General features: G+C 60.2%; 115 protein-coding genes, 1 tRNA gene, 1 pseudogene and 2 riboswitches (1 of these 119 running past the window's edge). Of the genes and pseudogenes, 51 read left to right on the forward strand and 66 right to left on the reverse strand.

Annotation, left to right across the window (positions count from 1 at the left end):
• Positions 1-280 precede the first annotated feature (280 nt).
• The gene (locus AC3WRD_RS17400; RefSeq protein ID WP_102622811.1) at positions 281-742 is read right to left on the reverse strand and encodes a DUF3574 domain-containing protein; all 462 of its coding nucleotides are present in this window, start codon (positions 740-742) and stop codon (positions 281-283) included.
• 390 nt (positions 743-1,132) lie between these two features.
• On the opposite strand from AC3WRD_RS17400, the gene AC3WRD_RS17405 reads away from it, so the two are divergent.
• Positions 1,133-1,642, forward strand: coding sequence for a hypothetical protein (locus AC3WRD_RS17405; RefSeq protein WP_244142466.1), 510 nt, complete (start codon positions 1,133-1,135; stop codon positions 1,640-1,642).
• Between the two features lie 81 nt (positions 1,643-1,723).
• Here AC3WRD_RS17405 and AC3WRD_RS17410 read toward each other — a convergent pair whose 3' ends face one another.
• The 3 genes from AC3WRD_RS17410 to AC3WRD_RS17420 all read right to left on the reverse strand — a co-directional run bounded on the left by AC3WRD_RS17410 (position 1,724) and on the right by AC3WRD_RS17420 (position 3,546).
• Positions 1,724-2,314: a helix-turn-helix domain-containing protein gene (locus tag AC3WRD_RS17410; RefSeq protein ID WP_173861382.1), complete on the reverse strand. Its 591-nt coding sequence runs from the start codon at positions 2,312-2,314 to the stop codon at positions 1,724-1,726.
• A gap of 53 nt (positions 2,315-2,367) precedes the next feature.
• Positions 2,368-2,529: a hypothetical protein gene (locus tag AC3WRD_RS17415; protein WP_170929559.1), complete on the reverse strand. Its 162-nt coding sequence runs from the start codon at positions 2,527-2,529 to the stop codon at positions 2,368-2,370.
• Positions 2,530-2,634: 105 nt separating this feature from the next.
• On the reverse strand, positions 2,635-3,546 hold the full coding sequence (locus tag AC3WRD_RS17420; RefSeq protein ID WP_102621684.1) for an AraC family transcriptional regulator: 912 nt from the start codon (positions 3,544-3,546) through the stop codon (positions 2,635-2,637).
• 104 nt (positions 3,547-3,650) lie between these two features.
• On the opposite strand from AC3WRD_RS17420, the gene AC3WRD_RS17425 reads away from it, so the two are divergent.
• The 5 genes from AC3WRD_RS17425 (at position 3,651) to AC3WRD_RS17445 (ending at position 8,097) form a co-directional block, all read left to right on the forward strand.
• Positions 3,651-4,196, forward strand: a complete 546-nt coding sequence (locus AC3WRD_RS17425; RefSeq protein ID WP_096821635.1) for a carboxymuconolactone decarboxylase family protein — start codon at positions 3,651-3,653, stop codon at positions 4,194-4,196.
• Positions 4,197-4,258: 62 nt separating this feature from the next.
• A complete protein-coding gene (locus tag AC3WRD_RS17430) occupies positions 4,259-5,329 on the forward strand; it encodes an acyl-CoA dehydrogenase family protein (RefSeq protein ID WP_102621683.1) in 1,071 nt (356 codons plus the stop codon).
• The gene (locus AC3WRD_RS17435) at positions 5,326-6,168 is read left to right on the forward strand and encodes an ABC transporter ATP-binding protein (protein ID WP_102621682.1); all 843 of its coding nucleotides are present in this window, start codon (positions 5,326-5,328) and stop codon (positions 6,166-6,168) included. The genes AC3WRD_RS17430 and AC3WRD_RS17435 overlap by 4 nt, the downstream gene beginning before the upstream one ends.
• Positions 6,134-7,333, forward strand: a complete 1,200-nt coding sequence (locus AC3WRD_RS17440) for an ABC transporter substrate-binding protein (protein ID WP_102621681.1) — start codon at positions 6,134-6,136, stop codon at positions 7,331-7,333. The genes AC3WRD_RS17435 and AC3WRD_RS17440 overlap by 35 nt, the downstream gene beginning before the upstream one ends.
• Positions 7,333-8,097, forward strand: a complete 765-nt coding sequence (locus tag AC3WRD_RS17445; protein ID WP_102621680.1) for an ABC transporter permease — start codon at positions 7,333-7,335, stop codon at positions 8,095-8,097. Before AC3WRD_RS17440 ends, AC3WRD_RS17445 begins: the two co-directional genes overlap by 1 nt.
• Before the next feature lie 30 nt (positions 8,098-8,127).
• Here the strand turns inward: AC3WRD_RS17445 and AC3WRD_RS17450 are convergent, their stop codons facing one another.
• The 3 genes from AC3WRD_RS17450 to AC3WRD_RS17460 all read right to left on the reverse strand — a co-directional run bounded on the left by AC3WRD_RS17450 (position 8,128) and on the right by AC3WRD_RS17460 (position 11,054).
• The gene (locus AC3WRD_RS17450) at positions 8,128-9,570 is read right to left on the reverse strand and encodes a YdgH/BhsA/McbA family protein (RefSeq protein ID WP_102621679.1); all 1,443 of its coding nucleotides are present in this window, start codon (positions 9,568-9,570) and stop codon (positions 8,128-8,130) included.
• A gap of 131 nt (positions 9,571-9,701) precedes the next feature.
• Positions 9,702-10,733 (reverse strand): NADPH-dependent aldehyde reductase Ahr, encoded by a 1,032-nt coding sequence (gene ahr / locus AC3WRD_RS17455; RefSeq protein ID WP_102621678.1) that lies wholly within the window; start codon positions 10,731-10,733, stop codon positions 9,702-9,704.
• A gap of 87 nt (positions 10,734-10,820) precedes the next feature.
• Positions 10,821-11,054: a hypothetical protein gene (locus tag AC3WRD_RS17460; protein WP_102621677.1), complete on the reverse strand. Its 234-nt coding sequence runs from the start codon at positions 11,052-11,054 to the stop codon at positions 10,821-10,823.
• A gap of 164 nt (positions 11,055-11,218) precedes the next feature.
• Here AC3WRD_RS17460 and AC3WRD_RS17465 point away from each other — a divergent pair, with 164 nt between their 5' ends.
• The 3 genes from AC3WRD_RS17465 to AC3WRD_RS17475 all read left to right on the forward strand — a co-directional run bounded on the left by AC3WRD_RS17465 (position 11,219) and on the right by AC3WRD_RS17475 (position 12,839).
• Complete coding sequence (locus tag AC3WRD_RS17465) at positions 11,219-11,863, forward strand: ATPase (RefSeq protein WP_102621676.1); 645 nt, start codon at positions 11,219-11,221, stop codon at positions 11,861-11,863.
• 86 nt (positions 11,864-11,949) lie between these two features.
• The gene (locus AC3WRD_RS17470) at positions 11,950-12,291 is read left to right on the forward strand and encodes a hypothetical protein (protein ID WP_096821644.1); all 342 of its coding nucleotides are present in this window, start codon (positions 11,950-11,952) and stop codon (positions 12,289-12,291) included.
• 155 nt (positions 12,292-12,446) lie between these two features.
• Positions 12,447-12,839: a DUF1801 domain-containing protein gene (locus AC3WRD_RS17475; protein ID WP_102621675.1), complete on the forward strand. Its 393-nt coding sequence runs from the start codon at positions 12,447-12,449 to the stop codon at positions 12,837-12,839.
• Positions 12,840-12,889: 50 nt separating this feature from the next.
• Here AC3WRD_RS17475 and AC3WRD_RS17480 read toward each other — a convergent pair.
• From AC3WRD_RS17480 to AC3WRD_RS17500, 5 genes are all read right to left on the reverse strand, one after another.
• A tRNA-Gln gene (locus AC3WRD_RS17480) sits at positions 12,890-12,964 on the reverse strand.
• Between the two features lie 201 nt (positions 12,965-13,165).
• Positions 13,166-14,629 carry a GDL motif peptide-associated radical SAM/SPASM maturase gene (locus AC3WRD_RS17485; RefSeq protein WP_102621674.1) on the reverse strand — a complete coding sequence of 488 codons (1,464 nt, stop codon included), beginning with the start codon at positions 14,627-14,629 and terminating at the stop codon, positions 13,166-13,168.
• Between the two features lie 103 nt (positions 14,630-14,732).
• Positions 14,733-15,302, reverse strand: coding sequence for a DUF1842 domain-containing protein (locus AC3WRD_RS17490; RefSeq protein ID WP_096821647.1), 570 nt, complete (start codon positions 15,300-15,302; stop codon positions 14,733-14,735).
• Between the two features lie 41 nt (positions 15,303-15,343).
• Complete coding sequence (locus AC3WRD_RS17495; protein ID WP_096821648.1) at positions 15,344-15,973, reverse strand: DUF1842 domain-containing protein; 630 nt, start codon at positions 15,971-15,973, stop codon at positions 15,344-15,346.
• A gap of 34 nt (positions 15,974-16,007) precedes the next feature.
• Positions 16,008-16,193, reverse strand: a complete 186-nt coding sequence (locus AC3WRD_RS17500) for a DUF1843 domain-containing protein (RefSeq protein ID WP_085708738.1) — start codon at positions 16,191-16,193, stop codon at positions 16,008-16,010.
• Between the two features lie 549 nt (positions 16,194-16,742).
• Here AC3WRD_RS17500 and AC3WRD_RS17505 point away from each other — a divergent pair.
• Entirely contained in the window at positions 16,743-17,660 is a 918-nt protein-coding gene (locus AC3WRD_RS17505; RefSeq protein WP_102621673.1) for a LysR substrate-binding domain-containing protein, read from the forward strand.
• A 37-nt stretch (positions 17,661-17,697) separates the two neighbouring features.
• On the opposite strand, the gene leuD is transcribed toward AC3WRD_RS17505, so the two are convergent.
• The 6 genes and pseudogenes from leuD to AC3WRD_RS17535 all read right to left on the reverse strand — a co-directional run bounded on the left by leuD (position 17,698) and on the right by AC3WRD_RS17535 (position 22,074).
• Positions 17,698-18,306, reverse strand: a complete 609-nt coding sequence (leuD, locus tag AC3WRD_RS17510; protein WP_102621672.1) for a 3-isopropylmalate dehydratase small subunit — start codon at positions 18,304-18,306, stop codon at positions 17,698-17,700.
• 3 nt (positions 18,307-18,309) lie between these two features.
• Positions 18,310-19,731: a 3-isopropylmalate dehydratase large subunit gene (leuC, locus tag AC3WRD_RS17515; RefSeq protein ID WP_102621671.1), complete on the reverse strand. Its 1,422-nt coding sequence runs from the start codon at positions 19,729-19,731 to the stop codon at positions 18,310-18,312.
• A gap of 149 nt (positions 19,732-19,880) precedes the next feature.
• Positions 19,881-20,393 carry a GNAT family N-acetyltransferase gene (locus tag AC3WRD_RS17520; RefSeq protein WP_256580647.1) on the reverse strand — a complete coding sequence of 171 codons (513 nt, stop codon included), beginning with the start codon at positions 20,391-20,393 and terminating at the stop codon, positions 19,881-19,883.
• A pseudogene (locus AC3WRD_RS17525) lies at positions 20,391-20,948 on the reverse strand (HD domain-containing protein); the annotation flags it as partial. The gene AC3WRD_RS17520 and the pseudogene AC3WRD_RS17525, both read right to left, overlap by 3 nt.
• A gap of 85 nt (positions 20,949-21,033) precedes the next feature.
• Positions 21,034-21,591, reverse strand: a complete 558-nt coding sequence (locus AC3WRD_RS17530; protein WP_102621669.1) for a helix-turn-helix domain-containing protein — start codon at positions 21,589-21,591, stop codon at positions 21,034-21,036.
• Between the two features lie 78 nt (positions 21,592-21,669).
• Positions 21,670-22,074: a RidA family protein gene (locus tag AC3WRD_RS17535; RefSeq protein ID WP_102621668.1), complete on the reverse strand. Its 405-nt coding sequence runs from the start codon at positions 22,072-22,074 to the stop codon at positions 21,670-21,672.
• Positions 22,075-22,208: 134 nt separating this feature from the next.
• Between AC3WRD_RS17535 and AC3WRD_RS17540 the strand changes: the two genes are divergently transcribed.
• Positions 22,209-23,150, forward strand: a complete 942-nt coding sequence (locus AC3WRD_RS17540) for a LysR family transcriptional regulator (protein ID WP_102621667.1) — start codon at positions 22,209-22,211, stop codon at positions 23,148-23,150.
• Here AC3WRD_RS17540 and AC3WRD_RS17545 read toward each other — a convergent pair.
• The gene (locus AC3WRD_RS17545; protein WP_102621666.1) at positions 23,113-23,973 is read right to left on the reverse strand and encodes a LysR substrate-binding domain-containing protein; all 861 of its coding nucleotides are present in this window, start codon (positions 23,971-23,973) and stop codon (positions 23,113-23,115) included. The genes AC3WRD_RS17540 and AC3WRD_RS17545 overlap by 38 nt on opposite strands.
• Before the next feature lie 137 nt (positions 23,974-24,110).
• On the opposite strand from AC3WRD_RS17545, the gene AC3WRD_RS17550 reads away from it, so the two are divergent.
• Genes AC3WRD_RS17550 through AC3WRD_RS17565 form a run of 4 tightly spaced genes read left to right on the forward strand, consistent with a single transcriptional unit; the run spans position 24,111 to position 28,347 of the window.
• Entirely contained in the window at positions 24,111-25,163 is a 1,053-nt protein-coding gene (locus AC3WRD_RS17550; protein ID WP_102621665.1) for an agmatine deiminase family protein, read from the forward strand.
• A gap of 3 nt (positions 25,164-25,166) precedes the next feature.
• Positions 25,167-26,075, forward strand: coding sequence for an N-carbamoylputrescine amidase (gene aguB / locus AC3WRD_RS17555; protein WP_102621664.1), 909 nt, complete (start codon positions 25,167-25,169; stop codon positions 26,073-26,075).
• Position 26,076: 1 nt separating this feature from the next.
• Positions 26,077-27,180: an extracellular solute-binding protein gene (locus tag AC3WRD_RS17560; RefSeq protein WP_102621663.1), complete on the forward strand. Its 1,104-nt coding sequence runs from the start codon at positions 26,077-26,079 to the stop codon at positions 27,178-27,180.
• Between the two features lie 48 nt (positions 27,181-27,228).
• Positions 27,229-28,347: an agmatine deiminase family protein gene (locus AC3WRD_RS17565; RefSeq protein WP_096821660.1), complete on the forward strand. Its 1,119-nt coding sequence runs from the start codon at positions 27,229-27,231 to the stop codon at positions 28,345-28,347.
• A 9-nt stretch (positions 28,348-28,356) separates the two neighbouring features.
• Here AC3WRD_RS17565 and AC3WRD_RS17570 read toward each other — a convergent pair whose 3' ends face one another.
• From AC3WRD_RS17570 to AC3WRD_RS17585, 4 genes are all read right to left on the reverse strand, one after another.
• On the reverse strand, positions 28,357-29,019 hold the full coding sequence (locus AC3WRD_RS17570) for a glutathione S-transferase family protein (RefSeq protein WP_102621662.1): 663 nt from the start codon (positions 29,017-29,019) through the stop codon (positions 28,357-28,359).
• A gap of 105 nt (positions 29,020-29,124) precedes the next feature.
• Positions 29,125-29,487 carry a hypothetical protein gene (locus tag AC3WRD_RS17575; RefSeq protein WP_102621661.1) on the reverse strand — a complete coding sequence of 121 codons (363 nt, stop codon included), beginning with the start codon at positions 29,485-29,487 and terminating at the stop codon, positions 29,125-29,127.
• 17 nt (positions 29,488-29,504) lie between these two features.
• Positions 29,505-30,011: a PaaI family thioesterase gene (locus tag AC3WRD_RS17580; protein WP_102621660.1), complete on the reverse strand. Its 507-nt coding sequence runs from the start codon at positions 30,009-30,011 to the stop codon at positions 29,505-29,507.
• Between the two features lie 70 nt (positions 30,012-30,081).
• Positions 30,082-30,918, reverse strand: coding sequence for an SDR family oxidoreductase (locus AC3WRD_RS17585; RefSeq protein WP_102621659.1), 837 nt, complete (start codon positions 30,916-30,918; stop codon positions 30,082-30,084).
• 112 nt (positions 30,919-31,030) lie between these two features.
• Between AC3WRD_RS17585 and AC3WRD_RS17590 the strand changes: the two genes are divergently transcribed.
• Positions 31,031-31,936, forward strand: a complete 906-nt coding sequence (locus AC3WRD_RS17590; RefSeq protein ID WP_102621658.1) for a LysR family transcriptional regulator — start codon at positions 31,031-31,033, stop codon at positions 31,934-31,936.
• 39 nt (positions 31,937-31,975) lie between these two features.
• Here the strand turns inward: AC3WRD_RS17590 and AC3WRD_RS17595 are convergent, their stop codons facing one another.
• Positions 31,976-32,245 (reverse strand): FecR/PupR family sigma factor regulator, encoded by a 270-nt coding sequence (locus tag AC3WRD_RS17595; protein ID WP_102621657.1) that lies wholly within the window; start codon positions 32,243-32,245, stop codon positions 31,976-31,978.
• 214 nt (positions 32,246-32,459) lie between these two features.
• On the opposite strand from AC3WRD_RS17595, the gene AC3WRD_RS17600 reads away from it, so the two are divergent.
• Positions 32,460-34,370: a tyrosine-protein phosphatase gene (locus AC3WRD_RS17600; protein WP_102621656.1), complete on the forward strand. Its 1,911-nt coding sequence runs from the start codon at positions 32,460-32,462 to the stop codon at positions 34,368-34,370.
• Positions 34,371-34,400: 30 nt separating this feature from the next.
• Here the strand turns inward: AC3WRD_RS17600 and AC3WRD_RS17605 are convergent, their stop codons facing one another.
• The gene (locus AC3WRD_RS17605) at positions 34,401-35,375 is read right to left on the reverse strand and encodes a helix-turn-helix transcriptional regulator (RefSeq protein ID WP_102621655.1); all 975 of its coding nucleotides are present in this window, start codon (positions 35,373-35,375) and stop codon (positions 34,401-34,403) included.
• 82 nt (positions 35,376-35,457) lie between these two features.
• Entirely contained in the window at positions 35,458-36,363 is a 906-nt protein-coding gene (locus AC3WRD_RS17610) for a LysR family transcriptional regulator (RefSeq protein WP_102621654.1), read from the reverse strand.
• A gap of 105 nt (positions 36,364-36,468) precedes the next feature.
• Between AC3WRD_RS17610 and AC3WRD_RS17615 the strand changes: the two genes are divergently transcribed.
• The 3 genes from AC3WRD_RS17615 to AC3WRD_RS17625 are packed head-to-tail and all read left to right on the forward strand — an operon-like array spanning position 36,469 to position 40,705.
• A complete protein-coding gene (locus AC3WRD_RS17615) occupies positions 36,469-38,196 on the forward strand; it encodes an amidohydrolase (RefSeq protein WP_102621653.1) in 1,728 nt (575 codons plus the stop codon).
• A 40-nt stretch (positions 38,197-38,236) separates the two neighbouring features.
• Entirely contained in the window at positions 38,237-39,310 is a 1,074-nt protein-coding gene (locus AC3WRD_RS17620; RefSeq protein WP_102621652.1) for a C45 family autoproteolytic acyltransferase/hydrolase, read from the forward strand.
• Positions 39,311-39,358: 48 nt separating this feature from the next.
• Positions 39,359-40,705, forward strand: coding sequence for an MFS transporter (locus tag AC3WRD_RS17625; RefSeq protein ID WP_102621651.1), 1,347 nt, complete (start codon positions 39,359-39,361; stop codon positions 40,703-40,705).
• Between the two features lie 45 nt (positions 40,706-40,750).
• On the opposite strand, the gene AC3WRD_RS17630 is transcribed toward AC3WRD_RS17625, so the two are convergent.
• On the reverse strand, positions 40,751-42,427 hold the full coding sequence (locus tag AC3WRD_RS17630) for an MFS transporter (RefSeq protein ID WP_102621650.1): 1,677 nt from the start codon (positions 42,425-42,427) through the stop codon (positions 40,751-40,753).
• Between the two features lie 228 nt (positions 42,428-42,655).
• Entirely contained in the window at positions 42,656-43,039 is a 384-nt protein-coding gene (locus AC3WRD_RS17635) for a DUF6124 family protein (protein WP_102621649.1), read from the reverse strand.
• A 507-nt stretch (positions 43,040-43,546) separates the two neighbouring features.
• Between AC3WRD_RS17635 and AC3WRD_RS17640 the strand changes: the two genes are divergently transcribed.
• Positions 43,547-43,927, forward strand: a complete 381-nt coding sequence (locus tag AC3WRD_RS17640) for a RidA family protein (protein WP_007955413.1) — start codon at positions 43,547-43,549, stop codon at positions 43,925-43,927.
• A 186-nt stretch (positions 43,928-44,113) separates the two neighbouring features.
• Positions 44,114-46,102, forward strand: coding sequence for a peptidase U32 family protein (locus AC3WRD_RS17645; RefSeq protein WP_102621648.1), 1,989 nt, complete (start codon positions 44,114-44,116; stop codon positions 46,100-46,102).
• Positions 46,103-46,161: 59 nt separating this feature from the next.
• Here the strand turns inward: AC3WRD_RS17645 and AC3WRD_RS17650 are convergent, their stop codons facing one another.
• From AC3WRD_RS17650 to AC3WRD_RS17665, 4 genes are all read right to left on the reverse strand, one after another.
• Positions 46,162-47,472, reverse strand: a complete 1,311-nt coding sequence (locus AC3WRD_RS17650) for an MFS transporter (protein WP_102621647.1) — start codon at positions 47,470-47,472, stop codon at positions 46,162-46,164.
• A 285-nt stretch (positions 47,473-47,757) separates the two neighbouring features.
• Positions 47,758-48,993: an aromatic ring-hydroxylating oxygenase subunit alpha gene (locus tag AC3WRD_RS17655; protein WP_102621646.1), complete on the reverse strand. Its 1,236-nt coding sequence runs from the start codon at positions 48,991-48,993 to the stop codon at positions 47,758-47,760.
• 103 nt (positions 48,994-49,096) lie between these two features.
• Positions 49,097-50,437, reverse strand: a complete 1,341-nt coding sequence (locus AC3WRD_RS17660) for an MmgE/PrpD family protein (protein ID WP_102621645.1) — start codon at positions 50,435-50,437, stop codon at positions 49,097-49,099.
• A gap of 123 nt (positions 50,438-50,560) precedes the next feature.
• On the reverse strand, positions 50,561-51,520 hold the full coding sequence (locus AC3WRD_RS17665; protein WP_096821679.1) for a LysR family transcriptional regulator: 960 nt from the start codon (positions 51,518-51,520) through the stop codon (positions 50,561-50,563).
• A 366-nt stretch (positions 51,521-51,886) separates the two neighbouring features.
• Between AC3WRD_RS17665 and AC3WRD_RS17670 the strand changes: the two genes are divergently transcribed.
• From AC3WRD_RS17670 to AC3WRD_RS17700, 7 genes are all read left to right on the forward strand, one after another.
• A complete protein-coding gene (locus AC3WRD_RS17670) occupies positions 51,887-52,921 on the forward strand; it encodes a quaternary amine ABC transporter ATP-binding protein (protein ID WP_102621644.1) in 1,035 nt (344 codons plus the stop codon).
• 67 nt (positions 52,922-52,988) lie between these two features.
• The gene (proW, locus tag AC3WRD_RS17675) at positions 52,989-53,942 is read left to right on the forward strand and encodes a glycine betaine/L-proline ABC transporter permease ProW (RefSeq protein ID WP_102621643.1); all 954 of its coding nucleotides are present in this window, start codon (positions 52,989-52,991) and stop codon (positions 53,940-53,942) included.
• 42 nt (positions 53,943-53,984) lie between these two features.
• The gene (gene proX, locus AC3WRD_RS17680) at positions 53,985-55,007 is read left to right on the forward strand and encodes a glycine betaine/L-proline ABC transporter substrate-binding protein ProX (protein WP_173861380.1); all 1,023 of its coding nucleotides are present in this window, start codon (positions 53,985-53,987) and stop codon (positions 55,005-55,007) included.
• Positions 55,008-55,049: 42 nt separating this feature from the next.
• Positions 55,050-56,366: an NAD(P)/FAD-dependent oxidoreductase gene (locus tag AC3WRD_RS17685; RefSeq protein WP_096821682.1), complete on the forward strand. Its 1,317-nt coding sequence runs from the start codon at positions 55,050-55,052 to the stop codon at positions 56,364-56,366.
• Positions 56,367-56,428: 62 nt separating this feature from the next.
• Entirely contained in the window at positions 56,429-57,331 is a 903-nt protein-coding gene (locus AC3WRD_RS17690; protein ID WP_102621642.1) for a dihydrodipicolinate synthase family protein, read from the forward strand.
• Between the two features lies 1 nt (position 57,332).
• Positions 57,333-58,823 (forward strand): aldehyde dehydrogenase, encoded by a 1,491-nt coding sequence (locus tag AC3WRD_RS17695; RefSeq protein WP_102621641.1) that lies wholly within the window; start codon positions 57,333-57,335, stop codon positions 58,821-58,823.
• A 128-nt stretch (positions 58,824-58,951) separates the two neighbouring features.
• Entirely contained in the window at positions 58,952-59,977 is a 1,026-nt protein-coding gene (locus AC3WRD_RS17700) for a GlxA family transcriptional regulator (RefSeq protein ID WP_102621689.1), read from the forward strand.
• 23 nt (positions 59,978-60,000) lie between these two features.
• Here AC3WRD_RS17700 and AC3WRD_RS17705 read toward each other — a convergent pair whose 3' ends face one another.
• Entirely contained in the window at positions 60,001-61,062 is a 1,062-nt protein-coding gene (locus AC3WRD_RS17705) for an alpha/beta fold hydrolase (RefSeq protein ID WP_102621640.1), read from the reverse strand.
• Positions 61,063-61,315: 253 nt separating this feature from the next.
• Here AC3WRD_RS17705 and AC3WRD_RS17710 point away from each other — a divergent pair, with 253 nt between their 5' ends.
• From AC3WRD_RS17710 to AC3WRD_RS17725, 4 genes are all read left to right on the forward strand, one after another.
• Positions 61,316-62,152 carry an AraC family transcriptional regulator gene (locus tag AC3WRD_RS17710; protein ID WP_102621639.1) on the forward strand — a complete coding sequence of 279 codons (837 nt, stop codon included), beginning with the start codon at positions 61,316-61,318 and terminating at the stop codon, positions 62,150-62,152.
• A 51-nt stretch (positions 62,153-62,203) separates the two neighbouring features.
• Complete coding sequence (locus AC3WRD_RS17715; RefSeq protein ID WP_102621638.1) at positions 62,204-62,800, forward strand: LysE family translocator; 597 nt, start codon at positions 62,204-62,206, stop codon at positions 62,798-62,800.
• A 65-nt stretch (positions 62,801-62,865) separates the two neighbouring features.
• On the forward strand, positions 62,866-63,561 hold the full coding sequence (locus tag AC3WRD_RS17720; RefSeq protein ID WP_102621637.1) for a tRNA (adenine(22)-N(1))-methyltransferase: 696 nt from the start codon (positions 62,866-62,868) through the stop codon (positions 63,559-63,561).
• Positions 63,562-63,613: 52 nt separating this feature from the next.
• On the forward strand, positions 63,614-63,778 hold the full coding sequence (locus AC3WRD_RS17725) for a DUF2986 domain-containing protein (protein WP_102621636.1): 165 nt from the start codon (positions 63,614-63,616) through the stop codon (positions 63,776-63,778).
• Positions 63,779-63,895: 117 nt separating this feature from the next.
• Here AC3WRD_RS17725 and AC3WRD_RS17730 read toward each other — a convergent pair whose 3' ends face one another.
• The 3 genes from AC3WRD_RS17730 to AC3WRD_RS17740 all read right to left on the reverse strand — a co-directional run bounded on the left by AC3WRD_RS17730 (position 63,896) and on the right by AC3WRD_RS17740 (position 65,723).
• The gene (locus AC3WRD_RS17730) at positions 63,896-64,249 is read right to left on the reverse strand and encodes a DUF190 domain-containing protein (protein ID WP_102621635.1); all 354 of its coding nucleotides are present in this window, start codon (positions 64,247-64,249) and stop codon (positions 63,896-63,898) included.
• A 10-nt stretch (positions 64,250-64,259) separates the two neighbouring features.
• A complete protein-coding gene (gene crcB, locus AC3WRD_RS17735) occupies positions 64,260-64,643 on the reverse strand; it encodes a fluoride efflux transporter CrcB (RefSeq protein ID WP_102621634.1) in 384 nt (127 codons plus the stop codon).
• Between the two features lie 144 nt (positions 64,644-64,787).
• A riboswitch (Fluoride riboswitch) is annotated at positions 64,788-64,848 on the reverse strand.
• An 89-nt stretch (positions 64,849-64,937) separates the two neighbouring features.
• On the reverse strand, positions 64,938-65,723 hold the full coding sequence (locus AC3WRD_RS17740) for an AraC family transcriptional regulator (RefSeq protein WP_096821702.1): 786 nt from the start codon (positions 65,721-65,723) through the stop codon (positions 64,938-64,940).
• A 109-nt stretch (positions 65,724-65,832) separates the two neighbouring features.
• Here AC3WRD_RS17740 and AC3WRD_RS17745 point away from each other — a divergent pair, with 109 nt between their 5' ends.
• Positions 65,833-66,729, forward strand: coding sequence for an EamA family transporter (locus AC3WRD_RS17745; RefSeq protein ID WP_102621633.1), 897 nt, complete (start codon positions 65,833-65,835; stop codon positions 66,727-66,729).
• Positions 66,730-66,759: 30 nt separating this feature from the next.
• Here AC3WRD_RS17745 and AC3WRD_RS17750 read toward each other — a convergent pair whose 3' ends face one another.
• Positions 66,760-69,144 carry a DUF3772 domain-containing protein gene (locus AC3WRD_RS17750; protein WP_102621632.1) on the reverse strand — a complete coding sequence of 795 codons (2,385 nt, stop codon included), beginning with the start codon at positions 69,142-69,144 and terminating at the stop codon, positions 66,760-66,762.
• A 158-nt stretch (positions 69,145-69,302) separates the two neighbouring features.
• Between AC3WRD_RS17750 and AC3WRD_RS17755 the strand changes: the two genes are divergently transcribed.
• The 5 genes from AC3WRD_RS17755 (at position 69,303) to AC3WRD_RS17775 (ending at position 75,746) form a co-directional block, all read left to right on the forward strand.
• On the forward strand, positions 69,303-69,644 hold the full coding sequence (locus AC3WRD_RS17755) for a hypothetical protein (RefSeq protein WP_096821826.1): 342 nt from the start codon (positions 69,303-69,305) through the stop codon (positions 69,642-69,644).
• 99 nt (positions 69,645-69,743) lie between these two features.
• Positions 69,744-71,000 (forward strand): TolC family protein, encoded by a 1,257-nt coding sequence (locus AC3WRD_RS17760; RefSeq protein ID WP_102621631.1) that lies wholly within the window; start codon positions 69,744-69,746, stop codon positions 70,998-71,000.
• Positions 70,997-72,244 (forward strand): efflux RND transporter periplasmic adaptor subunit, encoded by a 1,248-nt coding sequence (locus AC3WRD_RS17765; RefSeq protein WP_102621630.1) that lies wholly within the window; start codon positions 70,997-70,999, stop codon positions 72,242-72,244. Before AC3WRD_RS17760 ends, AC3WRD_RS17765 begins: the two co-directional genes overlap by 4 nt.
• A complete protein-coding gene (locus tag AC3WRD_RS17770) occupies positions 72,241-75,399 on the forward strand; it encodes an efflux RND transporter permease subunit (protein ID WP_102621629.1) in 3,159 nt (1,052 codons plus the stop codon). Before AC3WRD_RS17765 ends, AC3WRD_RS17770 begins: the two co-directional genes overlap by 4 nt.
• A complete protein-coding gene (locus AC3WRD_RS17775; protein WP_102621628.1) occupies positions 75,396-75,746 on the forward strand; it encodes a copper-binding protein in 351 nt (116 codons plus the stop codon). The genes AC3WRD_RS17770 and AC3WRD_RS17775 overlap by 4 nt, the downstream gene beginning before the upstream one ends.
• 55 nt (positions 75,747-75,801) lie before the next feature.
• On the opposite strand, the gene arsH is transcribed toward AC3WRD_RS17775, so the two are convergent.
• The 4 genes from arsH to AC3WRD_RS17795 all read right to left on the reverse strand — a co-directional run bounded on the left by arsH (position 75,802) and on the right by AC3WRD_RS17795 (position 78,102).
• On the reverse strand, positions 75,802-76,491 hold the full coding sequence (gene arsH, locus AC3WRD_RS17780) for an arsenical resistance protein ArsH (RefSeq protein ID WP_102621627.1): 690 nt from the start codon (positions 76,489-76,491) through the stop codon (positions 75,802-75,804).
• A gap of 11 nt (positions 76,492-76,502) precedes the next feature.
• A complete protein-coding gene (locus tag AC3WRD_RS17785; RefSeq protein WP_102621626.1) occupies positions 76,503-76,973 on the reverse strand; it encodes an arsenate reductase ArsC in 471 nt (156 codons plus the stop codon).
• Between the two features lie 9 nt (positions 76,974-76,982).
• On the reverse strand, positions 76,983-77,330 hold the full coding sequence (locus AC3WRD_RS17790; protein WP_102621625.1) for a metalloregulator ArsR/SmtB family transcription factor: 348 nt from the start codon (positions 77,328-77,330) through the stop codon (positions 76,983-76,985).
• 103 nt (positions 77,331-77,433) lie between these two features.
• The gene (locus AC3WRD_RS17795; protein WP_256580645.1) at positions 77,434-78,102 is read right to left on the reverse strand and encodes a hypothetical protein; all 669 of its coding nucleotides are present in this window, start codon (positions 78,100-78,102) and stop codon (positions 77,434-77,436) included.
• A 217-nt stretch (positions 78,103-78,319) separates the two neighbouring features.
• Here AC3WRD_RS17795 and AC3WRD_RS17800 point away from each other — a divergent pair, with 217 nt between their 5' ends.
• On the forward strand, positions 78,320-78,781 hold the full coding sequence (locus AC3WRD_RS17800; protein WP_096821712.1) for a hypothetical protein: 462 nt from the start codon (positions 78,320-78,322) through the stop codon (positions 78,779-78,781).
• Between the two features lie 117 nt (positions 78,782-78,898).
• Here AC3WRD_RS17800 and AC3WRD_RS17805 read toward each other — a convergent pair whose 3' ends face one another.
• Genes AC3WRD_RS17805 through AC3WRD_RS17815 form a run of 3 tightly spaced genes read right to left on the reverse strand, consistent with a single transcriptional unit; the run spans position 78,899 to position 81,226 of the window.
• On the reverse strand, positions 78,899-79,519 hold the full coding sequence (locus AC3WRD_RS17805; RefSeq protein WP_096821713.1) for a LysE family translocator: 621 nt from the start codon (positions 79,517-79,519) through the stop codon (positions 78,899-78,901).
• A gap of 43 nt (positions 79,520-79,562) precedes the next feature.
• Positions 79,563-80,030, reverse strand: coding sequence for a metallophosphoesterase family protein (locus AC3WRD_RS17810; RefSeq protein ID WP_102621624.1), 468 nt, complete (start codon positions 80,028-80,030; stop codon positions 79,563-79,565).
• A 47-nt stretch (positions 80,031-80,077) separates the two neighbouring features.
• Positions 80,078-81,226 (reverse strand): tetratricopeptide repeat protein, encoded by a 1,149-nt coding sequence (locus AC3WRD_RS17815; protein WP_256580643.1) that lies wholly within the window; start codon positions 81,224-81,226, stop codon positions 80,078-80,080.
• A 181-nt stretch (positions 81,227-81,407) separates the two neighbouring features.
• Between AC3WRD_RS17815 and AC3WRD_RS17820 the strand changes: the two genes are divergently transcribed.
• From AC3WRD_RS17820 to AC3WRD_RS17830, 3 genes are all read left to right on the forward strand, one after another.
• Positions 81,408-82,139 (forward strand): NAD-dependent epimerase/dehydratase family protein, encoded by a 732-nt coding sequence (locus AC3WRD_RS17820; protein ID WP_102621622.1) that lies wholly within the window; start codon positions 81,408-81,410, stop codon positions 82,137-82,139.
• Positions 82,140-82,331: 192 nt separating this feature from the next.
• Positions 82,332-82,616, forward strand: a complete 285-nt coding sequence (locus AC3WRD_RS17825; protein ID WP_102621621.1) for a hypothetical protein — start codon at positions 82,332-82,334, stop codon at positions 82,614-82,616.
• A 111-nt stretch (positions 82,617-82,727) separates the two neighbouring features.
• Positions 82,728-82,997, forward strand: coding sequence for a hypothetical protein (locus AC3WRD_RS17830; protein ID WP_102621620.1), 270 nt, complete (start codon positions 82,728-82,730; stop codon positions 82,995-82,997).
• A gap of 471 nt (positions 82,998-83,468) precedes the next feature.
• Here the strand turns inward: AC3WRD_RS17830 and AC3WRD_RS17835 are convergent, their stop codons facing one another.
• The 4 genes from AC3WRD_RS17835 to AC3WRD_RS17850 form a co-directional block, all read right to left on the reverse strand.
• Positions 83,469-84,131, reverse strand: coding sequence for a DUF1266 domain-containing protein (locus tag AC3WRD_RS17835; RefSeq protein WP_102621618.1), 663 nt, complete (start codon positions 84,129-84,131; stop codon positions 83,469-83,471).
• A 10-nt stretch (positions 84,132-84,141) separates the two neighbouring features.
• A complete protein-coding gene (locus tag AC3WRD_RS17840) occupies positions 84,142-85,353 on the reverse strand; it encodes a hypothetical protein (RefSeq protein WP_102621617.1) in 1,212 nt (403 codons plus the stop codon).
• Positions 85,344-87,668 (reverse strand): hypothetical protein, encoded by a 2,325-nt coding sequence (locus tag AC3WRD_RS17845; protein WP_102621616.1) that lies wholly within the window; start codon positions 87,666-87,668, stop codon positions 85,344-85,346. Before AC3WRD_RS17845 ends, AC3WRD_RS17840 begins: the two co-directional genes overlap by 10 nt.
• 236 nt (positions 87,669-87,904) lie before the next feature.
• Positions 87,905-88,828, reverse strand: coding sequence for a bifunctional helix-turn-helix transcriptional regulator/GNAT family N-acetyltransferase (locus AC3WRD_RS17850; RefSeq protein WP_102621615.1), 924 nt, complete (start codon positions 88,826-88,828; stop codon positions 87,905-87,907).
• Between the two features lie 130 nt (positions 88,829-88,958).
• On the opposite strand from AC3WRD_RS17850, the gene AC3WRD_RS17855 reads away from it, so the two are divergent.
• Positions 88,959-89,402, forward strand: coding sequence for a hypothetical protein (locus tag AC3WRD_RS17855; protein WP_102621614.1), 444 nt, complete (start codon positions 88,959-88,961; stop codon positions 89,400-89,402).
• Positions 89,403-89,463: 61 nt separating this feature from the next.
• Here the strand turns inward: AC3WRD_RS17855 and AC3WRD_RS17860 are convergent, their stop codons facing one another.
• From AC3WRD_RS17860 to AC3WRD_RS17875, 4 genes are all read right to left on the reverse strand, one after another.
• Positions 89,464-89,955: a GNAT family N-acetyltransferase gene (locus tag AC3WRD_RS17860; RefSeq protein WP_102621613.1), complete on the reverse strand. Its 492-nt coding sequence runs from the start codon at positions 89,953-89,955 to the stop codon at positions 89,464-89,466.
• A gap of 35 nt (positions 89,956-89,990) precedes the next feature.
• Positions 89,991-90,680: a phytanoyl-CoA dioxygenase family protein gene (locus AC3WRD_RS17865; protein ID WP_102621612.1), complete on the reverse strand. Its 690-nt coding sequence runs from the start codon at positions 90,678-90,680 to the stop codon at positions 89,991-89,993.
• 111 nt (positions 90,681-90,791) lie between these two features.
• The gene (locus AC3WRD_RS17870; protein WP_102621611.1) at positions 90,792-91,829 is read right to left on the reverse strand and encodes an alpha/beta hydrolase family protein; all 1,038 of its coding nucleotides are present in this window, start codon (positions 91,827-91,829) and stop codon (positions 90,792-90,794) included.
• A gap of 18 nt (positions 91,830-91,847) precedes the next feature.
• The gene (locus AC3WRD_RS17875; protein ID WP_096821725.1) at positions 91,848-92,279 is read right to left on the reverse strand and encodes a bleomycin resistance protein; all 432 of its coding nucleotides are present in this window, start codon (positions 92,277-92,279) and stop codon (positions 91,848-91,850) included.
• Positions 92,280-92,492: 213 nt separating this feature from the next.
• Here AC3WRD_RS17875 and AC3WRD_RS17880 point away from each other — a divergent pair, with 213 nt between their 5' ends.
• Positions 92,493-92,939: an anti-virulence regulator CigR family protein gene (locus AC3WRD_RS17880; protein ID WP_102621610.1), complete on the forward strand. Its 447-nt coding sequence runs from the start codon at positions 92,493-92,495 to the stop codon at positions 92,937-92,939.
• Between the two features lie 71 nt (positions 92,940-93,010).
• Here AC3WRD_RS17880 and AC3WRD_RS17885 read toward each other — a convergent pair whose 3' ends face one another.
• The 6 genes from AC3WRD_RS17885 to AC3WRD_RS17910 all read right to left on the reverse strand — a co-directional run bounded on the left by AC3WRD_RS17885 (position 93,011) and on the right by AC3WRD_RS17910 (position 99,083).
• Complete coding sequence (locus tag AC3WRD_RS17885; protein WP_102650857.1) at positions 93,011-93,484, reverse strand: DUF2059 domain-containing protein; 474 nt, start codon at positions 93,482-93,484, stop codon at positions 93,011-93,013.
• A 112-nt stretch (positions 93,485-93,596) separates the two neighbouring features.
• Positions 93,597-94,508, reverse strand: coding sequence for an ABC transporter substrate-binding protein (locus AC3WRD_RS17890; RefSeq protein ID WP_102621608.1), 912 nt, complete (start codon positions 94,506-94,508; stop codon positions 93,597-93,599).
• Positions 94,505-94,864, reverse strand: coding sequence for a (2Fe-2S) ferredoxin domain-containing protein (locus tag AC3WRD_RS17895; protein ID WP_102621607.1), 360 nt, complete (start codon positions 94,862-94,864; stop codon positions 94,505-94,507). Before AC3WRD_RS17895 ends, AC3WRD_RS17890 begins: the two co-directional genes overlap by 4 nt.
• Entirely contained in the window at positions 94,864-96,801 is a 1,938-nt protein-coding gene (locus tag AC3WRD_RS17900; RefSeq protein WP_102621606.1) for a TonB-dependent receptor plug domain-containing protein, read from the reverse strand. The genes AC3WRD_RS17895 and AC3WRD_RS17900 overlap by 1 nt, the downstream gene beginning before the upstream one ends.
• Before the next feature lie 92 nt (positions 96,802-96,893).
• Positions 96,894-97,099: riboswitch (cobalamin riboswitch) on the reverse strand.
• A gap of 108 nt (positions 97,100-97,207) precedes the next feature.
• Positions 97,208-98,119 (reverse strand): hypothetical protein, encoded by a 912-nt coding sequence (locus tag AC3WRD_RS17905; protein ID WP_102621605.1) that lies wholly within the window; start codon positions 98,117-98,119, stop codon positions 97,208-97,210.
• A gap of 46 nt (positions 98,120-98,165) precedes the next feature.
• On the reverse strand, positions 98,166-99,083 hold the full coding sequence (locus AC3WRD_RS17910; protein ID WP_102621604.1) for a LysR family transcriptional regulator: 918 nt from the start codon (positions 99,081-99,083) through the stop codon (positions 98,166-98,168).
• Positions 99,084-99,254: 171 nt separating this feature from the next.
• Between AC3WRD_RS17910 and AC3WRD_RS17915 the strand changes: the two genes are divergently transcribed.
• Positions 99,255-99,695 carry a DoxX family protein gene (locus AC3WRD_RS17915; RefSeq protein ID WP_096821733.1) on the forward strand — a complete coding sequence of 147 codons (441 nt, stop codon included), beginning with the start codon at positions 99,255-99,257 and terminating at the stop codon, positions 99,693-99,695.
• Between the two features lie 88 nt (positions 99,696-99,783).
• Complete coding sequence (locus AC3WRD_RS17920) at positions 99,784-100,683, forward strand: pirin family protein (protein WP_102621603.1); 900 nt, start codon at positions 99,784-99,786, stop codon at positions 100,681-100,683.
• 24 nt (positions 100,684-100,707) lie between these two features.
• Here the strand turns inward: AC3WRD_RS17920 and AC3WRD_RS17925 are convergent, their stop codons facing one another.
• Complete coding sequence (locus tag AC3WRD_RS17925; protein WP_102621602.1) at positions 100,708-101,466, reverse strand: sulfite exporter TauE/SafE family protein; 759 nt, start codon at positions 101,464-101,466, stop codon at positions 100,708-100,710.
• 109 nt (positions 101,467-101,575) lie between these two features.
• Positions 101,576-102,319, reverse strand: coding sequence for an NYN domain-containing protein (locus AC3WRD_RS17930; protein ID WP_102621601.1), 744 nt, complete (start codon positions 102,317-102,319; stop codon positions 101,576-101,578).
• A gap of 367 nt (positions 102,320-102,686) precedes the next feature.
• On the opposite strand from AC3WRD_RS17930, the gene mug reads away from it, so the two are divergent.
• A complete protein-coding gene (mug, locus tag AC3WRD_RS17935) occupies positions 102,687-103,193 on the forward strand; it encodes a G/U mismatch-specific DNA glycosylase (protein ID WP_102621600.1) in 507 nt (168 codons plus the stop codon).
• Here mug and AC3WRD_RS17940 read toward each other — a convergent pair.
• Positions 103,166-103,798 carry a TetR/AcrR family transcriptional regulator gene (locus tag AC3WRD_RS17940; RefSeq protein WP_102621599.1) on the reverse strand — a complete coding sequence of 211 codons (633 nt, stop codon included), beginning with the start codon at positions 103,796-103,798 and terminating at the stop codon, positions 103,166-103,168. The genes mug and AC3WRD_RS17940 overlap by 28 nt on opposite strands.
• 112 nt (positions 103,799-103,910) lie before the next feature.
• On the opposite strand from AC3WRD_RS17940, the gene AC3WRD_RS17945 reads away from it, so the two are divergent.
• Positions 103,911-104,567, forward strand: a complete 657-nt coding sequence (locus AC3WRD_RS17945; protein ID WP_102621598.1) for an O-methyltransferase — start codon at positions 103,911-103,913, stop codon at positions 104,565-104,567.
• A 145-nt stretch (positions 104,568-104,712) separates the two neighbouring features.
• Positions 104,713-105,216, forward strand: a complete 504-nt coding sequence (locus tag AC3WRD_RS17950) for a hypothetical protein (RefSeq protein ID WP_102621687.1) — start codon at positions 104,713-104,715, stop codon at positions 105,214-105,216.
• An 18-nt stretch (positions 105,217-105,234) separates the two neighbouring features.
• Here AC3WRD_RS17950 and AC3WRD_RS17955 read toward each other — a convergent pair whose 3' ends face one another.
• The 5 genes from AC3WRD_RS17955 to AC3WRD_RS17975 all read right to left on the reverse strand — a co-directional run bounded on the left by AC3WRD_RS17955 (position 105,235) and on the right by AC3WRD_RS17975 (position 108,076).
• Entirely contained in the window at positions 105,235-105,615 is a 381-nt protein-coding gene (locus AC3WRD_RS17955) for a c-type cytochrome (RefSeq protein ID WP_096821740.1), read from the reverse strand.
• Between the two features lie 77 nt (positions 105,616-105,692).
• Entirely contained in the window at positions 105,693-106,070 is a 378-nt protein-coding gene (locus tag AC3WRD_RS17960; RefSeq protein ID WP_256580641.1) for a hypothetical protein, read from the reverse strand.
• A 485-nt stretch (positions 106,071-106,555) separates the two neighbouring features.
• Positions 106,556-107,206: an SMI1/KNR4 family protein gene (locus tag AC3WRD_RS17965; protein WP_102621596.1), complete on the reverse strand. Its 651-nt coding sequence runs from the start codon at positions 107,204-107,206 to the stop codon at positions 106,556-106,558.
• 99 nt (positions 107,207-107,305) lie between these two features.
• The gene (locus AC3WRD_RS17970; protein WP_096821744.1) at positions 107,306-107,698 is read right to left on the reverse strand and encodes a hypothetical protein; all 393 of its coding nucleotides are present in this window, start codon (positions 107,696-107,698) and stop codon (positions 107,306-107,308) included.
• Between the two features lie 33 nt (positions 107,699-107,731).
• Entirely contained in the window at positions 107,732-108,076 is a 345-nt protein-coding gene (locus tag AC3WRD_RS17975) for a hypothetical protein (RefSeq protein WP_102621595.1), read from the reverse strand.
• A 185-nt stretch (positions 108,077-108,261) separates the two neighbouring features.
• Here AC3WRD_RS17975 and AC3WRD_RS17980 point away from each other — a divergent pair, with 185 nt between their 5' ends.
• A protein-coding gene (locus AC3WRD_RS17980) for a LysR family transcriptional regulator (protein ID WP_102621594.1) crosses the window boundary here: on the forward strand, positions 108,262-108,515 show its beginning. 670 nt of this gene lie beyond the right edge of the window; 254 of the gene's 924 nt are visible here — the first part of the coding sequence; its start codon is at positions 108,262-108,264; the stop codon falls past the right edge of the window.

Genomic DNA, 108,515 nt, shown 5'->3' on the forward strand with positions numbered 1-108,515 from the left:
GGTTGGGGGCGTTTCTGGGGATTGGGGTGTTGATGGTTGGGGCTGTGCTCTTGGCTGCGGTGAGTCATCTTACGCCAAGCCCTCACCCCAGCCCTCTCCCAGGGGGAGAGGGAGCCGACCGAGGTGTCTGACGTTATCCATCGACCTGACATACCGAGTCGATTATGGATTCAGGTGAAAACGTTCACGTCGGCGTAGTTCTGAAGCATCCCGCGGTCGGTTCCCTCTCCCTCCGGGAGAGGGCTAGGGTGAGGGCAAGCGATCCGCTGAGGGCAGGCAATCAAAAAGACACCGCCGCCGGCTGCGACAAACGAAGCACCGACAAATCCCCCGTAATCCGCTTATAAGCCAAACGAATCGCCTCAATGTCACTTTCACGTTTCGGCCCGCTTTCGTGCAGGATCACAATCACCTTGGTCGCCAGCCGCTCAGGCACTTTTGCGTCATGGTCCTTCCACTGCCCATAGGCATCGAACACGCTGAAACCGTCCGGAAAACGCGTCGTCACTTCCTGATCGAGAAACTCGCGCCAGCGCGCCGGGCTCACCACACCTTCCTTGCCTTCAATCGGCCCCACCGAGAAGTACAACTCGGTGCGCACCCACTGCGCCTGCGCCGGGCGCGTGGCATCGCCTTGCAGAGTTGAGCTGGCGGGGTCTTTGGTATGTACGGAAACAGGAGGAGGGCTGGCACAACCGGCGACCGCCAAGAACAGTGCTGCCATCAGGAAACGTTGCGGCATGGAACTTCCTTATTGTTAAGAACTGTCTCGAATTATAGGAGGAGGTGGTAATAGCAATAAAAGATTAAAAAGTGGATCGGTCGTTAACTAATGGAATAAGCAGATGGCGTGAAAAAAATTCCCGCTGGTTAGAACGATTATTTCTTTAAGTTATTTGCTTGGTTTTGGATCGCATATCCAGGACGTTGAAAAACCTGTTTTTGCATTTGATAGATCTGTCATTGCGTCTACTCTGCTGCTGCAACGGATCAAGGCGCACGGAATGCTGCACTTGAAGCGTTTCAACAGCACTTTTTGCTGCTCGATGGGCAGCTTGTTCCGGTTTATCCAATCCTTAGAATCAGCCCCATCAACTTCTCATCCAGTTCTTAATCCTCAGGGAGCTTCACCATGATGAACGCCATGCAGATGCAAATGCCGATGAACGCCAACATGCCGATGATGCCGATGACAGGCATGCCGATGATGATGGCGACCATGTCCTGTGAAATGATGGACGACGGCATGATGTGCAAGATGATGCCGGCCGCCGGCATGGACATGGCGATGTTCAAGAACAGCTGCGAAATGATGCAGATGATGATGGACTGCGGCATGCCGATGATGATGCATTGCGGCAACATGAGCATGATGTGCATGTCCCAGGCGGCCATGGCCATGCCGATGATGAACATGATGATGCCGATGCCGATGATGGGCATGCCGATGCCATCGATGAAGTGCGTGATGGAATGCACCATGATGGCCGACTGCATGATGTGCAAAATCATGCCGATGCCGGGCATGAACATGGACATGATGAAAAACTGCTGCGCCCTGATGATGAAGATGATGAACGACTGCAGCATGCCGATGATGATGAGCTGCAACGGCATGCCGATGATGTGCTGCACCTGCTGATTTCTGACAGCGCATGAAAAAGCCCCCGCAGCTTGATGCTGCAGGGGCTTTTGCATTTCTGGAATTCGGTGAAGGCGTTTGTCAGTCCAGACGTTCGGGGTAGGTGACAACCAGATAGGCCACCGCCTCACTGTCAGCCGGATTGCGATAGCGGTGGGGCTGGTCGGCGTAGAACAGGATCGAGTCGCCGGTCGACAGCAGATAACGCTCGTCGTTGACGCTGATCTCCAGCACGCCCTGGGACACCACCAGATTTTCCTGCACACCGGGGCCGTGGCCCTCGGAGTGATCCTCACCCAGGGGGCTCAGGCGTAATTCGTAGAATTCCGATTGGCGCGCCACATCGAACGGAAACAGCGCCCGACTGACAAATGCGCCGCTGGCACTCACCAGCCGTTTGCTCTGACTGGCCGACAACACGGCCACACCTTCGAACGCACGGTGCTCCAGAAACGCCGCCACCGACACTTTCAAACCCTTGGCAATTTTGCACAGCACCTTGATCGACGGCACGCTGCGGCCGGACTCGATCTGCGCCAGCATCGCCCGGCTCACGCCGCACTGGCGGGCGAGGGCATCCAGCGACAGATGCCGCTTGCCACGCAGGCGTTGCAGGTTCTGCGCGACGCGCTCGCAGATCGGGTCTTCTTCCAGTGATTCGAGGTTGTTCAGATCCAGCACGGGTTCGTCGGCGCTCGCCAGAAAGCGCGAGGGTTCACGTGCGTTCACGCTTGACGCGGCTCGTCGGAACGAGCGGCCTGCACCCACTGAAAAGCCTGGTAGCCGGCGTTGCGCGCATACATTTCCCACATGGCCCGGGCCCGTTGCTGAGCTTGGCGGCGTTTGCGGTAGGCGGCGAAGTCGATCAGGTTGTCGGTTGGATTCATGGCGCACTTCACTGTGATCAATGACGGGATGAGCTGAGAGTACGCCGATATTTTTATAACGATAAATACTGATTTTGTATTTATTAATTCTTTTAGGTTATTAATTCAGCGCCCCTCATGCTGCTTGCGATAAGCCCCCGGTTGCACCCCCACCGACTTGGCAAACGCCCGTGTGAACGCGGCAATCGACTGATAGCCCACGGCAGCGCAAACCTGCTCGACCGTGTGATTGTTCTTCAGCAACTGGCAGGCATGGCGGATGCGCAGCGCCAGCAGTACCTGCCCTGGCGACTGCCCTGCGAGTTCGTTGAAGCGCTTGAAGAACGCCGAGCGCGAGAGTCCGATGCAGGCCGCCATGCTTTCCAGTGACCACGGCAGTTGGGGTTGCTCGATCAGTCGGTCCAGCAGCGGCGCGAATTGCGGATTGCGCGCCAGCGCTACCAGACCGCCGAGTGACGGGTTGTCGGCCATCTGTTGGCGCAGTACATACAGAAACAGCAGGTGACTCAGCCGCTCCAGCAGCGCCGAAGAGGGCGTCGGCTGGCGTTCGCATTCTTCCAGGATCAACTCGAACAAGGCCCGCGCCGCACTCGAGGAAGGATCCCCCGCTCGCAGGACGATCCAGTGCGGCAAGCCTTCGATGATCAGCGACGACAACCCTGACTTGAAGTGGAAGAACCCGCAGACCAGTCCGACGCCATCCTCTGCCTGACTGTCCAGAGCCGTCATGGCCTGGCGCGGCAAGGTTTGCGCAGTGCCTGAATCCTCGGCGCTGGACAGCCGATAGTTGAGGTCGCGCAGCAGGAACACCGCATCGCCGGCATTCAGGCGTAAGGCCTGAGCCTCGCCCTCGATGTGCAGCCAGCAATGGCCCTGAACGATGAGGTGAAAACTGGCCCGCGCCAGGCCATGCGTGCTGGCGTGCCAGCCGCCGCAATAGCGGCCGACATGGAACAGGCTGGCGTCGAGTTCGAGGCTCTCTAATAACCAATCAACCAGTGGGCTGGACGAAATCATCTAATGGAAACACTCAGGAGCAAGTAATCGCTACTTTAGAATATGGATCGGAATTCTTATAACCAACAGACTGGCCAGACACCCCGACTACAGGAGTCCAGCCCATGTCACGCGTCACACTACACACCTTGCAAAGCGCGCCCGAAGCGGCCCGGCCGTTTCTTGAGAATGCACAGAAGAATTCCGGTTTCATTCCGAACCTGCTGGCCGTTCTGGCCAACGCGCCGGCCGCGCTGGAAACCTACGTTACGGTATCGGCGCTCAATGGCAAAGCCGAGTTGAGTCTGGCCGAGCGCGAAGTGGTGCAGTTGATCGCAGCGACTAACCATGGATGCGATTTCTGTGTCGCAGGTCATACCGCCGTCGCGCTGAACAAGGCAAAACTGCCGCAGGAAGTGGTCAGCGCATTGCGTGAGCGGGCGACCGTTCCCGAGCAAAAGCTTGAGACGCTGGCGGCGTTCACCCGTGAAGTGATCGCCACCCGTGGCAACGTCAGTGAGCAGACCTACAACCAGTTCAAGGCCGCCGGTTACACCGAAGGCAACGCGCTGGAAGTGATTCTCGGCGTGAGCCTGGCGACCCTGTGCAACTTCGCCAACGTGTTCGCCGATACGCCGCTCAACCCGGAGCTGGCGCCGTACCGCGCGTGACCGGCGGATCGATTCAGGCAGCGTGGTCTATGGTTGACGCTGCGTACAAGGAGAGAAACGACATGCTCGATCCGGCATTGAGTCAATGGCTGGACAACCACGCCCAGGCCCTGGACCTGGGCGACAGCGATCCGCAGCAAGTGCTGACGCAACTGGCGGCGGCCGATGTCCTGCGGGTCGGTATCAGCCCGTCATTGGGCGGCAGCGGCGGCGACATCAGCGACGCCGTGGAAGTGTTGGCCGAAGTGGCCAGTCATTCGCTGGCAGCGGCTTTCGTGTTCTGGGGCCAGCGGGCGTTTATCGAATACCTGCTGCAGAGCCCGAACGTGGCACTGCGCGAGCGGCTGTTGCCCTCGTTGATCAGCGGCGAGCTCGCCGGCGCGACTGGGCTGTCGAATGCGATGAAATTCCTCTCGGGTATCGAAGCCCTGCAAGTGCGCGCCCGCACCGAGGGCAGCGGCTGGAGCCTCGGTGGCCGGTTGCATTGGGTGACCAATCTGCGCAAAAGCGGCTTCGTCGTCGCCGCTGCGATTGAGCACGAAGAGGGCGGCTCACCGTTTGTGCTGGCGATTCCCGGCGAGGCCACTGGTGTGTCGCGTTCGGCGGATCTGCAACTGATGGGCTTGCAGTCGAGCAACACGGCGGCCATCGATTTTGCCCAGGTGCAGGTCGGTCGCGAGTGGTTGCTGCATGACGATGCGCGGGCGTTTTTGCCGGCGGTGCGTCCGGCGTTTCTCGGCTTGCAATGTGGTCTGGCCATCGGTCTGGCGCGGCGCGCCTTGAGCGAAGTGCAAAGCCATTTACAGGACGGTCGCTCGATCCTGCTGGAGCCGCTGCACGAACAGCGCGAACAGTTGCAACAAACGGTGGAGCAACTCAAACAGGGCCTGCTCGATGGCCGCTTCCTGGCAAGGCCCGCTGCGTTGTTCCAGCTGCGCATCGCCCTTGCCGAATCGGCGGCCAGCGCGGTGCAACTGGAGTTGCAGGCCAGTGGCGGCAAAGCCTATCTGACCGAACATGGCAGCGGGTTCGCCCGGCGCTGGCGCGAGTCGGCGTTCGTGCCGATCGTCACGCCGAGCCTGGTGCAATTGCGCGCCGAACTGCAACGGCAGAAGCGGGAAGCGGCGGTATGACTCAGCCGTTGCTGCATGCCCGCGATATCAGTCTCGGCTATCCGCGCGCCGAAGGCTGGCACATGGTGCTGGAGGCGTTTGACTTGCAGTTGCAGCCGGGTGAAGTGGTGTCGATCCTCGGCCCCAGCGGCGTCGGCAAATCCAGTCTGTTGCGGGTGCTGGCGGGGTTGCAACCGGCGCAGCGCGGCAGCGTCAGCCTGCTCGGTGAACCGCTGAGCGGTCCTCATCCACGGGTGGCGGTGGCGTTTCAGGATCCGAGCCTGTTGCCCTGGCTGACGCTGGAAAAGAACGTGGCGTTCGGCCTCGACTTCGCCCGTCAACCGCACCTGAGTGCCGAGCAACGCAAGGCGCGGGTCGACCACGCCATCGCCGCTGTCGGCCTGGAACATGCCCGGCAGTTTCACCCGGCGCAGTTGTCCGGCGGCATGGCCCAGCGCACCGCACTGGCCCGGTGCCTGGCACGGCAGCCGCAAGTTCTGTTGCTCGACGAACCGTTCGGTGCGCTGGATGAAATCACCCGCGCCGACATGCAACAGCTGTTGCTGCAACTGATCGCCGAGCACAACACTGCAGCGCTGCTGATCACTCACGACATTGACGAAGCCCTGCTGCTTTCCGAGCGGATTCTGCTACTGGGTAACAGCCCGGCGCGGATCCTCGGCGAATGGCGCGTCGACCTGCCTCAGCCCCGCGCCGAGCTGGTGGACGAACTGGGTGCGCTGCGTATCGATATCCTCAAAACCCTTCGGCGGGCGAGCCGCAATCCACTTACCCAACCTTTGCCCGAACCGTCGGAGATTGATCATGTGCCTGGACGACTTCACTCACACACGTCGTGACTTCCTTAAGCTCAGCGCCTTGCTGACCGCAGGTGGCGCACTGCCGCTGCTCAACAGCCTCAATGCCCGGGCTGCGTCGGAGCCGAACGCGCCGGTGCGCATCGGCTACCTGCCGATCACCGACGCCACGCCATTGCTGGTGGCGCACAACAACGGGCTGTTCGAAGCCGAAGGCATCCAGGCCGAGCGCCCGGTGCTGTTGCGCAGTTGGGCGCAGGTGATCGAGGCGTTCCTGTCGGGGCAGGTCAACGTGATTCACCTGCTGTCGCCAATGACCGTCTGGGCCCGTTACGGCGGTAAGGTGCCGGCCAAGGTCGTGGCCTGGAACCATGTCGGCGGCTCCGGCCTGACCGTGGCCCCGGGGATCACCGAGGTCAAACAACTGGCCGGGCAAACGGTGGCGATTCCGTTCTGGTATTCGATCCACAACGTGGTGGTGCAGCAGTTGTTTCGCGATCACGGACTGCTGCCGGTGAGCAAACCGGCAAGCGCCGTGCTGGCCGCCAACGAGGTCAACCTGGTGGTATTGCCGCCCTCGGACATGCCGCCGGCACTGGCCGGCAAACGCATCGCCGGTTACATCGTTGCCGAGCCGTTCAATGCGTTGGCAGAAGAACTCAAGGTCGGGCGGGTGCAGCGTTTTACCGGCGACGTCTGGCGCAATCACGCCTGCTGCGTGGTGTTCATGCACGAGCAGGATCTGAACAACCGCCCCGAGTGGTCGCAGAAAGTGGTCAATGCCATCGTCAAGGCGCAACTCTGGACCCGCGACAACCGCGTCGAAGCCGCGAAGCTGTTATCCAGGGACGGCGACAACCGCTACACACCCCATGCCCAGACCGTGTTGAACCGCGTACTGGCGCCGGCCGCCGCAGATCGCGAGCAATACCTGGCCAGCGGCGCGATCCAGCACAGCCATTGGGACGAGCAGCGCATCGACTTCCAGCCGTACCCGTTCCCCAGCTACACCGAAGAACTGGTCAAACGCCTCAAGGACACGCTGATCGAGGGCGACAAGGGCTTCCTCGCCAGCCTCGACCCGCAGCACACGGCCAAGGATCTGGTGGACGACCGCTTCGTGCGCAACGCCATTGCAACGGTCGGCGGGATGAAGGCGTTCGGCTTGCCCGAAGGCTTTGAGCGCAGCGAGGAGTTCAGTCTCTGATGAGCAAGTCGAGTTCACCCATCGTCCACGGGTTGTTGGGCGCGGCAGGATTGCTGGGGTTGTTACTGCTGTGGTGGCTGGGGGTACATCTGGCCGGTGGAGGCGATGGTCTGGCGGCGCGGTTTTCGCCGCAGGCGACTCTGGCCAGCCTTGTTGAGTTATTAGGGCGGGCCGAGCTCTACGAACATGTGCTGGTCAGCCTGAAACGGATCGTGGTCGGCTTGCTGCTGGCCTTGCTGATTGGCGTGCCGCTGGGGCTGATGATCGGCAGTTATCGCCATCTCGAATCGGCGACCACACCTGCCTTTCAGTTCCTGCGAATGATCTCGCCGCTGTCGTGGATGCCGGTGGTGGTCATGCTGATGGGCGTGGGCGATCAGCCGATCTATTTCCTGCTGACCTTCGCCGCGATCTGGCCGATCCTGCTGAACACCGCCGCCGGGGTACGCCAGCTCGATCCACGCTGGCTGCAATTGAGCCGCAGCCTCAGTGCCACGCGCTGGGAAACCTTGCGCAAAGTCATCCTGCCCGGCGTGCTCGGTCACGTGTTGACCGGGGTTCGGCTGTCGATCGGGATTCTCTGGATCGTGCTGGTGCCGTGCGAAATGCTCGGTGTCAGCGCAGGGCTGGGCTACTTCATCCTCGACACACGGGATCGGCTGGCGTACTCGGAATTGATGGCGATGGTGCTGTTGATCGGTGTACTCGGATTTGCCCTTGATGCGCTGGCTCGAGGACTGCACCGGCGCTGGGCACCGGCCTGAACATCGAATGGCTGCTCAGGCCGGGACCGATCACTCAAAGACCTTGAGGGACCATTTTTTCTCCCAGCCTTTTCCGGAGAAGTGAAGGGGTACAAACAGTCCGTAAGTCTGCAGATACGCGTAGGTGATCGTGCCGTCACCGATGATGTCGTTTGCGCCAGTGCAACCGATGATTTTGGCAGTACCGGTCCAGGACGGATAAAGCTCGTTGGCAGCCTTTTGTTCCTTGACGTCGCAGTTGAACTGTTTTTCGATCAGCGGCTTGGGCTCCTCGTACCACTTGTGAGGCCTTTGAATCGTGTAACTCAGATGCGCGCCGAGCGGCATGGTCGCCCAGTCGCCGGTGAACCTGAGATCGGTGAGGCCTTCTTCCTCTGTTTCCAGAGGTCTTTTATAAGCAAACGTGGATTTGGCGAGGGGGATCAATCCGCGAAAACTCAATTCGACCGACTGATGCAGATCGAAGCCTGAACGTTCGGTCAGTTGGCTGCCCGCCCTGGCCGGAAGGAATTTATTCATCGGCCCCATGCGTGGCGGCTCGCTTGGCTGGCCTTGGGAAGTAATGACCGTTGACTGGCGCAGACGAACGACGCTTTTTTCCGGCTCGGGCATCTTCAAGGCTTCGATGGCCTGCTTGACGGTTGGCGCCAGCTCGGGCTCCGGCAACACAAAGGGCTTCAGCTCACGGCCGGTGAAAAGTCTGAGCTGATCCAGCGCCAGCGGCCTGGTACAGACTTGTTGAAAGATCCGGCGCTGATCATCGTCGAGATTTTTCAGGTCAACCGGTTCGATCGTGGTTTTCAACTCCCCACCCAGCAATTGGCCATATCTGTTGAGCTGGAACATGCTGAGTGGAGTCAGTCGCTGCGAGACGCAGTCGGCTGTCCAGCGTTGCCGGACCTGTGAATACAAGGAAGACGAGCCTGGCGTCCGTATCTCGGCAGGTAGCACCCGGGCTGACCAGAACGTCACGGAATTACCGTCTGCTTTCAGGTTGGCCTGGTCGATCATTTGCCAGACTTGATCTTCGGCTGTCGAAAACACTCGCCATTGTGGTGTTGCGGTCTGGGCGCATGCGTCTTTGAATTGATTGCTGTGCAGGTATTGGCTCTTTTGCTTGTCTGGCAATTGTCTACGATCGCTGGCGCCCCGGCGTTCAGTCGTGAGTACCACGAGCCCGGATTTGGTCGCGTAGCCCATTTGTGCATCCGGTCGATGGCAGTCCGCATCAAATCGCGCGATGTAATTCAGCTTTCCGTTCGCGGGAGATGTCACAAAATAAGTGACGATGTCGGCCTCGCGCACGATCGAGTTGGGGGTGGGGAGCCCCTTCAGGGCGTCATCAAAGATCTCGAATGCAATCGGAGGCGGCTTGGGGGTTGTGTCTATGCCATAGAGCGACTGGCAACCGGACAGTGCTACAACCAGAAAAATCGGGGATAAACGTTTGAGATGATAAATCGTGGCGTCCATGCGGAGTCTGCTGAGGATTAAAATGGTGGCATATTAGCATTATCCCTTGCCATCACTGACGCCTGCCAGCGATCACCTGTTCCAGTCAGCAGGTCTGGAACAGGTGAGAGGGCAAGTTTGCTGCCTGTCTCTTACTGGCTGGCGTTCAACACAATCCGATACCGTGCCTTGCCACTGCGCAAATGATCGATGGCTTCGTTGACCCGGCTCATCGGAAATTCCTCAACCTGCGGCAGGATCTGATGCCGCGCGCAGAACTCCAGCATGGTCGCCGCCGTGGCAGGCGAGCCCACCGGTGAGGCGGACAAGGATTTTTGCTGGGGAATCAGGTTGAACACGTGCACCGGAATTGCGTCGGGCACGATACCGACGAAGTGCAGCCGGCCTTTGCCGCGCAGGGTGGCGAGCATTGCCGTCCAGTCGAGGTTGGCGTTGGCGGTGATCAGCAGGAAATCCAGAGTACCGGCAATCGCTTTCAAGGCATTGCTGTCGGTGGAGGCGACGACCTTGTGGGCGCCGAGGCGCTTGGCTTCGTCCTGTTTGCTCAGTGACGAGGTGAATGCCGTGACGTCGCAGCCCCAGGCATTGAGGAAACGCAGCGCCAGGTGACCGAGACCGCCGATCCCGACGACACCGACCCGGTCAGTGGGTTTGATGCCAAATTCCACCAGTGGGTTGAACACCGTGGAGCCTGCGCAGAACAGCGGGCCGGCGAGGGCAGGGTCGATGTTGTCCGGGAGCTTCAGCGCCCAGGCCCAGTGAGTACGCAGTCGATCGGCGAAACCGCCGTGGCTGCCGATGATCGTGGGTTTGGCGGTCGCGCAAAGGTGATGAGAGCCGCCGATGCAGGACGAGCAATGCATGCAGCTGCTCTTGTACCAGCCGATGCCGACCCGTTGGCCGACTTCGAGGCCGCGGACCTGCGGGCCTGCACGCACGATGCGGCCAACCACTTCGTGACCGGGAATGAACGGGTACTGGCTGATGCCCCAGTCGTTGTCGATCAGCGACTGGTCGGAGTGACAGACGCCGCAATATTCCACGGCGACTTCGACTTCTTCATCCCCGAGCGGACCGGGATCGTAACTGTAGCGCTCCAGTGGTGCGCCGGCCGATGTGGCGGCCCAACCGGTAAACGTCGTCGGTTCGGTGTTATTGCTCATTGGACACCTCCAGGTCTGGCGACAGGGCCATGGCGGCCCGGTGCTGCGGGCGCAGCCTGAAGAGTCTAGCGGGTCATCGGGCGATCGCTAGAGCCAGGTGGCGAGCACGCGTCGGTCCAGTTCTTCCCAGTCCGCCATGCCCAGCACTCGTGTGGTATTGAGCCCGCGCAGATAGCCGCGCAATTGATTGGCGACGGCCCGCACCGACTCCGAATCGTCCGCTGACTGGCACAGCACGGTTTCGTATTCGACGAGGTATTCGGCCACCCGGTCGCGGAATTCGGGCAGCACGGCATCGCGGATCAAATCAAAGGTTCGCACGGATAATCCTCATTTGTTTTCGTTGTGATCGAGTGTGCAGCAGTCTGCACGCTGCGCAACTATTGGTTCAAGTAATAGTGACCATCAAGAAACGCAAGTTCTGCTTTGCGGCCGACAGGCGGAAAATCGCCTCCATCGAAGACGCTGCTGAAGGAATTTGCGCGATGAAGACATTGACCCGACTGGCTGTAGTCGCCCTGCTGATGGGCGGGGTGGCCGTGACCGCACCGACTTACGCAAGCGACGCCGGTACGTGCCATTTTCTGCCCATCGCCGGTGCCAGCAGCGGGCTGCAGCATTCGCAAACCGTGGGTGTGCTGTACAGCGAAAACACGCTGGAGAACCAGCAATACCTGGAGCGTTATCACGACGTGGCGGTGAATGGTGCCAAGGATGCGCTCGATGCGCGGATCCGCGACGCCTTCGTCAACAGCTCCGATCCGGAACTGGCCATCGACTGGTTGATGAGTTCGCTGCAACAGCAATTTCTCTCGGTGACCGTCTACGACAATCTCGATTCATTGGTGCAAGCCCATCCGGATGTGGTGGTGATGCTCGACACCCACAACCGTTTGCTGACGCAACGCAACAGCCAGGTCGAAGCACGGTTCGCCGCACGCTTCTACGACGCCAACCTGCAATACATCGGCAAGGCGGAAGGCGCAGTGCAAAAGCAGATGCCTTCGGTGTGGGTCCACAACAAGGCAGCGCCCGAGATCGCAGCGCAGATTGAACAGCAACGGGATCTGCAATTCAGTGCCCTGAAGCAGTTCGATGACTCGCTCAAAGCCCTGGTGACTGCTGGCTGAACACCCAAATCAAAAATCGCAACGGCAGCGCCCGTGACGCTGAACGTTGCTTGAGAACCGAACCGTTTATTTTCAGGATTTTATCCATGCGTGCTTTTTTTATCCCTGCCATGGCGTCTGCCACTTTGTTGCTGACTGCTTGCGCCTCCGCACCGAACGACCCGACGCTGACCTTGCAGACCCACAAGACACCCGCCCAGTACGCCGAATGCGTTGTGCCGAAGTTGCAGCATGGTGCAATGAACCCGACGGTCTCGCAGACCCAGCGCAGCTACCGGATCGTGGTGCCGAGCAAAGTGTCGGCGGACAACGTGCTGGAAGCCTACAAGGCGCAGGACGGCGGCAAGGTGTTTTTGTACGAGCGCCACTTGCTGGCTTCAAGTTTCACACCGTCGAGTTTTGAACGGGCTGCCCAGGAGTGCCTGTAACGCCTGACGGTTAACGCTTTTGACGATGCTCCTTTGGTTGGCCGCAACCAACCAATTCCTTTGCCCCGCATTTTGCGGGGCTTTTTTTTGCCCGGCGTTTGGCGCAGTCGGCGCTACGCTGGAGAGCGGATAAGGTTTTTCGGGAGAGTAAGGAGATGAAGAAAGACAGCAGCGACTCGGCGGCTGAACAGCCTTCTGCACTGATCGACGCAAGAATCCAGGAACTGAACGACTGGCGCGGCCAGAAACTGGCCGAGATCCGCGCGATCATTCACGAGGCCGACCCGCAGGTCGTCGAGGAGTGGAAGTGGCGGGGCGTTCCGGTCTGGTCACACAACGGCATCATTTGCACCGGGGAAACCTACAAGGCCGTGGTGAAAATGACGTTTGCCAAAGGCGCGGTGCTGGAGGATCCCTCGGGACTGTTCAATGCCAGTCTGGAGGGCAATACCCGGCGGGCGATTGATGTTCACGAGGACGACAAAATAGATGCAAAGGCACTGAAAGCGCTGGTGCGTTCGGCGATTACGTTGAATACAAGGAAATGATTTGCCGTTGAGGCAGAGGTGAAGCGGGGGAGGGTGAAACGAGGAAAAAATGGCAGGGGCGGCTGGATTCGAACCAACGCATGGCAGGATCAAAACCTGCTGCCTTACCGCTTGGCGACGCCCCTGTAGCTATTGGTTTCAGTCCCGAGAGGACCTCTGCAACAGTGGGCGGCACTTTACCAGCGCTCTTGCGTTCTGGGAACCCCTGAAGCAAATAAATTTCATGGAAAACAGCTACTTATTTCCCGGAGCGGTTGAAACGGCCGGATTTTCAAGACGCCTGAGGGGGCCAAGCGCCCGAATCCTGCGGGCGCTTGAACCCGATTTCATATCAAAGTACTCGGCGCCACCCCCAGCAAACCCGTCAACGTGTTCATGATCGCCTGCTGACGGGCGCGGTCCGTCTGGTGCCTGGCTTCGGCGGCGGCGACGTCGGCGTGGCAATGCGGGCAGATCGATTCATGGGGGTGGATGTATTGCAGGCAGCTGCGGCACAGCGCCAGTTGCACGGGGATGCGTCCTTCCTCAGGGGATTTCTGGCCCTGATTGATCCAGGCGAGTTTGATCACCTGGCCGCTGTCACTGACGCTGCTGACGTGCTCGCCGGTGTCGATGCGTTCGGTGATCAGGTCAAAGCGTCCGACGGCGAAGGAACGCTGCGCCGCATCTTCAATCTTGACGATACGCTCGCGCAGTCCGCGTTTTTGCAGTTCCAGGGTACGGTAATGGCAGTACGGGTTGTTGCCGGGTTTGCCCAGCAATGAGTGCGAAGTCCAGGTGCAGCCGCCCCGGCAGACATCGTTGTAATAGCAACTGCGGCAGTAGCCCCACAGGTCGTCGACCGAGCGCAGGCGACCGAAGTGGATGCCTTCGCTGTAATGCCAGATATCGTGCAGGCTCATGTTGCGCACGTTGCCGCCGGAGAAACCGACGGTCGCCAGTGACGGGCAGCCTTTCACCGTGCCGTCGGCTTCGAGCGCCAGTACGGTCTGACCCGCCGCGCAGCCGCTCCAGTGCACGCGCTCGTCACCGAAGCCACGCCACAAATGTTCGTAAGGGCCGTAATAACCGATGTTGTTGCCGACGTTCATCAGCAGGCCGCGATCCACGCCTTCGCGGTACAACCGCGCGAGCAGCGGCATCACTTCAAGCAACTGGTAGGGTTGCAGCAACAGTTCCGGGTGATCCACCGCATTGCCCATGGCCACGGTGATCTGGATCTGCCAGTGGGTGGCGCCGAGTTCAATGATCGTGTCCATCAGCTCCGGCAAATCAGGCAACGTAGCCGCACCGATCTGGGTGTTGACGCTGACGGCCAGCCCGGACGCCTTGGCCCGGCGCAGAGTGTCGACCGCCTTGTCGAAGGAGCCGGGGACGTTGCGCACCTGGTCGTGCAACGGCGCGAGTCCATCCAGAGAAATTCCGACCCCGTTGAGGCCCGCATCAACCGCCGCTTGCATCTTCGCCGGTGTCAGGTTGCGTCCGCCGGTCTGGATCGCGCAGTACATGCCGTGGTCGTGGATGGCCTGGATCAGTTGCGTCCAGTCCTTGCGCAAATAGGCTTCGCCGCCGATCAAAGTGATTTCGCGGGTGCCGAGTGCGGCGAGGGAATCGATCACATCAAGGCATTCACGGGTGTTCAGTTCATCGGGGCGTCGATGCCCTGCGCGCGAGCCGCAATGCAGGCATTTGAGGTCGCAGGCCAGGGTGATTTCCCAGACCACGTGCACCGGCACGTAGCGTTTGAGATCGGTGTCATTGAGGTAGCGGGCAGGGCGGATGTCTGTCATGGGAGATCCTTGCGCACGGTCCTGTGCGCGGCACAATTGGACTGATCTCGATTCGCCGCAAGACCGGGCGAGGCCAGCAGTGACCTCGCCCGGGGCGTGCGGTTTAGCGTGCTTCCAGACGCGCGATTTCTGCGTTCAGATGCTCAAGGGCACTGCGTAACGCGCCTTGGTGGGCCAGTTGCTGCTCACCCTGTTGCACCACGGTTTTCAGCTGCGCCAGATCGCCACTGGTTTGCGCTTGCTGCACGGCCACGGCATACAGCGGCTGGAAGTGACGCTCGTGCGGTTGCGGCTCGATGGTCGGCGCCTGATGCACGGCGACGTGTTTCACCTGATGCCCGTCGTAGCTGTAATCGACAAATCCGCTCTCCCAGGTGCCATCAAGGATGCCTTTGAGATGAAAAGTCTCGGCGATCTGGCTGTACGGGCCGCTCGGGCTGCCGTCGAGGACGAGGACGATGTGATTCTCGACCGCCGAGGTCAGTTTGGCCTCGCTGTAGTCGCCCCAGACTCGCGCCCGGAAATTGACCGGCGGCCAGGTGCTTTGGAAGACACTGGCAACTCCGCTGACCTTTTTGCTGACGGTATTGACCAGCAGGTCGAGGGTCAGAACCGGCGCGCCGAGCAATGAATTGCTGGCGATGAGGCGGGTATGGAAAAGTCCGATCGACATGGTGTTACTCCCTAAAGTGAATGATGGATTCAGTGGTCGGCTCAGCGTGCCTGCAACCGGCTGATTTCCTTCTTCGCGGCTTCCAGTGCGCTCTGCAATTGTGGTTGCTGGTCCAGTTGCTGCTTGGCCAGCTTCGCCAGATTCTTCATCTGGGCCAGGTCGCCGCTGGCGATGGCGCTCTGGATAGGAGCGGCATACAGGGGCAGAATCGGCGGGTAATGCTGAATGATGACCGGGCCTGGCTCAAACGGTGGGAAGACCTTCGACTGCACTTCCGCCAGGTGCACAGGGACATTGTTGACCTCGACCCAGTGCGTGCCATTGAGGTATTGGTAATTGGCGATACCTTCTTTCCAGTCAGTACCGACCACCAGACGAATCTTGAAGTTGATGATGGAGTTGGAGCCGTGGCCGCCATGATTGCCTTCGGCGGTTATCAGGATTTTGCTGACGCCCGGCTTCATGACGGTCAGGTAGGTGTACTCGCCCCACACATCAGAGTGGATATCGAGCGGCGGGTTGGTCGCTTGAGTGACGGTGGCGCCGCCGCTGACCTCATGCTGCGGCGTGGACACCAACAGGTTGAGCAACAGACTTTGCGCGCCGGGCAGCCCCGTACCAATGCGGTAACTCAACGGGAACAAGCCGACATTTTGCTGAGTAGCTGACATAGTGATTGCCTCCATTGCAATGTGGGAAATGGCCTTAGTGTTTTTCCAGACGGGAAACTTCTTTGGCCAGTTTTTCGTACGCGGTTTGCAGCTCTTTCGCTTCCGGCTTCGTCGAATCGCGCTGTTTCAACAAAGTCTTCATCTGTTGCAGATCGCCTCCCGTGATAGCGCTCTGGATGGCGACGCCGTAAGGCGGCATGTTGTGTTTTGAGCCAGTCATATCGAGGGTTTCCTCGTGGTGGTTGCCAAACGTCCCCTTCAGGCGAGGGGAGCCTTCCCTGACAGGCAGGCGACAGCCAACGGCAAGAACGACTGGCGACAGTGGTTCCCGGCTACGTGAACGCCTGATCCGTCTGGATCCGATGGAGCGGGTCAGTTGATTCGCGCGGGTTCGAGGTCTTTGTCTCGACTCACGCGCAGGCGTCGTCAGCCAAAACCGTCAGGCCTCGCGGCGGGCGTCAGTAATGAGGTTTGCCGGAACGGCAAAGGGGGGGAGCTCACCTGTACGTTGGTCATCTTTCTGTCCTTGATAGAAAGCAACGAAACACAGGGATAGGTCGTAATAACCCGCAACCACAAAAACCATCCCTGATTTTTCTTCCAGTGCGGCTGATGGCGCCCATCGAGAGATGTTTGCCAAATGGCCAGCATATCGCCAGCCACGCAACCCTAGCCCCGTTTGTACGGGGCTGCCAGAAAAAGCGCCGAACGGTCATGGCCGCTGCTATCCTTCACCGATTGCGAGATAAATAGTGAAAAAATTCGGCCTATGAACACGAATCGTGACCAATTTCCCTTGCCCGAAGACCTCAAGGTTTTCCTCACCGTCATCCGCAAGAACAGCTTCGCCAGCGCCGCCGATGAGTTGGGTTATTCACCGGCCTACGTCAGCAAGCGCATCGCGGTGCTTGAAACCACGCTCTCGACAAAGCTGTTGCACCGCACGACACGGCGTATTGCATTGACCGACGATGGTGAACGAGTGCGGATCTGGGCGGAAAAACTGCTGGGTGATTTCGATGACTTTCTCGGCGAGATTGCCCAGGCCCGGCACCAGCCGGCGGGTTCGCTGCACATTTGCAGCAGCTTCGGGTTCGGCCGCAATCACGTCGCGCCAGCGATCAGTGAGCTGTCCCGAACGTGCCCGAAGCTCGACATTCGCTTGGACGTATTTGATCGCGTGGTCGATCTGGTGGGCGAGGGCTTCGATCTGGAAATCCTTGTCGGCGATGATCTGCCGGGCCAGCACCTGGCGCGCAAACTGGTCAGCAATCGGCGAGTGCTGTGCGCCACGCCGGAGTACCTCGAACGCCGGGGTACGCCGCAATCGCTCGAGGACCTGAAGGATCACGATTGCCTGGTGCTCAAGGAGCGCAACAATTCATTCGGCATCTGGAACCTGACCCGCGATGGGCAAGAAGAATCGGTGCGGGTCAGCGGCCCGTTGTCCTCCAACAGTGGCGAAATCGTGATGGAGTGGGCCTTGAGCGGCGGCGGGATTCTGTTGCGCTCGATGTGGGACGTCAAACCGATGCTCGAACAGCGGCGGCTGGTACAGGTGCTGGAGGATTACACCCAGAGTGCCAACGTCTGGGCGGTGTACCCGACACGGCTCAGCGAGTCGGCCAAATTGCGGGTGTGTGTGGAATTTCTCGAAGAGTATTTTCGCGACTTGTCGGTTGAATGAAGCCGGGTGGTTCAGTGAACCGCCCGGTTTTTTGTTTTCAGCCCAACCAGGGATTTTCCGCGAGATGCCGCGCTTCAAAAGCGCGAATCTGCTCGGCCCGTTGCAGCGTCGTGCCGATGGCGTCCAGCCCCAGCAACAGTGACTGTTTGCGCAGCTCATCAATCTCGAAAGCGATCAGTTTTCCGTCCGCCAGTTCGATGGTTTGCTGGGGCAGGTTCACGCGGATGTGCGCGGTCGCCGGAACGCTGATGACGTCGGCGATCTGTTTGAACTGCTCTACATCAAGTTGAATCGCCAGCACGCCGTTGCGCTGACAGTTGTCATAGAAAATCCCGGCAAACGTGGTGCCGATCAGTGCCCGGATCCCGACCTGCTTCAAGCCCCATACCGCGTGTTCCCGGCTGGAACCGCAGCCGAAATTGGGGCCGGTCACCAGAAACGCGGCGTCCTGCCAGGCCGGTTGATTGAGCACGAAGTCAGGGGCGGGTTCGCCGGAGGCGAGAAAGCGCAGATCGAAAAACAGCCCTCGATCCAGGCCCTGACGATCAATGCCCTTGAGGAACTGCTTGGGCATGATCACATCAGTGTCGATGTTGGCAGCCAGGAACGGCGCGGCACTGCCGCTGATGATGGTGAAAGGTTGCATGGCTCAAACTCCCGGCGCGAAGGCGCGAACGTCAGTCAAATGTCCGGTGATGGCGGCTGCCGCGACCATTGCCGGGCTCATCAAGTGCGTGCGCGCACCCGCGCCCTGGCGGCCTTCGAAGTTGCGATTGGTGCTGGAGGCGCAGCGATCACCGGTTGCCAGTACGTCGTCGTTCATCGCCAGGCACATCGAGCAGCCTGATTGCCGCCACTCGAAACCGGCATCGAGAAAGATCTGCGCCAGCCCTTCGTCTTCGGCCTGATCGCGTACCCGCGTCGAGCCGGGCACGATCATCGCCCGCACGTGAGCCGCGACTCGCTTGCCGTGCACCACGCGGGCCACGTCACGCAAATCTTCGATCCGCGCATTGGTGCAGGAGCCAATGAAGGCGTGGCTGATCACCACTTCGTTCAGTGGCGTGCCGGGTGTCAGGCCCATGTAATCGAGGGCGCGTTGCAGACCCTGACGCAGAATCGGGTCGGGCTGGCCGGCCGGGTCCGGCACTCGTCCGCCGATCGGGGCGGCCTGATCCGGGCTGGTGCCCCAGGTGACCATCGGTTCCAGCGCGGTGACATCTAGGCTGACTTCACGATCGAACACCGCGCCATGATCGCTGTGCAGGGTTTTCCAGCGCTCGACGGCCTGTTCCCAGATTTCCCCTTTGGGCGTGCGCGGCTTGAGTTGCAGATAGGCGAAGACCTTGTCGTCCGGCGCCATGAACGCACCACGGGCGCCAGCCTCCACGGCCATGTTGCAGATGGTCATGCGCGCTTCGACGCTGAGGTCGCTGATCGCCGGGCCAGTGAATTCGATCGCATAACCGGTGGCTCCCGAAGCGCCGATCTTTTCGATCAGGGCCATGATGATGTCTTTCGACGTGACGCCCGCACCGAGCTCGCCATTGACCGTTACGCGCAAGGTTTTCAGGCGTTTGTAGACCAGGGTTTGCGTCGCCAGCAGGTGCTCGATTTCCGAGGTGCCGATGCCAAAGCCGAACGCGCCCAGTGCACCGTAGGTGGTGGTGTGGCTGTCACCGGCCGCGACCACCATGCCCGGCAGAATGAAACCCTGTTCCGGCGCCACGACGTGTTCGATGCCCTGGCGCTTGTCCAGCACATCGAACAGCTCGATGCCGAAGTCACGGCAGTTCTCTTCGAAATACGACACCTGCCGCGCACCGCCCGCGTCGGGCATGGTCGCAGTGCGGGTCGGCGCTGTAGGGTTCACATGATCGACCACCGCCAGCGTGGCAGCCGGGCGCCAGACCTTGCGTCCGGCGTCGCGCAAACCGCTGAAAGCTTGCGGGCTGGTGTATTCGTTGGCGACCTGGCGGTCGATGTAAAGCAGCACGTGGCCCTGATCGTCGAGGGTGCAGACCGTGTGACTGTCGATGTGTTTCTGGTACAGGGTTCTCGGGCTGGGCATGGCGTGGGCTCTTTTCTGTCAGGTGCAAAAACGGCTACTGACAGAATATTGATCGCCGAAACGGCATCAAGAGCGCTTTGGTGAAGCCGTTGAACACGGATTGTGAGCAATTCGAGTTGCTCGCTGCCGCTTTGAACGACAGCGAACGGTTACTCGGTGGCGTCAAAAGCCTTGTGGTAGCTGACGACACCGATCGGCAACTCACCGCCAAACGCCAACGCCTGAAAATACTCCGCCGGAATCCCCGGCAACTCCAGACCTGCATGGGCCTTGTAGCCGAAGCGGCCGTAGTAGCCCGGATCGCCAAGCACCACGCAGCCAACCCCGCCAATGCGCTGCAACTCCGCCAGCGAGGCTTTCATCAGCGCCGAGCCGATGCCTTGCTGCTGGCGGGTCGGGCACACGGAGATCGGGCCGAGGCCATACCAGTCCTGTGTTCCGGAGGAAATCGTCACGGGTGAAATGGCGACATGGCCGACCACCGTGTCGTTCTCGACGGCCACCAGCGAAACGCTGAGCTGACCGGCGCGGCGCAAGGCGTTGACGATGAATTGTTCGGTGTGGCTGGAGTGTTCTTCGTGCTGGAACGCGGCCTCGGTGATTCGGGCGATGGCGTCGATGTCTTCGGGGCGTTCGTTGCGGAGGGTGATATTTGTATTCATGCGTTCTCGGGTATCCCGGTCGATCAGGGCTCGAAGGGTTTCGAACAGCGGATCGGCGTTGGTGTATTGCTTGCCGTAGGCCAGGTTGAAGCCATAGTCGAAGTCTGGCGGATTCTTGCCTTGAGTGTGTTGTAAAAGTGTTTCCAGCTTGTCCAGCGCCTTCACCGCTTTGGCTTCGGGAGAACGGGCGTTTTCGTAGTCGTCCCAGAGCGCGAGGATTTCGTTTCTCAGTGCGTCGTCCAGGGAGCGGGTGAGCAGCAGCAAGTCGTTGCGCTCCTGTTCGCCCTTGTCGGGAAAATCGGCTTGATCGACCGCCGGGATGTCACCGTTGATGGCTTCGCCGAGGTCGTGGATGACGCACATTTTCAGGACTTTCAGCAGGTCGAGCCCGGACAGGTCGTCGGCGAACACGATCACCATCAGGCACAGACGCCAGCTGTGTTCGGCGGTGCTTTCGTTGCGACCGAAAGAGGTGTGAGCGCTTCTGAGGACGTCCTTGAGCCGTTCTGCTTCGCGCAGAAAGTCGAGGCGTCCCTTGATTTTTTCGAGGTTCATACGGTGGCCGGGATAAAGAGAGCAGGGCTCAAAGCCTAGGCCCGGCCTCGATCATCGTCCACGCATAAAATATGCGGCACTCGGCCTACAGCGTTTCTACCAGTCGTGCGGCGGTGCCGTCTGAAAGCGCAATTCGCGTCCAGCGGCAAAGGCTTTCGCGGATGGGAACGAGGGTTGAATCATTGTGGCCGGTGACGAATTCCAGTGCCGGTGGCGCCTGGACTTCTCGCCAGCCAGCGTCATCCAGCAAGGACTCCTTGTGCTGGATTTCCGCCGTCGCAAAGCGCCACAGCGATTGCCCCAGCACATCGCTCAGCGGACTGCTGAACTGCGCGGCGCGGGCCGGGGAGCAGGCCAGCAAGCGATGGGTAAGGTCGCAGACCAGGTGAACCGGGCGCGCACTGTCCGTAACCAGTCGTGCGAGGGCCTGATCGGCCGCGCTGTCGAGTCGCGCCGCGAGCAAAGTCTCGAGTTGCCGATGCGCCTCCGGGTCCATTGCCAGCACGCCGCTTTCCCAACGGGAAATCGTCGACTGGGTGACCTTGAACAACTCGGCGGCATGGCTCTGCTTGACGCGGTGCAGCACGCGCCAGCGGCGCAGGGCGATGCCGGGCAGACTGGGCTTCAACAAGGTGTCGGGCATGGCGATGGATCGCAAAAGGAAGGCGGGCCGACAGTCTGAAGACTGTCGGCCCGTGCTGCAAATCGACGCGATATCAGGTCATTCCGACAGCCTGGCGATCACCTTGATCTCGAACTGAAAGCCATACAGCCACGTCACACCGACCGCCGTAATGGTCGGATGCGGCGCCTCGCCCCAGAACTCCGGCACCACTTCCCAGATGGTTTCGAAGGTCGATTGTGGATCGACCATGAACACGGTCACGTCCACCACGTCATCAAAGCTGCCGCCGGCTGCGCCGAGAATCGCATTCAGGTTGGTGAAGGCCAGGCGCACCTGTTGTTTCAGATCTGGCTCGGGCGAGCCGTCCTCAAGACTGCCGACCTGGCCGGAGACAAACAGAAAACCGTTGGAGCGTACGGCCGGCGAATAGCGGTTGCGCTCGTAAAGGGCATGGCGTCCGGGCGGGAAAACCACGTCACGTTTTGGCTGAGCGTTGGTCATGGAGTGTCTCCTTCAATGGGTTGAAAACCTGCGATGGAGAAACTCTAGGGACTTGCCTCGTCGCGATAAACGCGCAACCTTGGTGATCACTGTTTGTAAATCCCAAACAATCGAGCCGCTATTAGAGGTTGGATATGGACCGTTTTGACGCGATGCAAGCCTTCGCCCGGGTGGTGGAGGCGGGGAGTTTCACCAAAGCCGCCGAAACCCTGCACATGAGCAAGACCACCGTGACCCATCTGGTGCAGCAGCTGGAGGCACGCCTGCGGGTCAAGTTGCTCAACCGCACCACGCGTAAGGTCAACGCCACGGCGGACGGCGCGGCTTACTACGAGCGGGTGATCAAGCTGCTGGCCGACATGGACGATGCCGAAACCAGCCTTCCCGGCGCGTCAGCCCAGCCCAAGGGTCGCTTGCGGGTCGATGTGCCGAGCCCCTTGGCCAATCTGATTCTGGTGCCGGCGCTGCCCGAGTTTTGCGCGCGCTATCCGGAGATCCAGATCGACATGGGCGTCAGCGACCGGATCGTCGACATCATCGATGAGAACGTCGATTGCGTGGTGCGCGGCGGGGAGCTGCGGGATCAGTCACTGATGGCCCGGAAGGTGGCGGATCTTCAACTTGGCGTGTATGCCGCGCCGAGCTATCTGGCCCGTGCCGGCACCCCGGCGCATCCCCGAGAGCTGGAAGACAGCCATCACCGGGTGGTCGGTTTCCTCTGGGCGCGCACCGGCAAACCCGTGCCTTACGCCCTGCACAACGAACACGAAGATCTGCAGATCAAGGGCCGGCACGTGCTGGCCGTCGATGACGGCAATGCCTACCTGTCGGCGGGCCTCGCGGGGCTGGGCGTGTTGTGGCTGCCCAAGTACATGTCCAAGGCTCACGAGGCGAGCGGTAATCTGGTGCCGCTGTTCGAAGACTGGCGCCTCGATCCGATGCCGCTCTATGTCGCCTACCCGCCGAACCGCCACATCAGCCGCAAGCTGCGGGTGTTCATCGACTGGATCGCCGAGGTAATGGCCCGCCACGCACCGGTCATGGGTCGCTCAGGTTCGCCAGCAACCACTCGGTAAAACTGCGGGCCATCGGATCGCTTTCGCTGTCGCGGTGGGTCAGCAGCGCCCAGTTCGGGCCGCGAATGGTGTCGTCCACCAAGGGCTGCAACAGCCCTTCGGCCCGGGCCTTGCGGCTGAGCAACTGGCTGACCAGCGCGATGCCGAGCCCGCCGCACGCTGCGTCCAGCAACAGACCCGGATCGGAGAAGTTCAGGCCCTGATCCTGCTGGCCGACGTCGATCCCGGACTCCACTGCCCAATGGCTCCAGTCCATTTCCCGCTCGCCGTGCAGGGTGGTGCGCTGTGCAGGCGGAACCGCCAGCAGACTTGGATGACACGCCGGATACAGTCGATCAGCGTGCAGCACTTTGAAGCTGCATTCGGCCTGGGAGCTGATGTCGTCGCGCACCGCCAGATCGATGGTCTGGGTCGCCATCTCCGGCACTTCGTCGGTGCTGAAAATCCACAGGTCCACATTCGGGTGCTGGCGGCGGAAATCCCCCAGCCGTGGCAGCAACCAGTGCCTGGCAAACGCCGGCGTGGTGTTGAGCACCAGTTGATTGGGTTTCTGGTATTGCCCCAGCCGCCGAATCCCGACCGACAGTTGCTGCAGCATCGCCTGAGTGGTGCTGAGCAGGTCGTGGCCGGCGTCGGTCAGGCTGACGCTGCGTCCGCTGCGGAAAAACAGCGGCTGCTCCAGGTACGCCTCAAGGCTGCGAATCTGCTGGCTGATGGCCGATTGCGTGAGGCTCAGTTCCTCGGCGGCTTTGTGAAAACTGCCCAGCCGCGCGGCCGCTTCGAAGCCGCGCAACGAACTGAGGGGTGGCCAGTGTTTCAGCATGATCGATAAGTTCCTCTAATCAGTTTTCCGCTAAATCCATCGTTTGTTTGCCCGTAAGGCCGCCATTAGCATGCACGTCAACGCCGCCAAGGCTGTTTTCATTGAACACAATGGCTTAACTCAAAGGGCTTTTTACCATGCAGCAGAACAAAAACAACAACAGCGGTTGGATGATGCCGGCAGAGTGGGTAACGCACGCCGCGACCTGGATGGTCTGGCCACACAATCAGGCCCTGTGGGAGTCGGGCTGGCGCGTCACCTTGCCGTTGGTGCAGGAAGATTTCGCTCGCGTCGCCAACGCCATCGCCCGGTTCGAACCGGTGAAAATGGTCGTCGATCCATCGGCAATCGCCCGTGCCAAAGCCTTGTGCGGACCGAACATCGAACTGATTCCGCTGGCAGTCAACGACAGCTGGTGCCGCGACTCCGGCCCAAGTTTCGTGGTTCATCCGGAGCAAGGTCTGGCCGGGGTGAGCTGGCGCTTCAACGCGTGGGGCGGCAAGTCGGCTCACGACCTGGACGAAAGCCTGGCCCGTCGCGTGCTCAATCACCTGGGCGGCGAGTGCTTCGGCACGGCGCTGAGCAACGAGGGCGGCGCGATCCACGTGGACGGCGAGGGCACGTTGATCACCACCGAATCGGTGCTGCTCAACCCCAACCGCAACCTCGGCGTGAGCAAAGCCGAGATGGAAGAGATCTTCAGTCGCCTGCTCGGCGTGAAGAAAACCATCTGGCTGCCGGGCGATCCGGATTACGTCACCGGCGACATGACTGACGGCCACGTCGATGGCGTCTGCGCTTTTGCTCGTCCCGGCGTGTTGCTGGTGGACGCCACCCATGATCGCAGCTCGGTGTACGCCGAAGTGGTGCGGGAAAACCGCCGCGCACTGGAACTGGCCACCGACGCCCAGGGCCGCAAATTCGAGCTGATCGAGTTGTATGAAGCCACCGATGCGGTGGACACCGAAGCTGAAGTCTTCTGCGCCTCGTACACCAATTTCTACATCGCCAACGGCGCAATCATCATGCCGGCGTACGGCATCGAGGCCGACCATGTCGCGGCAGAAACGCTGGCCAAGGCGTTCCCGGGACGTGAAGTGGTGCCGGTGCAGATCAATCATCTGGCCCATGGCGGCGGCGGTGTGCACTGCATCACCCAGCAACAGCCAGCCTGGCCGGTGGAGGGTTGATCGATGACGTTGCTGAAAGTCGCTACTACCCAGATGCCGTGCACCTGGGATCTGAAAAGTAACCTCGATCGCGCCGAGCAGTTGGTGCGTGAAGCGGCCGCACAGGGCGCACAAGTGATCCTGTTGCAGGAGTTGTTCGCCACGCCGTATTTCTGCATCGAACAGAGCCACCATCACATGGCGCTGGCCGAGGAGTTTCGTGACAGTCAGGTGCTGTCGCGTTTCGCCGCGCTTGCCCGTGAACTTGGCGTGGTGCTGCCGCTGAGCTGGTACGAGAAGGCCGGCAATGCCTACTTCAACTCCCTGAGCGTGGCCGATGCCGACGGGCGTTTGCTGGGTGTGTACCGCAAGACCCACATCCCCAACGCCATCGGCTATCAGGAGAAGGAATATTTCAGCCCCGGCGACACCGGTTTCAAAGTCTGGGACACCGCGTTCGGTCGTCTGGGCGTGGGTATCTGCTGGGATCAGTGGTTCCCGGAGACCGCCCGTTGCCTGGCCTTGATGGGCGCCGAAGTGTTGCTATTCCCGACGGCCATCGGCTCGGAACCGGGCTGCGCGGATCTGGATTCGCGGGACCACTGGCAGATGACCATGCGTGGCCACGCCGCTGCCAACCTGCTGCCGGTGATCGCGTCCAACCGCGTTGGCCGTGAAGTGGCGGGCACCGATGCGGCGCTGCAAATGAATTTCTACGGCTCGTCGTTCATCTGCAACCACAAGGGAAAAATGCTCGCCGAAGCCGACCGCGCCAGCACTGGTGTGCTGGTGCAAAGCCTCGATCTGGCAGCCATGCGTGAAGATCGCTTGAGCTGGGGCATTTACCGCGACCGTCGCCCGGAAATGTACGGCGCCTTGTTGAGCCAGGACGGCCGTCACCTTCACGCCCGCTGGAATCCTCAAGGAGTCTGATATGCCTACTTCACACAAGTGGTTGCTGGGCGCTCTGGGCCTGGCGCTGGCCGGTTTGATGCCGGCCGTGCACGCCGAAGACAAGACATTGCGGCTGTACAACTGGGCGGATTATTTCGCCGAAGACACGCTGACAAAGTTCACCGCCGAAACCGGGATCAAGGTGATCTACGACGTGATGGACGGCAGTGAAACCCTGGAGGCCAAGATGCTCTCCGGTGGCAGCGGCTACGACCTGATCTTCCCCGGCGACACGGTGGCCGAGCGGCTGATGCGTGCCGGCAGCCTGTTGCCGCTGGATCCTTCGAAGGTCACGGCGATGAACGACATCGAGCCGGGCCTGCAAAAGCTGCGCAGTCATTACGAGCATTCGAACAAGGCCACGGTGCCGTACACCTGGGGCACCATCGGCCTGACCTACAACGCCGAGCAGATCAAGCAGCGCATGGCCGACGCCCCGGTCAACAGCCTCGACATGCTGTTCAAACCGGAACTGGCCGCCAAGTTTGCCGATTGCGGGATTTCGATGATCGACTCGCCGGACGAAGTGCTGGCCGTGGTGCTCAATTATCTGGGCCGCGACCCGCGCAGCGCCAAGCCTGCGGATCTGGCGGCGGCCAGTGACTTGTTGATGAAGCTGCGGCCGCACATCCGCAAGTTTCAGTCGCAACCGGTCACCGATCTGGTCAACGGCAACCTGTGCCTGTCCCTTGGCTACAGCGGTGACATGACCCAGGCCCAGCGCACCTCGGACAGTGCCGGCAAACAGACCCGCTTCCAGTACCGCGTGCCTCGCGAGGGCACCACGGTGTGGATGGACACCATGGCCATTCCGGTCGATGCCAAACACCCGGAATACGCTTATGCCTTCATCAACTTCGTGATGCGCCCGGAGAACATGGCCGCGATCAGCAATTTCACCGGTTACCCGACCTCCAACGCCAAGGCCCGGCCAAACGTGGATGAGGCCATGCGCAACAACCCGGACATCTACCTCGACGAAGCGACCTATGCTCGTCTGATACCGGGCAAGGACATTCCCCAGGCTGACATGCGTGCCCGCATGCGCACCTGGACCAAGTTCAAGACCGCCACTGCAAAGTGATTTTTCCGGGCCGCCCCGGCGGCCCCCTTACACATCAGGAACGTACACATGCCGACTCGTCGCGAGTTCATCAAACAGGTTTCAGTCGCCGCCGGAGTAGGCGCTGCCGTCATGGGCCTCGGCCTGTCCCCGGCGCGGGTGCTGGCGGCCAGCGAAGGTCGCTGGTTCATGCCCGACGAGGGCGACAAACACGAACGCGCCTACATGGCCTTCGGCGCGCAGGACGCGATCTGGGAAGATTTCACCGAAGACGTCCAGGAAGCGCTGGGCCGGATCGCCCGCGCCATCGCCCGTTATGAGCCGCTGACCATTTACTGCCGCAGCGGCGAACGCAGCCTGGCCGAAGAGATTTGCGGCACCTCCAACATCACCTACCAGATCGCCAACCTCGACGACATCTGGATGCGTGACATCAGCGCCAACTTCGTCATCGATGACAAAAGCGGCCTCGGCGCGGTGGACTTCAATTTCAGCGGCTGGGGCAACAAGCAGCAGCACTCCAAAGACGCGAAAATCGCCCAACGAGTGGCGCAAGACGCACAAGCGACCTACATCCGCAGCGAACTGGTGGGCGAGGGCGGCGGCATTGAGGTCGATGGCCACGGCACCGGGATCATGACCGAAAGCTGCTGGGTCAACAGCAACCGCAACCCCGGCTGGAGCAAGGCTGACGTCGAGGCGGAACTGAAGGCACGCCTGGGCCTGCGCAAAATCATCTGGCTGCCGGGCATCAAGGACAAGGACATCACTGACGCTCACGTCGATTTCTACGCACGTTTCGTCAAGCCTGGCGTGGTCATCGCCAACCTCGACACCGACCCGAAATCCTACGACAACAAGGTCACGCTGGCGCACCTGGAGATCCTGAAAAAGGCCACCGACGCCGACGGTCGCCCGCTGCAGATCCACACCGTTTCGCCACCGCTGAAACCACGCAAGACCAAGTTCAACAAGAACAACGACGACTTCGCGGCCGGTTACATCAACTACTTCGTCATCAACGGCGCGGTCATCGCCCCGGAGTTCGGCGACAAGGACGCCGACAAGAAGGCCTTCGACCTGCTCAAGCAGCTCTACCCGAACCGCGACGTGGTGCAGATCAACATCGACGCCATCGCGGCCGGTGGTGGCGGGATTCACTGCGTGACCAGTCACCAGCCGGCGTAAGGGTCGCGTTCAGCGAAACCGTGGGGGAATCGCCTCGGCAAAGGGATAGAAGTCAAACCACGGTTTGGCTTCTTCAAGGACCTGTTTGAAAGCGGGGCGCTGAACCAGCCGCTCGAAATAGGCATTCAAGTGGCCATGGTCGCCGGGGAACGGCACCAGCGTGCTGGCGTAAAACAGGGCCGGGCTCGCGGAGCAATCGGCCATGCTGAAGTCCGGGCTGGCGATCCACTGACGGGTCGCCAACTGACGTTCGAGCATGCCGTACGCGGTGTTTAGCAGGGTGCGCTGGCTGGTCAGGTCGTCGTGTCGGTCGTGGATGCGGTCGGCGACAATCTGCGACATCGGCGTCATCACGTAGTTGTCGAAAAATCGGTCCCAGAGTCGAACTTGCAGGGCGGTGTCCCAATCGTCGGGGATCAGCCGGCCAGCGCCGGCATGGTAGTGATCCAGATACTCGATGATCACGCTCGACTCAGGCACGCTGCGCTGGCGGGCACGATCATGCAGCACCGGGAATTTGACCAGCGGCCACAGGGCCCGCAGCTCGGCTCGTTCGGCTTCGCTGGACAGGTCGATGACGCGCTTGTCGAATGCGGTGCCGTGTTCGTAAAGGGCGATCAGTACCTTGTGGCAGTAGGACGACAACGGGTGGTAATAGAGGGTCAAGTCCATGGTTCAACGCCTCGCGTTGGTGGTGAAAAGCACTACACAGGTATAGCGCGCCTGCGCACGGCCATGCATTTGATTTCCACCAGCAGCCCCGAACGCTGAATCGGGTCACTTCGCGCGAAAGTACCGGATCAGGTTGACCGATTTTGTGAACACCGCGTAAGCCACCGCTGCGATCATGAGTCCGGCGATGGCCGGGCCGACCGCATTGAGGCCGGTAATGAGCAGCATGTAGAGCGACAGCATCAGTATCAGCACGACATAACTGGCGAGTGTCTGTCTAAAGAACGCCAACAGCAGCGGGATGAATGCCACTGCCACCGAGTGGATGGCCACCGCCTGCAAAATCTCGATTATCAGATACGAGAAAGCATCTTCGCCGCTTGCTTGCGTGGCGATCAGCCAGGATTCGTTCATCAGCCAATTCAGGCCGCCAACCACCATCAGGCTGATGACGACAATCAGCGCCATGTTTTTTGCTCGGCTACTCATTGGTCTTCATTGCGCCCATGAGCGGCCGCCGCCAGTTGTTCGGTATCCACCCGAACAAACACCGAATCACCCACCGCCGTCAGCACCTCCCCGGCATACACCTCGCAGATCACCCGGCTCTTGCGTCCGACTTCACCTTCGACTCGGGCCTTCAACGTCAGCGGCACGCCCATCGGTGTCGGCTTGATGAACTTGATGCCGAGGTTGCCGGTGACGCAGTTGATGCGCGGCAGGCTTTCGGCTTCACGCCCTTCAGCGCGGTAGTGATAAGCCATCGCCGTCCAGTTGGAATGGCAGTCCACCAGCATCGCGATCAGGCCGCCGTAGACCAGCTCCGGCCAGCCGCAGTATTTGGCTTCGGGGATGTGCTCGGCCATGACGTGCACGCCGTCCTCGTGCCAGAAACTCTTGATGTGCAAGCCGTGCGGGTTGCTGCTGCCGCAGCCGAAGCAGACGCCGTCGGGGGCGGCGGTGTCTTGCAGGGAGGTGTCGAGGGTGGACATGCCGGGGTCATCCTTAAACTGTTAGCCGAACCGGGCGGATTCTAACCCCGAATAAAGGATGAAGCGTGATTTAGTCCGGCGCCAGATCCCCATACCAGTAGGCCGCCGTGACACCGCCATCCATGAGGAAGTCGCTGCCGGTGATGAACGTGCCCTCGGGTCCCATGAGCAATGCGCCGACGGCCGCCACTTCATCCGGTGTGCCGCCACGCCCGGCGGCGCTGCGTTCGATCATGCGCCGGTAGCCTTCACCGCGCGGGCCGCTCAACTCATCCCGGGCCAGTGGCGTGAAGATGATGCCCGGGCTGATCGTATTGACCCGTGCACCCCGTTTACCCCACCGCACGGCCTCTGCCATGACCCGCAGCGAATTGCCGCGTTTGGAGACTTGATAGGCGTGCAACGGGTCGCTGATGCGCTCGGCCGACAGCATCGGCAACGCCAGCAGTTCCTCGGTCGGTGTCGTGGCCAGCGCCTTGTTCTGTTCAGCGCTCAGTGCCGGCAAGCGGTGACCGGATTGCGAGGCAATCACGATGGCCGAACCGCCGGCGGCGATAACCTGGCCAAACTCTTCCAGTACGACGGCCGTGCCGTACAGGTCGACGCGCAAAATGGTTGCGGCTGACGCTTGCGAGGGCGAAACCCCGGCCGCGTGGATCACCCCGTTGATGTCACCGAGGGCGGTAGCGGTCCGGACCAGCGTTTGCACTGAAGCGCGAGAGGCGACGTCCACCACGGTGGTGGTCACGTCGAAACCTGCATCGAGCAAGACCTTTGCTGCTGCGTCGGCGTTTTCCTGCTTGAGATCGGCCAGCACTACATGCTTGCCGGCACTGACGCGCCGGGCAATTGCCTGGCCGATGGCACCCGCACCGATCACCACGATCACTTTCGCTGAATTGTTCATGGGTTCATCTCACGTGAGAGCCGGATTCCCGACGAGGTGAACGACTCTATATTGCTGCTGATTGCTCAACAATATAGGGTTGACTGCATGCCTTAGTGAGGGATTTTCATCAATGTTGCGCGCAGATCTGCCGGGCCTTACCGCCTTCATCGCCATTGCCGAACAGCGCAGTTTCAGTGGCGCCGCGCGGGTGTTGGGAGTGTCTTCGTCGGCGCTCAGCCATTCGATGCGCAATCTGGAGGCGCGCCTGGAAATGCGCCTGTTCAACCGCACGACGCGCTCGGTGTCGCTGACCGAGGCGGGGGAGCAGTTGCTCAACGGGGTTCGACCGTTGATGAATGATCTGGCGAACGTGGTCAACGAGGTTACATCTGCCCGGATCAGCCCTTCAGGGTCGATCCGCATCAGCGCCTCAGAGTCATCGATCCGGCCGCTGATTCGCCACGTGGTTCCCGAGTTCATTGCCCGCTATCCGAACATCCACATCGAGTTCGTGGCCGACGCTGCGCTGCAAGACATTGTCGGCGACGGTTTTGATGCCGGCATCCGGCTGATCGATGACGTGCCACGCGACATGATCGCCATCCGCTTCGGGCCGGACGTGTGTTTCGCTGCCGTGGCTTCGCCGGACTACCTTCAACAGCATCCGGCGCCACAAGCGCCGCAGGATCTCAAGGCCCATCGCTGCATTCGCTTTCGCTTCACCGGTGGTGGTCTGTTTCGCTGGGAATTCAAACAGGGCGAACAAAGCGTCAGCCTGGATGTGGAAGGTCAGTTGACGATGGACAACCTCAACCTGATGGTCGAGGCCGCGCTGGCCGGTGCGGGAATCGCCTGGGTGCCGCAGTCACTGGTGGCGGAGGCAATGCAGGCCGGGCGGTTGGTTCGTTTGCTGGAGCAATGGAGCCCGAATTATTCCGGGCTTTGTCTGTATTACCCGGCCAACCGTCATCCGCCCACCGCGCTGCGGTTGTTCGCTCAGGCCGTGCGGGACTGGGCGAGCCAGGGTGTGTCGTAGCTTTGCGTCAGATCAACAACCCCGGCGTATCGCGGCGCATCAGTTGCGCTGCGCCAGGTTGCGTTGAAACTCTTCGAAGCTGCACGGCAGCGTCGTGGCCTTGCGCTTTTTCGACTTGTCGCGCTCGTCCGGCAGTTGATCGCTGAGCTCCCAGACCTCGAGCATCTTCGCGTATTCGAAGGCGTGGCGCGGGTCGGTCTGAATCCATTGCTGGAATTCCAGGCGCTCGTCAGGCGTGCAGGTATCGTCTTGCAAACGCAGGCACCAGTGCGCCGCTTGCGTCAGGATTTCTTCGTCTGCGTCGTTCATTGACGGTTCCCAGGATGGCCGAAGCGAGCAATTTACGTGGCGTCTTGCAAAAAAAACGTCAAAGCACGGTGAGGATTTAGTCCGCGTCGCGGACAGAACGCGCACCCGCCGGACAGATCGCGCCGCCATTTACGCTTTTCGAAGATTTGCCATATTCAGTCATATTGCGGTGTAGATAGTGGGCAGCCCAACCGGTTTCCAATGAGGCTGCATCGTGTTTCCACGTCTTCTGTGTTCGCTGTCCGTGTTGAGTCTGTCCATCGCCGCCGCCCACGCGGCCGACCTTGATACCCCGCGCCTGAAGGGCATCGACAACTTCCGCGATATCGCCGGTATCACCACGGCCTACTCAACGACCCACGACGGCACGATGCGCGCCGGTGTGTTCTACCGCTCCAACGCGCTGACGCCGACGGCGTCGGACCTGGCGACCCTCAACGGTCTGGGCATCAAGGCCGTTTACGACTTGCGCACCCCCAGCGAAATCGCCGGCACGCCGGACACGATGATCAGCGGCGCGACCTACCAGAACATCGACATCATCGGCGCCACCACCTCGGGTGCGAACATCACCACCGTCTCGTTCAAAAGCGCGGCCGATGCGGTTGCGATGATGCAGGAGACCAACCGTGCGTTTGTCAGCGACGCCGGCATGCGTGGTCAGCTCAATGTGTTGTTCAACGAACTGGCCGGCGTCGACGGTGCCGCGCTGTTCCATTGCACCGCCGGCAAGGACCGCACCGGCTGGACGGCCGCTGTGCTGCAAAGCATCGCCGGGGTCGACAACGCCACGATCATGAGCAACTACCTGGCGACCAACGATTACACCGCCGCCCGCGTGGCGAAAACCCTGGCGATGATGCCGCCGAGCATGGCCGCGATCTACGCGCCGCTGCTGGGCGTGGAGGCCAGTTACCTGCAAGCCGGCCTGGATCAGGTGACCGCGCAATACGGCAGCATGGACAACTACCTCAAACAGGGGTTGGGTCTGTCTCAGGAAACCATCTACGTACTGCGCGGCAAAATGGTCGAGTACAACAGTCTGCCCGGTCAGGCAGGGCTGATCGGCAACGCCGCGGCTGGCGCGCAACTGTTGCAGGAGTTGCAGAACAGCAAGCTGTCGGGCACCTACAGCGCCTACAACTACTACCTGCAATCGGCCATCGACGCCGGCACCCTCGGCGGCGTCGAATCCACCGTCGGCGGTCAAGTACACGCCGATGCGGCGAGTTATCTGCTGCGTCAGAACGCGATGATCGAGCAAGCCGCCGCGCCGTTCGCCAGCGGTTCCGATCTCAAAGTCGGCCAGTACCGGTTGTGGAGCACCGCGCTCGCCGGCTACCTGGGCACCGACGGTTCGGCCCATGCGCAAAGCAGCAATGAACACAGTCAGGGCCTGATGGTCGGCGTCACCCAACGCTTCTCCGAGCAACTCAGCGCGCGCGGCGGCATCGGTTACAGCAAAGGCACTGTCGGCGGGGCGGGTGGCGAGGTCGATACCGATTTCACCTTCTTCGACCTTGGCGCGCGTTATGGCTTCGCCAGCCTTGAACGTGGCCTGTTTGTCGATGCCAACATCAGCGCCGGTTACGTCGATTACGACAGCAAACGCGACCTCGGCGGTGGCCTCGGCTCGGCGAAGGGCGACACCCACGGCAACCTCAGCGGCGCGACGCTGGCCCTGGGTTATCGCATGCCAGTGAACGATTTGGTTCTGGAGCCAAGCCTCGGCCTGCGCGTCAGTCGTCTGGATCTGTCGGGCTTCCAGGAGAAGGGCAGCGAACTGGCCCTCGACGTCGACGACATCCAGCAAACCCGGCGCAGCGCCGTGGCCAATCTCGACGTCTCGTTTGCCCCGATACCCATGGGCGCGTGGCAACTGGTGCCGGGTGTGCGGGTCGGTTATGAGCGTGTGCTCGGCGATCATCAGGTCGACAGCGAAGGGCACCTGCTGGGGCTGGATATCGAACAACGCGCGGCGTTCGACAACCGCGATCAGTTCAGCGGCGGCGTCAACCTGATGGCCAACCTCGGCGCGCTGAGCCTGGGCGCCGAAGTCGGTGCCAGCGGCGGGGGCGACAGCCACGGCTTCAGCGGCGGGCTCAAGGCCAGTTATCAGTTCTGATCAACCTGAAGGTGAAGAAAAAGGACTGCCTCAGCGCAGTCCTTTTCGCATTTCTGCGGGGCTCACGCCGTAGGCATCCTGAAAATACTGGCAGAACCGGCCGACGTTGCTGAATCCGTATTGCAGGGCCACATCGGTCACCGAAGACGATTGGCCGTGCTTCAGCGCTTCGCAGGCCCGCTCCAGCCTGACCTGGCGCTGATACGCGACAATCGACGTCCCGACGAACCGCCGGAAGCCTTCCTGCAAGGCCCGCAGGCTGACGTTCACCAGTCCTGCCAGATCCGTCCCGCTGACCAGTTGCTCGGGATGCGCCTGAATGTATTCGATGGCCTGCTTCACATGTCGAGGTGCAATCGATGCCTCGGGGCGGCGCAAGGCTTCGCTGAAGTTGTGCGGCCAGGCTTCCAGCACCGCGTCCACCAGCATTTCCCGCAGGCGAGACGGCATCAAGGAACCGGCGTTCAACAACAGATCGAACTCGGTGCCGGTGGCCAGATCGATCAACGCGCGAATGCCCTGAAATGCCGGGCTGTTCAGATCCACCCTCGGCTCGAAATGCAGCTTGTGCACGATCGGTCGTCCCAGCAGTGACGACAGCCGTTCGGTGAGCGCCGCGCGGCTGATCGACATGCCGTGCTGGGCGTGATTGTCGACGAAACGCATCGAGCGCAGGTCCGCCTTGTCGATCGCCAGCCCGATATGGGGCAAACCCAGGGATTCGGCGGAGTCGTTGAAGATGATCCTGCCAGCGGTGGGAATCACAAAGGTGATTTCATCGTAGGGCTCGGGGAACGCTACGGTGAAATCACCCCGATAATGCATGCGCCGGAAACTGACCCCGTCGTGCCGCCCGTAGACGCCGCCGATGATGATGTCCTTGGGCGGTGGCGGTGTGTCGCCATAACGATTGCCGAACATGCGGGAAAACAACGCGCCGAAGTCGTCGCAGGACATATCGGCGGATCTGAGGATGATGGTCTGGCGCGTCGGGCTTGAGTACACCGGGAGGGTCACCTTGGCAGTCGGGGCAAAGAGGCGCGAGGACGTTAGCAACCGAGAATGACAGCGACATGACACAAACGGATTACGGCGTTTGCCAGTGCGCCTTCAGGAAGTCGATAAACACCTTCACCTTGCGCGTATTGCGCCGATGGGCCTGATACAGCACGTAGATCCACGGGCCGAAAGCGCTGGGTTCACGCCAGTATTCAGGCATCAATTCCACCAGTTCGCCCCGGGCGAGATACGGCGCGGCGCTCCACTGCGGGAGAAATTGCAGGCCCTGGCCGTCGAGCAGGCAGGCCAGCAGGAAATCGTAATTGTCGCTGGCGATGCGCGGCGTCGGCTGGGTCATGCGCAGGCGTCGCTCGCCCTGTTTGACCCACCAGAAATGCCGGTTGAGCAACGGATGACGGAAGATCAGCCAGTCGTGCTGGTGATAGTTGTCCAGTGACACATCGCTGCCCTTGCGCGCCAGATAGGCCGGGCTGGCGCAGAGCTGTACGCGGTTTTCCACCAGCGGTTGAGCGATCACCCCCGGCAGGTCGATCGGCCCGTCACGCAGCGCCAGGTCGTAGCTGCCATCGACCGGGTCGTCGTAGTTGTCGCTCAGATCCACTTCGAGATTCACCTGCGGGTGCTCGTTCAGGAAGCGACAGCACACCTGATTGAGAAAGGCCGGGGCGAAGGAGGGCGGGGCGATGATGCGCAACTCGCCGCGCAATTCGTGCTTGAGCTGTTCGACGCCTTCGCTGGCCAGTTGCAGTTGCAACAGCGCCTGACGCGCCCCTTCCAGATAGATCCGCCCGGCCTCGGTCAGCGCCATGCGTCGTGTCGTGCGGTCGAACAAGCGGCTGCCGAGTTCCTCTTCCAGTTGCGCCACGGCCTTGGTCAGGGCCGACGGCGTGTTGCCGAGCACCTCGGCGGCACGGCTGAAATTACCGTGTTCGGCGGTGGCGACGAACATGGTCAGGGCGCTCATTTTGTCCATTGATCTATTCCTGGCGGGCACAGAAGTTGTGCGTGAGACGGCATTCAGTTATCCGGTGGGCTTGGCTAATCTGGCCTCAGCCTAACAAAAATAACGAGAACGCTCATGAAGCAGCTTCTGACCCTGATGGTGTCGTCCGCACTGGCTTGTGCCTCGCTGGAAAGTCTGGCGGCCACCGACCTGATCCTGCACAACGCGAAGATCTACACCGCCGAACCCGGCCAGCCGTTGCAGCAGGCTGTTGCCATCGAGGGCGACAAGGTGGTGTCGGTCGGTTCGGATGCGCAGGTGCTGCGCCTCAAGACCGCCGACACCCGCCTGATCGATCTGGGCGGCAAAGTGGTGATGCCCGGTTTCATCGACTCCCATTCCCACACGATCAAGGGCGGTTTGCAGCTGCTTCAGGCCAATCTCGATGGGCAGATGCTGCCGCTCGATGAGCTGGAATCGCGGTTGCGCCAATGGCGCGAAGACGGCAAGGCCCGGCGCGGCGAGTTCCTCAGCGTCGGCGGATTGCCCTCGACCTACTGGAGCCAGACCGACGCGCTGGAACAGCGTTTCAATCAGGGCGAGTGGGCTGATCAGCCGCTGTTGCTGCTGGGCTGGGACCTGCACACCGGTTGGGCGAATCGGGCGATGCTCAAACGTGCCGGCATCGATGCGGCGCGCATTCAGGCGCTCAAGCCCGAAGAGAAAGACACCCTCGGTCATCACCCAAACGGACAGCCGAACGGTTTTATGGTGGATGCCGGGCTCTACCCGGTGCAGGCCCTGTTGCCGCCGCCGACCGATGAAGCGCTGCTGGCGGGTGGTCGTGCGGCGCTGGATTACTACAAGAGTCTGGGCATCACCGGGTGGATGGACCCGCTGGCCAACGAACTGCCCGGCGCCGATGTGAAAAACGACTCGCTGGGCGTCTTGCCAACCTATAAGACGCTTTCGGAAAACGGCGAACTCACCGCCCACGTCGCCGCGTTGCTGATGGCCGATTCGAAGGCCACACCTGCCGACCTCGATGAGCTGGACAAGGTCCGCCAGCAATTCCTCGGCGTGCACAACCTGACGCTGCCGGGCATCAAGGTGTTCGCCGACGGAGTGGCTGAATCCCCCGCGCAAAGCGCAGCCATGCTTGAGCCTTACAAGAACTCGAAGAAGTCCGGCGAGTTGCTGATCGATCCGGCGCACTTTGGCGAACTGGTCAGCGCCGCCGACGCCCGTGGCTGGCTGGTGCATATCCACGCCATCGGCGACCGTGCGGTGCGCGAATCACTCAATGGCATCGAGCAGGCGCGCAAGGATCGTCAGAGCGGCATCGCTCATTCGATCACCCATTTGCAGATGGTCAACCCGAAAGAATTCGCCCGGTTCAAGGCGCTGAACGTCATCGCCTCGATGCAGATGTACTGGGCCAGCGCCGATGAATCGAGCATGGATCTGGTCAAGCCATACGTCAGCGCCATGGCCTTCATGTACACCTATCCGGCGCGCTCGCTGCTCAAGCAGGGCGCGACCATTGCCGGTGCCAGCGACTGGCCGATCACCACGCCCGAACCGTGGAAAGCCATTTACCAGGCCGTCAGCCGCAAGGGCCCGAAAGGCGTGCTCAACGCCGCCGAAGACATCGACCGCCAGACCATGTTCCAGGCCTACACCCTGAATGCGGCCAAGGTTCTGCGCCTTGAAGACAGCATCGGCTCGCTCAAACCCGGCAAGCAGGCCGACCTGATCGTGCTCGACCGCGATGTGTTCACGGTCGCCCCCGAAGCCCTGCGCGACACCCAGGTGCTCAACACTTTCTTCGCCGGCCGCGAAATCTATCGCCGCCAGCCGTAAGCCGCACTCCGATTACAACGCTAAAAAAGGAAACCCTTTCGTGAACCTTCATTGCTTCGTCACAGACACCCATAACCCGCAAACCCGTGGGCACCAGATCGGTGACGCCTTCAGCGCGCAGATTCGCCAGACCGTTGCGCTGTATCTCGACTTTTTCGATCAACTCGATATTCCGTCGCAGCAAGTACGCGACATCGGCGACGCCAGCCTGAAAGCCCTGGAAGACTGGAGCCCGGCACTGGCCGAGGAAATCGTCGCCATGGCCGAAGGCGCCGACTTGCCGCTGTGGCAACTCGCGGCCTTGAACGCCCGCACCGAAATCCTCGCGGTGATGCCGTCCACCGAGGGCGAATGCTCGACCGCAGTGTTCGCCCCCCATGGCCCGCAAACACCGAAAACCATCCAGACCTGGGACTGGCACGACACGCTGGTACCCAACGGCCTGATCCTGCAACTCACCACCGACGCCGGGATGACCGTCAAGCTGTTCACCGAATTCGGCATGCTCGGCAAGATCGGCGTGAACAGTGCCGGGCTCGGGCTGCACTTCAACATTCTTCACCATGCCAGCGACAACGGCGCCGCCGGTGTACCGGTGCATGCGATTGCGCGACGGATTCTGGAACAGGCGCGCAGCGTCGATGAGGCCATCGAACTGGCGCGTTCGGCGCGGGTCAGCGCGTCCACGGTGTTGACGGTGTTCTCCCGCGCCGACTCGACCCTTCGTGCCGCCAGCATCGAGCTGTCGCCAGCCGCCACAGCCGTGGTGTTGCCGAACGCCGAAGGCTGGATCACCCACACCAACCATTTCCTCGATCCGAGCCTGAGCGCTGGCGAACGCACGCCGGACGCCTCGACCACCTACGCCCGCATCGACCATGTGGACGCCTTGCTGAGCGGCATGACCGAGGGCGACCTGATACTTCGGGCCGATGCCATGTGCGGCGCGGCCGGCGAGGAAGCACCGATCTGCTTCCGCCCCGATCTGAGCATGCCGGCCACCGAGCGTTGGGAAACCTTGCTGACCATTGGCATCGACACCGAACTGGGCGTCCTCGAATACGCCGCCGGCAACCCGAAACAGTTGGCCAGAAACGGTTACCAGCGTTTCTGAAACCCTGAAGCAACGCCCCGAAAAACAACAACAAGAGGAGCACCCCACATGGCCAGTCACCCTGAACGCACGGCGGGTTCACCGTCGGCGCTGAGAACCTTCTTCGTCTCCGGCATGGGCACCGCCCTGGAGTTCTATGACTTCGTGATCTACGGAACCGCCGCCGCGCTGGTGTTTCCGAAGGTGTTTTTCCCGCAGATGGATCCGCTCACGGCGACGCTCGTTGCCTTTGGCGCGTTCGGCGCGGGGTTCTTCGCCCGGCCGTTGGGCGGCATGGTGTTCGGGCATTACGGCGACAAGCTCGGCCGCCAGAAAATGCTGGTCATCACCTTGTTGTTGATGGGGCTCAGTACGTTTCTGATCGGGTGCCTGCCGGGCTACGCGTCGATCGGTTTGGGCGCGCCGGCGTTGCTGGTGCTGCTGCGACTGGTGCAGGGCTTTGCGGCGGGAGGCGAGTGGGGCGGGGCGGCGCTGTTCGGCATCGAGTCGGCACCCGTGGGGCGTCGAGGGTTGTGGGGCAGTTTCACCAGCATGGGCATCGGCATCGGCGGGATTCTCGGCTCGGCGGTGTTCGCTGTGGTCAGTGTGGCGGCGAACGATGACCTCGCCGGTTTTGCCTGGCGCATTCCGTTCTGGCTGGGCGGTGTGCTGGTGCTGGTCGGGCTGTATGCGCGGTTACAGAAACCGGCGCAGTCACTCAACGAACCGAACGTCCACGGGCGCATGCCGTTGATTGAAGCGTTGCGTGCGCGACCTCGGGCCATGTTGCTGTGCACTGGCATCGCGTTTGGCTACGTGACCATCGCGTATATCGGCAGCACGTTCTTCCTGTCCTACGCCACGCAGTTGGGCTATGGCAGCACCGACGCACTGATTTTCGACATCGCGCTGTCGGTCGCCATTGTCATCACCGCGCCGCTGTTTGCCTTGCTTTCCGACCGCATCGGCCGGCGCAAGGTGATGATCCTGGGGGCATTCATCATGGCGGCCGGGTTCTTCATGTTCTTCCCGTTGGTGGGTTTGAAAAGCCTGTTGATCTCCACGCTCGCCTACATCGTGATCGGTGCCTTCATGGGCGCAACGCAAGGGCCGATCCCGGCGTTTCTGGCCGAGCAATTTCCACGGGACATGCGTTATTCAGGGATGTCGGCGGCGTACCAGATCGGTGCCGCGCTGGGAGGCGGGACGGCATCGAGTGTGGCCACCGCCATTCTGATCGCCAACAACCACGACGCGTTTGGCGTTGCAGTTTACGGCGCGGTGGCGTTGGGGATCGTGGCGGTCTGCTCGTTCTTCCTCAAGGAGACTGCGCACTTGAGCCTGGAAGAAATCGATGCGCCAGTGACGGCTGCTTCGACAATCCTGCCTGCCGTGCAACGCTGGGAAACACGGTGAGGCTGGCGCCGCCCCTTCTTTGCAGAAGCGGGCGGCGCTCTATCCTCAGGTGTGATGGATGTCCCGATCCTTGGTTTCCGGCATGAAGAAAATGCCGAGAATCGCCGTCATCACTGCGATGACAATCGGGTACCACAGGCCGTAATAGATATCCCCGGTGGCCGCGACCATGGCGAACGCCACGGTCGGCAGGAACCCGCCGAACCAACCGTTGCCGATGTGATAGGGCAGCGACATCGAGGTGTAGCGGATGCGCGCCGGGAACAGCTCAACCAGCCATGCCGCAATCGGGCCGTAAACCATGGTCACGTAGATCACCAGCACGGTCAGCAGGAGCAAGACCATCGGGTAATTGGTCTTGGCCGGGTCGGCTTTTTCCGGGTAACCGGCTTCTTTCAACGCGGTACCGAGGCTGGCGGTGAAGGCGTCGTTGCGGGTCTTGAAGTCGGCGGCTGGCATGGCGGTGCCTTCGAAACTTTCTATGACTTTGTCGCCGATACGCACCTGAGCCACGGTGCCCGGTTCCGCCACCACGTTTTCGTAGGGGATCGCCCGTTTGGCCAGAATGGTTTTCGCCAGATCGCAGGAACTGGTGAATTTGGCCTTGCCCACCGGATCGAACTGGAACGAGCACTGGTCAGGGTTGGCGACCACTTTGACCGGGTTCTTCTCTTGGGCGATGAACACGTCGGGGTTACCGTACTGGGTCAGCGCGTGGAAGATCGGGAAGTAGGTCACCGCCGCCAGAATGCACCCGGCCATGATGATGCCTTTGCGCCCGATTCGGTCGGACAGGCTGCCGAAAATTACGAAGAACGGCGTGCCGATCAGCAGCGAACCGGCAATCAGCAGGTTGGCGGTCTGCGGGTCGATCTTCAGGGTTTGCAGCAGGAAAAACAGCGCGTAGAACTGCCCGGTGTACCAGACCACCGCTTGACCAGCGGTGCCGCCGAGCAGGGCCATGATCACGATTTTCAGGTTGTCCCAACGGGCGAAGGATTCGGTCAGCGGCGCTTTCGAGGATTTGCCTTCGGCCTTCATCTTCATGAACACCGGTGACTCGTTCAGTTGCAGACGGATGTACACCGACACGGCCAGCAAGAAGATCGACAGCAGGAATGGAATCCGCCAGCCCCAGGCCTCGAACGCCTCGGTGCCCAGAGCGGTGCGGCAGGCCAGAATCACCAGCAGCGACAGAAACAGCCCCAGCGTCGCCGTCGTCTGAATCCAAGACGTGAAATACCCGCGCTTGCCCTTCGGCGCATGCTCTGCGACATAGGTCGCCGCGCCACCGTATTCACCGCCCAGCGCCAGACCTTGCAACAATCGCAGGGTGATCAGAATGATCGGCGCCGCGACCCCGATGGTCGCGTAACCGGGCAGGAACCCCACAATCGCCGTCGACACCCCCATGATCACTATCGTGATCAGAAACGTGTGCTTGCGCCCGATCATGTCACCCAACCGCCCGAACACCACCGCACCAAACGGCCGCACCGCAAAACCGGCGGCGAAGGCGAGCAGGGCGAAAATGAAGGCCGTGGTCTCGTTGACCCCGGCGAAGAAGTGCTTGGCGATGATCGCGGCGAGCGAGCCGTAGAGGTAGAAGTCGTACCACTCGAACACCGTGCCGAGGGAGGAGGCGAAGATGACCTTGCGCTCCTCTCGGCTGACGCTGTGGTGCGGGGCACTGCCGGTGGACATGCTGTCGAGTACTGCCATGGGTGTTCTCCGTCGTGCTTGTTGTTGTAGGCCGGAGCACCTAACAGTGTTGCTGTACCCGTGGCCTGGGGGTGTTGCGCTTCACCGGGTGGGTGGAGCGCGGACAGACTGACGGCCTCGCAGATTGGGCGAGGTTCTATTGAGCATAATTGGGTTTGGGGGGATATCCAGTTGCGAAGAGCTATCAAACAACTCGGTAACGGCGGGGGGATACCCCGCCGCTGGGTATTACTCGGTCGGTACGACCTTATCCAGAACCTGATTCACTGCCAGTTCCGCCAACATCACGACCTGCGCAATACCCTGCGCGGTCTTGCGGTGGGGGCCCTGGAGGAGGTCGGCGAAGTTGTTGAGCATGACGTTGGCCGAGCCGAGGGTTTCGACGGCGTCGACCAGCAGGGATTCGTTGTTGCTGGCCGGGTTGGCCTGGTAGAGGCGGTTGGGGGAGTAGGGCGCGGCCATCATGTGGGCTGATATCGGGCCGAGGTGGTAGTCGAGGGCGCGGTTGGCGGCTTCGTTGAATTTCTTCGAGTCAGGGCATTCGTAGGGGGAAGTTGGGTCGGTGATGCTGGCCGGTTCGGTGACCGGGGGATTTGGAGTTGCTTTGAACATGCGATCTTCCTTTTACAGTAGAGCCGCAACCTGTTCGCTGCTAAACGAAGGGGGGTGGCAGCTGTGCGCAAGTTAGCAGACCGGAAGGAAGACCAAACCCGGCGCACCCGAAGATGCCATGCACACAGCTACCATCAAGCGCAGGTGAGTACCTGACTGATGATGCCAATGCAACCGTAAGTCCATCCTGTCCGGGCTGCTAAACCCGATCACTGCGAATCAGTGACCCGATCCAAGTTACCGGCCGACCCCAAGGCGCACAAGCCGGCGGATTCTGGCGTAGCCGTAGGCTCTGGCGCAAGGATTTGTGGGCAATTGCGCGTAACTCCAGGTGTCTTTAAACATACGCATCGAAACCTGTTTATCGGCCCCCAAAACACGCTGAAACATCCGTCAGAAATCACCCCGAAAACCACCATGGCTTCAAACCCGCCGCCGTGTCTGTAAACTGGCCGCCCGAAACGGCGCGCGATGGCGCCGTCCTCACTGCCAGCGAAGGACTTTCCCATGGCCAACCAAGACATCACCTACACCCCGGATCCGGATGCAGACTCGATCTCTTCGGACGTGACCGAATTCAACGGCATCCTGATGTCGACTCAGATCCCGACCCGCGCCGACGGCAGCCTGGAACTGGGCGACGTCACTGCGCAAAGCGAATGCACGTTGCAGGCGCTGAAAGTCGCACTGGAAAAGGCCGGCAGCTCGATGGACCGCGTGCTGCACCTGACCATTTATCTGACCGACATGGCTGATCGCGCTGCGTTCAACGAGGTGTACAAGCGCTACTTCGCCAAGCCTTGGCCGGTGCGCGCAGCGGTTGGCGTGGCGGCGCTGGCGGTTGAAGGGATGAAGGTGGAAGTGACTGCGATGGCCGCGAAGGCCTGATTCAGCCCCGGATGATCGTTCCCACGCGGAGCGTGGGAACGATCTACGACCGTCCGCGCGGGAACGATCTGAACGATCTGCGTCCGGGCGGGTTTAAAACAGCCACCCGGCAGCACAGGCGTGCCGGCCACGCGTTTCGCGGCTACAATGCGCGCCTCGACCGTGACAGCCTGACTAAAAAAATATATGTCCTTGCCCAAACATCACCTGGAACTGCTCAGCCCCGCCCGTGACGTGGCCATCGCCCGCGAGGCCATCCTGCATGGCGCCGACGCGGTGTACATCGGCGGCCCGAGCTTCGGTGCGCGCCACAACGCGTGCAACGAGGTGAGCGAAATCGCCGAACTGGTGGAATTTGCCCGTCGCTATCACGCGCGCATCTTCACCACCATCAACACCATCCTGCACGACAACGAACTGGAGCCGGCGCGCAAGCTGATCCATCAGTTGTACGACGCCGGCGTCGACGCGCTGATCGTCCAGGACCTGGGCGTGATGGAGCTGGACATTCCACCCATCGAGCTGCACGCCAGCACCCAGACCGACATCCGCACCCTTGAGCGGGCCAAGTTCCTCGATCAGGCCGGTTTCTCGCAACTGGTACTGGCCCGTGAACTGAACCTCAAGGAAATCCGCGCGATCGCCGATGAAACCGATGCCGCCATCGAGTTCTTCATTCACGGCGCGTTGTGCGTGGCGTTTTCCGGCCAGTGCAACATTTCCCACGCGCAGACCGGGCGCAGTGCCAACCGTGGCGACTGCTCCCAGGCCTGCCGTCTGCCGTACACCCTGAAAGACGAAAAGGGTGGCGTGATCGCCTACGAAAAACACCTGCTGTCGATGAAGGACAACAACCAGAGCGCCAACATCCGCGCGCTGGTCGAGGCCGGTGTGCGCTCGTTCAAGATCGAAGGTCGCTACAAGGACATGGGCTATGTGAAGAACATCACCGCCTATTACCGTCAGCGCCTCGACGACGTGCTCAACGACCGTCCGGATCTGGCCCGCGCCTCTAGCGGCCGTACCGCGCATTTCTTCATGCCGGACCCGGAAAAGACCTTCCACCGTGGCAGCACCGATTACTTCGTCAGCGAGCGCAAGATCGACATCGGCGCGTTCGATTCGCCGACCTTCACCGGTCTGGCGGTGGGCGTGGTCGAGAAAGTCGGCAAGCGTGACATGCAGGTGATCACCCACGAGCCGCTGTCGAACGGCGACGGCCTCAATGTGCTGGTCAAGCGCGAAGTGGTGGGTTTCCGCGCCAACATCGCCGAAGCCAAGGGCGAGTTCGAGGAAGAAGGCGAGAAGCGCTACCGCTACCGCGTCGAGCCGAACGAAATGCCGGAAGGCCTGTACAAACTGCGCCCGAACCATCCGCTGAACCGCAACCTCGACCACAACTGGCAGCAGGCCTTGCTCAAGACTTCTGCCGAGCGTCGTATCGGTGTGAGCTGGCTGGCGAAGCTGCGTGAAGAGCGTCTGGAACTGACCGTGACCAGCGAAGAGGGCATCAGCGCCAGCGTTGCGCTGGAAGGCCCGTTCGGCGTCGCCAACAAACCGGAGCAGGCGCTGGACACCTTGCACGACCTGCTCGGTCAACTCGGCACCACCGAGTACCACGCGACCTCGATCAAACTGGATGCGCCGCAAGCGTTCTTCATCCCGAACTCGCAGCTCAAGTCGTTGCGCCGCGAGGTGATCGAAGCGCTGACCGCCGCCCGTGTTGCCGCCCATCCGCGTGGCGGGCGCAAGGCCGAGACCATGCCACCGCCGGTGTATCCGGAAGCGCACCTGTCGTTCCTGGCCAACGTCTACAACCAGAAGGCCCGCGACTTCTACCACCGTCACGGCGTGAAGCTGATCGACGCGGCGTACGAGGCCCACGAAGAAGCGGGCGAAGTGCCGGTGATGATCACCAAGCACTGCCTGCGGTTCTCCTTCAATCTGTGCCCGAAACAGGCCAAAGGCGTGACCGGCGTGAAAACCAAAGTCGCGCCGATGCAGCTGATTCACGGCGACGAAGTGCTGACCCTGAAGTTCGACTGCAAACCGTGCGAGATGCACGTGATCGGCAAGATGAAGGGCCACATCCTGAATCTGCCGCAGCCGGGCAGTGTGGTGGGGCATATCAGCCCTGAAGACCTGATGAAGACCATTCCTCGGGCACCGCACTGATGTAACAGGCAAAAAAACCGGTGACGAAAGTCACCGGTTTTTTTATGCCTGCCAGAAACTCAACTGGCTTCGTAGCGTGATCCCGTTGTCGGCGCCGCTTCGCCACTCAACGCATCGACCATCGGCGGATGCTCCTGCGCGGCCTGACGCAGATCCTCGGTCACCCGCAGCTCGGCGCCAGTTGGCGAGAAGGTTGCCGCTGCTGCAAACGGAGCAGGATTGGCCGGCACCGGACGCTTGCCACGGCGCCAGAAGAAGAACGTCACCATGCTCAGGTTGACCAGCGCGAAGGCCCAGAACAGGCCGCTTCCGCCATGGGCGTTCATCGCCGGCGAAATCAGCAGCGGGCTCATCGCCGAGCCCAGTGAGTTGATCAACAACATGCCTTGAATCATCGGCACCAACGTTTCGACCGGTGCACGGTCGGCAGCGTGGCTGACGGCGACCGGGTACAGCGCGAATACACCGCCGCCCAACAGGAACAGAGCCGCCGCGAGCATGGCCGAGGACAGCGGTACCAGCACGATCACCAGCGACAGCACGGTGCACGCGGCGCACAGCACGGTCAGCACTTGCAGGCGATCCTTGCGGTCGGACCAGCGCCCGACCGGGTATTGCAGGAGCATCGCGCCGAGAATCGTCCAGGCCATCATGCTGCCGACTTCTCCGACGTTCAGGCCGATGCGTTGCAGGTACAGCGGCAACAGGGTGTAAATCGCGGCGATGGTCACGCCGGAGCCGAAGCAGCCGACAAGCCCGGTGGGCGACACGCCGAGCAAAGCCCGTGGCTTGAGCGGTTCGACCTGTTCCAGCAGCGGCGAAACGCGCGGCAGAATCACGATCGGCAGCACCGACAACGTCGCGAGCATGCCGGCGACCATGAACGGCGCGGTGTCGCCCAGCCCGGTGATTTTCCCCAGCGTGGCCTGGCCGAGCACGCCGGCGCCGTAGAGGACGATCATGTACAGCGCCAGCAGACGGCCGCGAATCTTCGCGTCGCCGGCCAGCAGCAGCCAGCTCTCGATCACCAGAAACACACCGACCGTGGCCCAACCGTTGATCAGGCGCAGGACGACCCAGCCCCAGGTGTCATAAAACAGCCCTTGCAGCAGGATGGTCGCGGCGATCAGCGAGGCGAAGCTGCTGTAGGCGCGGATGTGGCCGATGCGCAGGATCAGCCGGTCGTTGAAGATCGCCCCCAACGTCAGACCGATGAAATAGGCCGAGGAGACGATGCCGATCATCGTCGCCGATTCGCCGGCAGCGCCCAGGCGCAAGGTGGTCAAAGAAGACAGAAAGCCGTTGCCCAGCGCAACAATGAACAGCCCGAGCAGGGGCGCCAGCGCCATGGCCAGCAAACGCGGTGTCATAAAAACCTCAAGTGATCGAACAGCGGAACGTGCGCCTCTGCGCATGCGAGTGCCAAGCCGAAGTGTGTTGAAGACAAGCGACCGCCGAACGGGCAGGACGATTGAGCCTGGCGCACTGTGTGAAAGTGGCCAGCTGTTCAAACCTGAGGGTTGTCATGGCTGCGGGCAGGCGCCGGTCGGGCGACTGCAAGAGGAGGCGCGATTTTAAGCCTTGTGTGGCGTTTGCCAAGGTACCGGGCCTGCGACGCTGGGACGCAGGCCGGCCGATGTTGCCCCGAATGCCCGTCAGCCCACGGACTTCAACGGAATCGGCCCCTTGAGCCGGTCCGTCATCGTGGCGCAGTACCAGTCATCGAACTGGCAGACGCCGGTCTCCGCTGTTTCCGAGTACGGCCCCGGTTCATAGGACGGAGAGGTCACGCCACGCTGGGTACCTTCGACCAGCGTGCGGTCCTGATCGTTGGTGGCGACCCAGACTCGGGTCAGGCGTTCGAGGTCGTAATCCACACCTTCCACCGCCGTGTCCGGCACCAGCCATTTGGTGGTGACCATGGTTTGCGTGGCGCTGATCGGGAGCACCCGGAAGCTCAGGGCGTGGTCGCCGAGGAAGTGGTTCCAGGTGGACGGGTAGTGGAAGTACAGCAGCGCACCGATGTCCGGTTCGGCGGTCTTGTCCAGACGCCCTGCGACTGCAGGCTTGCCGTCCATGGTGTAGCTGACGGCTCCGGAGGACAGCGGGATGCGGGTCATGCGGTACTGGCCGTTGATGTCCATCACCAGTCGGCTCGGCAGCCCGGCTTTCTCGCAGGTGTTCCAGTAGGCCGTCAGGTGCGGATCATCTTCGCCGCCGGCGCCACCCACGGACGGGTTGTCGACGTAGGATTTCAGCAGTTCGGGGTGGGAGCCGTCGCAGTGGTAGCACTCGCGGTTGTTCTCGAACACCAGTTTCCAGTTGCCGTTCTCGATGATGGTCGACTCGAAAGCCACTTTGCAGTTGTCCAGATAATGCGGGGCAATGAACGGGCTGACGGCCTTGCGAAAGCCTTCGAAGTCCGGCGCCCTGGTGGCGACGCAGACATAGATGTAGCTGTGCACGATTTCGCAGTGCACGGATTTGAGGTTGTACTGCGCCTTGTCGAAATCCGGGCCCATGTTGCCGGCGTACAGCAGGTTGCCGTCCAGCTCGTAAGTCCACTTGTGGTAGGGACAGACCATCTTCGCGACTTTGCCGTGCTCGTGTTCGCAGATCTTGGCGCCGCGATGGCGGCAGGCGTTGTGAAACGCGCGGACTGCGCCGTCCTTGCCGCGCACCACGGCGACCGGGTAATCGCCGATCTGCAGGGTGAAGTACTGGCCGGGCTTGGAAATTTCGAAGGTGTGCCCGGCGAAAATCCAGTCTTTGTGCCAGATCTGTTCGAGGTCCTGGCGGTAGACGTTTTCATCCTGGTAGAGGGCGCCCGGCAGCGAGTGCCAGGGTTTGCGCTGTGCGATCAGGTCAGCCACGGTGTCTTTATTGTTCATTGTTATCCTCGTCATGCGCGTAGGGCCGGAACGGGTTCCAGCCTATCTGTGCCAGGAAAGCCGTCACAAACGACATTTCCGGTGGGCAATCGATGCGTTGAGGTTATGGGTGAGCGCGCGCGAAAACCGGCTCGAGCGCGGCGATGGCCGACGCAGACTGATCCAGATTGCGAATGGCCTGTTTCACCGCGAGGCTGCGTTCGCGGCCGAGGCTTGAGGCGAACAGGTCAAACTTCTGCTCCAGTTCTTCGCGGCTCAGGGCCGTTTCGGGATCGCCGCGTGCGGCGGTGATCGGGCTGACGAGCACGCTGCCGTTTTTCAGCGTGACGGTCAGGCGCGACAGAATTTCATTGGGGAACCGCGCGGAAATATCGGCCGCCTCGACGATCTCGATGCGTGCGCTCAGGGCGCGAATGTCGGCGGCGTGGATGGATTCGCCGGTGACTTCGTCCGGCCCGAGTTTGCCCCTGACGATCAGCGCCGCCAGCGGAAAGGCCAGGGCGTATTGCGCCTGATCGGCATCCGCCGGGGTGTGACCTTGCAGGCACATCGACTCGTAGAAGGTCTCGACGCGGATCGTTTCGATCACCTCGGCATTGAGCGCTGGATTCTCCTTTTGCAGTTGCAGCATCGCGGTCAGCGCCGGTTGCGCCCAGCGGCACACTGGCCAGGGTTTGAAATACTGGCTGTCGATTTCCCAGCGCTCACCAAGGTCGCGCCAGTGCTCGGCCACCGAGGCGTCCTCGACGGTTTCTGCCGGCGCGCCGGTCACCCCTTCCTTGGCCATCAGCAGGGCATTCAATCCGACAAAGGCGCCGCTGCCGTGGGCATCGCGCAACATGGTCGGAAACGCGATCAGGCGCATCATCGGGCAACGGGCGCTGAAGTACTCGGCGATGCCGAGTGCATGGCGGAACGTCGGCTCGTCAAAACCCAGCAACCGGGCGCCGGCGCAGATCACACCAATCGCCGAAAAACCGCCGGATGCGTGATAAGTCGGGGAGGTCGCCATCAGGGCTGTTCCGGCGCGCAGTCCGGTTTCATAACCGAGGCACAACGCGCTCAACAGTTCATGCCCGCTAATGTCCTTGCCTTGGTGATGCAGGGCATCGGCGAGGGCAAGGAGAGCCGGTACCACGGTCGCGCCGGCGTGCCCCTTGGATCGGAAGTGGCCTTCGTGGGCATCGAGGCTGTCGGCGGAAAAGCCACCGGCCCAACCCGCGCCCAGCAGATTGACGCGCTGACCGTCGAACAGCAGGCGGCTGCCGTACTCGCCGGCGGGGTAGTGTGAAACGGCAAAACGGCGCAGCGCCACACTGGTGTCGTTGGACGCAGCACCGGCCATGACGCCGACGATATCCAGCAAACTGTTCTGCAGGATCTCCCGGGTCTTGGCCGGCGCCTGGAGGAAATCAAAGTCGCGGCAGAATTCGTAGAGTGACATTCAACAGTTCCTTCCTGTGAGGGGAACCGGCCAGATCCCGGCCGGCGCCGCTCCACAATGAGTCAGGAAGGTGATGCCGCTCCAACGACATTTTCATCGGGCAATTGATAACTAAACCGATGGCTAGCGGCGCGGAAACTTCGACAGGATCCAGTCGCGAAACCGGCGCAGGGCGTCTTCGTTGTCCGCCGTCTCTCGGCAGCTCAGGTAGTGCCAGCTGTTGCGCAACTGCACTTCCTGTTCAATCGGGCGCACCAGCAAGCCGCGCTGCAACAGCGGCGCAACCAGGTGATTCCAGCCCAGTGCGATGCCCTGATGGGTCAGCACCATGCTGATCAGCAGGTTGTAGTCGTTGGCATTGAAAATCTGTGGGCTGGTCGCCGGGCGGTCGTCGATGTCGATGGACTGAAACGCCAGCCACACGCCCCAATCGACATGCTCGGCGACTTGCGAGCGACCATAAGGGCTCAGGTTCAGCAGGGCCGAATCGCGCACGCCTTCGATGGTCGAGATTTCCGGGTGCTGCTCCAGGTACTGCGGCGTGCACACCGGGTAGATCAGGTCGTGGCACAGCGGGTAGCTGCGATAGCCTTCGCGGATGCGCGAAATCTTGGTGATGAACACGTCGGGTTGCACGCCCGGTTCCATGGTCAGGAAATTCTGGGTGGTGATCAGGTTCAGTTCGATGCCTTCGCTCTGGGCGAAGAATTCCGGCAGGTGATTCGACAGCCACAGCGCAGAGAACGCCGGGGAACAGCAGATGGTCAGCACTTTCTTGCCGGACTGGCTGCTGCGGATGCGCTCGGCGGCCTGGGCGATGTTCACGAATGACAGCTGCGCGGCGTCGAAAAACAGCGCACCCGCCGAAGTGAGCTCGACGGCCCGCCCGACACGGGTGAACAACTGCGCCCCCAGGTAGCTTTCCAGTTCGCGGATCTGCCGGCTGATGGCGGCTTGCGAAACGCACAATGCTTCGGCGGCACGGGTGAAACTCTGATACTTGGCGGCAGCGACAAATGCCTTTACGGCCCTCAAGGACGGCATCTTCAGCAAGATGGTGTCAGGGTCGACATGCTTGGTCATTCGTACGGCCTCCTCACGATACGGCTCCCCGGCGAAGCGCGACGAGGGTAGCCCAAGCCTGCGCGCAGGGATATGCCGGCGTCGCAGCAAGGATAGTCGCAGTCGCTGGTGGGCGATGCCCGCTGCAAGGGGCGGATGCCGGCGTGATCGATAACCCGACGTTATCAACTTGCCCCTGTAAATGTCGTTGGATTAAGCGCGGGGATGCTAATAAATTTGAAACGTCCCTCGTTCCTGGGGTCCCAAAAATAATAAAAGGAAACCCGTCGTGACGACATATGACTATTACCGCTGCCGCTTAAAACCAGTTTCGCTCGATTGCATGTTGCTTGAACCCGAATATGCACAACGCGATGGAGGCAAGGTATGACTCGCTCCGACGAAATAATCTGCGTCAAGAATGTATATAAAGTCTTCGGCTCACAGCCAGCACTGGCCATGAAGTTGATAAAAGAAGGTGCATCGAAAGCCGAAGTATTCAAAAAGACCGGGCAGGCCATTGGTGTGTTCGATGCCAACTTCTCGGTCAAGCGAGGCGAGATCTTTGTCATCATGGGTTTGTCCGGTTCCGGCAAATCGACCATGGTCCGACTGTTCAATCGCCTGATTGAACCCACCGCCGGCAGCATCTTTCTGAATGGTCGGGAAATCACCGGTCTGGGCGACAAGGACCTGTTGCAGGTGCGCCGCAAAGACATGGGCATGGTCTTCCAGTCGTTTGCCCTGATGCCGCACATGAGCGTCATCGACAACGTCAGCTTCGGCCTGGAAATCAGCGGAGTCGGCGAAAAGGAACGTTACTGCCGGGCCATGGACGCCCTTGAACAGGTCGGGCTTTCCGGGCAGGAAATGTGCTTCCCCCATCAGCTCTCCGGCGGCATGCAACAGCGGGTCGGCCTGGCCCGGGCGCTGGCTAACGATCCGGCCATCCTGCTGATGGACGAAGCGTTCTCCGCGCTCGATCCGATGATCCGCAGCGAGATGCAGGGCGAGCTGATCAAGCTTCAGGCTGAGCAGGATCGCACCATCATTTTCATTTCCCACGACATTGAAGAAGCCGTGCGCATCGGCCATCGCATCGCGATCATGGAGGGCGGGCGCGTGGTGCAGATCGGCACGCCCCGTGAATTGCTGTGCAACCCGGTGAACCAGTATGTCCGGGATTTCTTCAACGGTTTCGACACCAGCCGGATATTGCGGGCAGGCGATATCGCGCAAACCGATTCGGGCATTACGTATGACCCGGCCCGTCAAACCCCGATCAAGGCCGACGCTTCCTTGCGCGAGATCTTTCATATAGTCGCCGCTTCTTCAACACCGATGCCGGTGGTCGATGAAGTTGGACTTTATAAAGGGTCGATCTCGCAGGGGCATCTTTTAAGTTGTCTCGGTAATAACTGAACGCTTGTTTAACAGCGCTTCTGTTTAAAAAGAATGATCACGCAGTACGCAAGTGCGAGGTAGCGTCATGTCCGACTTTAACTTTCTGGATCCCTTCCAGAGTTTGAATATTCCTCTGGGGTCGTGGGTTGAAACCGCCCTTAAATATCTGGTGCATAACTTCCGGGATGTCTTTCGATCGATTCGCTGGCCGGTCGATCAGGTGCTCGATGGCGTCCAGTGGGGACTGCTTTCGTTGCCGCCGACGGTCTTCATCATCATCGCCGGGCTTATCAGCTGGCAGATCGGCGGCAAACGCATCGCGATCTTCAGTGTGGCGACGTTGACCGGGCTCGGACTGATCGGCGTGTGGAGCGACGCGATGGTCACCCTGGCGCTGGTGCTGACCTCGCTGTTGTTCTGCGCGGTGATCGGGATTCCGCTGGGCATCCTCTGTGCCCGCAGCGACCGCACGGAAATGATCATCCGCCCGGTGCTCGACGCCATGCAGACCCTGCCGGCGTTCGTGTACCTGGTGCCGGTGGTGATGCTGTTCGGCATCGGCAACGTGCCCGGTGTGATTGTCACGATCATCTTCTCTGTCGCGCCGCTGGTACGGCTGACCAATCTCGGCATCCGTCAGGTGCCGGCGGACAAGGTCGAGGCGGCGCGGGCCTTTGGCTGCACACCTATGCAGATGCTGATGAAGGTTCAACTGCCGCTGGCCGCGCCGACCATGATGGCCGGGTTGAACCAGACCTTGATGCTGTCGCTGTCGATGGTGGTGGTCGCCTCGATGATTTCGGTCGGCGGGCTGGGGCTGATGGTGCTCAGCGGCATCGGTCGCCTCGACATGGGCCTGGCCAGTGTCGGCGGGGCAGGGCTGGTGTTGCTTGCGGTGTTCCTCGATCGCCTGACCCAGGCCATGGGTGAACGCAGCAGCGATCTGGCCACCGGGCAGCGCTGGTATGAGAGCGGGCCGGTCGGCCTGGTCATGAAGTTGAAGAAAAAGAAGAACGTTGCTCGTGCGGTCATTAACTGAACCTTTCTGCTCACCGATCAAAACTCCAAAGCGTGGTGAAACATGAAACTGGCAAATCTCAAGAAAAGCGTCGTGGCGGGTGTGGTTGCTTCAGTCATGGGCACGATTCTGTGTTCAGCAGCGTACGCGGCTGACGCCAACAAGCCCGGCGCCGGTGTGTCGATCACGCCGATATTCCCGACCATCGCTGAAGAGCGCTTTCGCGGTGAAGTGGTCATGGCCGGGCTCAAGGAACTGGGCTACGACGTCAAGCAGCCTAAGGAGACCGACTACCCGGCGATGTTCCTGGCGCTGTCCTACGGCGACGCGGATTTCACCGTGCATGAATGGGAAAACCTGCACGAAGCCTTTTATGAAAAGGCCGGCGGCGATGACGTGATGGTCAAGGTCGGGCAGATCATGAAAGGCGTACTGCAGGGGTACCTGATCGACAAGAAAACCGCAGACGCCTATCACATCAAGGATCTGTCGGATCTGAAGAAGCCCGAGATCGCCAAACTGTTCGACAGCAACGGTGACGGCAAGGCCGATCTGACCGGTTGCAACCCGGGCTGGGGCTGCGAAGTCATGGTCGAGCACCACATGAAGGCCTATGGCCTGGAGCCCACCGTCGTCGACAACCGCGGCTCGTACTTCGCGTTGATGGCCGACACCATCGCCCGCTACCAGCAAGGCAAGCCCGTGTTGTTCTTCACCTGGGTGCCGCAGTGGATTTCCAGCGTGCTGGTCGAAGGGCGTGACGTGGTCTGGCTGCCGGTGCCGTACACCGATCTGCCTGACGGCAAGGAAAGCAAGGACACCTTCTACGAAGGCAAAAACCTCGGCTTCCCGGTGGACACGATCAATGCCGTCATGAACAAGGAATTCGCCGAGAAGAACCCGGTGGCCCGCAAGTTCCTCTCCGAAGTCAGCATCAGCACCGCCGACGAAAGTGCGCAGAACCTGAAGATGCAGCAGGGCGAGAAGTCCCTCGCCGACATCAAGCGCCACGCCGCCGAATGGATCAAGGCCCACCAGCAAAGCTACGACGGCTGGCTGAGCGATGCGCGCGCGGCGGCCAAGTAAGCCGGTTCGATTTGTCCTCCCTACGATAGACGGTTCAACACTATGAAAGTCAGTTCGCTACCTGCCGATGATGACAGTTGTGGCTGGTTCCACCTGAGCCGCCCACGCAGCCCCGAGCCCGGTCATCGGGGACATCGCTCGGCCCGTTGGGTGATTGTCGGTGCCGGTTTCACCGGGCTGGCCGCTGCACGGCAACTGGCGCTGAGTTTTCCTGATGACGAAGTGGTGCTGGTCGAGGCGCAGGAAGTGGGGTTGGGGCCGTCCGGTCGCAATGCCGGTTTTGCCATCGATCTGCCCCACGACATCGGGGCCGAGGACTACATCGGCGATATCGACCTGGCCCGGACGAGTCTGAAACTCAATCTGGCCGGCCAGTCGATCCTGCGTTGCCTGGTCGACCGGTTCAACATCGAGTGCCAGATGAAAGCTTGCGGCAAGTATCAGGCCGCCGTCGAAGAGCGTGGCATTGCGGTGCTGGAGGCTTATCGCCGGGGGCTCGACAAACTCGGTCAGCCATATCAGATGATCGATGCGGACGAGTTGCCCTCGCACCTGGGGACGCACTTTTATCGCAAGGCCTTGTACACGCCCGGCGCGGTGCTGGTTCAGCCTTCGGCGCTGGTGAAAGGGCTGGCGGACAGTCTGCCGGCGAACGTCACCTTGTACGAACGCACGCCGATTCTGGAAGTGGAGTACGGCCGCCAGACGGTTCTCAAGCACGCTTACGGCAGCATCACCGCCGACAAACTGATCCTCGCCAACAACTCGTTCGGCATGCGTTTCGGCTTTCTGCAGGGGCGAATGCTGCCCATCTACACCTACGCCAGCATCACTCGGCCGCTGACTGAAGAAGAGCAGGCGCGCCTGGGTGGCAAACCGTTCTGGGGCGCGATTCCGGCCGATCCGTTCGGCACCACGGTGCGCCGCACGCCGGACAACCGCTTGCTGATCCGCAACAGCTTCAGCTTCAACCCCGACGGGCGCAGCAACAGCAAATACAACGAGCGGTTCGTGCACCGTCACCGAGCCTCGTTCGATCAGCGCTTTCCGATGCTGCCGGGCGTGCCGTTCGAATACACCTGGGGCGGGGCGCTGGCCATGTCGAGGAACCACAACGGCTTCTTCGGCGAACTGGCACCGAACGTTTACGGCGCGCTGGGTTGCAATGGCCTGGGCGTCACCCGGGGCACGGTCACCGGCAAGTTGCTGGCCGACTGGCTGGCCGGGCAGCGTGACGAACTGATCGATTTCCTGCTGCAAGCGCCGGGGCCCAACGGCAATCCACCGCAACCGTTTCTTTCCCTCGGGGTGAACATGAACCTCAAGTGGGGGCAGTACCGCGCCGGTCGAGAAAGTTGAATGAGGTCTTCGAGTCATCGAGGGCTTAGCGATTGAACACTGCAAACACTGGAGAAAACCCTATGAACTTTGACGGCATCTTTACCCCCGCCATTACGCCTTTGTCCGCCGATGGCCAGATCGATTACTCGGCCTTCGCCGAGGTGCTCGAGTACCTGATCGAGTCGCGGGTTCACGGCATCGTTATCGGTGGTTCGACCGGCGAGTACTACGCCCACACCACCGCCGAGCGGTTGAAAGTGGCCGAGCGCGCCAGGGAAGTGATCAACGGCCGCATTCCGCTGGTGATCGGCACGGGCGGGATTCGCACCGAGGATGCGGTGTCTTTCGCCGAGCATGCGAAGTCGATCGAGGCCGACGCCATTCTGGTGGGCTCGCCGCCGTATGCCTTGCCGACGCAAAAGGAAATCGCCGCGCACGTGCTGGCCGTGGACAAGGCTGCCGGTCTGCCGATCATGCTCTACAACTATCCGGCGCGGATGGGCGTAGCGATGGGCCCTGAGTTCTTCGATGCGATTGCCGGTTGCAAGAACATCGTCGCGATCAAGGAAAGCTCCGGCGACACCGCCCAGTTGCATCGTCTGGCGCATTCGCATCCCTCGATCCAGCTGTCCTGCGGCTGGGACGACATGGCCCTGGAGTTCTTTGCCTGGGGCGCGCGCAGTTGGGTTTGCGCCGGTTCGAACTTCATTCCGGCCGAACACATCGCGCTGTACGAAGCCTGCGTTCTGGAGAAGAACTTCGACAAAGGGCGGCGGATCATGTCGGCGCTGTTGCCGCTGATGGATGTGCTGGAAAGCGGCAAGTTCGTCCAGTCGATCAAGCACGGCAGCGAGCTGGTCGGCCTGCGTGCCGGTGGCGTGCGCAAGCCGATGCAGCCGCTGGAAGCGTCCGAGAAGGAAGTGCTGGAAAGCGTGATCAAAACCCTCAAACAGAATGTCGCGCGCATCGTCGCGGAGGTTTGAAATGGCCGGACTTCTGAGTCAAGCGCAATACCGCGAACTGGCTGCGAAGCTTGAGTTTCGCAATCAGGCGTTCATCAACGGCACGTTTCGCAGCGCGCTGTCCGGCAAGACCTTCACCACGACCAACCCGGCCACGGAAGCGGTGTTGACCGAGATTACCGCTTGCGGTGCCCAGGACGTGGACGTTGCTGTCGCCGCCGCCAAGGCCGCGTTCGAAGACGGGCGCTGGCAAGGGCTGGCGCCTTCGGCGCGCAAATCGGTGTTGCTGCGGTTCGCCCAATTGCTGGAAGACCACTCTCATGAACTGGCGGTGCTGGAAAGCCTCGACAGCGGAAAACCGATCCGCGAATGCCAGAACATCGACGTGCCCGAAACGATTCATACCCTGCGCTGGCACGCCGAGCTGATCGACAAGATCTACGACTCGACTGCGCCGACCGGTAACGGCGCGGTGACCATGGTGGTACGCGAACCGATCGGCGTGGTCGGCCTGGTGTTGCCGTGGAATTTCCCGCTGCTGATGCTCGCGTGGAAGATCGGCCCGTCGCTGGCCGCCGGTTGCTCCATCGTGGTCAAACCGGCCAAGGAAACCACCCTGAGCACCCTTCGCGTGGCCGAGCTGGCGCATCAGGCGGGGCTTCCAGCCGGTGTGTTCAACGTGGTGCCCGGCGGCGGCAAGGAGGCGGGCGAACCGCTGGGCCGTCATCCGGATGTCGCGATGGTCAGCTTCACCGGATCCACCGAAACCGGGCGCTTGTTCCTCAAGTATTCCAGCGAATCCAACCTGAAACGCATCGTGCTGGAGTGCGGAGGCAAGAACCCGGCGGTGGTGATGAACGATGTCGAAGACGTCGATCTGGTCGCCCAGCACGTGGTCAACGGTGCGTTCTGGAACATGGGCGAGAACTGCTCGGCTTCGTCGCGGCTGATCGTGCACACGGACATCAAGGAACAACTGCTCCAGCGCGTTAAGGTGCATCTGGCCGACTGGAAAATGGGCGATCCACTGGACCCGGAAAACCGTCTGGGCTCGATGATCAGCAAGGCGCATTTCGAGAAGGTCCGCTCGTACCTCGACCATGCCCGGGACGAGAATCTTTCGGTGCTGGCGGGGGGCAATACGGCCGACAACATTTTCGTCGAACCGACCATCGTGGATGGCGTCGGCCGTGACAGTCGTCTGTTCCAGGAAGAAATCTTCGGCCCGGTGCTGAGCGTGACCACGTTCACCTCCGTTGACGAAGCGATCAACCTGGCTAACGACACGGCTTATGGCCTGGCAGCCTCGGCCTACACCGGCAGCCTGCGCCATGCGCTGAAACTCTCGCGGGGTATCCGCGCCGGCATCGTCACCGTGAACTGCTTCGGCGAGGGCGACGCTTCGACGCCTTTCGGCGGGTACAAGGAGTCGGGTTTCGGCGGGCGCGACAAGTCGATCTGGGCCCATGACCAATACACCGAGTTGAAAACCATCTGGATCGACGCGTCCTGATCCATCGCGGTTCGCCGCAGGTCACTTTCGCCCCGATCGGCACGCGCGTGCCGGTTGGGGCGAATTGCGTTCATTCCCGAGTATTTTGCCGCCCCGGCGGTTAGCATGGCGCTACAACAATGAAACCGATGGACCACACCTTGATCGAACGACGCCAATTCAGCGGTGGCATGAAGGGCAAGAACCTTCGCTACCTGAACGAGCCTTCCTCCGGGGCGGGGCGCATGACCCGCACGGGTTTTGTGCTGCTGGAGCATTTTTCCCTGCCAGCGTTTACCCAGGCGCTGGACACCATCATTACTTCGAATCTGCTGCGCCCCGGTCTGTTTTCCACACGAACCTTCGGCCTGAGCGATGGCGAGGTGATCAGCGATCTGGGTCTGGTCATTCGCCCGGATGCGCGACTCGATGCGGGTGCGATACAGGAACTGGATCTGCTGGTGATCTGCGGCGGTTACCGCACGGAATTGAAGGCCAGTGACGAGTTCATCGGTCTGCTGAAAATGGCCGCCGATGCGGGAGTGATACTCGCCGGGTTGTGGAACGGCTCATGGTTTTTGGGGCGGGCAGGGGTGCTGGAAGGTTATCGCTGTGCGATCCACCCGGAGCATCGACCGGCGCTGGCTGAGATTTCCAAGGCGACCCAGGTCAGCAGCGAACCCTATGTGATCGATCGCGACCGGCTGACCGCGTCGAGTCCCTCCGGCGCGTTCCACATGGCGCTGGACTGGATCAAGAGCCTGCACGACAAAGCGCTGGTCGAAGGGGTCGAAGACATTCTGGCGTTCGAGGAATCGCGCTACCGGCGGATCAAACCGACCGAGAACATCTGCGTCAGCGCACCGTTGCGCGAAGTGGTGAAGCTGATGGATGCCAACCTCGAAGAGCCGCTGGAACTGGAGCAACTGGCGGTGTACGCCGGGCGTTCCCGGCGTCAACTGGAGCGACTGTTCAAGGAACAACTGGGCACCACGCCGCAGCGTTATTACATGGAGCTGCGCATCACCGAAGCCCGGCGTCTGCTGCAACACACCGAACTGTCCCAGGTGGATGTGCTGGTGGCTTGCGGGTTCGTGTCGCCCAGCCATTTCAGCAAGTGCTACAGCGCCTATTTCGGTTATCGGCCGTCCAAGGAAAAACGGCTCGTCAAGTAACGAGCCGTTTTTTGTGCGCCGCTTCAGAGGTGGTCGGCGTCGATGATCGCCTTGGCAAAGGTCTGCGGACTTTCCTGCGGCAGGTTGTGGCCGATGCCGCCGTTGATCAGACGGAACTCGTACTTGCCGGTAAACCGCTTGGCGTAATCCTCGGGCGCCGGGTGTGGCGCGCCGTTGGCATCGCCTTCCAGAGTGATGGTCGGCACGCTGATCGATGGCGCGGTGGCGAGTTTCTGTTCCAGCGCTTCGTACTGGCTTTCACCCTGCACCAGGCCCAGACGCCAGCGGTAGTTGAACACGGTAATGGCGACGTGATCGGGGTTTTCCAGGGCCTTGGCGCTGCGGTCGAACGTAGCGTCGTCGAGCGCCCATTTCGGTGAGGCGGTCTGCCAGATCAGCTTGGCGAAATCGTGGGTGTTCTTGGCGTAGCCTGCGGCACCACGGTCGGTGGCGAAGTAGAACTGATACCACCATTGCAGCTCGGCCTTGGGCGGCAGCGGGTTCTTGCCGGCGGCCTGATTGCCGATCAGATAACCGCTGACCGACACCAGCGCCTTCACTCGTTCAGGCCACAGCGCCGAGACGATGTCCGCCGAACGCGCGCCCCAGTCGTAGCCGCCGAGCACGGCTTGTTTGATTTTCAGTGCATCCATGAAGTCGATGACGTCACTGGCGAGCGCCGCCGGCTGACCGTTGCGCACGGTCTTGTCGGAAAGGAAGTGCGTATCGCCATAACCCCGGGCGTACGGCATCAATACCCGATAACCCTTGGCCGCCAGCAGCGGCGCGACGTCGTCGTAGCTGTGAATGTCGTAGGGCCAGCCGTGCAGCAGAATCACCACCGGGCCATCGGCCGGGCCGGTTTCGGCGTAGGCCACGTCCAGTACACCGGCCTTCACATGCTTCAACGCGCCGAAGGGCAGGTCGGCTTTCACGCTGGCGACTTCAGCCTTGACCGATTGCGGCGCCGTCGATTCTGCGTTGGCGAACGTGCCGAATTGCATCAGGGCGGTGGCGAGAATCGACAGGCCCAGCAGGCGACGACGGGTGTTGCCGGTAGCGGTGGTGTGCAGTGCATGCTTCATGGGAAGACTCCTTTGCAATCGACGGGGTCGGGTTCGGGGTGAACCCTTCTGAACTGGAGTCCAGTAAAGCCTGTCGATGTATCCGCGCTGTTTCCGGTTTGCGCGCCAGATGCAGGCGGGTGTATCCGGGAGGCGGTCGTACACACTGAGATACAAACCCGTTGCAATGCGCCGGTAGCTGCACAAATCTTCTAAACGCGCTGGCATGAAGCGCGGTAATTTAGCCGTTGAACCCATTTCTCTGGAGCCTTGCGTGGACAAACGCAACTGGATCGACCTGTCCCAGGATGCCGACACCGGGATCGAGTCGATTCGTGCCCACTTCCAGGGCCATGCCTATGACCCGCACTGGCATGACAGTTTTCTGGTGGGCGTCACCGAGCAAGGGGTTCAGCAGTTCGATTGCCGGCGCGTGCGGCATTTCAGTACGCCGGGCAAGGTGATCATGCTGGAGCCGGGGGAAATCCACGATGGGCATGCGCCGACCGAGGAGGGTTTTACTTACTCCATGCTCTATTTCGATCCGCACTGGCTGGAGCGCGAGTTGCTTGCGCTGTTCGAACACGTGCCGGACAACAGTCAGCTCGGGTTCGCCGACACCCTGAGCCAGGATCCACGCCTGGCCACTTCCATCAATCAGGCCTTTCACGCCCTGCATCACGGCGATTTGCGCATCGTCCGGCAGAGCGCGATTGACACCTTGCTCGGATCGCTGACCGCTCATCTCGACTGGCGCAAGCGTCAGGCGTTCGATCCACGCTTGCCGCGAGTGGCGCAAGTCGCGCGGGACTATCTGCATGCCCATGCCTTCGAAGATATCGGGCTCGATGATCTGGCCCGGGCCTGCGGGGTTGACCGTTTTCGCCTGACCCGGGCGTTCAAGTCGGCCTTCGGTCTGGCGCCCCATGGCTACTTGATCCAGCTACGACTGGCTCGGGCCCGACAAATGCTGGCGCGAGGCGAAACGCCCGCCAACGTCGCCAGCGCGCTCGGGTTTGCCGATCAAAGCCATCTGGGCCGCTGGTTTCGCCGCGCCTATCACCTGACCCCTGCCGACTACCGCAAACGCTGCTCAAACCTTCCAGACTGAACGTCTCGCAACCGCGACCATGGCCTCCTGTTCTGATCCGGAGTTCCTGTCATGGAATCGTTGTTACCCTTTCTGCTGTTTTCCTTCGTTGCCTCGATCACCCCAGGGCCGACCAATATTCTGGTGATGAGCCACAGTTCGCGGCGCGGGATGCTGGCCACGCTGCCGATCATCTTCGGCGCCTGTGTGTCGGCTGCACTGGTGGTGCTGGTTGTCGGGCTCGGCGTGGGTGAAACGCTGCTGCGCTATCCCCGCGTGCAGCAGGCAATGGCCTGGGCCGGGGTGCTGTGGTTGAGCTGGCTGGCGTGGCAGATCTTTCGCAGTACGCCGCCATCGCTGGACTCCTCAACATCGGGTGACGACAGTTTCAGCGTTTTCGGTGCCGCCGGCCTGCAATTGATCAACCCCAAGGTCTGGATGATGGCCGTGGCGGTGGTGAGTGTGTTCGGCGGGAACGGTGACGAACAGGCGCGGATGGTGCTGTTGGCCTTTGTGTTTCTGCTGGTCTGCTTGCCGTGCATGACGGCGTGGGCGTTGTTGGGCGTAGGCAGTGCGCGGTTCTTTGGTTCGCCACAGGCATTCAGACGTATGAATGCCGGGCTGGCGCTTTTGCTGTTGTTGTCGGCTTGGTTGACGGTGTTGGTGTAGCCCCCCAGAATCGCGCCCCGTTCCGGCCACTGGTGCCGGACGCTCAAGGTGAAAAGGGGTAGCGGTTGAACGAACAGACATTGTCCATGCGCCTGGAGCGTGTAGCTGCGCACGTACCGGCCGGTGCGCGCCTGGCCGATATCGGCTCGGATCATGGCTACCTGCCGGTGGCGTTGATGCGTCGCGGCGCCATCGAGGCTGCGGTGGCGGGGGAGATGGCGTTGACGCCGTTCCGCTCGGCCGAACGCACAGTGCGTGAAAACGATCTGGGTCAACAGATCACCGTGCGCCTGGCCAATGGCTTGATGGCGATCGAGCCGCAAGACGGAATCACCGCGATCAGCGTCTGCGGCATGGGCGGCGAGACCATCCGCGACATTCTCGAGGCAGGCAAGGCACGTTTGAGCGGCCGCGAACGCCTGATCCTGCAACCCAACGGCGGCGAGCAACCGTTGCGCCAATGGCTGATGGACAACGACTACCGGATCCTTTGCGAGGAACTCTTGCGGGAAAACCGCTTCGACTACGAAATCATCGTTGCCGAACGCGATGGGCCGGTGGCCTACACCCCTGAGGAACTGTACTTCGGACCGTTGCAGATGCAGGCGCGCAGCCCGGCGTTTGTCAGCAAGTGGCAGCACCGGTTGCGACACAAGCAGCAGACCCTGAGCCACTTCGGGCGTGCGCGGCATGCCGTGTGCGAAGAGAAGGTGCAGGATCTGGCCCGGCAGGTGCGGTGGATCACCGAAGTGCTCGCTTGAACCCGGCTCAGGGCTGATATCATTCCACAACTTTCAAGCAGGGCAGAAAACGATGAACCGTCAGAAGAAACTGCAACAGCTCTTCAAGGAAAAATCCAGAAAGGCCAACGCCAAACTGGCGCCGAAAAGCAACAAGCCGAAGTACATCAGCAAGGCTGATCGGTTGAAACTGGCGGCTGAAGCGACTCCCGAGGAAAGCGTTTCCGTAGAGGAGTGATCGCAAGTTGCTTTGGCACAAGACCTTGCGAAAAGGGGACAGATTTATTTTCAGAAAATAAATCTGTCCCCTTTTGTCTTTTGGCCACAGCTCAGGCCAGCCTTGTTCAGGGCTGGTTCATGGGACGCCATGGGTTGAAGGGGGCGGGCTATTGGCCTTTTTGCCGACAAAGCCCATTTCAATCGGCGTCCTTATGTAAAACACAGAGAAATCTTCCGCTTCCAGGCGCTTGAACAGTCTGTCGCATTCTTCTTCGGTGATCGCCATTCGGATTTCCGTCGGCTGATCCGCGAGTTCAAAAAAGTGCGAGGAATGCAGTCGCCCGGTATGGCCAAAACCTTCAATGGCAGTGGAGAGGGTCGCACCGCGCAGGCCCAGTTCCTTTGCCAGATCGACAATCCAGTCGCCGAGCATCTTTCCTTGATGACGACGGTTTTGTTGAGTGAAGAAAATCACCAGAAAACCTTTCATTTCGGTCTCCTTAACGCGTGCCTATCAATTGATAGGACAACAGTCCCGCCGCAGTCATTGCCAGCGAACCGACGACGTGCAATGAAATCGAGCCGAGCGCCCAGAGCAGTCTGCCTTCCTGAATCAGGGCAACGGTTTCAGCCGAGAATGTAGAAAAGGTCGTCAGGCCACCGCAGAAGCCCGTGATGATCAGCAGCCGCCATTCGGGGCTCAGCGAAGGGGAGGCGGCAAGGAATGCGATAGCCAGGCCGATGATGTAGCCACCGACCATATTGGCAACCACGGTGCCCGGTGGAATCGCGGGGAACAAGGCGTTTAGTTTGATGCCCAGGATCCAGCGCAACCAGGCGCCCAGTGACGCACCCACGGCAATGACCAGAAGTGATTTCAGCATACCGGGCTTACCTCTTCAGACCGTTGCGGCCAAACAGGTAGCGGAGGGGAAAAGCAAAAAACAGCGGGTTGAATAAAGGGAATCATGATCCTGTCCTGTGGTTGGGGGACAGGGGAGCAGACACGCCTACGCACCCTGTCCAGGGTTCACGTAGGCATCATCAGCACGAGGCGGTTTGAGGAGGAATGCCATCTCCTGCAAAGATCCTAAAGCAATCAGACACGGCACTTCAACGACCAAAGGGGGACAGATCTATTTTCCAGAAAATAAATTCAGAAAATAAATCTGTCCCCTTTAAAGAAGAGATTTTTCTGCAAAGTATCGACTGGGCACTTCTCCCAGCAAGTGCTTGAAAGCCGTCGTGAATGCACTCGAGCTGCTATAGCCCAACATCATCGCGACCTGTGTGACCGACTGGCCTTTTCCCAACTGCACAACCGCAGAGAGCAGGCAGGCCTGCTGTCGCCATTCGATGTAACTGATGCCCGTGTGCACGCGAAACTGTCGGGTAAAGGTTCGGCGGCTCATGCCTGCACGTTGGGCCATTTCGTCGATACCCACCTCCAGCGAGGGCTGGGCCAGAAATTCGCGGCATACCCGCGCAAGACGCGGTTCTGTCGGCAACGGGGCGTTGAGTGACAGCGCGGGCATCCCGGCAATTTCGTGCAGCAACAACCCCATCAGATGACCGTCGCGCCCCTGAGTGGAATAGCGCGCAGGTACATCGATTGCCTTCAGCAACAACTGGCGCAACAACGGCGATACGTCCAACACCTGACACTGATCCGCCAGCCCGAGACGCTGCGCCGCATGTTTGCGGATATAGGTGTTGTGGAGCGTGACAGGGCCGCGCATCTGCATGGAATGAGGCAGTTGCGCCGGGACCCATATGCCGCGCTGAGGCGGGACGACCCAGTTGCCGTGATCGGTAAAGACGGTGATGACGCCACTGGCAGCATACGCAAACTGTCCACGCGGGTGGTCATGCAACGGGAACAGCGTTCCATCCGCGTAGTCACGTGCGGTCACGACGGCATCGCGGGGTGTGTTCTGGTAGGTCGGTACGGTTTTTTCGCGCATGGCCCGATATTAATGAAAGTTGGCCTGTGACTGAAAGCAGGCCAGGTCGATTGCTTGCATATTTCTCCTGGCACGAGCATTTCCGCTATGCGCTGGGGAAACACTGAATATGCAAAAGAAGCACTTTTTACTCGCCGTCCTGATAACGGCTGTCTGGGGATTGAACTTCCCCGTCACCAAGCTCGGGCTGGCCGGTATCGACCCTCTGCTGTTGACGGCGTTGCGTTTCGCACTGGCAGCGTTGCCCTGGGTGTTTTTCGTCAAGCGTCCGCAGGTTGCCTTCGGATGGATCGCGGCCTATGGGTTGATCTTCGGTGTCGCGATGTGGGCGTTGATCAATCAGGGGATCGCATGGGGCGTACCGCCGGGTAGCGCGTCGTTGCTGATCCAGTTCAGCGCGTTCTTCACGCTGGGCTGGGGCGTGCTCTTCTTTGGAGAACGCTTGCGACGGCTTCAGTTGATTGGCAGTGTGTTGGCTGCTGCAGGATTGGTGGGGATCGTCTTGTGCAGTCCCGGCGATGTACCGAGGGCTGGTTTTGCCCTGGTGATTGGCAGCGCAGTGGCCTGGAGCATGGGCAACGTGATCATCAAGGTTTCCAGAGTGCGTGAAATCTTTGCCTTCGTCGTCTGGGCGAGTTTGTTTCCACCCATCCCGCTCTTGCTGTTGACGTGGCTGCTACACGGTTCCGCTCCTTTCAATGCGCTGCCTTCGCAACTGAATGGCATGACGCTGTTTTCACTCGCGTTCCAGGTGTACGCCGCGACGCACTTCAGTTACTGGGGATGGAACCTGCTGTTGCGTGAATACCCGGTTTCGCGCGTGGCACCGTTGTCGCTGCTGATTCCGGTATTTGGCATCGTCAGTTCGATGATCATTCTCGGCCAACACCCTGGCCCCTTTGATTGGGCGTTTATCTTGCTGGTTCTACTGGCGCTGGCCTTGGGTTCAGTGAAGTTGCCCTTCACTCAACAGCGTTCGGCTCCGCAAGTGTCCACATCCCGCTGAGGATCTGCGCTTTCAGCCGGTTTAACCGCATCAGGCACTCGGCTGCACCGGTTTGGCCAACTCAATCCCCGCCGCCCCCAGCCGCTTGAGAATCTCGAACAACAAGTCACTCTTGGTCTTGCCGACAATCCGCGGGCTGTCGACGTAACCGGTCACGGTCAGGGTAATGCCATCGGGCGAAAGCTTGCTGAAGCGCACGAACGGCGCCGGTTTGCCAAGGATGGTTTCGTGCTCTTTGTAGGTGTCGAGCAACAGGTTTTTGACCTGTTCGGGATCGATGTCCAGCGGGAACATCAGCTCCAGCGTCGCCACGCCCTGGGCACTGCCGCCGAGGGTGACGTTGCGCAGATTCTGCGAGATCAGTTGCGAGTTGGGCACGATTACGATGGAGCGATCGCTGAGCTGGATCTCGGTGGCGCGCACGTTGATCCGGCGGATGTCGCCCTCGACGCCGCTGATGCTGATCAGGTCGCCGACCTTGACCGGGCGTTCGGTGAGCAGGATCAGGCCGGAGACGAAGTTCTTCACGATCTCCTGCAAACCGAAACCGATCCCCACCGACAGGGCGCTGACGATCCACGCCAGATTGGTCCACTTCACGCCCAGCGAAGACAGCGTCAGCAACACCACCAGCGCATAACCGATATTGGAAAACAGCGTGCTGAGCGAGGCGCACATGCCCGGGTCCATGTCAGTCTTGGGCAGAAATTCGTTGTCCAGCCAGCGGCGCAGGGCACGAATCAGGTAAATGCCGATCAGCAGCGCGAGCACCGCGTTGAGCAAATGCCCGGGAACAATGTTCAGTTTGCGCAGGCCGGCGCCACCGAGAATCGCGCCGATGTTGGTGGCCAACTGGCCGAGGGTGGTGCCGATGCCGCCGACGAACAGAGTGATCACCGCCAGCAGCAACAATGCGGCGCGGCCCACGCCGGCCAGCAGGGTCGAGGCTTGTTCGAGGCGCCGGTCGCCGACCCCCAGCAGTTGCTTCAGTGCCTTGCCGCTGGAGTGGCGGGGCGAGAAGAAGTATTCGCAGCTGTCCTTAAGCAACTGCATCAGCAGGTAGAAACCGGAAAACACGATAAACGCCCACACCAGTTCGTAGGTAATGAACCGGGCCAGCGACACATACCCCGTCAGCAACGCCCCCAATGAAATGACCATCGCCAGTGTCGCGAGGGTGTAGACCACGCCGGCGAACGTGTTGCCCGTCACCTGTGCATCGCCGGCCGCCGCCAGCGCCTTGCGCACCTTGCCAACGCGCATCAGCAGCACCGTGACGATGCCCAGTACCACCAGCGCAATCACGCCTCGGCCGGCGATCACGATCTGGCTGCTCATGCCGGACGCGTTGCTGACCTGCACCGCCGTCACCAGCACCAGCAGCGTGGCGGACAGGATCCGGGCGAACGGCTTGAGTGTCTGCGCCACCGGCTCGGCAATCACCGGCAGCCGCCACGACGGGTGCTCGGTGGACAGCAACGCGCGGCTCAGGCCGGTGATCATCACGCAGGCATACACCACTTTCTGGAACTCGTCGGAAAACGTCGCCAGCATCGGTGGCAACGGCACATGCCGCGTGCAGGCGTAATACAGCAACTCCAGGGCAATCGCGGTGGTCGCCAGTGTCGCCAGCGCCGAGGCAAACGCCAGGGAACTGCGGCGCAGCCGACCTTCCGGCATGCGATGAATGCACACCCACGCCAGCCAGCGGTCGGCCAGCCGGCGGCCCAATGTCCAGATGATGAAGGCCAGCACCACCAGCACACTGGTGTAGAACCGTTGCCCCGGCTGCCAGGCCTCGGTGCCGGTTTCCTGGATCTGATCGACGAATGAGCGCAGGCGCTGGCGATCGTCAGGGTCGGGATCGACCAATGGTGCCCAGAAACCGGGGCTCAGGATGCTGTCGGTGCCGAGGGTCAGCTCGCTTTCGAGCAACGTACGGCGAATGCTGGCAATTTGTGTGATCAGGTCGGTGGCGTTCTGCTTGAGTGTCGCCAGGTTCTTCAGGGCGGTGTCGACTTTGGTCTTCTGCTCGATCAGCGTCGCCCGTTGTGCGGCGATATCGGCCTGTTCAGCGGCCACCGTTTCCGCCGGCGTCGCCCCCAATACGCCCAGTTGCACGGTCAGTTGTGCCTGCTGCGGCAGCAGCGACGCCGACAACCGGTCGATGTCCAGAATGAACATCTGCACCCGATCCTGCGGGCCTTCGAGCTGGTTGTAGTTGTTGGCGGACGAGATCTGCTGCTTGAGGCCATCGAGGCGTTGTTGCAACGCTTGCAGATCGTTTTGGCCGACCCCGGGAAGCGGGGCGCCGATGTCGATTGCGCTCGACAAGTCAGCGGCCGACACGCTTGTCAGGCCCGGACCGAGCAGGGTCAGAGCGACGAATACCAATGACATCAATGCATTGCGCATGGGACTGGCTGATTCCGGTTGATCACACAATCAATGAGGTTAGGTGATCAGGCGCCTGCTGCATCATTTTCTGCTGCTAATCCTGGCTTAATGCGTGTCCGGTGATATCGCCGGGCATCGAATTGAAAGCACTCTTTTTCGCGACTAAACTCCCGGCCATGAAACGCTATCTGCGGTTTTGTCTCATCTTCCTGATCAGCCTGGCGCTTCCCCTCAGCGGGATGGCGGGCGTGCAGGCGCCGACAGAACCCTGCCCGATGCAAGCCATGGGCATGGCGATGATGGACGGCATGAACATGGATTGCTGCAAGGACATGAAAAGTCCTGCCGACCATGGCACTCCCTGCAAGCCAGGCCAGGAGTGCAAGACCGGCGGCGTGCTGCAGGTCTCGATCCTCAAGCCGCCCGTCACTGTGTTCAGCCCCGTGACGCTTTCATTCTTCAGTGATTCCCTGCCTGTAGCGACCCCGTCCGGGGTCTGGCGACCGCCCCGCGTCTGATTCCTGTCTCCCTTCGAAGCTCATTCCGCCCAGGCGGAGTGGATTGGCTGTGCGCGTGTTTTTCACCGCGCGCAGCGGACGATCACAGGAATCGTAAACATGAAATTCAAGTGCAATTGCACGGGGTGGCCGTTGGTGGCCAGTCTCGCGGCAAGCGTGCTGGCGTGGCCGGGTTTTGCCGCCGCGCTGACACTCGATGAAGCGCTGCGGCTGGCGGAAACCCATGCGCCGTCGCTGAATGCGCAAGACGCAAAAATCCAGGCCGCCAGCAGCGCCGCCATCCCGGCGGGGGAGCTGCCCGATCCGAAACTGGTGCTGGGCGTGCAGAACTATCCCGTCGGCGGCCCGGATCGCTACAGCCTCGACCAGGACTTTATGACCATGCAAATGGTCGGCTGGCGCCAGGACATGCCCAACGGCGACAAGCGCAAGGCACGCATCGAGGTCGCCGACGCGGCCATCGAGCGTGCGGCGGCGGAACGTCGCGTCGAGCGCCTGAAAGTCCGTCAGGCCACGGCACTGGCCTGGATCGGCAGTTATTCGGTGGAGCGCAAACAGGGTTTGCTTCAGGACTTCTACAAGGAAAACCGTCTGCTGACCGACACCGTCCGGGCGCAGATCGCTGGCGGCCGCGCGCAACCTGCCGACGCCGTGACGCCGAAGCAGGAAGCCGCCCGACTGGCGGAGCAGGAAGACAACCTGACACTGGAACGCAGCCAGGCCCGGTCGGCCCTCAAACGCTGGATCGGTGCGGCCGCCAACGACAAACCCGAAGGCAACTTGCCGCAGTGGCCGGTCGAGCCCGCCACCTTCAACCATCAACTGCAACACCATCCCGAACTGGCCGCGTTTGCGCCCATGACCCGCGAAGCGCAGGCGAAGGTGCAAGAGGCGGTGTCCGAGAAAAAGTCCGACTGGAGCTGGGAAGTGGATTACCAGCACCGTGGCCGCGAGTTTGGCGACATGGTCAGCGTGCAGTTCTCCTGGGATTTGCCGTTGTTTCCCGAGACCCGGCAGAACCCGAAAATCGCCGCCCGACAAGCCGAGCTCAGCCAACTGGAAGCCGAGCGCGAAGCCCTGTCCCGTGAGCACACCGAGCAATTGGAAAACCAGTTGGCCGACTACGCGCGCCTCGACCGGGCGCTGCTGCGCAGTCAGCAAAGCCTCGTGCCGCTGGCCAAAGAGAAAGTCGACTTGAGTCTGGCCAGTTATCGCGCCGGCAAGGGCGATCTGAACGCGGTGGTCAGCGCCCGCCGGGAACTCATTGAGGCTCGCTTCAAACAGATCGACGTGGAAGAACAGCGCGCACTGACCGCTGCACGTCTGCATTTCGCTTATGGAGAGACCCGCCTGTGAACCGACCCAATTTCAATGGCTTCTGGCTGGCCGGTCTCGCCCTCGCAGTGGGCGTTGCCGCAGGCTACGGCGTGGCTTATCAGCGCATGAACGGCGAACCCGGCGCAGCTCCGGAGCAGGGCGCCACATCGAAAGCCTTGTACTGGTACGACCCGATGTACCCGCAGCAGAAGTTCGATAAACCGGGCAAGTCGCCCTTCATGGACATGCAACTGGTACCGCGATACGCCAGCGAAGGCGCAGGCAATGCGACGGTCAGCATCGATCCGGGCCTGACCCAGAATCTGGGCTTGCGCACGGCAAAGGTCACGCGCGGGGCCTTTGCCTCCAGCCTCGATGTGACAGGCGTACTGGCGTTCAACGAGCGGGATGTGACGGTGATCCAGACGCGTACCAGCGGGTTTGTCGAACGGGTTTATGCCCGGGCACCGGGGGATGTGTTGGCGGCAGGCGCGCCGTTGGCAGACATTCTCGTACCGGACTGGGCGGCGGCGCAGACCGAGTTTCTCGCCCTCAAGCGCAGCGGCGACCGGGACCTGATCGCAGCGGCGCGCCAGCGTTTGCAACTGACCGGCATGCCATCGAACCTGATTGTCCAGGTGGAGCGCAGTGGCAAGGTCCAGCCGAACCTGACCGTCACCAGCCCGGTGGGCGGCGTGTTGCAGGAGCTCAACGTGCGCACCGGCATGACCGTGGCGAACGGCGAAACACTGGCGCGGATCAACGGCCTGGGCAGTGTCTGGCTCGCTGTGGCGGTACCGGAGTCGCAAACCGGCTCAATCACCGAGGGGCAGTCCATCGAAGCGCGACTGCCGGCGTTTCCCGGCACCGTGTTCAACGGCAAGGTCAGCGCGATTCTGCCGGACACCAACCCCGACAGCCGCACCCTGCGCGTACGGGTCGAATTGGCCAACGCTGATGGACGCTTGCGGCCGGGGATGACCGCACAAGTACGGCTGAACCGCTCGACCGGGCAAGACAAGCTGTGGGTGCCGACCGAAGCGGTCATCCGTACCGGCAAGCGCGCGTTGGTCATGCTCGCTGAAGAGGCGGGGCACTACCGCCCGGTAGAGGTACGTCTCGGTCAGGAAAGCGACGGCAAAACGGTGATCCTCAAAGGTCTGGAGGAGGGGCAGGAAGTGGTGACGTCCGGCCAGTTCCTGCTCGATTCCGAGGCCAGTCTCAGGGGCATCGTCGCCGAGCCGCTTGAGGTGGACGGGAACGCCTCGGGGAGCCAGCCATGATCGCCGCGCTGATTCGCTGGTCCGTGGCCAACCGCTTTCTGGTGCTGTTGGCGACGCTATTTGTCACGGCCTGGGGGGTGTGGTCGGTGCAGAGCACGCCGATCGATGCGCTGCCGGATCTGTCCGACGTGCAGGTGATCATCCGCACGCCGTATCCCGGACAGGCGCCGCAGATTGTCGAGAACCAGGTGACCTATCCGCTGACGACCACCATGCTCTCGGTGCCGGGGGCGAAAACCGTGCGCGGCTATTCGTTCTTCGGTGACAGCTTCGTTTATGTGCTGTTCGAGGACGGCACCGATCAGTACTGGGCGCGCTCGCGGGTGCTGGAATACCTGAGCCAGATCCAGAGTCGCCTGCCGGCCAGTGCCAAACCGGCGTTGGGACCGGACGCCACCGGGGTCGGCTGGATCTATCAGTACGCGTTGGTGGATCGCAGTGGCCAGCACGATCTGGCGCAGTTGCGCGCGTTGCAGGACTGGTTCCTCAAATTCGAGCTCAAGACCCTGCCCAACGTCGCCGAAGTCGCCACCCTCGGCGGCATGGTCAAGCAGTATCAGGTGCAGCCCGACCCGGTGCGGCTGGCCAGTCTCGGCATCACCCTGGCGCAGGTGCGTGAGGCCATCGGCAAAGCCAATCAGGAAACCGGCGGTGCCGTGCTGGAAATGGCCGAGACCGAGTTCATCGTGCGGGCCTCCGGCTACCTGAAGAGCCTCGACGACTTCCGGGCGATCCCCCTCAAACTCGGCGCCAGTGGAGTGCCGGTGACTTTGGGCGATGTCGCGACGATCCAGACCGGGCCGGACATGCGCCGCGGCATCACCGAGCTGGACGGCCAGGGCGAGACCGTCGGTGGCGTGGTGATCCTGCGCAGCGGCAAGAACGCCCGCGAGACCATCGCGGCGGTCAAGGCCAAGCTCGACGACATGAAAAACAGCCTGCCGCCCGGCGTGGAGATCGTCACCACTTACGATCGCAGCAAGCTGATCGACCGCGCCGTCGATAACCTCAGCCACAAACTGCTCGAAGAGTTCATCGTCGTTGCGCTGGTTTGCGGGATCTTCCTCTGGCATTTGCGCTCTTCATTGGTGGCGATCATCTCGTTGCCGGTGGGTGTGCTGATCGCTTTTATCGTGATGCGCCATCAGGGGCTGAACGCCAACATCATGTCGTTGGGCGGGATTGCCATCGCCATCGGCGCGATGGTCGATGCGGCCGTGGTGATGATCGAGAATGCCCACAAGAAAATCGAAGCGTGGCACGCGGCCAATCCGGGACAGGAACTCAAGGGCGAGCGCCATTGGCAGGTGATGACAGACGCGGCAGCGGAAGTGGGGCCGGCGCTGTTTTTTTGCCTGTTGATCATCACGCTGTCGTTCATTCCGGTGTTTACCTTGCAGGCGCAGGAAGGGCGGCTGTTCGGTCCGCTGGCGTTCACCAAGACTTACGCCATGGCGGCGGCAGCGGGGTTGTCGGTGACGCTGGTGCCGGTGCTGATGGGCTACTGGATCCGTGGACGGATTCCGGATGAGCGACGCAACCCGCTCAACCGCTGGCTGATCCGGATCTACCAGCCGGCGCTGGATGCGGTGTTGCGCCGACCGAAATTCACCTTGCTGGTGGCGCTGCTGGTGTTCATCAGCGCGGCATGGCCGATCTCCAGGCTCGGTGGCGAGTTTCTCCCGCCGCTGGACGAGGGCGATCTGCTGTACATGCCGTCGGCCTTACCGGGACTGTCGGCGCAAAAAGCCTCGCAGTTGCTGCAGCAGACTGATCGGCTGATCAAGACCGTGCCCGAAGTCGAGCATGTGTTCGGCAAGGCCGGCCGTGCCGAAACCGCCACCGATCCGGCACCGCTGGAGATGTTCGAAACCACCATTCAGTTCAAGCCCCATGAGCAATGGCGCCCGGGCACGACCCCGGAGAAACTCGTGGAAGAACTGGACCGTGTGGTGAAGGTGCCGGGCCTGACCAACATCTGGATTCCGCCGATCCGCAACCGTATCGACATGCTCGCCACCGGGATCAAAAGTCCCATCGGCGTGAAAGTCGCCGGCAACGATCTGGCCCAGATCGACGCGGCGACTCAAGCCGTCGAACGCGTGGCCAAAGAGGTGCCCGGTGTCAGCTCAGCGCTGGCCGAACGCCTGACCGGTGGCCGCTACATCGACGTCGATATCGATCGCAACGCCGCAGGTCGCTATGGGCTGAACATCAGTGATGTGCAGTCGATCGTCGCCGGTGCCATTGGCGGCGAGAACATCGGGGAAACCATCGAAGGACTGGCACGCTTCCCGATCAACATCCGTTACCCGCGAGAGTGGCGTGACTCGCCCGGTGCTCTGGAGCAACTGCCGATCTACACGCCTTCGGGCAGTCAGGTCACCCTCGGCATGCTGGCGAAGATCAAGGTCACGGACGGCCCGCCGATGCTCAAGAGCGAAAACGCCCGACCGTCCGGCTGGGTGTACATCGACGTGCGGGGCCGGGACATCGCTTCGGTGGTGGCTGATCTGCGCCGCGCGGTCAGCGAACAGGTCAAGTTGCAGCCGGGCATGAGCCTGAGCTACTCGGGGCAGTTCGAGTTTCTCGAACGGGCCAATGCTCGCCTGAAACTCGTGGTGCCGGCCACGCTGCTGATCATCTTTGTGCTGCTCTACCTGACCTTCGCCCGTTTCGATGAGGCGCTGCTGATCATGGCCACGTTGCCATTCGCCCTGAGCGGAGGTGCGTGGTTTCTCTACCTGCTGGGCTACAACCTGTCGGTCGCCACCGGGGTTGGCTTCATTGCGCTGGCCGGTGTTTCTGCCGAGTTCGGCGTGATCATGCTGCTCTATCTGAAAAACGCCTGGGCTGAACGCGAAGACCTCGGCGATCGCACCGAGCGCGAATTGGTCGCAGCGATTCGCGAAGGCGCTGTGCAGCGCGTACGCCCCAAAGCCATGACCGTGGCCGTGATCATCGCCGGGCTTTTGCCGATTCTGCTCGGTAGCGGCTCCGGCAGCGAGGTCATGAGCCGCATTGCCGCGCCCATGGTCGGCGGCATGGTCACGGCGCCCTTGTTGTCCCTGTTCGTCATCCCGGCGGCGTATCGACTGATGCGCCGTCGTCACTTGTCCGTTGAAACCCTCCAACCTGAAGGAAAAACCTCATGAAACTGATCCCGATCACTGTTGCCGGCACGCTGGTTGCGTTTGCATTGACTGCCCACGCCGACGACATGCCCGGCATGAAGATGGACGACATGCAGGGCATGCAGATGCAGGCCGCCACTCAACAGGCTCCGGCCGCGAATGCCGAAGGCACGATCAAGGCCATCGATGCCACGAAGCACACTGTGACCATCGCTCATGGTGCGGTTGCGGCGTTGCAGTGGCCGCCGATGACCATGGGGTTTGCGGCAACTGAGGAACAGTTGGCCGGGTTGGCGGTGGGGGACCGGGTGAAGTTTTCGTTCCGGATGGAGGGCAGCAAAGCGACGCTGGTTTCGATCAGCCAGTAAGGCTGTGAAGTAAAAAAAACGGCGCGAATCATCGCGCCGGTTTTTATTCAGGTTTTCAGATCGAGCGCTGATTGACCCGCTGCATCAGTTCCTCCGCCGACTCCTTGCGCTCCGAGTAGCGATCCACCAGGTCCGGGCGATCACGCAGCAACAGCGTGAATTTCACCAGTTCCTCCATCACGTCGACCACCCGGTCGTACAGCGCCGAAGGCTTCATGCGATTGCCTTCGTCAAACTCCAGATACGCCTTGGGCACCGACGACTGATTGGGGATGGTGAACATGCGCATCCAGCGGCCCAGCACGCGCAGTTGATTGACCACGTTGAACGATTGCGAACCACCGCAGACCTGCATCACTGCCAGGGTCTTGCCCTGGGTCGGGCGCACCGCACCGAGGGCCAGCGGCACCCAGTCGATCTGCGCCTTGAACACCGCCGACATCGCGCCGTGACGTTCGGGCGAACACCAGACTTGGCCTTCGGACCATTGCATCAGCTCGAGCAGTTCCTGGACTTTCGGATGGTCGCCGGGCGCATCGTCCGGCAGCGGCAAGCCCGAGGGGTTGAAGATCCGCGTCTCGGCTCCGAAGTGCTCCAGCAGTCGCGCGGCTTCTTCCACCAGCAATCGGCTGAACGAGCGTGGGCGGGTCGAGCCGTACAACAGCAGAATACGCGGCTTGTGGAGGCCGTCGTCGCGGGTGGTTTTCTGAATCAGTGATGGATCGAGGTTAGGCAGGTCGGTCATGACGGCTCCGGTCACAGCGTGCTGATGCGGTCGAGCTCACGCTTGAGGGCATCGCGGTCGAGTTGGGCGAAGGGCAGTGCGAGGAAGGCCCGGCAGCGGGTTTCGATCCGGGCGAGGGTCCCGTGGAAGGCTGCGTTGATGGCGGCTTCATCGCCGCGCACCTCCGACGGATCCTCCAGCCCCCAATGGGCCTTCAAGGCCGGGCCGAAGTAGACGGGGCAGGCTTCGCCGGCAGCCTTGTCGCACACGGTGATGACAATGTCCGGCGGGTTGTCTTCGAAGGCGTCGTTGCCCTTGCTGCTCAACCCGGCGATGGAAATGCCGGCCTCCTGCAGCGTGGTCAGGCTGCGCGGCAGCACCTGGCCCTTGGGGAAACTGCCGGCGCTGACCGCTTCGAAACCTTGCGGCGCCAGGTGATTGAACATCGCTTCGGACAGAATGCTGCGGCAGCTGTTGGCGGTGCACATGAATAGAACGCGCATGTTCGGTCCTCAGCAGCAGGCGGATGTATTGAGCGGGCGGTCACCCATGGCATCGAGCCGGGCGCTGTTTTCTTCCAGCCACGCGGTGTTGGCGGCCAGGGTGGTTTCAAGCAGTGTGCGGATCCACGCTGGCAGGTCAGGGTTGAGCCGGTAATAAACCCACTGGCCCTGACGGCGATCCAGCAGCAAGCCGCAGGTGCGCAACTGCGCGAGATGGCGGGAAATCTTTGGCTGACTGTCCTCCAGCGCGCAGACCAGTTCGCAGACACACAGCTCACCTTCACGGGTGATCAGCAGCGTGGCCCGGGCGCGGGTTTCGTCGGCGAGGCATTTGAAAACGGAGGCGGGATTGAGCATGACAATGCCTTCAATACATATGGTTGTCCGAATATACGGATTTCCATATGTATTGGGCAAGCCTCTTGTTTAATGAACTCTGCGGAAACGCTGTCAGAGAGGATCACGCAAGGTAAGGGGCCAGGATGTCGTGCAGTGGACGGGCAAGGGCGAGCGTCCGTTTGACTGTTATCAGTTCCGAACCTGCCAGACGCTTGCTGCCCAGTCTGCAGAAAACACCGCCCGGATCGATGTGCAGCGAAAACAGTCCGATGACCTCGTTCCCAATGACTTTTACGATCAACTCCATGAAGGCTTCATGCGGTGTGCTGGCGGTCAGGTAGGTGAACTCCTCAACAGTAGCACTGCCAGCCCAAGACACTTCATCCCAGGCCAGACGATCCAGGTGTATGAAGTTTTGCTGCGTCTGCAAATCCTCCACAAGCGCTCGCAATACATTCACAAACCGCTCACAGGCAAGGATTTCGAGTTCGTATCGATAAAGGCCTGAGGGGGCAGTGCCGACGACTTTGGCGGTCAGGAGGTAGCTCTGCGCAATTTCCGAAGGCTGTCCATCCCAGCCATTCAGGTCGGATACCGGCGGGCACCAAATGACCTGAATTGTTTCGCCGGTGCGGATCAGTTCGCTTTGATCAAAACGGGCCGATGTGGTTTGGCCAACACGTGGCAATAAGTCGTGGAGGTGGAGTACCGGGGCACTGTAATCGATGCCGGAGTCCTGTGACCAGAATGTGGGGAAGTGGATTTTCATGGGGTGATCGTAGTTCATCATGTGGCTCTCGGGTCTTCATCAGCCGGTAAAACGCTTACCAGGTTATCGCCAGCCCAGGCGCTGGCTGAAGGCCAGATGCTCGCCAATCCACAACCCGCGAGGGTGACTTTTTCGGGGTGAGTGATAGCATGTGGCCTTCATTGCGAAACAACGCGTGCTTTGACTTGGTCGACTGCCAGGACATCAAGTTTCATCTTCAATCAATGCAGATTTATCAATGATCAAGATTGCGATACCGACGTTTATCCTGCTGCTGTGCCTGCAGGGTTGTGCAGAGATGCCTGCGTATTCGAACGTACAGTCCGGTGAGCCGAGCGACGAAACCCGTTACACCGTCGTCGAAACCGATACCTATGCCGGAAGGCCTCAGCGCTCCTGGGGGGACGGCGAGCCAAACCTGAACATCATTAGAATCAACGACAAGAAAGTGGGGAACATTCCATTCTCCACTTACTATTACAAGAATGACTCGCCTCAGCGCGCTGTGCTGATCCCGGGGAAGTACACGATTCAACTGGAATACAATCTGCCGTTGCAGTTCCTGTTTGCCGATCTGGAGTTCGAAGGCAAACCCGGTCAAAAGATCATCGCCCGTTCGCAATATGTGGGTCTCAACCGATTGGAAATATGGTTGGAAGACGCGGCTACCGGTGAAATCGTTGGTAAGCGTGTGCACTGACAAGGTTAAAGCGATGGCTGTGAAGTAACGCGCTTTCAGCGATTGAACGAAGAGGGGGATTTTGAATACTTATTCAAAATCCCCCTCTTGTTTTTTGACCCCGTAAGTTCGGGCGACTCAGCGCTTGCTGAAGGCCAGTCGCGCCGCAAACAGCACGAAAATCATCCCGGTGGTGCGATCCATCCAGCGAATCACCTTCTCCCGTCGCAGAAACCCGGACAGGGGCTGTGTCGCGCCGATCAACACCAGCGACCAGATCAACCCGAGCACCACATGAATGCTCACCAGCCCGAACGTCCAGGGCACAAGCGGCTGCCCTTGCGGAATGAACTGCGGCAGAAACGACACGTAGAAAATCCCGATCTTCGGATTGAGCACATTCCCCAGCATGCCCTTCAAAAACCAGTTGGCCCCCGGCTTGCCGTTGGCTTCGGCGGGAGCCAGCGAGCGGCGAGGGCGCAGCAGCATGTTCAACCCGAGCCACGCCAGATACGCCGCACCGCAGTACTTCAACAGGTTGTAGGCCAGCTCCGACACCGCAATCAACGCCCCGAGGCCGAACGCCACCGCCGCACCCCACAACAGGCAACCGGCGTTGATGCCCAACGCAGCGCGCAAGGCCTGTTGCTTGCCTTCGACGGTGGCGGTGCGCAGGACAAGCGCGGTGTCGAGACCGGGTGTCAGCGTCAGCAGTGTGGCGGCGAAAGTGAAGGCGAGGAGGTTGTCGGCGATGGACATGGCGCGTGGGTTTCCTGTTCTTGATGGGGGAACGGTAGCGGTTTCAGGCGGGGGGATCCAGCAGGGAGATGAGGCGGGGTTCGATGGCGTCAAGTTGTATCTCAAGGATTGCCAGGGTGACCGGCAGTTTGAAACGCCGGGGACCGGCGCTGCCCGGATTGACGTAGAGCCGGTCGCCGCGCCATTCGATTCGGGGTTTGTGGGAGTGGCCGGTGATGATGAGTTTCACGTTGGGGTCGAGGTCAGTGGGGACGTCGGCGATGTCGTGGATGAGGAGGGTTGACCAGCCGTTGAGGTTTACGCTCAGGAGGTCGGGGAGGTCTTGGGCCCACGGACTGTTCAGATCGTTGTTGCCGCGCACTGCGTGGACGGGGGCGATTTCGGTCAGTTGCGCGAGGATGTCCGCGTTACCGATGTCGCCGGCATGGATGATCTGATCGCAGCCTTGCAACGCGGCCAGGGCTTCGGGGCGCAGGAGGTTGTGGGTGTCGGAGATGAGGCCGATCTTCATACGGAGCTCCGGGTTGAGTAGGGCCGGGATGCTGGCTTCCACCGAATTCAGCCTGTCGGCTCAGCGGGTTTCGCTATCTGTTCGCTTGTCAGATCACCTTGCAGTTCCCTGAGACCCGCTGGGCTTGAGTAGAGTTTTTCCATAGCCAGCACCTCGGTCAGTTGCTCCGGGGAAAGTGTCTTCTCTTCATTCTCAAGCTGCACGCGCATGGGGCCTGCCATGTCGTCAGGCAGCGTCTGTTTGAGCGCTACACGCAATAACCCGCAAGCCTTGCGCTTGTTCTTCTCGAAGCCTTGCCCGTTATCGAGATGAGCGGCAAGGGTAACGAGCGACACACCGTGTCCTTGAAGGGCCGCCTTCAACAACCAGCGATTTGCCAGTGGATAGTTCACCGGCACATCGGTGCCGCCGCTATAGAGAGCGCCGAGGACGTACTGTGCCTTGGCCTCGCCCTGTTCGGCCGAGCGGGTATACCAATTTAATGCGGCTGACAGATCTTTGGGGATGCTCGTGCCCACGCCGTTGAAATAAGTCGCTCCCAACAATCCGGATGCCTGACTGTCGCCAGCAGTGGCCGCTTGGGTGAGTAATTTCACGGCATGTTGAGGGTCTGCTGAAACGCCGTGACCAAACAAATAGAGAGTGCCCAGTAATGTCAGAGCCTCGTTATCGTCCTGGGCGGCTGCTTTGCTGGCCCAGTTGAAAGCCTGCCGCGGGTCTGCCTCGACACCGGTACCTTTGTAATAAAGGGTAGCGAGTTGACGTTGAGATTTGGCGTGACCTTGTTCTGCAGCCTTGCGAAACCACGTAGCGGCCTGGGTAAAGTCCCTCGGTATTTCCAGGCCCGCAATGCTCGAAACGCCCATGAAATACTGGGCGTCCGGGTTGCCGTGCTCAGCCGACTCGCTTATCAACCGCATGCCTTTTGGTCGATCAACTTCAACACCTCGACCGTAATATTCAATGAGGCCGAGCTTGAACTGCGCGAGACGGTCTCCTTTTTCTGCTGCGCTCAAATACCACTCGGCAGCTTTGCCAGGGTTGCGGCCAACTACCAGGCCGTCCTCGTAGGCTGAAGCGATCAAGGTGGTGAGGTTAAAAGGGCTTCGCCACAGCGTGATAAAGAAGGTAACAACGAGATATGCAACGACGCTGAGTATTAGAACAACTGAAAACCGGCGCAATTTCGAATCCATTCGTAGAGTGGTGAGCGGGGAGTGTATCGATGCTTTTTCGTACTGCCCAGTCTTGCGGGTTCTAACCTGTTCTCCTCCATAGACAACATTCGGCGTTCACACTTTTCAATCATCTTGAATGTTGTGAATCGGTCACAAGCCTGAGAGGCTGGCGTGAGGCTTACCAAAAGGACATACGGACATGAGCACGCCAAAAATTTTGATCACGGGGGCTTCGGGCCAGATCGGCAGAGCTTTCTGGACCGCGCGGGCCGATAAATCCGATTTGCGCCTGGCCGATATAGACGTAGCAACACTTCCGGACTCGGCACAACGTTTCGCTCTCGATATCAGGGACCAGGCCAGTTGTCTCGAGGCCTGCGAAGGCATACACACCGTGATCCATCTCGCTGCTGATCCGAACCCGGACGCCGACTTCACGTCTTCGCTGCTGCCTGTGAATATTATCGGCACCTACAACATGCTGTTCGCCGCAAAAGCTCAAGGCTGCAAGCGTTTCATATTCGCGAGCAGTGCCCAGGCGATTGAGGGTTATCCGAAAGACGTCCAGATACATGAAGGGATGGCACCGAAACCAGGCAACCTTTACGGGGTCAGCAAAGCGTTTGGCGAAGCGCTGGCTTCGATGCATGCAAACGATGGTCAAATGACGACAATCGCGGTCCGTATTGCGAACGTAGCCAGATTTCACGCCGGAGAAACCCACAGCCCCCGGGACGTGGCTGCGTTTATCAGCTTCAGGGATGTCGTTGCGTTACTGGAGCGATGCGTCGAGGCCGAGCTGAGCGGATTCCATGTTGTCCATGGCGTCTCGGATAACCGCTACAAACGCCTTTCAATTGATCAGACCAAGAAAACCCTTGGGTACGCGCCGCTTGATGATTCATTCGAGATTCTGGAAGGGCGTGCTTGATCGAATTGGGTGCAGCGCTTTTGAGTTCGCCTGAGTGAATCAGGAACACATCTGACTGATGCGACAGGAGTAAAAGGGTGGGGGGGATTATTTGAAAAATATATCAGCCCCCTTTTTCTTGATGCGCGCCGAGAGGTTATGTTACCTGACGAAACCCGCTGGCAAATACGTTGTGCTTACTGAAGGCCTTCTATGCAGACTGACCAAACCAGATTGCTCGCACTCACATTGCTTGAGATCAAGACGTTGCTGGGTGATTACCTGGGAAGTGATGTGGACGCACCAATGAGCGTTCGTATCGCGGCCCACCTTGCCTATGCCGTTCACAATGAAGCTGAGGCGGTGTACGGGCATGAGGATTTTCGGCTCGAATGCGCGGTCCGGAAAATCGCTGCGGTCGATGGGATTCTTGGGGTTTCGGAGGGGGCTGCATTGCTTGGCAGGTTTGGCGCCGAGGCCAAAAATACGATGGGTTAAATTCAGTTTGAATGATCGCTTGCGGCCAGAAACGGGATTCGATTTTGCTATTCACCCAACTCCCGAGCGTGCGAAATTACCAGACCTTCAATTGCTCACAGAGGCAGGCTCATGACCTCCACCCTGGCAGTCTCGGATATCGCAGGTCCATGGAGTGGGGATGCCCCCACAGGACTCATTCAGCGTTGCAAGGAGGCCTGGGATACGCCTTTGGAGAGATTGAATGATCTTATGGTTGCTACTTTTTTGAATCAGAACATTGCCACCGAACACATGCTCATCGAGGCGAAACGCCGCCTGAAAGACCAGGAACGAGATGAAACTGAGTACTTCGACGGCCAGCTCCTCGAAGCAATCGAACGTTTGAAACCCGGGAAGTAATTCTTCCCGACGGTTTGTTGTGTTCGACATCGGCTATTTATTTGGGGTTTTCTGAGTCACGCGACTGGCAGAGAACGGCCAAAAGCAGACGTTCGCGAGTGACTGGTTTCGACCCGAAACTGACAAAGGCTCGCCACTCACAGAGTCCGAAGTCCTCAAGATCCGTGACCAAGCCACGTGTGTTGCAGTTCCATTCGATGTCGCCTTTGACATGGAGAACGAACGTGGTTTCCGGGACTTAGTGGCCGAGGACTGCTGGAATGAATGGCAACGAGTACGGCTCTCAATGAAGAAACCCCTCTGACTTGCACTGATATGAAAGGGACTGATTCTGAGAATTCCCCGCTTTTTCTTACAACAGATCAAGAAGTCGGGAATTGAAGAGACCTGCATGGGTCGGCAGCTTGTATTGCGCCACACAAAAACAAGATTCCGATCCCATGCAGGCCATCCGATTCTGACACAACGCGCTCACCCAAGCGCTTTCGCCAGAACCAGGTTAAACGCAGCTGGCGTACCCCAGAGTACATCGGCCCAGGCACCGCTGCCGGGCGTCAGCAACTGGCGCAGGTGCTGCTCATGGAACGCCTTGCCCAGCGAATCGACGCGAAACGCCGCCACCCACTGCTCGCGCCCCAGCTGGTAGGCCTTGCCGAAATCTTCCCAACTGTCGAAACAGTCCTGCGCCCGCTGTGCATTGAGCAGCAGCACACGCCAGGCGAGGTCGGGCTCGAGCCAACGCATCAGCAGCGCACAACGGACCAGAAACGCCACCCGCACACAGGCAAAGGCCATGGCCGCACGCGGCTCATCGCCAACCTTCAGTGCCTGCAGATCGAGGCCGTACCATCGCTGTTCGAGGGTCGCATTGAAATGCGACCGCACCGCTTCGTCATTGCAATCGCTGCGTATCCCGGCCTGGTGCAGCAGCGCTGCCCGCACGATCGTCTGCGCTTGCTCGGTGAAGTGATCGCACGCCGGCGAGTAGAAGCCCTCGACGTCCATCGCATCGGCCATGGGCCTGGCCAGCAGCAGCGACCAGTGCCTGCGTTGGCTGAACAACTGGGCGCCACGCGGTCTGAATGCTCGCCACAACATCCAGGCTGAAACAACAACTGCGATAAGCAAAAACATGCCGCTCTCCTTACCTTGCCCGGGCCTGCCAGGCCTGGATTTCCTCGGCCATTGGCGAGGTCATTTCCGGCCACGGCACACCTTCGGTGAGGTACAGCGGGTCTTTGGGCTGACGCTCGATGTGTGTGCTGAAAATATGCCGGATGGCGTACTTGACCGACACCGTCTTCGGGGCAGCCTGCAGGAATTGCTGCGGCTGACGCCCGGCGACCAGCCATTCGACCATGGCGGACGGTGCATCGAGGCGCTCGTAAAGTTGCGGATATCGGGCAACCAGGCGAGTCTGGGCGGTCGGGTCGTTGACCTCCTCGATACGCAGCCAGCCTGCTTCGGTACGCACGATGCCGATGGCGATACAGTCGGCGGGTGTCTGCTGGTCGGTGCCCAGGGCATTCAGGCACTGCAGCAGGTCCTGGTAATAGCGCTCGACCGGAGGCCGGTTTTGCTTACCCTTGACCTGCTCGACCGTCAAGGTGCCGTCGGCCTGGACGATCAGGCTGATGGTGATGTGTGGCTGGCCCTGGCTGTCACGCAAACTGAACACGCGCATGTGCTGCTGCTCCACCGCTTCGGCATAGCGTTCGCCGTAGCCGCCAGTCAAGGCGCGGCGATCGGCGAACTGGCCCAGACAGTGGCGCATCACGTAGCTTTCAAAGGCCATTTCCGCGCGCAGCAAGGAACTTTCGGGACGCAGTTCCTGCAATAGGTGCTCAGCGGTGGTCACCCGCGCAAGCAAGGCCTCGGGCTGGCTCTGGCGCCAGCCTTGTTCGACCCGCGCCGCCATCTGCGCGTGTTCCTTTTGCCACAGCAACAACGCCTGGGGGCAGTTGATGCGTTCGAGCTTGCCCGCGAGCGCTGTGCCCTGGCGCGAGGTCAGGAACTCCACCAGCAAGGCCTCCTGGGCCAGCAGTGGCGCCTGCTGCGGATCGATCCACACCAGCGGTGCAAGTGAATCTCTGCCGGCCTCGCTCAAATGCCTGACTACCCAGGATGGCGGCTCGGCTCCCAATGCCTCGATAGCCTGCCCCATGCTCAGGATTCGTCGCGCAGGCTCGAAATTGCCGACCAGATGACGGTAGAAATGGTTGAGCAACCATTTGCCCACCTCTGGCGCATCACCTCGGGCCTTGCTGCGCTCGGCAATGCCACGCTTGAGTTGATCGGCATTGAGTGCGTTGCGCGGGGCGTAACCGGACGTTCGCAGCTCCGGTGTCACTTCCATATCTGCCACCAGGCCTTGCCGGCCGGTTTTGCCGGCGCCTGCAGCTCGGCGATCCACTGGCGGATCAGTTCATTGTTTCCCTGATCAACTTCGTTGTTCGGATCACTGCGCAGAATGGAGCGCTGATAATAGGCCACGGCCTCTGCCTTGCGCTCGAGCCTCTTGAGCACATCGCCGGCACAAGCCAGCAGAGAGGGTTCGGCGAGTTCATCAATGACCGGCGCGTAACGTAGCCACAGGCTAGTGGCCGCCTCCGGCAGGCTGTATGACAGGTACAGGGCAATTTTCATTCGTGCGAACAGTGGCGAATATTCCAGGTCCTTGTCGCTGATTTCGCGCTCTTCCTGCCATTTGAGAACGCGCTCCAGCCAGATCAGAATCTCGCGCTCGCGGTCCAGTTGAAACAGGGCGCGGGTGACGTCCTGTACGTAATCTTCCGGGTCGTGGCGGCCGTAGCCATAGTCGGCTGCGTAGTGCCAGAGTTGTTCGGCGGCTTCGGCGATGCCCGGGTTATCGTTCAGCAGAATGCGGTTGTCGAGGATGCCCTGATAGTGCTCGGCGAACGGGCTGGCGGCGATGCCACGGCTATGCAACTCAAGGGCCAGACCCATCAGTTTGTCGTTGTAGCATTGGTAATTGAGCGCAAGGTTGTTGCACAGCATCGAGTACAGGTGCGCGCAGGCATCGTAGCGGTGCCCGTGGCCGTTGGCGAAGCATTGCTCCATACGGGCCTGGCCCTGTTCGTAAGCAGCCTTTTGTACTTCTCGCAGCCGCCACCAGGCCGAATCTGTCTCCTCGCTTGAAAGGTTCTCGACATGCGCTTCGACCACGCTTTCAAGGGAAGTCGCAAAATTGTAGTAGTACATGCCACTGGCCAATGGCGGCAAGGGTTGGCGCAAGGCATCGGATATGCCGAACACATTGGCGTGGGCGCTGAACAGGCTGTAGACGCTGCGGTAGTCCTGCAGATCGCCGGCCGAAACCGCCTCGCGCAGCATCGTCAGTTCGGTGTTGGCGTCGATGCGCCCGGCCTGACGTTCACGCACCGCCACCAGGCGAGTGATCCACGGGTGATTCGGCGCGCGTCGCCGGGCTTCTGCAAGGGCCAGAGTGAAGACGTTGTCGATTTGCTCAAGGTCATCGCGCGCGTCATGCAGTGCATCGAGCAGCGGGCCCATGGACGGGGTCGACTCGTCCCGCCACGGCAGGCCGGACGTGAATCGCTCCAGCACCCTCTGATCATCACAGGCACGCATCACGCACAACGGCCACCACGCTGACTGATCCTCGGCATCGAGCAGGCGATCTTGTACCCAGTAGGCCGTGCCCGGCCACATTTTGCCGCGCATTTCATAGGTTTCCATGAATGCACGTTGCCCGGCGTCGTCGATCTGGCCGTTTTCAAGCAGCCAAGGCAAATGGAAGTCAACGAAGTTGTCACCGCCGCCGGAATCCAGACTCAGGGTCGCCACTTCACAGATTTTCAAAGCACCGGCCAGGTCGCCCTGGGCCTGCAATGAGCGGGCGGCCAGACGTGCCAGGCGCACTTCCCATTCTCGACGCTGGGGCAGCGACAATTCGGCGATCAATCGCACAACCGGCTGTTCGAACATCGCCAGGCGCAACGGAACGATTTCGATGAGCGCATCGCCCAGCCACAGCCAGTCGTTACCGTCGACATCCTGATCTTCGCCAGCGGTGCGTAATGCGGCAATTGCCGCCAGCGCGGCTTCGCGAGCTTCTTCGTCGCGTTCATGGGCGGCCAGCGCCTGGGCCCGTCGCTGGTGTTGATCGGCATCGTCCCAGGCCCGCAGTGCATGACGGTCGGGGTTGATCAGGGCGAGGGTGTGACGCACTTCGATGGTCTTCAGGGCGACGTCGAGTGTGGCGTGTTGGAGATCTTCGAAAATGCGGTAGCGCCGGTACTGCTCGATATCGAACGGCAGCGGCTCGTTGGTCAATTGCTGAAGGGTGTCGAGCGCCTGAAGCAGGCCCTGCTCATCTTTGAGGTAGTTGTCCAGCCGCAGTTGGTAGATCAGCAGGTTGACCTTGAGTTCGTTGCGCTCATCATCAGGCGTAGCTTCGATCAGTGCCTGGCCGTCGCCGGCCAGTACCGCCCTGGCCGCGTCTGCATCACCCGCGTTGACCCACAGCACGTGTAGCCGTCCGATCGATTCCAGCGAGGTTGCCTTGAGCGGTTGGCCGCGCAGCTGGCCCAACAGGTAGTCGACACCATGTTCCTGATGCTCGACCTCAAGACGATCCATGAATTGATCCAGCTGGATGCCGGACAGCACGGTGCTGTTTTGCGTCATTGTGAACTCCATTTGCGAATGACTGTGCATCGCCCGATGCGTCCTGCGTCGGTGCCCTCGAGTGGGGCAACGGTACTCGTGCACGTCTGCCTTTTACAGGTCACGAATGACGAAAGGGATCGGGCAATACAGCGAGGTGCCGCACGCTACCAGTTGGCGTTTGAAAAACCAAGAGTGCGCCGGGAGGCAACGCCAAATGATTGACTTGCACACAGCGAATCAGAGGAAGTGGAGCATCACAACTCAATCGCCCAGGTCTGACTTACAAGCTCTTTTCCAAAGCTCTGAATTGACTCTTCTTCCATTAATTGAAACCCCGCTCGCTGATACAGACGGCGAGCCTCTACCAGATTGCTGGTGGTCCACAAAATCATCTTTTCGTACCCGACATCCCGGGCAAAGCGCAGGCACTCTTCAACCAGTCGGTTGCCGATCCCCAGCCCCCGAGCGCTGGCGTCGACAAACAGCATGCGCAGTTTTGCCGTGGTTGCGTCGTGCCGGATGACAAACACCGAGCCCACCACCTTGCCGTCCTTTTCCGCGATCCAGCAGCGTTCGCTGGCAGGCTCGAACTCACGCAGGTACTTGGCGACGATCTCGGCGACCAGCGCTTCGAACTCCCAGTTCCAGCCGTATTCGCGGGTGTAGATCACGGTTTGTTGCTGCACCACCAGCCCCATGTCGCCGGGTTGCGGGTCGCGCAACAGGTAAGTCGGCTGTTGGCGGCCCTCGAGCAAGGTCTGGATCTGCTTCATGGACTCGATCAATTGCAGTTGCTGCGGCTCGGCCATGCGTTCGAGCAGGGTGATGACTTCCTGCCGCGACGCTTGTTCCAGCGGGGCGAGTATTTCGCGGCCGAGGTCGGTGATGTGCAACTGGCTGGCGCGGGCGTCGGTGGCAGAGGGGACTTTCTGGATCAGGCCTTTTTTGTCGAAGCCGCTGATGATCCGGCTCATGTAGCCCGCGTCCAGGCTCAGCATCTGGCGCAGGTCGGCGCTGGTCAGGTCGCCGCGGGAGGCCAGTTCGTAGAGGATGCGCAGCTCAGTCAACGAGTAATCGCTTTGCAGCAGGTGTTCCTGCAGAACGCCGATCTGGTGGGTGTAGAAACGGTTGAACTGGCGGACGATGTCGGCTCGTTCGATGAGAGGGGGCGTGGACATGGTGGGTGCTCAAATGGTTGCCTTGAGCAACTATATAGTTGCTCAAGGCAACCAAGTCAAATGAATTGCTGACCAACGGCAGCCTCCCTTATCCTGCGTGTTCATGGAGCCACACTCACAAGGAAAGAACGTGAAATTACTGATTGCTGCGTCTGTATTGGCCCTTCTGGCCGGTTGTGCATCCCACGGCAAGAGCGACGACGCCATTTACCGGGAAGCCGCCGACGCCCATGTCATGACCCTTCCTGCCGGGCAGAACAAGGTCAGCCTGCCCGCAACCAAAATCCAGAGTCACGGCCTGATCGCCGACAATCTGGCGATTGCAGCCGGCGGCGGGGCCAACGCCACGCTGCTCAAGCAACAACTGCTGATCGCCAAGTCTGCCGGCGAAAGCGGCTTCTTGATCATCGGTGCGGGGACGTCACTCGACGTGGCCATCATCAAGAATGCGTTTGAGTCGCTCGATCTGAATGGCATGCGCATCTATTACGCGGGCGGTGAGGGTCAGAAGGATGCGGCGCGCAGTGCCGTAGAAAAAACCCAGGCGAAATTCCAGTACATCAGCGTGCAATGAGCGAGGCTGCGTCACGACGTGCGCATTGAGAATGCACACGTCGTGGCATGGTCGGCGTTGATCATGCCGGGGACAAACGCATACCCATATCGACGGTGCGGCTCTCAAACCCGAACTCTGCATACATCCGTGCCGCGCGTTCATTGAACGGCCAGACCGATAATCTCAACTCCTGGGCGTTGTGTTCGATGGCCCAGTCTTTGACCCGCTCCATCAATTGACGGCCGATGCCTTTGCCCCAGAAGGCTTCGGCGACGCACACCGATCCGATGCGCACGATGTTCAGGGGTTGCATCAGCGGGCTGGTGCTGGCCGAGAGGCTGGCAGCGATGAAGCCTGCGGGCTGCTGACCGACGTGTGCAATGAAGACAACCTGACCCGGTTTGTCGAAGTAGTTCATCCAGTGCGGCAGGTCACGGGCGAAGTCCTCGGTGGTGGCGGTGTAGATGTCGGGGCGGGCGGCGTGGTGGACGGCGTTGAGAATCTGGCCCAGTTCGCAAACGATCAATGCATCTTCAGCGGTGGCAATTCTGTACTGCGTGGTGTCGTCCATGGGGCGTCACGTTCCTTCAGTGGCGGGTGGCTGCTTCAGTTCAGGGGTTCGAGGACGAAGTCCGCCGGATCGAACCGCTCGGTCGTGTCCATTTGTATGTTTCTGAGGCTCACTGTTTCCAGGTGTGTGGTGTAGAGCGATTCAGAAAACCAGGTGATCAACAGGGTGCGGCGGCGTGCGCCGGTCGTGTTCAGGCTACCGGCGTGGATCAGGTCGGCATCGAAGATCAGGATGTCGCCAGCACTGCCGCAAAGCTGCACCGAGCGGGACTCGTCAGTGAAATCGAACGGGGGCTCGCCGAGTGCAGGGCGATGGCTGCCGGGGACGATGCGGGTTGCGCCGTTCTCCGGGCCGTAATCGTCGAGGTACACCAGCGCGTTGACGGTATCGCCGGGGCGTTGCGTCGACAAGTCTCGGTGCAACTGTTGATGGCCGCCACCGGCAAGCGGCTCGCGGCCCTCCACCTGGGAGAGGAAGAAGCGTTCGCCGATCAACTCGCCCACCACTGCCAGCAATTGTGGCAATCGGCACACGGCCTGAACGGTCGGATCCGTGTCCAGCAGCGAATGGCGCCAGTCGATGCCACGGGGCACGGGCCATTCGCTTGAGGGCCTTACGCCGGTGTCGAACGTGTTCCGAAGTCCGGTCAGCCATGCAGCCGGGATTGCCTGGCGGAGCAGGGCGTAGCCGTTTAGGTGAAGTTGTCTAGCGCAGGGCGTAGACATAGGTATCCGTTGCCGTACCGTCATCCAGAGTCACCTTGGTCAAAACCCGCTGTTATTCAGCCCTTTCAAACTCATCAAGCGCCGCCCGGTGCTGCGTGGGCAACACCGTCATCAGTTCGCAAGTGACCGGGTCAGAAACCCGTCGATCAATGCCACAACCTGTTGCTGGATCACTTCACGCGAACGACCACCACCATCCCCGCAAATGATGCCGTCGCCTGGCGAGTCTTCTTCAAGCAACTCCACTGCGCCGGGCTTGCACGATGCCATGAAGCTGAAATGGCTGGCGTCGCTGATCTCGACATACTGCGACGATGCCGAAGGCAGGCGCTTGGCGAGATTGGCCGACTCCAGTTGAGCGGGCAGGTCTTCGGACGGCACGCCAGCGCCAATCACCAGTGTCGGAATCGGCAGCGCGGCGAGGCTTGTATCGGTCATGCCGCGTGACAGGCCCAGGTCCAGTGAAACGATCGCGCCGACGCGTTTGTCGCTCAAGTCCGCGCTCATCCGGCTCTTCGATTCTGGCGTGTCGGCGACGTTGATCGTCTTGTAGACCGAGCAACTGGCCAGTTTTTGATGGGCTGTGCAGTCCTTCGCAAAGCGCTCGGGATCGAACCGTGAACCGGCGATTTCGAGGGCGGTCCAGCCGCCGAGTGAATGGCCGGCTACTGCAATTCGACGCATCGAAACGGCACCCGTCTGCTCGGGCCGAGCGGTGACCGCATCGATGACGCGGCTGATGTCGGCAGGTCGTTGCCACAACTGTGCAGCGGCTTGAGGGCTGCGGTCATGCGTCGTGGTGCCGGGATGGTTGACCGCCGCGACGATGTAACCCTGACGGGCCAAGGCGGTGGCCAGCCAGGCCTGGTTGCTCCAGTTCCCTCGGTAACCATGCGAGAGCACCAGTAACGGATGCTCACCGGCAGTCGGCGGTGCATCGCGTACGGCGGATGTCCCGACGAACACAATATCGTCGGCAATCAACTGCGGGGTGGCGGTGGTCTTGGCGGGATACCAGACGACCATCTCCAGCGGACGGTCGTTGTGTGCATCCGGCAGTGTGGAGGTCCGGAAACCGATGGGGTTTTCGTCAGCGTTTGCGCTGGCCGAAAGGCAGATCAGAAGCAGGATGCGGAAAGCGTTTTTCATTGTTTTTATCTTCCTTGATCAAATCGGGCAAACAGGACGTTCGCCCAGACGTTCTACCAGTCTTACGAGATAACCGTCGGGATCCTGAACGAGAAATTCACGCTGGCCGACTTCGACATCGTCAGCGCGATACCAGGTGTCTTTGCAGGTTTTATAGAGTGAGACCTGGGCGGTGCCCAGTCTTTCGATGATGGGGGCAACCGCCTCAACGTCAATCTGCAGATTGACGCCTCTTCCGAAAGGCTTGCTCAGATCCGCCGTCAGCCACTGGCCTGCATTCGGTTCAACCTGCTCGAGCATGACTTGAGCGCCATTCAGGTCGAGGTAGGCGAAGCCATCTTCAGGGCGTTGATAAGCGATGTTGAACCCCAGGCAGGAGACCCAGAACGCGAGGCTGGCCTGCAGATCCGTGACCATCAATTCTGGAACCAGTTTGTTCCGTTCAAACATGGGGTGAATTCCTTTTCGTTGAAGTCGGGACGACGGCGCCAGACTTCTTCCCCGCAGTAATACGAGTCGGGCGCATGGTAAGCGCGAATCGGGGAGTACCGGAAGCTGCACGCATCGAAAATCGTCACAAACCGCGATGACAGGGCCGTCTCTCCATACCTGTAAAAAAACTGACTAGAATCCAGAGACACCCATTCATTCAAGGAACGACCGATGTCCGGTTTACGCACATTGATTGCGACCACGACCTGTATTGCGCTGCTGAGCAGTTCGGTGACAGCGCTGGCCGATCCTGGCAACGGAAAGGGGCAGGGCAAAGGCAATCCGCATAACAGCCAGGACCATGGCAATCAGGGGAAAAAAGGCGGAGACGGGTATCAGGGGCATGGTCCGAGTATCGACTACGCCGGGGTGATCGGGATTGTGGACGGGTATCGCGGCTACTGGACCCCGGGCCCGGCGTTGCCGCCCGGGATCCAGAAGAACCTGGCCCGGGGCAAGCCGCTCCCACCCGGGATTGCGAAGAAGCTCGATGGTCGACTGGTCGGCAGACTGCCGCACTACGACGGCTACGAATGGCAGCAGGTCGGCACCGATCTGATCCTGGTCGCGCTGGCCACCGGGTTGATTTATGAAGTGCTAAACGGCGCCTTCGATTGAAAAATAGATCTGTCCCCATATGATGCAAATCGGGAGTACCGAAAGCTGTACGATCCTCTTTTTATACGAATCTAGTTCACATAAGGCTCATTCAGCTTATCCAGCGCCTCGACGATTGCGGTCGTTTGGGCCTTTGCCGCATCTTCCATGACCTGATCAACAACGGCCTGTACCTCCACCACTCTGTCGAACAGTGCGCGACCTTCCTTGGTACTGGAAAGAATGCTTTCGGTTTCCTCGAGACTCTTGTTGTTGGCACGAATCATCACTTCGAGTTCTTCTTCGGTGAAATGATCGGCGTAGACATCAATGATCTGGCGTTTGGTCGCTTCCCTATCCAGGTTTTTTGTCACGACTTCGCGAATGGTATCGACCGGCAGTGCCCAGTAGTGTGAGTTGAAGAATTCCAACAACACCTCCAGGCGGGACTCGAAGTCGTCGTAGCGAGTGGATTCGACCAGCTCCCGCGCTTTGTCCTTGCTGCCACCGCAAGCAGTCAGAACCACTGCAAGTAACACAGCGAACGATATTGTTCTCAAACCCATGAGCGTCTTTCCTTGATCAATCTGCAGGTATGGATTGGGTGGCATGATTCAGATGCCAGGGGCCAGTGGCTCGGGATTCTATCGGGTCTTCAGAGATTTCTCGCGGTGATGTTCAAGGTAAGGCCCTGAGCCGTTCTGCCAACTCCAGCGCCACCCGACCACTGCCCACCGTCGGCAACAGATGCGTGAAGGGAATATCGATCATCCGGTTCTGGCGTACGGCCCGCAGGGTCGACAGCACCGGATCTTGCATCAGCAACTGACGCTTGCGACTGGCCGGCGACCATTGCGCGTCGGCCAGCAGGATCACATCCGGATCACTGGCGAGCAGGGTTTCGCGGCTGACGGTCACCCGGTATTGATTGATGTCGGCGAACAGGTTTCGAGCCCCGGCTGCGGCCAGCAGGGTGGTGACAAATCCACGCCGGCCTTCACTGTCGAGACCGTTGACCTCGCTGTCGAGATAGAACACTGACAGCGGCCTGCCCGGGCGGGTTAAAGCCTTGGCCTTTTCCAGATCGGCATCCATCGCATCGCTCAGTTCTCGAGCGCGCTGCTGTCGGTGCAGCAAGGCGCCGAGGGTCGAGAGGTCGTTGCGGATGTGTTCGAAGTAATCCAGCGAATGTCCGTTGCAGGCCGATTCCAGCAAATACGAAGCCACGCCGTTGCGCCCCAGTCCGCTGCGTGACGTGACGCCGTTGCCAAACGCCGTGGCGAAGCCGCCGACCACCAGATCCGGCTGCTGCGCGTACAGCACTTCGCTCGATGGATAGCGGGGCGAAATCACCGGCACGCCTAAGTACTCGGATTGCGGCGCACCGGTGTCATCCAGATAGGCGACGCCGGCCAGCGCCGGGCCGGCGCCCAACGCCAACACGAGATCGGCCGCATGCTGATTGAGGGCGACAATCCGCGACGGTGGTGATGCCGGCAAGTGCCAGGTCTCGCCACAATTGCGGTAGTCATCTGCCAGAACCGGAGAAGCGCAGAGCAGGGCGCCCGCCAGAAAGCACAGCGTTCTCACGAGCGCTCCTTGATCAACAGATCCTCGAGCACTTCGCCGCCCACCAGGTGCACTTCGACCAGCCGTTGCGCATCCGCGTGGCTGCGCACGCCATACCAGCAGGTCTCCGGATACACCGTCATGACCGGCCCCAGGTTGCACGGGAACTGACAGTGCGTGCGGGTCAGCAAAACCCCGCCGGGGGTCTCGATGCGGTCATGCGCCAGCAAGTGCCGACGCAGGGTTTTCCATATCTGCAAGGCGCCGCGCTGGGTGCAGCGCGGGCCGGTGCAGAGGAACACGTGGCGGGCATGGGCGGGAACATGCGACCAGTCCGGGTGCGTGTCGACGCCGTCGATGGTTTTGATTTCAGCCATCAGAAACGGTACGTGTAGCGCACTTCGGAGGTGAACGGCCGTCCGAGGTTGTCGACGTTGTTCGAGCGGCTGGTGACGTAATCGCGGTCGAACAGGTTTTCCACCAGCAGGCTCAATCGGTGCTGGTGAGCGCCGTCCAGGTAGCGATAAGCGTCGGCGTCCACCACGGAGTAATGGCCGTACTCGACCTGTTTCGAGCTGATGACATCGCGGATATAGCGGATCGCACCCCCGGCGCCCCACATCCGGTCAACCGACTCGTAACCGACGCGCGATCGGGCGAAGAAGCTCGGTACGTCGTTGATCGTCACTCCCGCTCGGGACTCGGTGAGGTTGCGGGTCATGTCCGCTTGCAGGCTCCATTGATCGTTGAGCGCCAGTTTCGCGTCCGCCTCGAAACCGCGCATCTGGATCTGTCCCTGGCCGTTGACCCACTGGATATCGTCGAGGGTGATCAAGTCGTCGATCTTGCGTTTGAACAGGGTGACGCTGGCGCTGAATTCGCGATCGAGCAGCAAGCCTTTGTAGTCGAGGCCGAGTTCGGCGTTGCGACTTTTCTCCGGTTTCAGGTTGCGGTTGCCCAACTCGTCGCCCGGTTCGTTGACGAACAACTGCTCGGCGTTCGGCAGTTTGTAGGCAGTGCCGTACTGGCCGCGCAGTGCCCAGTGTTCATTGAGGTCATACAGCGAAGTGAGCATGCCGACCGTGGCGCTGTCGCCGCCGCTCATGGCTTCGTGACGAATGCCGATGCTCGGGTGCCAGTCGGGCAGAGCGTCGATCTGCGGGCGCAACTGGGTGTACAGCGCGTGGGCTTCAGCCTTGTCATTGTCGATGATCAGCACATCGTCCTGGCCCTTGAACCACTGGTTGTCCATACCGAACACCAGCACATGGCCGCCGGGCAATTCGGCTTTGCCTTCGGCCTGCACGCCCCAGTCGGTGAAGCCCCAGTAGTCGTTGTGGTTGATGGTTCTGGTGCCGCCATTGGCGGTGTTGTTGATGCGCGTGTAGCGGGTGTCCCAGTCGTTGATGTGGCCTTTGACGAAGTAGCTCAGGCGCTCGTTGATGTTCTGTTCGAAGGTCGCCGTGGCGATCTGCTGGACGCGGTCGTTGGTGGTCTTGTGGTTGTCGACCGGCCGGGCGAAGTCGAGGTTGGCGTCGGCGTATTGGTAGAACAATTCCATCCGCGCATCGTCGCCAAAGGACTGAATCGCCTTGCCGCCGAAGGTGGTGACTTCGTAGGCGCGCTTCTTTTCGCTGTCGTTCTTGATGTCGCGATTGCGAAACGGCTGATAGCCGTCCGAGACGTTATGACTGACGTAGGCCAGCAAGCCCAGGTCGCCGAAACCGTTGGTGAAGATGTTCTCGACCCGCGCATCCTCGGTGGTGCCACCGAAGGTATCCACGCCCATGTTCACTTCGCCGGAGGTTTTGCGGCTCTGCGGGCTGCGAGTCACGATGTTGATCACGCCGGACACGGCCTGAGTGCCGAACAGCAGGCTCTGCCCACCCTTGAGCACTTCGATGCGTTCGATGGCGTTGGCCGGCAGGGTGTCCAGGTACAGGCCGCCATACAAGCGATTGTTCAGGCGCACGCCGTCGAGCAGGATCAGCGTGTCATCGTTGCGCCCGCCCAGCAGGGAATAGGTGCCGTAGTCGAACGGGCCATTTTTCGGCGCGACGTACAGGCCGGGAATGAACATCTGCATGACGCGGGTGACATCGGCGCTGGGGCCGGCACGTTCGATCTGCTCGCGGGTGACGATCTCGACCTTGCTGCCGAATTGCGCCATGTCGGCCACGGTCGTGGACTCCACGGACGGCGCGGAAACGATTTGCTGAGTGAGTTCGAGCGGCGCGTCGTCCGCCAGCAACAGGGGGCTGAACAGACAGCCAAGCAATAGGGATGGAGCCGGAGTGTTAAAAGGTCGAATCATTGTCTTCTCGAAAGGATCTTCGCAGAAGAGCATGCAGGAGAAGGCATCGCGCACACGCCGACACCGGCCCATGCCCGCCCACCGCAGGATTTTGCCAAACAGAATTTCAGGCCGGTCTCCGGGCTTGCGCGTATGGACGCTTTCACCTTCCCATGGCCGTCTGGCCACAGTGGTGTGTCGAAAGCATCACGCGCCTACCGTTGCGGGGGCAGCACCGGACTTGTTCGAAAAGAACGTACCGGTTTCCCGTTTCACCCCATGCACGGCGGCATGGGACACCTGAAACAGGGCGGCATCTGAACATTCGGATGACCGCTCGTCAACTTCGTTGAAGGATGTAAAGCTCCTGCGACGCAGGCGCGAGATTGCGGCGAACCCTGATAATTGAATCACTGAAGTTCTGGTTCTAGTGAACGTTCGAGAGCATAAACACCGAGATAATCCCCGCGCCGAGTACAAACATCATTATGAAGATAATGTTCAGTTTGAGCCGGTTTGAACTTTCGAGTTTATTGAGCCTGACGACCAGGTCGTCCACTTGGGCCGAAGTTGCCAGTCCCTTTACCGCATTGGCCAGCGCTTGCGGGGAGATGGAGTTGTCCGGTTTATTTTCCATAGGGTGGGTTTTTAATCGAATTTCACCCTTCACCTTGGCCAATCTGAGGGCAACCGCGACCACCAGAAGAGGTGTTGCCATTAATTGAAGGAGTTTCAGGTACCGTTCGTAGACGTAGGCAGCGTATTGCGTTTTGTGTAATGCCTGAGCCTGTTCCTCGTAATCGGCGTAGGCCCGTTTGAAGCGCTTCACTTGTTCAACGATCAGCGGATCGGAAAATCTTTCAGCCTCTGGAAAAACGCTGTCGTAATTCATGAAAACGTTTCTGTCTACTTTAGTGTCCACGCGGTTTACAGGACGAATTTTTTGAAACAGATCACAGGCGCTAGCGAGCTGCTGGGCTGATTCGCGCTCCAGTACGTCGTCTTTTTTCACTGAAATTGGCAAGCAGATTCTGGCATCGCTTAACTCGTCTGCTGCGATATTCAGGGACTGGGCAGAAAGCTGACCAAAGGTTTCTTCCACTCTCAGGTTTGAAAGCTTTGAGTCCAGGCCAACCTGGATAAATTGAAATATGAGGCCCATCGAGCCCGCGATGATCCAGGCGTAATCAACTCTTTTCCAACCAATGTCATTCAGCCGGCTTGGCAATAAACGGCTTTGCCAAACGAACAACCCGCAAAAACAAATAAACAGACCCAGAATTCCGAGAATGGCGTAAGCCGAATACTCGAACATTTCTTTGATCAAAGATAACTCCATGTCGTGCTCTTTTTTCAGTGAAATATCAATTGGTTTCGCGGGCGCTTCAGACAGCCGTCACGTGCGCCTTGCCTTGTTGTACAAACCGCTCGATCAACCACCGCGCCGCCGGGCCCGGTGGCACATCGGTACGGTAGATCGCATCGAAGGTGTATTGCCCGCTGGTGTACTCCGACAAATCCAGCTGTACCAGTCGGCCGCTGTCCAGATCCTCCTGAATCATCGGCTTCGGCATATTCCCCCAGCCGATGCCCTCGCGCAGCAACATGTGTTTGGCACCCAGGTCCGCCAGGCGCCAGGTGCGGTTGCTCAGCACGGCGAACTCCCTGTCTTTGGTCAGGCGTGAGCGATCGGACAGCACCAGTTGCGTATGCTCACGTCCGGCACCGGGAACGTTGGCTTCGCCCGAAGCCAGCGGATGATTTGGCGCTGCCACCGGAATCAGCTCGACGCTGCCGATGCCGATTCTTTCGATGCCGTTGATGCCGTCGTTCATGGGCCCGCTGACGCCGACCACCGCGCCGCGATTGATCACCCGTTCAGTCACTGCGCCGAGTGCTTCCATGTGCAGGTGCAAGGCGACGGTGGGGAATTCTTCCCGAAAGGATTTCAGCGCATCCACCACGCGCTCGGCGGGCAACATCACGTCGAGCACCACGTGCACTTCGGCCTCCAGCCCCTGCAGCAGGCCTTTGACCTTGGCGCGCAAGCCGTGCACGCCGTTGGCGATGGTCCGGGCCTCGGCCAGCACGGTGCGGCCGGCGTCGGTCAGTTGCGGCTTGCGGGTGGTTTCACGATCGAACAAGGTGACGCCCAATTGCATCTCAAGGTTGGCGATCGAGTAGCTGATCACCGACGTCGCCCGGTGAAGCTTGCGCGCAGCGGCTGCAAAACTGCCGACTTCGACGACAGTCAGGAATACGCGCAGTTGATCGAGTGTCGGTGTGCCTGGATCGGAGATCATGCCTGTGTCCTTGAGTCGCCATGGGCGCATTACCGTGGAATATGCAGCTTACCTATTTTATCGAACGTAATGATCTAAATTAGTCGGCTATTCAGATGAGCTGCCGAGGCGCAACATTTCTTCATCCGGACGGTTCAAGTCGAACCGGACCCCATTGAAGGAAATACTCCCATGGCTACTTCTGCAAACATCGCTCAAACACAGGCTTCTGAACAGAACGCTTCCGACACCAAACAAGCTTCGGCTGCCTTGATTGGCCGCGTATTGCTCAGCGTGATTTTCATTCTCTCCGGTTTTTCCAAACTGGCCGCTCCGGCCATGATGATCGGTTACATCGGCTCGGTGGGCCTGCCGCTTCCACAAGTTGCACTGGCAGTGGCGATCATCGTTGAAGTCGGTGGTGGCCTGGCGCTGATCGCCGGATACCGCACCCGCACCGTCGCCGCTGTGCTGGCTGCGTTCAGCGTGTTCACCGCACTGGCCTTCCACAGTGCACTGGCTGACCAGAACCAGTTCATCCACTTCTTCAAGAACATCGCCATGGCCGGTGGCCTGTTGCAGGTCGTGGCCTTCGGTGCCGGCCGCTTCAGCCTCGACGCTCGTCGCGGTTGATACCCGAGCGCGGTGAAGGACAGGCTCCTTCACCGCGCTTCAGCATTTTTTTGTTGGCCGCACCCCGCGACAGAACCGAGTAATCATCATGACCGTTCAGCAACAACTTTCTGGCTACACCCGTGAAACCCATACCCTCCGAGCAATCCGTTATCGCACCAGCGGCAGTGGGCATGGCGCGATCGTGCGACTGATGAGCCCTTCGGATCTGGGGCATCTGATCAAGCCGTTTGTGTTCCTCGATCTGTTTGAAGGCGAGGCTTCGTTCATTCACGGCATGCCGATGCATCCGCATTCGGGGATCGCCACCGTCACGGTGATTACCGAAGGCAACTTGCGTTTCGAGGACGCCGAGTCGGGCAAGGGCATGATTGATTACAGCGGCGTGGAGTGGATGCGAGCGGGCGGCGGCGTCTGGCACGGCAAGGAAATGTCGGTGGGTACTTCGGAGCGGGTTCAGGGCTTTCAACTGTGGGTGGCGCTGCCTCCAGAGCTGGAAAACGCCAGTGTCGACAGCCAATACCTTGAGTCCGGCGCGATGCCTGAAGTGGGGCCGGCGCGGGTGATTCTCGGCTTGCACCAAGGTGTCCAGAGCCCGGTTAGAGCGCCTGCGGGAATGAATTACTTGTTGGTCACGCTGGGTGCCGGGGAATCCTGGACGTACACCCCACCCGAAGGTCACGAGTCGTTATGGCTGAGTGTCAGCCGTGGACTGTTGGCGGCGCCGGATCTGGTCAGCGCGGGTGAAATGGCGGTCTTCGAACCTGGCAACGGCGCCGTGACGCTAAAGGCTATGCGCGAAGGCACGGTGTTCGTGATCGGCTCGGCGCAACCACATCCCTATGACCTGGCGCTGGGAAACTACTCCGTGCACACCAACCCGCAAGCCTTGCGAGAGGGGGAGGCGAAGATTGCGGAAATCGGTGGGCGGTTGCGTGAGTATCTCAAACAGTCGGACGGGTCGGCTGCCGTGCCGGTGTTCAAGTAAACCGGATCTGACCTGAGAATTCACTCAGGCCATGTATCCCTCGACACCATCCCACAACAGTTTCAGCGCCGTGACTACCAGCAAGCCATAACAGGCGCGGTACATCTGGCGCTGATCCAGTCTGGCGTGCAGCCGCCAGCCCAGCCAGACCCCGCTGGGTACGGCGAGCAGGCTGACGAACATCAGCGTCAGGACGTTGCCGCTGGGTTTGGCCAGCAGCAGCCAAGGTACGGCTTTAAGCAGATTGCCGACCGTGAAAAACAGGCTGGTCGTTCCGGCATACATCTGTTTGCTCAGGCCTAGCGGCAACAGATAGATTGCCAGCGGCGGCCCGCCGGAATGCGCGACCATGGTCGTGATGCCCGATGTAAGGCCGGCGGCCAGCGCTTTGGGCGATGAGCGCGGCTTCACGCGGACTTCTCCACCCGCCTTGAACCACAAACCGACAAACAGCAGGGTGACCACCGCCATTACGATGGCGATCGCTCGGTGATCCAGCACCCGAAAAAGCAGATAACCCAGGCCGATGCCGACGACCAGTCCTGGTACCAGCAGGCGCAGATCCGGTTTCGACCAGGTTGAGGGCTTCCAGTAGCGCAGACTGAACAAGTCCATGGCGACAAACAGCGGCGCCAACAGCCCGCCAGCCGTGATCGGGTCCATCACCAACGACAGCAACGGAATCCCGACAATCGCAAAACCACCGCCGAACGCCCCCTTCATGAAGCAGATCAGGAACACGCCGGCGAAGGTGACGAGGAGGGTGGTGATGGTCAGTTCCAAGGTTTTCGCTCACTTCATGAGGGCGGGAAATGGCCATAATTTCACTCATGATCTGCGCGGTTAACAGTTACAGTTTTGAGGTTATTCCGTGGGCCAGTTGCCGGGCGGATCATGGGTTTGAACCCAGATCGATACTGTGGTCATTGGATGCGGGTCGAAGCTTCGGCTTCGGGCATGTGGAGCGCAATCCATCGATGTGCTCCATCAACCCATCAGGAATGTTCTGCCACATCGGATCAAGTATGAAATCAACGCCTTCGCGGCGAGCCATCTTCGCCGCCGGTACAAAGTCTGCATCACCCGCAATGAGGACGATCTGATCGACTTGTTGCTTGAACGAAAGTGATGCGACATCGACGCCGATTCTCATATCAACCCCCTTTTGTCGGGTGTCTATGCTGACGTCGGTTTCTGTCAGGTCGGATATCTGAATTTTGCCTTTGAGCAGTTCGGCGATTCTTGAGGGTTTGATTGTCCATTTCACATCTTTCGATAGATGTCCCAGCCGCAGGGCCAGTTTGCGTTTGCTTCGCAACCGAATATGTAGCTCTCTACGAAAAACCGCTTCTTTGGATTTGGAGAAGTCCACGAATTTTTTCGTTATGGGGTTGTGCTGCTTTGTGTCCAATGGAGGGCAGTCGTAGAAAAATATTCTATAAAGCTCTTTTCTGGGACGTTGCTGCGGCCCTGAAGGCAGGCCACTTTGACCAGAGAAGGCTCTGGACATCAGGTGAGCTGTTGCCCATCGGTGTACCAGATCGGCAGCGCGTTCGGCATTGAATGCGTTGTGAGGTTCTATCCTTCGAAATCGCTTGATGAAGTAGGCGCCGTCAACCAGAACCGCTGTGGGCATACGTTCTTCCTGAAAACAAAAACGCCCAAGGGTTTGGCACGTCCTGGATGGTTAGGACGGCTTACTGCCTTGGGCGGGATGTGGGTAGGTTAGGGAGCGATGACGGTGCCGTCAATCGCGCCTTCTTTGTTTTGATCAAGGCCTGCCCATCAATCTTGAATGTGCTTTTCATTCTGTCGATGAGCAGGGACCGGGGGAAAGATAAAGCCTAAGGAATTGGCCCACAAGCCAGCACTTTCTGACGTATTTGTAGGTTTTTGCGCAAGGGCTTGTAGCTTGAAGGAATGGGGTATGACTGTTTTGAACGGTCAATATCAAAACACGCAGTCGTACAGATTGGAGTATCTGCAATAAAGGGGAAAAGTTGATGCTTGAAGACATCCTGACCGAAGGCCTGTCCGTAGTGTTCTGCGGGATCAATCCCGGCTTGCTGGCGGCGGAGCAGGGGCATCACTTCGCCGGACGAAGCAATCGCTTCTGGCGCACGCTGCACCTGGCCGGGTTCACACCGCAAGAAGTGAGCCCGGAAAACGATTGCTCGATCCTGCAATTTCACTGCGGGTTGACTGCGGTGGTCGAGCGGGCGACGGCCCGGGCGGATCAGTTATCGGCGGACGAATTCACCGCCGCCGCTGCGAATTTCGAACGCAAGATCGCCCGGTATTCGCCGCGCTTCGTGGCGTTTCTCGGCAAGGCTGCCTATGCCGGGTTGTCCGGGAAAAAGTCGATTGAATGGGGGCTGCAAAACACCCCGTTTGGCGGTGCGGCAGTGTGGGTTCTGCCGAATCCCAGCGGCCGCAATCTGGCGTTCAACCAGGAACAATTGGTGACGGCGTATCGACAGCTTTACCTGGCATCGAGCGAAACCACATAAGCACGAAACATGTCGGCCATCGCCTCCGCACGCGCGGTGATTTCGTCGTCAGTACGCGGGCTGAGTGAGAAATCCTTCCCCACCGAACTGAGTGTGGCCAGGATCAGATCGCAGGCCAGCGTACGAGTGGATTCGCTCGCCTCGGGCAGCAATTCAACCATGAACGCCTCAAAGGTTCGCTTGCCCGCCGCCCGTACTTCATGGGCCTCGGGCGCATCACGATAAAGCGGCGCCGCGTCACTCAACGCACCGCGCATCTGCGCCTCCTCACACTCCGAACGGATAAACGCATGCACCAGCGTGCGCAGACGATCCAGTGGCGATGCTTCCCGATTTTGCAGAATCCGCTGCAGCATCTCCGTGGTTTGCAACCACTCATCACTCTGCAACCGAAACAGAATCGCCGCCTTGTTCGGAAAGTACTGATACAGCGAGCCCACGCTCACGCCAGCCTTCTCCGCAACCCGCGCCGTGGTGAATCGGGCCGCGCCTTCCTTGGCCAAAACCTGAATAGCCGCCTGCAGAATCGCGGAAACCAACTCGGCGGAGCGGGCCTGTTGCGGCTGTTTGCGTGAGGAAATACGGGCAGTCTGGCGGTCGGTCATGGTCATCTCAGGCGTGAAAAGGGAATGCGAATAGCGAATCGGGCCATTCGCTCGCATCATTTAAACGCGACGAATCATTCGCATTTTAGCCCTCGACTGACGGAAAACCACCATGACAACCTTGACCACTGAACCCCTGGCAACTCTGATCGAACGCCTCTACACCCAGGCCAGCGCCGCCACCAGTCCGCTCCTGAACACCGTGTCAAACGAAGAACGCGAGCGCCTGATGCACAGCAAAACCGAGTACCGCGAGCTGTACGGCATGCTCAAAGACCTGTGGCTGCCTGTCTCCCGCGACACCGGCAAACTGCTGTACATGCTGGCCCGTAGCACCCAGGCCAAAGCCATTGTTGAGTTCGGCACCTCGTTCGGCCTGTCGACCCTGCACCTGGCAGCGGCGCTGCGGGACAACGGCGGCGGTGTGCTGATCGGCAGCGAATTCGAACCGTCGAAAATCGAACTGGCGCGGCATCACTTCGTTGAGGGTGGCGTCAGTGATCTGATTGAAATCCGCGAAGGTGATGCACTGGTGACCTTGGCGAGCGACCTGCCGGAAACGGTCGATCTGTTGCTGCTCGATGGCGCCAAGGCGTTGTATGGCGATGTGTTGAATCTGGTTGAAAAACACCTGCGCCCCGGCGCACTGGTGGTGGCCGACAACACCAATTACTGCCCGGAATACCTGGCCCATGTGCGCTCGCCAGAGAACGGTTACCTCAGCGTGCCGTTTGCCGATGACATTGAAGTGTCGATGCGGTTGGGCTGAGCGGTGGCATCCGAAATGCCGCGAGGGTGCGTGTTGCTTCAGAAGCGGACCTTCGAGGCATTTTCCGGTTTGATCTTTCATGCGTGCGACAGGATTCGTCTATCGTCATGAAGACCAACACATGGCCAGGATCAGGGAGCTGATCATGAATCGTCAGGACGACCTCAACATCATCTGGAAGCGAATATTCTGGATTTTCATAGCCCTGTTGTTGCTGGCGATTGCCGTCACTTACAGTCTGCCCGACTACAAAGTGCCCTTTATCGTTTGTATCGCCGGGAATGTCGGGGGCTACGTAGGGTTTCACAGACGACTGTCGATACTGACCGATCCGGAAATCGAAAACCTCGCCAAGTCATGGTTCGCTTTGATACTGCCTTCATTCATCGGCGGGATACTGGCGGGGCTCTTGTACCTCTTGTTCCTTTCCGGTGTTATCAGGGGCGACCTGTTTCCGGTGATCGTTCCGGACGACGATCCGAAATGTTTGAAGCAAATCTTCAACGATATTTTTTGCCAACATGCGGAAGGGTACGCGGCCTACGCCAAGTTGCTGTTCTGGTCATTCGTGGCGGGCTTCAATCAGGACTACGTCGTTGACCTGATTGAAAACATAAAAGGCACCGACAAAAAGACTGACCAAGGCTGAAGGGTACTGTTGCCCGGCTTAGTGCTGCTTTTTTGAAATGACATCGTTCATGTACTGATTCAAATCGCGAAAATCGCTGACGCTCCAGGCGTGCGGCGGGATCTTTACACCATTCTCGCGCAAGGTTTTTGGAATCAGGTCGCCGTTCGGGCGAAGGATGATCGAGGACACGATCACGCCCGGGTAATCATTCAGCCGCTTCTTGAAGGCAGGTGTTGTCAGATCAGGTGTCGGAGGATTGCTTTTATGGGCCAATGGCCCGGTTCCCTTGATATCGGGTCCGTGGCACACGGCGCATCTCTGTGAGTAGAGATTCTTTCCGTTGAGGTTGTCCGCAAAGGAAGGGCCTGTTTGAGTGAGTAGCAAAATGGCCAGTAAAGAGAAGACTGATGTTTTCATTTTTATAGGTCGATATTGATGGGTTTTGACGATGAAACGCTTCACTCGCTTCAGAAGTTGACGCGAATGACGGATAGCTACCCGCCGCTGTAATGAATGAGCAGGGCGATAAAAACCACAAAAGGTGTGTACAGCACCAAACCGCCGACGACGAGTGCCCAGCCCCAGGCAAAACCGCTTTCGCCCTTGAAACGACCGCCACTCAGCAGGCGCAGCACGAAAACGCCAACCTTGTAAGCCAACACGTTGAACAGGAAATCCACGATGAAATCCATTTTTGGTCCGGTGCCTCCCTGGGTGCTCATATTTTTACAATCTCTCTCACAGACCAATTCGTCATTGCTGTCATAGCAGATAACTCCCGCTTTTGGTCCACTTCGGGCGGTGCCGACCGGCTGTGTTGGGTTGTTTTCTTCTGTCTCGCGGCGGGCAGAAGATGGCTGATAGCAGTCCACACTCATTAGCCCTTTGCAGGCATTTAGTCACCCGACTTGCCAGCGCAATGCCACGGAACTTCTTGGAACGCCCCGCTGGTGGTCAGTATTGAGCCGAGCTCATAAATGAGTTGCCTATTGAGAGTGGCATTATCGGAGCACTGGTCGGCTTCTCCGAACGTGCTCCAAGAGTCGCTATCAATTCGAACAGTTCCAAACTTGCTTTCTAGATGGGAGTGGGATGCCCAAATGCCATGCTCAGTGGTGCTGACTGAGAATCCCAATGGCGCCAGTACCAGGCGGAGCGCCTCCTGGAACCCAATATCCGATGGCTGTGGATAGAACTCAATTAGCAGTTTGTTGCTGCCATAGCCTTGTCTAATCGCGAAAGCGTACATGACCGTCCTCTTGAAGTATTTCGAGCACGTTGCACCGTCTGGAGTGAAAAAAGGGGCATGATTTGTTATTTGAAAAAAACCAGCTCCCTTTTAAGTGCTTATTCCGACTCACTCAGCACGCTGTGCCCCAAACAGAGCGGGAACCGCATCCAGAAAATGAAACAACTCGGGCACCTTGGTGTTCAAGCTTCGCGAACCATCATCTTCCTCACTGATTGCGAAGTTGCCACTTTCGAGCTGATCAACCAGCCATTCCATAAACGCAGCGACGGAGGTAGCCACAACGTATTTATCTTCTTCGTCGCTGCCAAAATTGATGACCTGACCCACGATTCCGCGCGGGCCTGGGTCCAGATCAACGCCGAGATGGTTGCCGCCGTAGTCGTAGGCGAAGGGAATCCAGTATCGATTGGCGTACAACGCCTGGACAGCGTCGGGCGTTCCAGACGTGCAGAAGGCGCTCCCCTCGGTCATTTCTTCGGGCGACCACTCATCGATAATGTCTTTCCAGGATTCCCAATTCTCTCTGGCCTTTGCCAGTGACAGAAACTCAAGACCATAGAAAAGGCCTGAGTTCGTAGCACCGCGTTGCCCGTCATGCCACTTGTAGAGATCCTTCAGGCTGTCTGGAAAAGGCCTGCCAACCAGGTTTTCGAACTCGGCGATTGCAGCGTCCGAACATCCCGGCGCCAAATCTTCACGTATTTCAGGAATATTGGTTTCCAACCATTTTTCAAGTCGTTCCATCACTGCTTTCATTGAAGCTTCCCGGCATAAAAACGTGCACGCTAACGTAGCTTGAGGCTTTGTGAAAGGCCGGAACATCCATCGGATGCCCGGGCAATTCCTAGTGCTCCGTCAAATGCTCAACAACGCTTTGGCGAATTGACTGACCTGCTCAGGCGTCACTAAAAAAGAGCCATTCATCTGCCAATCGCAGGCGTCATCGGACGTGGAGCCCAGGTACACACGCAAGTAAATGAACCCGGGAAAGAATGGGTCCAAAGTGGCGGACAAAGAAAAGTCCTGGCTTTCAGAAAGCCAATCTTGATCGACCCCCACCTTAATCTGCGCAACCGACGCAAAAAACGCGTCAAGCGGCTGCTGGATATCCGCAGAAAATTTCTCCGACGTTATTTCTGCCTGCATCGCAGTGCCAGTGAGGCGAACCTGAATACAGCCCGACCGACCGCGTGGGCATGGCAGGATGGTCATCGTCAGCCCATCGTGTTGACTTAATTCTGCTGGCATTGCTTCTCCGTTATTGCCGTTCAATCCAGGATTTTACTGAGCATACTTTCCTTGGAATTCGTGAACTCGCTTGCTGAAAAGTAAATAGTGAGCGCCGCGCGCCAGAAGCACTGCAGCAGCAATCAAGACAGCGCTCATATAGATGCTGCTATCGATGATTTCTATGGCAGTGCCGAGAGCGCCCTGAGCAGCAATGGCGCATACGATCGCCAGAATATTGCAAGCAATCACACTTCCGTAGAAAGCAAAAAGCGAAACAGTCAATGAAAACGCTACATAGCCCAGGTTGTTTGATGCAGGCCCAAACAGGATTGGCCATACAGAATAGGCGACATACAAAGTGATAATGAGCGCAAGAAAGGCGGGTGGTCTTTTCATGTCTGGATTAGCTTTCGTCCGATTTGAATGCTGGCAAAAAACGCCGGAATACTAGCCATATTTTCAGCCGCTGTCGTTACGCGTTCTAACCGATCTTATTCCAGAACGCCTCGGCCGATACCTGTCAATTGAAGGGCGCTCACGCTATCGTGGCTCCGAACAATCAACCAAAAGGCTACAACAGGATGAAGCCCCTGGACCTGACGCGTTTCGACCTCAACCTGTTGGTGGTGCTCGAGGCGCTTTGGGCCGAAAGACACGTCGGTCGCGCCGCCGAACGATTGCACCTGTCCCAGTCCGCCACCAGTCACGCCTTGTCGAGGTTGCGTACTGCTTTCGATGATCAGCTGTTCATCCGTCATCCCCGTGGTATTGCCCCGACGCCGCTGGCCACCGAGCTAATGCCGAGAGTCGCGGCGGTGCTTGAGTCGGTCAGGCT

Source organism: Pseudomonas sp. FW215-R2, assembly GCF_058789255.1.

What these genes read in the sequence shown, in the direction of transcription:
- AC3WRD_RS17660 (WP_102621645.1), bottom strand. Translation starts at nt 50,437, where the DNA reads ATGTCACTCTACGAATTCTGCCGCGACTTTGATTTCCTCCAGGCGCCG.
- AC3WRD_RS17795 (WP_256580645.1), bottom strand. Translation starts at nt 78,102, where the DNA reads ATGATGAACTACGATCACCCCATGAAAATCCACTTCCCCACATTCTGG.
- AC3WRD_RS17495 (WP_096821648.1), bottom strand. Translation starts at nt 15,973, where the DNA reads ATGTCAGCTACTCAGCAAAATGTCGGCTTGTTCCCGTTGAGTTACCGC.
- AC3WRD_RS17630 (WP_102621650.1), bottom strand. Translation starts at nt 42,427, where the DNA reads ATGGCAGTACTCGACAGCATGTCCACCGGCAGTGCCCCGCACCACAGC.
- AC3WRD_RS17640 (WP_007955413.1), top strand. Translation starts at nt 43,547, where the DNA reads ATGGCCAACCAAGACATCACCTACACCCCGGATCCGGATGCAGACTCG.
- AC3WRD_RS17550 (WP_102621665.1), top strand. Translation starts at nt 24,111, where the DNA reads ATGCAGCAGAACAAAAACAACAACAGCGGTTGGATGATGCCGGCAGAG.
- AC3WRD_RS17840 (WP_102621617.1), bottom strand. Translation starts at nt 85,353, where the DNA reads ATGGAAGTGACACCGGAGCTGCGAACGTCCGGTTACGCCCCGCGCAAC.
- AC3WRD_RS17825 (WP_102621621.1), top strand. Translation starts at nt 82,332, where the DNA reads ATGCAGACTGACCAAACCAGATTGCTCGCACTCACATTGCTTGAGATC.
- AC3WRD_RS17955 (WP_096821740.1), bottom strand. Translation starts at nt 105,615, where the DNA reads ATGAAAACATCAGTCTTCTCTTTACTGGCCATTTTGCTACTCACTCAA.
- AC3WRD_RS17715 (WP_102621638.1), top strand. Translation starts at nt 62,204, where the DNA reads ATGGAATCGTTGTTACCCTTTCTGCTGTTTTCCTTCGTTGCCTCGATC.
- AC3WRD_RS17435 (WP_102621682.1), top strand. Translation starts at nt 5,326, where the DNA reads ATGACTCAGCCGTTGCTGCATGCCCGCGATATCAGTCTCGGCTATCCG.
- AC3WRD_RS17940 (WP_102621599.1), bottom strand. Translation starts at nt 103,798, where the DNA reads ATGACCGACCGCCAGACTGCCCGTATTTCCTCACGCAAACAGCCGCAA.
- AC3WRD_RS17535 (WP_102621668.1), bottom strand. Translation starts at nt 22,074, where the DNA reads ATGACCAACGCTCAGCCAAAACGTGACGTGGTTTTCCCGCCCGGACGC.
- arsH (WP_102621627.1), bottom strand. Translation starts at nt 76,491, where the DNA reads ATGACCGACCTGCCTAACCTCGATCCATCACTGATTCAGAAAACCACC.
- AC3WRD_RS17815 (WP_256580643.1), bottom strand. Translation starts at nt 81,226, where the DNA reads ATGGATTCGAAATTGCGCCGGTTTTCAGTTGTTCTAATACTCAGCGTC.
- leuD (WP_102621672.1), bottom strand. Translation starts at nt 18,306, where the DNA reads ATGCAACCTTTCACCATCATCAGCGGCAGTGCCGCGCCGTTCCTGGCT.
- AC3WRD_RS17575 (WP_102621661.1), bottom strand. Translation starts at nt 29,487, where the DNA reads ATGGCGCTGATTGTCGTCATCAGCCTGATGGTGGTTGGCGGCCTGAAT.
- AC3WRD_RS17785 (WP_102621626.1), bottom strand. Translation starts at nt 76,973, where the DNA reads ATGCGCGTTCTATTCATGTGCACCGCCAACAGCTGCCGCAGCATTCTG.
- AC3WRD_RS17595 (WP_102621657.1), bottom strand. Translation starts at nt 32,245, where the DNA reads ATGAACGACGCAGACGAAGAAATCCTGACGCAAGCGGCGCACTGGTGC.
- AC3WRD_RS17700 (WP_102621689.1), top strand. Translation starts at nt 58,952, where the DNA reads ATGGACCACACCTTGATCGAACGACGCCAATTCAGCGGTGGCATGAAG.
- AC3WRD_RS17430 (WP_102621683.1), top strand. Translation starts at nt 4,259, where the DNA reads ATGCTCGATCCGGCATTGAGTCAATGGCTGGACAACCACGCCCAGGCC.
- AC3WRD_RS17470 (WP_096821644.1), top strand. Translation starts at nt 11,950, where the DNA reads ATGCGTGCTTTTTTTATCCCTGCCATGGCGTCTGCCACTTTGTTGCTG.
- AC3WRD_RS17465 (WP_102621676.1), top strand. Translation starts at nt 11,219, where the DNA reads ATGAAGACATTGACCCGACTGGCTGTAGTCGCCCTGCTGATGGGCGGG.
- AC3WRD_RS17560 (WP_102621663.1), top strand. Translation starts at nt 26,077, where the DNA reads ATGCCTACTTCACACAAGTGGTTGCTGGGCGCTCTGGGCCTGGCGCTG.
- AC3WRD_RS17610 (WP_102621654.1), bottom strand. Translation starts at nt 36,363, where the DNA reads ATGGACAAAATGAGCGCCCTGACCATGTTCGTCGCCACCGCCGAACAC.
- AC3WRD_RS17800 (WP_096821712.1), top strand. Translation starts at nt 78,320, where the DNA reads ATGATCAAGATTGCGATACCGACGTTTATCCTGCTGCTGTGCCTGCAG.
- AC3WRD_RS17590 (WP_102621658.1), top strand. Translation starts at nt 31,031, where the DNA reads ATGTTGCGCGCAGATCTGCCGGGCCTTACCGCCTTCATCGCCATTGCC.
- AC3WRD_RS17790 (WP_102621625.1), bottom strand. Translation starts at nt 77,330, where the DNA reads ATGCTCAATCCCGCCTCCGTTTTCAAATGCCTCGCCGACGAAACCCGC.
- AC3WRD_RS17835 (WP_102621618.1), bottom strand. Translation starts at nt 84,131, where the DNA reads ATGTTTTTGCTTATCGCAGTTGTTGTTTCAGCCTGGATGTTGTGGCGA.
- AC3WRD_RS17775 (WP_102621628.1), top strand. Translation starts at nt 75,396, where the DNA reads ATGAAACTGATCCCGATCACTGTTGCCGGCACGCTGGTTGCGTTTGCA.
- AC3WRD_RS17970 (WP_096821744.1), bottom strand. Translation starts at nt 107,698, where the DNA reads ATGCCAGCAGAATTAAGTCAACACGATGGGCTGACGATGACCATCCTG.
- ahr (WP_102621678.1), bottom strand. Translation starts at nt 10,733, where the DNA reads ATGAGCAATAACACCGAACCGACGACGTTTACCGGTTGGGCCGCCACA.
- AC3WRD_RS17755 (WP_096821826.1), top strand. Translation starts at nt 69,303, where the DNA reads ATGAAACGCTATCTGCGGTTTTGTCTCATCTTCCTGATCAGCCTGGCG.
- AC3WRD_RS17425 (WP_096821635.1), top strand. Translation starts at nt 3,651, where the DNA reads ATGTCACGCGTCACACTACACACCTTGCAAAGCGCGCCCGAAGCGGCC.
- leuC (WP_102621671.1), bottom strand. Translation starts at nt 19,731, where the DNA reads ATGCCCAGCCCGAGAACCCTGTACCAGAAACACATCGACAGTCACACG.
- AC3WRD_RS17570 (WP_102621662.1), bottom strand. Translation starts at nt 29,019, where the DNA reads ATGGACTTGACCCTCTATTACCACCCGTTGTCGTCCTACTGCCACAAG.
- AC3WRD_RS17730 (WP_102621635.1), bottom strand. Translation starts at nt 64,249, where the DNA reads ATGAAAGGTTTTCTGGTGATTTTCTTCACTCAACAAAACCGTCGTCAT.
- AC3WRD_RS17665 (WP_096821679.1), bottom strand. Translation starts at nt 51,520, where the DNA reads ATGACCAAGCATGTCGACCCTGACACCATCTTGCTGAAGATGCCGTCC.
- AC3WRD_RS17450 (WP_102621679.1), bottom strand. Translation starts at nt 9,570, where the DNA reads ATGGACGCCACGATTTATCATCTCAAACGTTTATCCCCGATTTTTCTG.
- proW (WP_102621643.1), top strand. Translation starts at nt 52,989, where the DNA reads ATGTCCGACTTTAACTTTCTGGATCCCTTCCAGAGTTTGAATATTCCT.
- AC3WRD_RS17490 (WP_096821647.1), bottom strand. Translation starts at nt 15,302, where the DNA reads ATGTCGATCGGACTTTTCCATACCCGCCTCATCGCCAGCAATTCATTG.
- AC3WRD_RS17695 (WP_102621641.1), top strand. Translation starts at nt 57,333, where the DNA reads ATGGCCGGACTTCTGAGTCAAGCGCAATACCGCGAACTGGCTGCGAAG.
- AC3WRD_RS17635 (WP_102621649.1), bottom strand. Translation starts at nt 43,039, where the DNA reads ATGTTCAAAGCAACTCCAAATCCCCCGGTCACCGAACCGGCCAGCATC.
- aguB (WP_102621664.1), top strand. Translation starts at nt 25,167, where the DNA reads ATGACGTTGCTGAAAGTCGCTACTACCCAGATGCCGTGCACCTGGGAT.
- AC3WRD_RS17830 (WP_102621620.1), top strand. Translation starts at nt 82,728, where the DNA reads ATGACCTCCACCCTGGCAGTCTCGGATATCGCAGGTCCATGGAGTGGG.
- AC3WRD_RS17440 (WP_102621681.1), top strand. Translation starts at nt 6,134, where the DNA reads ATGTGCCTGGACGACTTCACTCACACACGTCGTGACTTCCTTAAGCTC.
- AC3WRD_RS17880 (WP_102621610.1), top strand. Translation starts at nt 92,493, where the DNA reads ATGTCCGGTTTACGCACATTGATTGCGACCACGACCTGTATTGCGCTG.
- AC3WRD_RS17895 (WP_102621607.1), bottom strand. Translation starts at nt 94,864, where the DNA reads ATGGCTGAAATCAAAACCATCGACGGCGTCGACACGCACCCGGACTGG.
- AC3WRD_RS17655 (WP_102621646.1), bottom strand. Translation starts at nt 48,993, where the DNA reads ATGAACAATAAAGACACCGTGGCTGACCTGATCGCACAGCGCAAACCC.
- AC3WRD_RS17475 (WP_102621675.1), top strand. Translation starts at nt 12,447, where the DNA reads ATGAAGAAAGACAGCAGCGACTCGGCGGCTGAACAGCCTTCTGCACTG.
- AC3WRD_RS17770 (WP_102621629.1), top strand. Translation starts at nt 72,241, where the DNA reads ATGATCGCCGCGCTGATTCGCTGGTCCGTGGCCAACCGCTTTCTGGTG.
- AC3WRD_RS17930 (WP_102621601.1), bottom strand. Translation starts at nt 102,319, where the DNA reads ATGCCCACAGCGGTTCTGGTTGACGGCGCCTACTTCATCAAGCGATTT.
- AC3WRD_RS17530 (WP_102621669.1), bottom strand. Translation starts at nt 21,591, where the DNA reads ATGCCCGACACCTTGTTGAAGCCCAGTCTGCCCGGCATCGCCCTGCGC.
- AC3WRD_RS17725 (WP_102621636.1), top strand. Translation starts at nt 63,614, where the DNA reads ATGAACCGTCAGAAGAAACTGCAACAGCTCTTCAAGGAAAAATCCAGA.
- AC3WRD_RS17585 (WP_102621659.1), bottom strand. Translation starts at nt 30,918, where the DNA reads ATGAACAATTCAGCGAAAGTGATCGTGGTGATCGGTGCGGGTGCCATC.
- AC3WRD_RS17885 (WP_102650857.1), bottom strand. Translation starts at nt 93,484, where the DNA reads ATGGGTTTGAGAACAATATCGTTCGCTGTGTTACTTGCAGTGGTTCTG.
- AC3WRD_RS17920 (WP_102621603.1), top strand. Translation starts at nt 99,784, where the DNA reads ATGACCGTTCAGCAACAACTTTCTGGCTACACCCGTGAAACCCATACC.
- AC3WRD_RS17820 (WP_102621622.1), top strand. Translation starts at nt 81,408, where the DNA reads ATGAGCACGCCAAAAATTTTGATCACGGGGGCTTCGGGCCAGATCGGC.
- AC3WRD_RS17875 (WP_096821725.1), bottom strand. Translation starts at nt 92,279, where the DNA reads ATGTTTGAACGGAACAAACTGGTTCCAGAATTGATGGTCACGGATCTG.
- AC3WRD_RS17750 (WP_102621632.1), bottom strand. Translation starts at nt 69,144, where the DNA reads ATGCGCAATGCATTGATGTCATTGGTATTCGTCGCTCTGACCCTGCTC.
- AC3WRD_RS17670 (WP_102621644.1), top strand. Translation starts at nt 51,887, where the DNA reads ATGACTCGCTCCGACGAAATAATCTGCGTCAAGAATGTATATAAAGTC.
- AC3WRD_RS17905 (WP_102621605.1), bottom strand. Translation starts at nt 98,119, where the DNA reads ATGGAGTTATCTTTGATCAAAGAAATGTTCGAGTATTCGGCTTACGCC.
- AC3WRD_RS17745 (WP_102621633.1), top strand. Translation starts at nt 65,833, where the DNA reads ATGCAAAAGAAGCACTTTTTACTCGCCGTCCTGATAACGGCTGTCTGG.
- AC3WRD_RS17405 (WP_244142466.1), top strand. Translation starts at nt 1,133, where the DNA reads ATGATGAACGCCATGCAGATGCAAATGCCGATGAACGCCAACATGCCG.
- AC3WRD_RS17975 (WP_102621595.1), bottom strand. Translation starts at nt 108,076, where the DNA reads ATGAAAAGACCACCCGCCTTTCTTGCGCTCATTATCACTTTGTATGTC.
- AC3WRD_RS17415 (WP_170929559.1), bottom strand. Translation starts at nt 2,529, where the DNA reads ATGAATCCAACCGACAACCTGATCGACTTCGCCGCCTACCGCAAACGC.
- AC3WRD_RS17615 (WP_102621653.1), top strand. Translation starts at nt 36,469, where the DNA reads ATGAAGCAGCTTCTGACCCTGATGGTGTCGTCCGCACTGGCTTGTGCC.
- AC3WRD_RS17485 (WP_102621674.1), bottom strand. Translation starts at nt 14,629, where the DNA reads ATGACAGACATCCGCCCTGCCCGCTACCTCAATGACACCGATCTCAAA.
- AC3WRD_RS17910 (WP_102621604.1), bottom strand. Translation starts at nt 99,083, where the DNA reads ATGATCTCCGATCCAGGCACACCGACACTCGATCAACTGCGCGTATTC.
- AC3WRD_RS17580 (WP_102621660.1), bottom strand. Translation starts at nt 30,011, where the DNA reads ATGTCCACCCTCGACACCTCCCTGCAAGACACCGCCGCCCCCGACGGC.
- AC3WRD_RS17810 (WP_102621624.1), bottom strand. Translation starts at nt 80,030, where the DNA reads ATGAAGATCGGCCTCATCTCCGACACCCACAACCTCCTGCGCCCCGAA.
- AC3WRD_RS17805 (WP_096821713.1), bottom strand. Translation starts at nt 79,519, where the DNA reads ATGTCCATCGCCGACAACCTCCTCGCCTTCACTTTCGCCGCCACACTG.
- AC3WRD_RS17625 (WP_102621651.1), top strand. Translation starts at nt 39,359, where the DNA reads ATGGCCAGTCACCCTGAACGCACGGCGGGTTCACCGTCGGCGCTGAGA.
- AC3WRD_RS17705 (WP_102621640.1), bottom strand. Translation starts at nt 61,062, where the DNA reads ATGAAGCATGCACTGCACACCACCGCTACCGGCAACACCCGTCGTCGC.
- AC3WRD_RS17420 (WP_102621684.1), bottom strand. Translation starts at nt 3,546, where the DNA reads ATGATTTCGTCCAGCCCACTGGTTGATTGGTTATTAGAGAGCCTCGAA.
- AC3WRD_RS17685 (WP_096821682.1), top strand. Translation starts at nt 55,050, where the DNA reads ATGAAAGTCAGTTCGCTACCTGCCGATGATGACAGTTGTGGCTGGTTC.
- AC3WRD_RS17520 (WP_256580647.1), bottom strand. Translation starts at nt 20,393, where the DNA reads ATGAATACAAATATCACCCTCCGCAACGAACGCCCCGAAGACATCGAC.
- AC3WRD_RS17865 (WP_102621612.1), bottom strand. Translation starts at nt 90,680, where the DNA reads ATGTCTACGCCCTGCGCTAGACAACTTCACCTAAACGGCTACGCCCTG.
- AC3WRD_RS17445 (WP_102621680.1), top strand. Translation starts at nt 7,333, where the DNA reads ATGAGCAAGTCGAGTTCACCCATCGTCCACGGGTTGTTGGGCGCGGCA.
- AC3WRD_RS17740 (WP_096821702.1), bottom strand. Translation starts at nt 65,723, where the DNA reads ATGCGCGAAAAAACCGTACCGACCTACCAGAACACACCCCGCGATGCC.
- proX (WP_173861380.1), top strand. Translation starts at nt 53,985, where the DNA reads ATGAAACTGGCAAATCTCAAGAAAAGCGTCGTGGCGGGTGTGGTTGCT.
- AC3WRD_RS17400 (WP_102622811.1), bottom strand. Translation starts at nt 742, where the DNA reads ATGCCGCAACGTTTCCTGATGGCAGCACTGTTCTTGGCGGTCGCCGGT.
- AC3WRD_RS17845 (WP_102621616.1), bottom strand. Translation starts at nt 87,668, where the DNA reads ATGACGCAAAACAGCACCGTGCTGTCCGGCATCCAGCTGGATCAATTC.
- AC3WRD_RS17950 (WP_102621687.1), top strand. Translation starts at nt 104,713, where the DNA reads ATGAATCGTCAGGACGACCTCAACATCATCTGGAAGCGAATATTCTGG.
- AC3WRD_RS17945 (WP_102621598.1), top strand. Translation starts at nt 103,911, where the DNA reads ATGACAACCTTGACCACTGAACCCCTGGCAACTCTGATCGAACGCCTC.
- AC3WRD_RS17965 (WP_102621596.1), bottom strand. Translation starts at nt 107,206, where the DNA reads ATGAAAGCAGTGATGGAACGACTTGAAAAATGGTTGGAAACCAATATT.
- AC3WRD_RS17690 (WP_102621642.1), top strand. Translation starts at nt 56,429, where the DNA reads ATGAACTTTGACGGCATCTTTACCCCCGCCATTACGCCTTTGTCCGCC.
- AC3WRD_RS17545 (WP_102621666.1), bottom strand. Translation starts at nt 23,973, where the DNA reads ATGCTGAAACACTGGCCACCCCTCAGTTCGTTGCGCGGCTTCGAAGCG.
- mug (WP_102621600.1), top strand. Translation starts at nt 102,687, where the DNA reads ATGCTTGAAGACATCCTGACCGAAGGCCTGTCCGTAGTGTTCTGCGGG.
- AC3WRD_RS17500 (WP_085708738.1), bottom strand. Translation starts at nt 16,193, where the DNA reads ATGACTGGCTCAAAACACAACATGCCGCCTTACGGCGTCGCCATCCAG.
- crcB (WP_102621634.1), bottom strand. Translation starts at nt 64,643, where the DNA reads ATGCTGAAATCACTTCTGGTCATTGCCGTGGGTGCGTCACTGGGCGCC.
- AC3WRD_RS17505 (WP_102621673.1), top strand. Translation starts at nt 16,743, where the DNA reads ATGAACACGAATCGTGACCAATTTCCCTTGCCCGAAGACCTCAAGGTT.
- AC3WRD_RS17565 (WP_096821660.1), top strand. Translation starts at nt 27,229, where the DNA reads ATGCCGACTCGTCGCGAGTTCATCAAACAGGTTTCAGTCGCCGCCGGA.
- AC3WRD_RS17860 (WP_102621613.1), bottom strand. Translation starts at nt 89,955, where the DNA reads ATGGACGACACCACGCAGTACAGAATTGCCACCGCTGAAGATGCATTG.
- AC3WRD_RS17760 (WP_102621631.1), top strand. Translation starts at nt 69,744, where the DNA reads ATGAAATTCAAGTGCAATTGCACGGGGTGGCCGTTGGTGGCCAGTCTC.
- AC3WRD_RS17850 (WP_102621615.1), bottom strand. Translation starts at nt 88,828, where the DNA reads ATGTCCACGCCCCCTCTCATCGAACGAGCCGACATCGTCCGCCAGTTC.
- AC3WRD_RS17900 (WP_102621606.1), bottom strand. Translation starts at nt 96,801, where the DNA reads ATGATTCGACCTTTTAACACTCCGGCTCCATCCCTATTGCTTGGCTGT.
- AC3WRD_RS17540 (WP_102621667.1), top strand. Translation starts at nt 22,209, where the DNA reads ATGGACCGTTTTGACGCGATGCAAGCCTTCGCCCGGGTGGTGGAGGCG.
- AC3WRD_RS17915 (WP_096821733.1), top strand. Translation starts at nt 99,255, where the DNA reads ATGGCTACTTCTGCAAACATCGCTCAAACACAGGCTTCTGAACAGAAC.
- AC3WRD_RS17650 (WP_102621647.1), bottom strand. Translation starts at nt 47,472, where the DNA reads ATGACACCGCGTTTGCTGGCCATGGCGCTGGCGCCCCTGCTCGGGCTG.
- AC3WRD_RS17870 (WP_102621611.1), bottom strand. Translation starts at nt 91,829, where the DNA reads ATGAAAAACGCTTTCCGCATCCTGCTTCTGATCTGCCTTTCGGCCAGC.
- AC3WRD_RS17645 (WP_102621648.1), top strand. Translation starts at nt 44,114, where the DNA reads ATGTCCTTGCCCAAACATCACCTGGAACTGCTCAGCCCCGCCCGTGAC.